The following is a 108579-nucleotide window of genomic DNA, read 5'->3' on the forward strand; positions in this document are numbered from 1 at the left end:
CGTGGGTAACCCGGCAGGACGCCGAGTTAGCCGCGGACTGATATCTACCTGATGTATGGAGATCAAATTGTGGGAGGGGGCTTGCCCCCGATAGCAGTGGGACAGCCATATCTGCATCAACAGACACACCGCCATCGGGGGCAAGCCCCCTCCCACATTTGAACCGCGATCGACAATCGCAATACCGGTCGGCTTTAAGGCCGCCGCGCCCTGCTTTGGCTTTGGCTTTTGACCTTCGGCGCCCCGTAAAACCACGCTGGCCGAACACAGGCTTTGGAGCGTGGGTAACCCGGCAGGACGCCGAGTTAGCCGCGGACTGATATCTACCTGATGTATGGAGATCAAATTGTGGGAGGGGGCTTGCCCCCGATAGCAGTGGGACAGCCACAGATGCATCAACTGACACACCGCCATCGGGGGCAAGCCCCCTCCCACATTTGAACCGCGATCGACAATCGCAATACCGGTCGGCTTTAAGGCCGCCGCGCCCTGCTTTGGCTTTTGATCTTCGGCGCCCCGTAAAACCACGCGGGCAGGACGCCGGGTTAGCCGCGCTGGGCCAAGGATGGCCCAGCGCGGCGGCCCACGCTCCAAAGCCGGAGTGAGGGCATGCCGAGCCTAGGCGAGGCACCGAGTGGTGGGGCGAGGACCTTTTGGTTACTTTTGGGTCCTTCCAAAAGTGACCCGCTGTAAGAGCGGAACCATAAGCCGCCGTTACCGCAGCAACGGATATGTACCCCAAGCAAAACCTCAAGACACCACCTCCCCAACCACAACCCCACCCAACCACCACCGCGCCAACCCAAAAACATTCGGCGCCTTGAGCAACGTAAAGTGATTCCCCCCGCCATACCAAACCTGCAACCCACTCCCCTGTCGCCGCCACCCCTCAATCATCCCCCCCTGCTCCCGCTGATTCCCCGCCGCATCCAGCGCTGGGTCTTCAGCCAATACCAACCGCACCATCCCGTTAAAACGCTGAACAGGCCGATACGCCGTGCGCAAAGCCGCCGCATACGTCCGCCCCGGCCCATCCATCGCATCCACCGCCGCGCGCCCCGGCAACAACCCAACGCCGACCATCCCTGCGTGTAGCCGCTGGCGCTGCGTCACCTCATCACACCCGGCAAAGTCCACCCGATCAATCCCCAGCGATTTCCCGGCCGACAACTGCATCGCCTCAATCAAGCGCATCAACGCCGCCGTGGTGGTGTAAACCTTCGCGGCGCCCCCAGGCGACTCACTGTCGATCACCGTCAACGATGCCACCTCCCGCCCGGCCGCCTGCAACCGCAACGCCATCTCCAGCGCGACCCAACCACCAAATGAGTGCCCGACCAAATGCACCGGCCCCTGCGGACACGCCTGTTCCAGCGCCGCCAAGTAACACCGCGCCGCCGCTTCCACCTGGCTATGGGGCACCGCCTCACCCTCCAATCCGCGCGGCTGCAAGCCGAACAGCGGCCAGTCGCGCCCCAGCGCTTCGCCCAGGCCCACAAACCCGGTGACGCTATCTCCGGCCCCCGGCACGCAGAACACCGGCGCATACCCCGCCCGGCCACTCTGAATTCGCAGCAACGGTTGATGCTGCGCCTGAACCACCGGCGCACTCGTCGCCAAGGCCTCGGTCAGCGCCTGCCCCAGCGCCTGGATATGCGGCGCCTGCATCATGCTCTGGTGATCTCCCGGCACCTCCACCTGGCGCAATTGCCCTGGCGCCAAGGCATCGATCCAACCCAGCGAATCACTGCGTCGTGACAACTCGGTCGGACGCTCACTCGCGCTGAACAGATGCACCGCAACCGGCAACGGGAACACGCTGTAGTGCGCCAGCGCATGCCCGTGCCCGACTTCCCGTTCGATAAAGCTCAAGAGGTCCGCGTCCGCAGCCGCCGCCATTTGCGCGTATAGCAGACCTTGATCGCGACAGCGTCGCAGCAGGCCCGCAAAGTCCAGCTGTCCAATCTGCGACTCCAATTGCCCAAGGCTCGCCAGTTCATCCACACCTCCCTGTGCTTTCCAATACGCCGTGCACTGCAACAACAAGTGCCGCTTAAGCGCGTCCGGCCCGCTCCAGCGCGCCTTGCCCTGGTCGGTCATGCGCGGCACGTAGCTGTCGATCAAACCGAGGAATGCCACCGGTTCATCCAGCCCCAATAGTTGCATTGCCACTTCATAGGCCAGCACCCCGCCGAACGACCAGCCGGCGACCCGGTAAGGCCCATGGGGTTGAATGCCGCGAATCAACCCGACCAGGCGCGCCGCCAGGCCTTCCATGGTGTTCAGGTGCGGCTCGCCCAGCCCTAAGCCCGGCAGCCCGTAAATCGGATAGTCACCGGGCAGATGCTGGCCCAGCGCCGGGAAATACACGTCCATGCCACTGAACTCATGGACCAGGAACAACGGCGCTTGCGTCCCGCTGCTGCGCACCGTGATCACCGAGGTGTCGCGCACCGGCGCATCCGTACGCTGGCGCAGCATCGCGGCCACCGAGGCCACGCTGGCGTGCTGGAACAGCTCGGCCAGCGACACCGCCAACCCCGCTTCGTCCATCAGGCTGACCAGCCGGATCGCCAGCAATGAATGCCCGCCCAACTCGAAGAAGCGGTCATGACGACCGACCTGTTCCACCTTCAACACCTCGCTCCACAGCGCCGCCAGGCTCTGCTCCAGTGCATCGGCTGGCGCCTCGAAATCGCGGCGGTTCAAGGCTTCCAGGGCAGGCACCGGCAAGGCTTTGCGGTCGACCTTGCCGTTGGCCGTCAACGGCAGGTGCGCCAGCGGCACAAAGGCCGACGGCAGCATGTATTCCGGCAGTTGGCCCTGCAGGTAGGCGCGCACGCTGTCGATGGCGACGGGTTCATCGGCCCAGGTGAAATACGCCACCAGGCGCTTGTCTCCCGGCGCGTCCTCGCGGGCCAGCACCACCACATCCTGAATACCCGCGAAGGTCGCGAGGCGCGCTTCGATCTCGCCCAATTCAATGCGGAAACCACGGATTTTCACTTGGTCGTCATTGCGCCCGATGCATTCCAGCAGGCCGCCCGCCGTCCAGCGGCCGAGGTCGCCGGTGCGGTACATCAAGGCGTCTGCGTCGAATGGGTCGCGCACAAACTTTTCAGCCGTCAGCGCCGGTCGATTCAAGTACCCCTTGGCCACGCCATCCCCGCCGATGCAGATTTCACCGGTCACGCCCAATGGCACCGGCTGCAACTGCGCATCCAGCACATGGATCTGTGTATTGGAAATCGGTCGACCGATGGGCACGCTGTCGGCGTCCTCCGCAAGCGACCGGACTTCGTAGGCAGTGGCGTAAGTGGTGGTTTCAGTCGGTCCGTAGCAATGCACCAGGCGCAACGCCGGCGCACGCGCCAACAGGCTGCGGAATGCCGCCGGATCGGCACGCTCGCCGCCGCACAGCAGGATGCGCAAGCCCGCCAGGGCCTGGGGAATCAGCTGCACGTACTGGTTGAACAGCGCCGTGGTGACAAACAGCACCGTCACGTCCGCCAAGGCCACCCCAAAGGCCGTCGGATCGAGCAAGGTGGCGTGGTCGATCACCTGCACCTGGCCGCCGTTGAGCAACGGCCCCCATACGTCCATGGTGCTGGCGTCGAACGCCGGGTTGGAGGCAAAGGCCACGCGGTCGCTGGCGTTGAAGTCGGCGTAGCCGTTGTTGAGCACCAGGCGCGTGATGCCGCGATGGGGCACCAATACGCCTTTGGGCGTGCCGGTAGAGCCAGAGGTGTACATGATGTACGCCACGCTGTCGGAGGACTGCGACAGGTCCGGGTTGTGGCTCGGTTGCGGATCGAGGACCAGAGTGTCCAGGTCCAGGCGCTGCGCCGGGTAGTCAACGGAGGCGTCGCTGCGGGTCAGCAGCCACGCCGCACCACTGTCCTGCAGCATGAAGCCCTGGCGCTCGGCGGGGGCGTTGATATCCAGCGGCACATACGCGGCAGCGCATTTGAGCACGGCCAACTGGCTGACCAGCAGGTCCAGCGAGCGCGGCAGCAGGATCGCCACATGATCGGCGGGACGCACCCCAAGGCCCATCAGATGATGAGCCAGGCGATTGGCGCGCGTGTTGAGTTCGCCGTAACTCATTGTCACGACGCCGTGTGACTGCTCGCCCTGCAGCGCCGCCAACGCAGCAGGACGGGCCTGGGCCTGGGCTTCGAACAGGCGTTGCACCGTGTGCTCGCGCGGAAAGGGCCGCGTGGTGGCATTGAAATCCAGCAGCTGCTGGCGTTCGGCGGCGGGCAGGATCGGCACGTGGCTGATGGCAGTCGTACCGCCCTGTTCCAACGCCTGCACCACCTGCTCCACGGCAACCTGCAGGTAATCGCACAAACGGCGGGCGCCCTGCCCCACGGCCTTGAGGGAGAACCCCTGACCCAGATCATCCACGCTCAACGACAGGCCGTAGTTGCTGTGCTCTTCGGCCTTGAGCAACTGGATACCCTGTAACGCCTCGGTTGCCGCTTGCGGCGCGCTGTGGCGATAGTTGAACAGCGTATTGAACAGTGGCGTCGTTGCGGGCACGCCACTGCAGCGCTGGGCCAATGCCAACGGCGCCTGCTCATGGCTGAGCAAGTGGGTCAGGCGCGTGTGAGTGGCCCGCAAGGCGTCGCGCACCGAGTGCTGGCCCAGGTCGACCCGCAGCGGCAGGGTGTTGATGAATACGCCCATGGCGCGCTCGGCGCCTTCACCGCCTTGCAGGCGGCCGAGCATCACAGTGCCGAACACCACCGGCTCGCGGCCCGAGACCTTGCCCAGCACCTGGGCCCAGGCCAGGTGCATCAGGCTGGCGGCGCTCACCCCGGACTGGCGCGCCTGAGTACGCAGGCGTTGGCTCAACGCCGGGTCGAGGGCCCGTTGCACTTGCTCCGTGCGGCCCAGGCTGTCGACTTGCGTCGGTTCATCGATCTCGCCGAGCATCTCACGAAAGAACGCCTCGTGATCGTCAACGCCCAGGCGGGTCTGGGCCACATAGTTGCGGTACGGCACGGCCGCGCCCAACGTGTGCTGCGTGCCCGACAGGAACGCCTGCAGTTCGTGTTGCAGGATCTCCAGGGCGACGTGGTCCATCACCAAGTGGTGAAATAGCAACGTGGCAGTGTCCTCGGCGCACACCAGGCGCATCAGCGGTGCCTGGGCCACATCGAGCCGTTCCGGCACCGGCCCGTTTTCGACGCACAGCGGGGCTTCGCGCCATACCACCTGCACCGGTTCTTCCAAGCCGTCCCAATGGAACGACGAACGCAGGATGTCGTGACGCTGGATCACGGCCTGCAAGGCCAGGGCAAACGCGTGCATCCGCTGCGGGCTGTCGAACGCAAACTGCGCCCGCAGCACATAGTCGTCGCCGGTCTGCACCGCGCGATGGTGATAGAGCATGCCGGCCTGCAACGGCGCCAGCGGGTAGATGTCCTGCACATTCGCCGCACCGCCGGGGATGCAGGCGACGATACGCTCGATGGCCGGCTGATCCAGCGGTATCAACGGCAACATGTCCGGGGTGATATAAGCGCAATCGGCCGCAATGCCGTTGTCCGGCACCGCGACTTCACGACCACCGCCCAGTGCCGCCGCCAAGGCCGACAACGTGGGCTGACCGAACAACACCTTCACATCCGCCGACAACCCGAGGCGGCGCATGCGTCCCATCAGGCTGACCGCGAGCAGCGAGTGCCCGCCCAGCTCGAAGAAGTTGTCGTGACGGCCCACGCGTTCAACGTTGAGCAGTTCGGCCCAGAGGCTGGCCAAGGCAATTTCGGTATCGCCCTGGGGTGCTTCGTACTCACGCACCACCACTGAATCCAGGCCCGGCGCGGGAAGTGCCTTGCGGTCGAGCTTGCCGTTGGGGCTCAGCGGCAAGGCGTCGAGATGCACGAAAATGGCCGGCACCATGAATTCCGGCAGATGGTTCAGCAGGTGAGCGCGCAACGCGTCGATGTCACTGAACGTGCCTGTGTAGTAGGCAATCAGCCGATTGTCGCGGGCGATCACGGCGGCTTCGCTGACCGGCGGGTAGTCGGTGAGGCGTGCCTGGATCTCCCCCAATTCAATACGCAGGCCACGGATTTTCACCTGATCGTCATTGCGCCCCAGGTACTCCAGCGTGCCATCCGCCAAGTAGCGGCCGACGTCACCGGTGCGGTACAGGCGGCCATCGGTGAACGGGTCCTTGAGGAAACGCTCGGCGGTCAATTCAGGCCGGTTCAGGTAGCCGCGCGCCACTTGTACGCCGCCGATGAACAACTCGCCGACCACGCCCAATGGCACCGGCTGCAGGTGGGCATCCAACACGTACATACGGGTATTGGCGATCGGTTTGCCAATCGGTGTGTTGTCCGGCGTCACCGCACCGGCGCAGTTCCAGGCCGTCACATCGACGGCGGCTTCGGTCGGGCCATACAGGTTATGCAACTGGCTGCCTGGCAACTGCTGCTTGAAGCGCCGCACCAGGCTGCCGGGCAAGGCTTCGCCGCTGCACATCACGCGGACTAACCCTTCGGCCTGGCTCACATCGCCATGGGCCAGGAACACATCCAGCATCGACGGCACGAAGTGCAGCGTGGTGATGCGCTCAGCCGCAATCACTTCGCACAGATAGGCCGGGTCTCTGTGGCCGCCAGGGCGCGCCATCACCAGGCAGGCGCCGGTGAACAGCGGCCAGAAGAACTCCCACACCGACACATCGAAACTGAACGGGGTTTTCTGCAGCACCCGGTCATGGGCTTGCAGGCCATAGGCGTCCTGCATCCATAGCAGGCGGTTGACCACGCCGGGGTGGTCGTTGATCACGCCCTTGGGCTGGCCGGTGGAGCCGGAGGTGTAGATCACGTAGGCGCTGACGCCAGCCACTGGCAGGTTGTCGACGGGTTGGTGCTGCCAGGTCGGTTGGTCCAGGTCGACCACCGCCACGTCCCCCAGCAATGCACGTGTCGCGCCTTGGGCCAGCACCGTGACAGGTGCGCTGTCTTCCAGCATGTAGGCGATACGCTCCAGCGGATACGCCGGGTCCAGCGGCACATAGGCGGCACCGGCCTTGAGGATCGCGTACAGGCCGATGACCATGTCCAGGCCCCGTTCGACGCAGATCGCCACCCGTGAATCCGGCTGTACGCCAAGCGCCAACAGGTGGTGAGCGAGCTGGTTGGCCCGCGCATTCAGCTCGGCATAGGTCAATACCTGGTCACCGGCCTTGACGGCCACGGCATCCGGCGTACGCATCGCCTGCCCTTCGAACAGGCCATGCAAGGTCTGGTCGAGGTTGTACGCCACATCGGTGGCATTGAAGTCGAACAGCAGATGCTGACGCTCCCGCTCGTCCACCAGCGGCACCTGCTCCAGCACCGCCTGGTCGTTATCGACCATGGCCTGCAGCACCCGGGTGAAGTAACCGATATACCGCTGCACTGTCGACTCATCGAACAGCGCCACCGCGTATTCCAAGGCACCGATGATCGTGCCCTGCACTTCCCCCAGGTCCAGGGACAGGTCGAACTTGGCAAAGTGGCTGTTCTCGACGATACCTTCCAAAGCCAGGTCGCCCAGGGCCAGGGTCGGCGCGCTGCTGTCCTGCCAGGTCAGCAGGGTCTGGAACAGCGGGCTGTGGGCCAGGCTGCGCGGCGGGCGGGTAACTTCCACCACTTGCTCGAACGGCAGGTCCTGGTGGGCCTGCGCCGCCAGGGCCTGGGCCTTGACCCGCGCCAGCAGCGCCTCGGTGCTCGGCTCGCCGGAGGTATCGATGCGCACCGCCAGGGTGTTGACGAACAGGCCGATCAGCCCTTCCACCTCGCTGCGCGTGCGATTGGCCACGGGTGAGCCGATCACCACATCCTGCTGCCCGGACAACCGCGCGAGCAACGAGGCCCAGGCGCTCATCAGGGTCATGTACAGCGTGGTGCCGTGACGTTGGCTCAACGCCTTGAGCCCGGCGGTGAGGCGTTCGTCCAGGCGCACGTCGACGCTGCTGCCGGCGTAGTCCTGCTCTGCCGGACGCGGGCGGTCGGTGGGCAACGTGAGCAAGGCCGGCGCACCCGCCAGCGTCTGCTGCCAATAGGTACTCTGGCGGTGCAGCACTTCACCGCTGAGCCACAGGCGCTGCCACACGGCGAAGTCGCCGTACTGGATCGGCAACGGCGGCAATGGGTCCGCCTGGCCGAGGCTGAACGCCTGGTACAGCGCCATCAGTTCACGGGTGAGCACGCCCATGGACCAGCCATCGGAGACGATGTGGTGCAGGGTCAGCAGCAACACATGGTGATCGTCAGCCATGACCACCAAACGCCCGCGCAGCAGCGGGCCGCGCTCCAGGTCGAAGGGTGCCGAGGCTTCGCCGTGGATCAACGCGTCCAGCGCCTGCTGGGGTTGCGGGTGGCGGCGCAGGTCCTGCACTTGCAGGGGCAGCACGTCTTCGGCGGGTACGATTAATACCTGGGCGTCATCGCCGTGCTGGGCAAAGCGGCTGCGCAGGGTTTCGTGGCGCGCGACGATGCGGGCCAGCGCGCGTTGCAGCGCCTCGACGTGCAACTGCCCACGCAGACGCAGGCCGATAGGAATGTTGTAGGCGGTGTTGGCGCCTTCCATCAGCGCCAGGAACCACAGGCGCTGCTGGGCGAAAGACAGCGGCGTGTCTTCGTCACGATTGGCCGGCAGGATATCCGGCAAGGTGCTGCGACCGGACTGGGCCAACACCTCGGCGACCGCCGCGAGTTCGGCATTGGCAAACAAGTCGCCGAGCAACAACTCCACGCCCAGGCGCTGGCGGATCTGCGAGACCATGCGCATGGCCAGCAGGGAATGCCCGCCCAGTTCGAAGAAATGATCGCGACGCCCCACCCGCTCCACCTGCAGCACATCGGCCCAGATCTGCGCCAGCACGTTTTCGATTTCACCTTCAGGGGCCACGTACTCGCGGGTAAACACTGCGGCCATGTCCGGCGCCGGCAGGGCCTTGCGGTCGAGCTTGCCGTTGGCGGTCAGGGGCAACGCGTCCAGCTTCACGTAGGCGACCGGCACCATGTAGTCCGGCAAGTGCGCCACCAGGTGGGCGCGGAGTTCAGCCACCACCAGCGGGTCGAGTTGGCGGTTTTCGGTGAAATACGCCACCAGCCGCTCTTCACGCACCAGCACCACAGCTTCCTGGATACCCGCCAACTGGTTGAGTTGGGCTTCGATTTCGCCCAGTTCGATGCGCATGCCACGGATCTTCACCTGGTCATCATTGCGGCCCAAGTACTCAAGGTTGCCGTCCGGCAGCCAGCGCGCCAGGTCGCCGGTGCGGTACATGCGCCCGGCGTTGAATGGGTCGTGCAGGAAGCGTTCGGCGGTCAGCTCCGGGCGGTTCAGATAGCCGCGCGCCACGCCTTTACCGCCCACGTACAACTCTCCCGCCACACCCAGCGGCACCGGCCGTTGCTGCTCATCCAGCAGGTACACCGTGGCATTGGCGATGGGTTTGCCGATGTGCAACGGCTGGCCGGCCTCGACCTTGCCGGAGGTGGCGACCACCGTGGCTTCGGTGGGGCCATAGTTGTTGATCAGGTCAAAGCGCTGCGCCCGGCCGAACTGGCGCAGGCGATCACCGCCGATCAACAGGGTGCGCAGCGTCGGGTGTTCGATCTGCTGGCTGAAGGCGTACTCGGCCACCGGCGTGGGCAGGAAGCACACGTCCAAGGGCTGCGCACACCACCAGGCCAGCAGCGCGTCGACATCCTCGGCGCCGTCATGGGCCGGTGGCAGGTGCAGGGTCGCGCCGACGCAGAGCGCCGGCCAGACTTCCCAGGCCATCGCGTCAAAGCCGAACCCGGCAACACTGGCAGTGTGGCGCCCGGCGCGCAGGTCAAAGGCGTTGCAATGCCAGTCCACCAGATTGGCGACGGTGTGGTGCTCCACCATCACGCCCTTGGGCAGGCCGGTGGAGCCGGAGGTGTAAATCACATAAGCGAGGTTGGACGGCGTGACCGCCACCTTGGGGTTGCTCGCCGAATGGTGCTGCCAGGTGTAGCGATCGAGGTTGATCACCGGCACATCCAGGGCCGGCAGGCGTTCCAGCAAGGCCTGCTGGGTCAACACCGCCACCGGGGCGCTGTCGCTGAGCAGGTAGTTGAGGCGCTCGGCCGGGTGCGACGGGTCCACCGGCACATAGCAGGCGCCGGCCTTGAGAATCGCCAACAGGCCGGCCAGGGTGTCCAGGCCACGGCGGGCAACGATGGCAACGCGGTCGTCGGGCATGACCCCCAACGCCAGCAAGTGATGGGCCAGCAGGTTGGCTTGCTGGTTGAGTTCGGCATACGTCTGCTGGCGGCCCTGGTGCACGGCGGCAATCGCATCAGGCGTCAGCGCGGCCTGGGCTTCGATGCGCCCGTGCAGCGTGGTGCCTTGGGGGAAATCCGTGTAGGTGGCGTTGAAGTGTTCCAACAACCACTGCTGCTCGGCGAACGGAAGCACTGACACTTGGTTGAGCGCAGTGCCTGGCGCCTGCTCCAGCGCGGTCAACAGGTTCTCCAAGGCGGTTTGCACGTAGGCACACACGCGCTGCGGATCGACCAGGTTGCTGGCCAGCAGGCTCAGGGCAAAGTCATCGCCAAGGTCGTCGACACTCAGGGTCAAGGGGTAGTTGGTACGTTCCTCTGCGCTCAGCGCAGCGATCCCCTGCCAGGCCGAGATCGCTTCGTCACTGGCGGCCGAGGCACTGTGGCGATAATTGAGCAAGGCGCTGAACAACGGCGTCGGCGCCACCACGCCACTGCACCGCTGGGCCAGCGCCAACGGTGCGTGTTCATGCCGCAGCAACGTCGTCAGCCGCGCATGAGTCGCCTTGACCCCGGCGCGCACGTCCTCGCTGCCCACGTCCACGCGAAACGGCAAGGTGTTGATGAAGATACCCAGCGCCCGGTCTGTGTCATGACTGCCCTGCATGCGGCCCATCAACACCGTGCCGAACACCACCTGTTCCTTGCCGGCCAACACCCCCAGCACCTGCGCCCACCCCAAATGGAACAGGCTGGCTGCGCTGACCCCCAGGTGCCGTGCCTGTGCTCGCAGCCGTTGCGACAGCACCGCCGGCAGCGCCAGGTGTACCTCGGTAATGCCCCGCGCATCGCCCTGCACATCGCTCAAGCCAAACGGCAAGGTGGGTTCGCTGATGTCGCCGAGCATCTGGCGGAAGAAGTGTTCGTGTTCCTGCTCGCTGATCCCCAACCGCGCCTGAGCCACATAATTGCGAAACGGCACGGCCTGGCCCAACGCCGCGCCCTGCCCCAACAGGTAGGCCTGCAGCTCGTGGCACACCACTTCCAGGGCGCTGTGATCAAGGGCCATATGGTGGAACAGCAGGCTGGCAACGATACGTTGATTGGCCACGTCTTCGGCCCGCACCAGACGCAACAGCGGCGCCTGGGACACGTCGAGGCGATAGTGGCGAGCATCGAACAGGGCGTGCAGTTGCGTGGCGATGTCGCCGTCGGCCGGGTCCAGCGCCAAGGCCTGCACCGGCAGGCGCGCGCGGCGCCACACCACTTGCGACGGTTGCTGCACACCCTCCCAGACCACCCCTGTGCGCAGGATGTCGTGACGGTCCATCACCGCTTGCAGCGCCTGGGCAAACGCCTCGAAACGTTCCAGGCTGTCGAAGGAAAATTGCGATTGCATCACGTACGGGTCGCCCCGCTCGGCACTGACGTGGTGGAACAGAATGCCTTCCTGCAACGGCGCCAGCGGGTAGATGTCCTGGATATTCGCCACGCCGCCGTCGACGCTGGCGACGATACGGTCGATTTCGTCCTGGCTCAGCGTCGACAACGTCAACATCGCCGGCAGGATGCGTTCGGCGTCCGCCGGGATGCCATTGGCGGGCACGTCGACCACGCCCGCCTTCGTCGCCGAGTATTCACCGGCCTTGATCAGTTCGATCAACGCCGGTTTGTGCTCGCGCAAGGCGGCGAGGATTGCCGGGTCGCTCAAGGCTTGTTTGTTGCCCTGCACCGATAGCTGTTCGCCCTTGAGCGCCAGCTGGATGTCCTTGGTCTTTAGCGTCGCCAGCAGTTGGTTGATGCTCACAGGACGATCTCCATTCGTTCAGTCAATGCGGCGTAGCCAGCCAGGGTCGGCTGTTCGAACAACGCGCGCACGTCGGCTTCCATGCCTTCCTGGCGCAAGCGCCCGATCAGGCTGACGGCGAGCAGCGAGTGCCCACCCAGTTCAAAGAAATTGTCATGCCGCCCTACCCGCTCCACGTTGAGCAGTTCAACCCAGAGCCGGGCCAGCAGGATTTCGGTGTCCCCTTCGGGGGCTTCGAACGCGCGTACCCGCCGTGCGTCCATGCCCGGTGCCGGCAGTGCCTTGCGGTCGAGTTTGCCGTTGGGGCTCAAGGGCAACGCGTCGAGGTGCACGAACAGCGCGGGCACCATAAAGTCCGGCAGGTGCAGTAGCAGCTGGGCACGCAGGCTTTCGACGGGCGTGTGCTCGCCGGTGTAGTAGGCGACCAGGCGCTCGTCGCGGGCCACCACCACGGCGTCCTTGACCAATGCGTGTTCGCTCAAGCGCGCCTGGATTTCCCCCAGTTCGATACGCAGGCCACGGATTTTCACCTGGTCGTCGTTACGCCCCAGGTACTCGATATTGCCATCGGGCAGGTAACGGCCCACGTCCCCTGTGCGGTACAGGCGCCCGCCGGTGAACGGGTCCTTGAGGAAACGCTCGGCCGTCAGTTGCGCACGGTTCAAGTAACCCCGCGCCACCTGCACCCCGCCGATAAACAACTCGCCCACCACGCCCAATGGCACCGGTTGCAACTGTGCATCCAGTACGTACATGCGGGTATTGGCGATGGGTTTGCCAATCGGTGTGTTGTCCGGCACCTCGGGCCGCGCACAGTTCCAGGCGGTCACGTCCACCGCCGCTTCGGTGGGGCCATACAAGTTGTACAGGCCGATGCCCGGCAATTGCTGCTTGAAGCGCCGCACCAGGCTGCCCGGCAGGGCTTCGCCGCTGCACATCACACGGACTAACCCTTCGGCCTGGCTCACATCGCCATGGGCGAGGAATACGTCGAGCATCGACGGCACGAAGTGCAAGGTGGTGATCCGCTGCGCCTCGATCACTTCGCACAGATAGGCCGGGTCCTTGTGCCCGCCCGGACGCGCCATCACCAGGCGCGCACCGGTAAACAGTGGCCAGAAGAATTCCCACACCGACACGTCGAAACTGAACGGGGTTTTCTGCAGCACCGCGTCCTCAGCGTTGAGCCCGTAGGCGTCCTGCATCCAGAGCAAGCGGTTGACCACCCCGGCGTGCTCGTTGATCACCCCCTTGGGCTCGCCGGTGGAGCCGGAGGTGTAGATCACGTAGGCGGCATGGCGAGCGGTCAGGCCCGGGACCTGGGGGTTGGTCGCGGGCTGGTGCTGCCACGTGACGTGATCAAGCTCGATCACCGGCACGTCGCCCAGCAGCGCATGGGTGGTTGCTTGCGCGAGGACCACCACCGGCGCGCTGTCCTGCAGCATGTAGGCGATACGCTCCTGGGGGTAGGCCGGGTCCAGCGGCACGTAGGCGCCGCCGGCCTTGAGGATGGCGAACAGGCCGACCACCATGTCCAGGCCACGCTCGAGGCAGATCCCCACCCGTGTATCCGGCAGTACGCCGCGCTCACGCAGGTGATGGGCCAGGCGATTGGCGCGTTCGTTGAGTGCCTGGTAGGTCAGCCGTTGCTCTGCGGCAATCACCGCCACCGCCTCCGGCGTGCGCTCGGCCTGGGCTTCGAACAGCCCCTGCAGGGTCTGATCGAGATCGTACGGCACCTCGGTTGAGTTGAATTCGACCAGCAGCTTATTGCGCTCTTCGGCGCCCAGGATCGGCAAACGATCGAGCGCGTGTTGCGGCGCGTGCTCCAACGCCTCGACCAGGCCCGACAGCGCGGTCTGCAGGTAATCGCACACGCGTTGCGCATCGACGCGTGCCAGGGCGGTGATGTCATAGCCATCGCCCAAATCGTCCACGTTCAAGGTCAACGGGTAGTTGGTACGTCCGTCGTTGACCAGGGTCTGCATGCCTTCCCAGGCCTGCTGCGCCTCTTGCGAGCGAGTGGCCGCGCCACGGTGACGGTAATTAAGCATTGAGCTGAACAGCGGGGCCGGGGCAGCGACCCCGCTGCAACGCTGGGCGAGCGCCAGGGACGCGTGTTCATGGCCGAGCAAGGCGCTGAGCCGGTCGTGGGTCGCCCGTACGGCGGCACGTGCGCCTTGACCGTCGATGTCCAGGCGCAGCGGCAAGGTGTTGATAAATACCCCCAGGGCGCGGTCTGCGCCCTCGCCGCCTTGCAGGCGTCCGACTAATACGGTACCGAACACCACGCTGTGGCGGCCCGATGTCGCCGCCAGCACCTGGCCCCACGCCAAGTGAAACAGGCTCGCCGTGCTTACCCCCATCAGCCGGGCCTGGGCCCGCAAGCGGCGGTTGAGGTCGCTGTGCAGGCGCAGACTGTGCTCCTCGATGGCGCTGCCGTCGCCGCGGACGTCCTGCCAGCCGAAGGGTAAGGTCGGCTCGTCGATGTCGCCGAGCATTGCGCGGAAAAAGCCTTCGTGCTCCTGTTCGCTCACGCCCAACCGCGCCTGAGCCACGTAGTTGCGGTACGGCATCGGTGCAGCCGCTGGCACTTGCCGGCCGAGCAGGAAGCCCTGCATTTCCCGCAGCACGACGTCAAACGCGGTGTGGTCGAGGACGATGTGGTGGTACAGCAATACGGCGACCACCCGTTGATGGACGGGGTCCTGGGCGTACATCAGGCGGATCAGCGGGGCCTGGCTGATGTCCAGGCGATAGCGTCGTGCATCGAAACGTTCGTGCAGGCCGGCCAGTACATCGCCTTGCAGGTGCAGCGCCTGCACCTGCAGTTCGGCGGTGCGCCACACCACTTGCAGCGGTTGCGCCAAGCCCTCCCAGACCACGCCGGTGCGCAGGATATCGTGACGATCGATCACCTGTTGCAACGCTTGGGTGAAGGCGTTGAGACGTTCGAGGCTGTCAAACGCCAGGTGCGTTTGCAGCAGGTACGGGTCGCCCTGCTCAGCGGTGATGTAATGGTAGAGAATGCCCTCTTGCAACGGCGCTAGCGGGTAGATGTCCTGCACATTCGCCGTACCGCCGGGTACTTGCGCGACCACTTGGTCGATCGTTGCCTGGTCGAGTTCCACCAAGGTCAGCAGGTCCGGCGTAATGCGCCGGCAGTCGGCGGGAATGCGATTAACCGGCACCTGCACTTCGCGGCCACTGCCGACGGCGGCGGCCAGTGCGGCCAGGGTCGGCTGGCTGAACAGCACGCGCACATCGGCACTCAGGCCGACCTGGCGCATGCGTTCGATCAGGCTGACGGCCAGCAACGAATGGCCGCCCAGCTCGAAGAAGTGGTCATGGCGACCGACCTGTTCGACGTGCAAGACCTCGGCCCAGATGCGCGCCAAGGTGGTTTCAACTTCGCCTTGGGGCGCTTCGTATGCGCGGGTCAGCAGCGCGGCGTGATCGGGTTCCGGCAGCGCCTTGCGGTCGAGCTTGCCGTTGGCGGTCAGCGGTAATGCGTGCAGCTTCACATAGGCGACCGGGACCAGGACATCGGGCAATTGGGCTTGCAGCTGCGTGCGCAGGGTGTCGATGTCCAGCGGTTGCTGTGCGGTGAACCAGGCAATCAAGCGACCTTCGCGCACCACTACCACCGCTTCGCCGACGCCGTCCAGGGCGGCCAGGCGGCTTTCGATTTCCCCCAGTTCCACCCGTACGCCACGCAGTTTGACCTGGTCATCGTTACGGCCCAGGTACTCGATGTTGCCATCGGGCAGCCAGCGCGCCAGGTCGCCGGTGCGGTACATGCGCCCGGCGTTGAACGGGTCTTGCAGGAAGCGTTCGGCAGTCAGGTCGGGCCGGTTCAGGTAACCCCGCGCCACACCGCTTCCGCCCACATACAGCTCGCCCGTCACCCCCACCGGCACCGGGCGCAATTGCGCGTCCAGCAAGTAGACGCTGGCATTGGCGATCGGCCGACCGATATGCAACACCTGCCCCGCGCGCACGCGGCCGGAGGTGGCAACCACAGTGGCCTCGGTGGGGCCGTAGTTGTTGATCACCGCAAAGCGCCGCTCGTGAGTGAACTGACGCAGGCGATCGCCGCCGATCAGCAGGATGCGCAACGTAGGGTGTTGCAGCTGCTGGCTGAAGGCGTATTCGGCCACCGGCGTCGGCAGGAAGCTGACGTCCAGCGGCTGCGCCAGCCACCAGGCCAGCAGCTCATCGATGTTTTCATTGCCGACGTTGGCCGGCGGCAGGTGCAAGGTGGCCCCCACGCACAGTGCCGGCCACACCTCCCAGGCCATCGCATCAAAACCGAACCCGGCGACGCTGCTGGTGTGGCCCGTGGCACCCAGGCCAAAGGCTTCGCAGTGCCAATGCACGAGGTTTTCCACGGTACGGTGTTCCACCATGACGCCCTTGGGCTGGCCGGTGGAGCCGGAGGTGTAGATCACGTAGGCCAGGTGCGCCGGGGTCAGCGTGTCGAGTGGTGGGTTGGTGACGGCGAGGTGCTGCAAGCGTGGGTCATGCAGGTCTACGCTGGCGACCTCGCCCAATAAGGCGCGGGTACTGGCTTCGGCCACCGCCACCACGGGTGCGCTGTCGTGCAGCAGGTAGGCGATGCGCTCGGCGGGATACGCCGGGTCGATGGGCACGTAACCGGCACCGGCCTTGAGGATGCCCAGCAAGCCCACCAGCATCTGCGGGCCGCGACGGCAGCAGAGCGCGACACGGTCGTCGGGCTGTACACCGAGTGCCAGCAGGTGATGGGCCAGTTGGTTGGCGCGCTGGTTGAGTTGTTCATAGGTCCACGCCTCACCGCCTTGCAGCACCGCGACGGCCTGGGGTTGGCGTTCGGCCTGGACCTCAAAGGCACCGTGGACGGTCTGCCCCTGCGGGAAATCATGGACGGTAGCGTTGAAGTCGCGCAGCAGGGTTTCGCGCTCCGTTGCCGCCAGCATCGGCAGTTGGTTGAGCGCGGTCTGCGGTGCGCTTTCCAAGGCGGCCACCAACTGCTCCACGGCGTTGTGCATGTAGGCGCACAGGCGCTGGGCGCCGATCTGCGGCAGCGCCAACACGGTCAGGCCGAAGCCCTCACCCAAGTCGTCCACGCTCAAGGTCAACGGGTAGTTGCTGCGCTCTTCACCGCCGAGCAATTGCACGCCTTCCCAGATGCCATGGCCATCGCGGGCCATTTCGTCGGGGCTGCTGTGACGGTAGTTGAGCAACGCACTGAACAACGGCGATGCGTTCGCCACGCCGCTGCAACGCTGGGCCAGCGCCAGGGACGCGTGTTCATGGCCGAGCAAGGCGCTCAAGCGCCCATGAGTCGCCTTGACCGCAGCAGCGGCAGTCGCCGCCACGTCGACGCGCAGCGGCAGGGTGTTGATGAACATGCCCAGCGCGCGGTCCGCACCGTCACCGGCCTGCATGCGGCCCATCAACACGGTGCCGAACACCACGTCGTCACGCCCGGACACCAGCCCCAGCACCTGTGCCCAGGCCAGGTGCATCAGGCTCGCCGCGCTGACCCCCAACTGCCGCGCCTGCTCGCGCACCCGCCGAGCCAGCGCGGCGTCCACCGGCTGTTCGGCCTCTTCGATATCACGCCCATCGCCCTGCACGTCCTGCACACCAAACGGCAAGGTCGGTTCCTCCACGTCGGCGAGCATGTCGCGGAAGAACGCCTCGTGCTCCTCCACGCTGACGCCCAGGCGCGCCTGGGCCACGTAATTGCGAAACGGCGCCGCCACGGGCAAGTCCTGGGCCTGGTTGAACATGAACGCACGCATCTCCTGGCCCACCACGGCCATGGCGGTGTGGTCCAGCGCCAAGTGGTGGAACAGCAGGATCGCGGCGACCCGGTTGTGCTGCGGATCCTGGGCATACACCATGCGCAGCAACGGCGCCTGGGTGATATCCAGACGGTAGTGGCGAGCGTCGAAGCGTGCGTGAAGCTGCTCGATGATGCCGCCGTCCGCCGGGTCCAGGGCAACCTCCTGAACCACCAGCTGCGCCTCGCGCCACACCACTTGCACCGGGCTGTCCAGGCCTTCCCAGACCACGCCGGTACGCAGGATGTCGTGGCGGGCCACCACCTGTTGCAGCGCGCCCATGAACCCATGCAGACGCTCCAGGCTGTCGAACGCCATGCGCGATTGCAGCAGGTACGGATCGCCCTGCTCGGCGCTGATGTGGTGGTAAAGAATGCCTTCCTGCAACGGCGCCAGTGGGTAGATGTCCTGCACATTCGCCGCACCACCCGGCACGTTCGCGACAATACGCTCGATGGACGCCGGGTCGAGCTGCACCAACGTCAGCATCGACGGGGTGATCTGCGTGCAACCCAGCGGAATACCATTGGCCGGCACCACGACTTCCCGGCCGCTGCCCACTGCAGCGGCCAGCGCCGCCAGGCTTGGCTGGTTGAACAAAACGCGTACGTCACAGCTCAGGCCGACCTGGCGCATGCGCTCGATCAGGCTGACCGCCAGCAACGAATGCCCGCCCAGTTCGAAGAAATGATCGTGACGCCCGACCCGCTCCAGCTTGAGCACGTCCTGCCAGATCTGCGCCAGTTGGGTTTCCACTTCGCCTTCCGGGGCTTCAAACCCGCGACTTAACAGCGCGCTCTGGTCCGGCACCGGCAGACCCTTGCGGTCGAGTTTGCCGTTGGCGGTGAGCGGCAACAGCTCCAGCCACACATACGCCGACGGCACCATGTAGTCCGGCAACTGGCCCTGCAAATGCGCACGCAGGGCTTCGATCTCCAGCGCTGCACCGGCCGTGTAGTAGGCGACCAGGCGTTTGTCGCCCGGTTCGTCTTCACGGGCCAGCACCACGGTGTCTTTCACACCAGGGAAGCTGGCCAGGCAGGTTTCGATCTCGCCGGGCTCGATACGGAAACCACGGATCTTAATCTGCAGGTCGTTGCGCCCCTGATACAGCAAGGTGCCGTCGGCCTGCCAGCAAGCCAGGTCACCGGTGCGGTACAGCACGCCGTCGCCAAACGGGTTGGGGATGAATTTCTCGGCGGTCAGTTGCGGCTGGTTCAAATAGCCCGTGGCGACGCCCGCACCGCCGATGTACAGCTCGCCGACCACGCCCAGCGGCACCGGTTGCTGGCGCGCGTCCAGCACGTAGGCCTGGGCATTCGCGATCGGCTTACCGATGGGAATACCGCCCTCGCCGACCCGAGTGATTTCAAAGGTGGTGGAAAACGTGGTGGCTTCGGTGGGCCCGTAGCCATTGAGCAGGTGCTGGGGTTTGCCGTGTTCGAGCACCCGGCCAATCACCTGCGGGTCGAGCACGTCACCGCCGACAATCAGGTAGCGCAACTGGCGGAATACCGGCATCAGCGCATCGGCGTACTGGTGGAACAGCCCCGCGGTCATCCACAGCACGCTGACGGATTGCTCCTGCAACAGCGCAGCGAACGCGGCCTGGGACAACAGCACCGCATGCTCGACCACCACCACGCAACCGCCATTGAGCAACGGCGCCCACACATCCAGGGTGCTGGCGTCGAACGCCGGGTTGGAGGCGAACGCCACGCGGTCCCGCGCGTTGAACTCGGCATAGCCGTTATTGAGCACCAGTCGCGAAATGGCGCGGTGCGGCACTTGCACGCCTTTGGGCGCACCGGTGGAACCGGAGGTGTAGAGGATGTAGGCGACGCTCTCCGAGGACTGGGGCAGTTCAGGGTTACGCGGCGACAGGCCGTCCAGGTTCAGGTCGACCAGGCTGCTGAGCACCCGATGCGCGCCACTGTCTTGCACGATAAATGCCTGGCGCTCGACCGGCGCATTGACGTCCAGCGGTACATACACCGCCGCGCATTTGAGGATCGCCAGTTGGCAGATCAACAGGTCGAGCGAACGTGGCAGCGCAATCGCCACGCTTTCGCCCGGCTGCACGCCCTGGTTGAGCAGGTGATGGGCCAGGCGGTTCGCGCGCCGATTGAGGTCGCGGTAGCTCAACGACAGCGGGCCATGCACCGCTGCCACCGCTTCCGGACGGGCCAGCGCCTGGGCCTCGAACAGTTGATGCACGGTGAGGTGCGCTGGGTAATCACGGGCGGTGGCATTGAAGTCCACCAGCAATTGGTGGCGCTCTGCGGCCGGCAGGATCGAGATGGCCTGCAGCGGCGTGGTGGGCGCCTGCTGCAAGGCGGTCACCAGATGGCGCAACGCGGTGAGCATGTAGTCGCCCACGCGCTGCACGTCCAGGCTCGCCACGCCTTGCACGGTCAGGGCAAAGCCGGTGCCCAGGTCATCGACGTTGAGCACCAGCGGGTAATTGCTGCGTTCTTCGGAACTGAGAATCTGGATGCCGGAGGCCGCGAACGGGCTGTGCCCCGGCGCCTCGCCCGGCGCGCTGTGACGATAGTTGAGCAAGGTGCTGAACAACGGCAGCGAACCCGGCACGCCACTGCAACGCTGGGCCAGGGACAACGACGCGTGCTCATGCCCGAGCAACTGCGCCAGGCGCGCGTGGGTGGCGCGTACACCGGCTTGTACGCCGACGCTGCCCAGGCTGACGCGCAGCGGCAAGGTGTTGATGAACATCCCCAGCGCCCGGTCGGCGCCCTCGCCGCCCTGCATGCGCCCCAGCAACACGGTGCCGAACACTACCGCCTGCTGACCGGACACCTGCCCGAGCACCTGCGCCCAGGCCAGGTGCACCAGGCTCGCCGTGCTCACGCCCAATTGCCGCGCCTGTTCGCGCAGGCCCAGGCTCAAGGCCGGTTCCAGTGGCAGGTGGGCTTCAAGGATGCCGCTGCCGTCGCCATTCACGTCCTGCAACCCGAAGGCCAAGGTCGGCTCGTCGATATCGCCAAGCATCTCGCTGAAAAATGCTTCGTGCTGCGCCTGGCTGACCCCAAGCCGTGCCTGGGCCACATAGTTGCGGTACTGCACGGCGTCGGGTAATTGCGCGCTGCTGCCGGACAGGCTCGCGCTCATTTCTTCCACCAACACCTGCAGGGCGGTGTGGTCCAGCAGGATATGGTGCAGCAGCAGGATGCCGACGAAACGGTCCTGTTCCTCGGCGTAGGCAAAACGCATCAGCGAGGCACGGCTCAGGTCGAGGCGGAAGTGGCGAGGATCGAAGCGTTGCTGCAGTTGCTCAAAAGGCTCGTCGATACGCTCGACGGCCAGCGCGGCCTGGCGCAACACCACCTGCACCGGCTCATTGAGGCCTTCCCAGAGGATCGCGGTGCGCAGGATGTCATTGCGCTCGATCACGCTGTGCAGGGCCTGGATAAACGCGTCCACCGCCGCCTGGTCGTTGAAGCTGAACTGCACCTGCAACACGTAGGGATCGCCCTCGGTGGTTGCCAGGTGATGATAGAGAATACCGGCCTGCAACGGCGCCAGGCCGTAGATGTCCTGCACGTTGCTGATGCCGCCGGGCACGCGCTGGATGATGTGGTCGAGGGCCGCCTGGTCCAGTTCCACCAGGGGCAGCATGTCCGGGGTGATGTGCGTGGTGGCGTGGGTTATCAGGTTGGTCGGGACCTGCACCTCTTGCTGCCCGCCCACCGCCGCCGCCAGTGCCGCCAGGGTCGGCTGGCCGAATAGCACACGCACGTCGGCGCTGAGGTCGACCTGGCGCATGCGTTCGATCAGCTTGACCGCCAACAGCGAATGGCCGCCCAGTTCGAAGAAGTTGTCGTCACGCCCCACGTGCTCGAACTTGAGCAGGTCTTGCCAGATCGCCGCGATGGCGTTTTCCACCGCGCCTCGGGGGGCTTCATAGCCCCGTCGAGCCAGGGCATCGGCGTCCGGTGCGGGCAGTGCCTTGCGGTCAAGCTTGCCGTTGGTGGTCAACGGGAATTGATCCAACTGCACAAAGGCGCTGGGCACCATGTGTTCGGCCAGGCTCAGCAGCAGGTGGTCACGCAGGTCGGCGGCGCGCAGTGCGCCTTCGGCAATCACGTAGGCCACCAGGCGCTTGTCACCCGGCGCGTCTTCACGGGCGATCACCACGGCGTCACGCACACCCTCGGCGCTGGCCAGGTGCGCTTCGATCTCGCCCAGTTCGATGCGGAAACCGCGGATTTTCACCTGGTCATCGTTGCGGCCCAGGTATTCGACGCTGCCGTCGGCCAGCAGGCGACCGAGGTCACCCGTCTTGTACATACGCAGGCCGGTGGCTGGGTCGGGCAGGAAGCGCTCGGCGGTCAGCGCGTCACGGTTGAGGTAACCGCGCGCCACACCGGCGCCGCCCACGTACAACTCACCGACCACACCCAGCGGCAACGGCTCGCGACGCGCGTCGAGCACATACAGTTGCAAATCGGGAATGCGCACGCCAATCGGGCTGACACCCACCAACTGCGCGTCCGCCGCCTCCAGGGCGCGGTAGGTCACGTGCACGGTGGTTTCGGTGATGCCGTACATGTTCACCAGCTGCGTGCCGGCGTTGATCGCCCGGGCGTACCACGGCTTGAGCATGCCCGGCTCCAGCGCTTCGCCGCCGAAGATCACCTGGCGCAGGGAATGGGACTGCGGGTTCTGGCCTTGTGCGGCGATCAATTGGCGGAAGGCGCTGGGCGTCTGGTTGAGGATGCTCACGCCCGCTTCGCACAGCAGCGTGTAGCACTCGTCCGGTGAGCGGCTGACCAGTTGCGGCACGATCAGCAACTGGCCGCCGTGCATCAGTGCGCCCCAGATTTCCCAGACCGAGAAGTCAAAGGCGAAGGAGTGAAACAGCGCCCAGACGTCGTTGCGGTTGAAGTCGAACCAGTGCTCGGTGGCCGTGAATAAGCGGGCAACCTGGCGGTGCTCGATCATCACGCCCTTGGGCTGGCCGGTGGAGCCGGAGGTGTAGATCACATAGGCCAGGTGGGCCGGGCTGACGTTGACCCGCGGGTTGACGATGGATTCACCGCGCAGGCCGTTGAGGTCGACCTGTGGCAAGTCGCCAACCAGATGGCGCGTGTTGGCTTGTACCAACACGGCCAAGGGTTCGCTGTCGGTTAGGGTGTAGGCGATGCGCTCCAGCGGGTACGCCGGGTCGATCGGCACGTAGCCGGCGCCGGCCTTGAGGATGCCCAGCAGGCCGATGATCATTTCCGGGCCACGCTCCACGCAGATCGCCACGCGGTCATCCGGGCGGATGCCCTGGGCCAGCAGGCGGTGGGCGACTTGGTTGGCGCGCTCGTTGAGCTGGCGGTAGGTGAGGCGCTGGTTGTCGAAGCGCAAGGCAATGGCTTCAGGCTGGGCGGCGGCGTGGGTTTCGACGTGCTGGTGGATCAGGGCGGTGTCGGCGTAAAGCGCGGGGCTGTGATTGAAGCGATGCAACAGGCTGTGGCGTTCGGTGTCGGGCAGGATAGTCAGGCCGCTGAGCGGCATATCCGGTCGCTGTTCAAGGGCCTCGGCCAGGCTTTCCAGAGCGGTATGCAGGTAGGTGGCGACACGTTCGGCACCGATGGACGCGTCGACCATCACGGTCAGGGCGAAATCTTCACCCAGGTCATCGACGTTGACCGTCAGCGGGTAGTTGGTGCGCTCCTCGGCGCTGAGTACGCGGATGCCCTCGGCGATCTCGATCACCTCGGCCATGTCCGTGGCGGCGCTGTGGCGGTAGTTGAGCATGGCGCTGAACAGCGGCGTCGGTGCGGCAACGCCACTGCAACGCTGGGCCAGCGCCAGGGAGGCATGTTCGTGGTTGAGCAAGGTGGTGAGGCGTTCGTGAGTCGCCTTGACCCCGGCGCGCACGCTCTGCTCGCCCACGTCTACGCGCAAGGGCAAGGTGTTGATGAACATGCCCAGGGCCCGCTCACCGCCCTCGCCCGCGCCCATGCGGCCGAGCATCACGGTGCCGAACACCACCGCGTCGCGCCCAGAGACCACGCCCAATACGCGCGCCAACGCCAGGTGCATCATGCTCGCCACGCTCACGCCAAGCGGCCGCGCCAGGGTGCGCAGACGGCGGCTCAGCGCGCTGTCGACGGCAAGGCGTGCCTCGTCGATACCCAGGCCGTCGCCCTGTACGTCCTGCAAACCGAAAGGCAGTGTCGGCTCCTCGATATCCGCCAGCATCTCGCGGAAAAAGGCCTCATGGGCCTGCTCGCTGACGCCATGACGCACCTGGGCGATGTAGCTGCGAAACGGCACCGGTTCTCCCGCCTGGGCTTGCTCGCCGGCCAGGTACAACTGGATTTCATGGCGCACCACATCCAGGGCGGTGTGGTCGAGGATGGTGTGGTGAAACAGCAGGGTTGCCGCCACACACCCGGTGAGCGAATCCTGGGTAAACACCAGGCGCAGCAGCGGTGCCTGGCCCAGGTCCATGCGGTCGTTGCGCGCATCGAAATCCACGGCTTCGCACGCCAGGCTTGCCTTGCGCCACACCACTTGCAGCGGTTCGTCGAGACGCTCCCAGACTATCGAGGTGCGCAGGATATCGTGGCGATCGATCACCCATTGCAACGCTTCGGTAAAGGCGTGCAAACGTGCGCGATTGTCGAATTCGAAATGCGCGTGCAGCACGTAGGGGTCACCCTGCTCCGCCGACAGATGGTGGTAAAGCATGCCTTCCTGCAGCGGCGCCAGCGGATAGATGTCCTGCACATTCGCCGCGCCCCCAGGGATGGCCGCGACGATACGGTCGATAGCCGCCTGGTCAAGGCTGACCAGCGGCAGCATGTCCGGCGTAATGCGGTAGGCCGGACTCAGCCAGTCACCGCCATGCTCGGCCACCAGTTCCAGCAGCCGGGGTTTGTGAGCAATCAGTTGATCCCACAGCGCATCATCCAACGCCTCGTCGTCACCGAGGATGATCAGGTCGCCTTCTTCCAGTTGCAGACGGATCGCATGGGTGGAAATCGCTGCCAATAATTCGCTGAACTGCATGGGGTAACCTGCCTGGTAAGTCACGGTTGAGGAGAAAGTCCGTTTTCAGCTGCCGCGTAAATCGGGTGCTGGGCGCCGCGCGCCCAAAAAAAGCGGGCGCAGCCGGGGGCCTGGAGAGGCTTCCGGCAGGCTTGGAAAATTAAGGGATTTGGCAGGCGGGGGGTGACATGGTAAGCGGGGACAAGAGAGATCAGGGTTGGTTCAATCTCAATGAAAACACCTTACGCCTGTGGCTGGCGGGACCTTGTGGTGAGCGGGCTTGCTGTGGTGAGCGGGCTTTTTGTGGTGAGCGGGCTTGCCCCGCGCTGGGCTGCGAAGCAGCCCCAACACGGCCACCGCGTTCTTTCAGGTAAAACGAGTTGGCCGGATTAGGGCCGCTTCGCAGCCCAGCGCGGGGCAAGCCCGCTCACCACAACAGGCCTGCCCACCACAGCAAGCCCGCGCACCACAGATTCAGGCAGAGGGTAATTTGAGGTGGCGGGCGTACCACGGTCGTCTTGGCACGCGCTTGAACAGGCCCTGTAATAGGTTTTCGTCTTCACCGAAGGTAATGCGCAATGCCAGCTTCATGGTCTCCGGGTCCATCTCCATCGACCGGCCCATCTGCAGGCCCGGCGTGGTGCTGCAGCCATGGGTGTCCGGGCCGAGCCAAGGGTCGCCGACTTCCACCCAGCGGCCCGGTGCGAACCAGGCTACGCCGTTGACCTCCATGCGCCTGACTTCGCCTGGATTGAAGCGTTCATGGGCGCGGAACCAGTCTTCGATACGGTCATCGATCCAGCCGTGGAAGTGCCAGAACACCGGGTTGACGTGCGAGGAAAACGGGTCGCCGAGGAAGTCGTTTTCCGCCGCGTACCAGCGCGGGGCGAAGTCGGAGGGGTCGCGGGCGAAGGGCACGGGCGCACCGTTTGACGGGTCGCGCGGCACTGAGGCCCAGCGCATGTGCAGCCAGTCGTGCAGGCCGAGCTCCATCTCAGAGCCCAACTGCCCCAGGGTGAATTTGGCCAGGTAGCGTGGGTCGCGGTATTGGGACTCCCAGACCTGGAAGTTGCTGTGGTAGGTCTCGGCACTCTTGATGTCGCTGACCCACTGGGTGTAGTCGCCGTCGTCCGGCGCCGACCAGGTCGGTGGCAGCGCAAAGCCGTCGTGGTTGTCGAAGTAGCGCAGAAAGCCCAGGCGATCACGCTCCAGGGCCGGTTGCGGCTCGGGGAACTGCGGCCATGAGGGCAGGTCCTGCATTGAGCGCGCGGTGCCGAGCATGTGCCGGTGCATGAAGAAGAAGTCGATCCCCGAGCCATTACGGTCCTTGCGCTTGCCCCGTGCGTCGCGCTCCTGGCCACGCGGGCCGGGCTGCCAGCCGATGCCACGCAGGGCGTCGCGTTTTTCTTCGGAGAGTTTGTGCCACTGGTCACGACTGGCGTGCCACAGCTGGTGGAACAGGCGGTGCTCGGGGGAAATCAGCCAGGCCAGCAGGGTCGGGTTGAGGCCGATACGCTGGCGGGCTTCGGGGAACCACTGTTTATGGGCGATGAAACGGTTGTCGCGCTCAACGAGCGCCAACGGGCGGTCGAGGTCGAGGATCTGCCCGCTGAGGGTGCCACTGCCGGCGTTGCCGAAGTCGGCCCAGACTTCGTCGAGGGTCATCTTGAATTCATAGGCCGGCGTGCCATCGGCCGAGTCCCGGTCGATCAACCGCCAGTACAGCACGGCGCTCTCCCCGGTCAGCAGATCACCGAGCACGCGGTAACGCGGTTCGCCTTCGGCGCGCAGGTTGGCGGCGGTGTCCAGGTAGCCGCGCAGGCCACGCCCACGGGGGGCGATGTCGAGCAACAGCGCCAGGCCTTGCAACGGCAGGCCCTTGAGGCCGGCATCGCGGCCTTCCAGGCGCAGGTCCCAGACCCCGCGCAGCGTGTTCGCCAGGTGCTGGCCGGCGGTGTCGGCCAGGTCCACGGTGGCTTCGCCGGGGGTGATGGGGAATTCTTCTTCGCGCGTCAACTCGCGATGGGCATAGAAGGCTGCCGGCACAGCGGCGCCTGTCAGTGCCAGGCCTGCGATGAACCCACGTCGAGAGATGGTCATTGTCTACCTTAGGAAACGGCTTTATCAGAGCTAGAACGTTTGCACGCCGGGGAAATTTACCGCCGCGCCCTGCCCGCCTAAATTTCCCCGCCCATCACTCGTTCTTCCCTGATAGCGAAGGCCTCAACTGACTGAGATGGCAATGACAAAACCACGTTCGAAAAAGGCGCTGTATATCGGCTTGCCGCTGGCATTGGCCATCGGTGCCGGGGCCGGTTTCCTGGTCTGGGATCACTGGTTCAAGGGCAATGCCGGTTACCCGCTAGAGGTGATCAAGCAGGCCAATGAAATGCAGGATCGGCTGCTGTCGTTCGACAGCCACATCACCGTGCCGGTGGATTTCGGCACCGCCGGCAACGAGGCCGACAAGGACGGTGAGGGCCAGTTCGACCTGGCCAAGGCGGCACGCGGGCGCCTGTCCGGTGCAGCCCTGACGATTTTCGGCTGGCCGGAAATCTGGAACGGCGCCAACGCGCCGCACAAGCCCACCGACGGTTTTGTCGAAGCCGCGCGCCACGAACAGGAAGTGCGCTACAAGATTATCAGCGGCATGGTGCGCGACTACCCCAACCAGGTCGCCATCGCCTACACCCCGGATGATTTCCGGCGCCTGCATGGCGAGGGCAAGTTCGCGATCTTCATCAGCATGCTCAACGCCTACCCGCTGGGCAACGACCTGAACCAGCTGGACCTATGGGCGGCACGCGGCATGCGCATGTTCGGCTTCAGCTATGTGGGCAATAACGCCTGGTCGGACTCGTCGCGACCGCTGCCGTTTTTCAATGACTCCACCGACGCCCTCGACGGTTTGTCGGAGATCGGCAAGCAAGCGGTGCACCGCCTCAATGACCTGGGGGTCATCATCGATGTGTCGCAGATGTCGACCAAAGCCTTGGAGCAAGTGGCGCAATTGAGTCGTACGCCGATGGTGGCGTCGCACTCGGCACCGCGCGCGGCGGTGGATATCCCGCGCAACCTGAGCGACAAAGAGCTGCAACTGATCAAGCACAGCGGTGGCGTGGTGCAGATCGTGGGGTTCTCCGCCTACCTGCGCCCACTGAGCCAGCCGACCCAGGACAAGCTCAACGCCCTGCGCGCCCGCTTTGACCTGCCACCCCTGCCCAACCTGGCCATGGCGCTGATGCCGGGCGACGCAATCATCGCCGCCTGGCCCGAACACAAGTTCGGCGAGTACGCCAGCGCGCTGTACGCCATCCTCGATGAGGAACCCAAGGCCACCCTCAAGGACCTGGGGGATGCCATCGACTACACCGTGCGCAAGATCGGCATCGACCATGTCGGCCTGGCGTCGGACTTCAACGACGGCGGCGGCGTCGAGGGCTGGAACAACGTCGGCGAAATACGCAACGTCACCGCCGAACTGATCCAGCGCGGCTACTCCGAAGCCGACATCGCCAAGCTGTGGGGAGGCAACTTCCTGCGGGTGTGGGACCAGGTACAAAAAGCCACCAAGCCCTTGGCCAACCGCTAATCATCCAGAAGCCCGTCCATGACCGACCGCCGTACGTTCCTCAAACAGGCTGGTGTATTTGCCGCCAGCCTGCCACTGGGCGCCGCCCTGCTCCCGCAGGCCGTCGCCGCCAACGCAACCGATGACCCATGGACGGGACTCAAGCAACTGTTCAACCAGGACCCGGACTACCTGCACTTTTCCAATTTCCTGGTGGCTACGCACCCCAAGCCGGTGCGCGAGGCCATTGAGCGTTACCGCGCACAGATCGACCGCAACCCAGGGCTGGCCATGGACTGGGACCTGCAGGAAGCCTGGAAACGCGAAGGCCAGGTGCGCGAGTGGGCCGGCCGCTACCTGAAGGCCGCACCGGGGCAGATCGCCCTCACCAGCAGCACCTCCGAAGGGCTGGCGATGATTTATGGCGGGATCAAGGTACGGCCGGACCAGGAGATCCTAACCACCGTCCACGAGCACTATGCCACCGAGTACAGCCTGGACTTTCGCGTGCGCAAGGAACAGACCCAGGTTCGCAAGATTCGTCTGTTCGACAACGCCAACCGCGTGTCCATCGACGAGGTGCTGGGCAACATCCAGCGCAATATCCGCCCCAACACCCGCGTACTCGGCATGACCTGGGTGCAGTCCGGCAGCGGCGTGAAACTGCCCATCGGCGAAATCGGCAAACTGGTGGAAGAACACAACCGCAACCGTGACGACAAGGACCGCCTCCTCTACGTGGTCGACGGCGTGCATGGTTTCGGCGTGGAAAACCTCGATTTCCCGGACATGCACTGCGACTTCTTCATCGCCGGCACCCACAAGTGGATGTTCGGTCCACGCGGCACCGGACTGGTGTGCGCCCGCGACCCGCAAAACAACTACGTGATTCCCATGGTGCCGACCTTCTCCGAAGACAAAGACTTCGCCACCAGCATGACCCCAGGCGGCTACCACGCCTTTGAGCATCGCTGGGCAGCGGACGAGGCCTTCAAGCTGCATCTGCAGCTGGGCAAGGCGCCGGTACAGGCGCGCATCCATGCACTGAACACCGAACTGAAAGAGCAACTGCTGGCCCACCCGCGGATCGAACTGGTGACCCCGCACAGCCCCGAACTGTCGGCCGGCTTTACTTTCTTCAGGGTTAAGGGCCAGGACAGTGACGCCGTAGCCGCCTACATGATGAAAAACCGTGTGGTGATTGACGCGGTAGACCGTGATGTCGGCCCGGTGATCCGCACCGCGCCTGGGCTGCTCAATTCTTCCGCAGAGATCCAGCGCTTCATGACGTTGCTGGGCCAGCGGGTGTAACGCACACCTTTTCCACGTTGAATGAGAGGACTCCATGAACAAACCCCTCACGGCATTGGCACTCACTGCCCTGTGCGGTGCCTTGCTGCCAAGCCTGGCCCAGGCCGCCGCGCCACAACCCGGCAAAGTGTTCAAGGACTGCAAGGACTGCCCGGAAATGGTGGTGCTGCCCGCCGGCACCTTCACCATGGGCACGCCAGAGGATGAAGTCGGCCGCGAGCCGGATGAAGGCCCGATGCACGACGTGACCTTCGCCAAGCCGTTCGCCATGAGCCGCTTCCACATCACCGCCGGCGAATGGGACAGCTACATCCGCCAGACCGGGGTGAAGATCGCCGACGGTGACACCCGCCCCGGCCGCGAGTGCATCGCGAGCAAGCCGCGCTACCCCCAGGGCCCGCGCCAGCCGGCAGTGTGCATGGACATGGAGGACATCAAGCAGTACGTGGCCTGGCTGTCGAAAAAAACCGGCCAGCAGTACCACATGGTCAGCGAAGCCCAACGTGAATACGCTGCGCGCGCCGGTTCTACCGGGCCGTTCCCCTTCCCGTTCGATGAGGGCAAGGATTACAGCATCGCCAAGCACGCCAACACCTATGGCCCGGCCGATGGGTACAGCTACTCGTCGCCGGTCGGCAGCTACCCGCCGAATGCGTTTGGCATGTACGACATGCATGGCAACGTCTACGAACGGGTGGCCGACTGCGAGCACGCCAACTACATCGGCGCGCCTACCGACGGCAGTGCGTGGATGGAGCCGAACTGCGAGGGCTACATGATTCGCGGCAATGACTGGGGAGAAGCGCCGGTGTTCTCGCGCTCCGGCAACCGCAACAACATCTACCCGCAGACGCGGGGGGATTGGATTGGGTTTCGGGTGGTGCGCGACCTGTAATAACGCAGGAGATCAAATGTGGGAAGGGGCTTGCCCCCGATGGGGGTGTATCAGTACCTGACCCACCGCCATCGGCGGCATAAGTATCTACACAACGCTGTAGCAACCACGGCAACCACGATGCGAAGCGAGCCGCTCTTGATCTTGATCTTGATCTTGATCTTGATCTTGATCTAGCTTTTGATCTCAGGCGCCCCGTCAAACACGCTGGCCGGAATTCGACAGGGATTTGGGGGGTAAACCGGCAGGGATGCCGGTTTAGCCGCCCCGCGCCATGAATGGCGCGTGGCGGCGGCCCCCCCACATCCCTGTCGGATTACGGGCACACCGAGCGTGAGCGAGGTGCCGAGTGTTGGGGCAAGAGCGTTTTGCTTACTTTTGCGCTTTTCAAAAGTGAGCCGCTGTAAAAGCGGACCCCATAGTGGCCGTTACCTAAATAAAGGATATGTACCCGGTCTGATCCAGCATCCAGGTCAGCTGTCAGGCCGCCAACGGGAGCAAGCTCCCTCGCCACAGGTCCAGCGCCATAGCCAGAGTGGTGTAGATACCGATGCCTCGATGGCGCTGAATCAGTCACCTGATGAATCGACTGACACACCGCTATCGGGGGCAAGCCCACTCCCACATTTGGATCGCAGCCTAACCGTTAGATGGCGCTCGTCTGCCAGGCCGCCACGGGAGCAAGCTCCCTCGCCACAGGTCCTACGCCATAGCCAGAATTGTGTAGATACCGAGTCCCCGATGGCGCTGAATCAGTCACCTGATGAATCGACTGACACACCGCTATCGGGGGCAAGCCCCCTCCCACATTTGGATCGCAGCCTAACAATTAGATGGTGGTCGGCTGTCAGGCCGCCAGCGGGAGCAAGCTCCCTCGCCACAGGTCCTGCGCCATACCCAGAGTGGTGTAGATACCGATGCCTCGATGGCGCTGAATCAGTCACCTAATGAATTGACTGACACACCGCTATCGGGGGCAAGCCCCCTCCCACAATTGGATCGCGGTCTAACCGTTAGATGGTGGTCGGCTGTCAGGCCGTCAGCGGGAGCAAGCTCCCTCGCCACAGGTCCTGCGCCATACCCAGAGTGGTGTAGATACCGATGCCTCGATGGCGCTGAATCAGTCACCTGATGAATCGACTGACACACCGCCATCGGGGGCAAGCCCCCTCCCACATTTGGATCGCGGTCTAACAGTTAGATGGTGGTCGGCTGTCAGGCCGTCAGCGGGAGCAAGCTCCCTCCCACACTTTTAACTGTGCCCGCTTTAGAGTTCCTTCCGTGCCAACAACGCCAACCCTTCATGCAGCGCCGGAAACAGGCTGTTGTTGAAGTTGTTCCAGCGCAGTTCGAGGATGGTGTCCTCCGGCGAGATCTCGGTCTTGAGCACGTCATGGAACACTTCACCCGAGTCGATGCCGTTGTCCACGTAGTGGAACGACGCGCCGGTGAGGTACAGCGGCTCCGATGGCGTCGTGGCCTTGGTCGTCCAATCGGTGACCGTCAGCCCACGCGCACCGTACAGGGCGTTCCAGGTCGCGTAGGCGCCACGGCGCTCGTAGGGCGATTCGATGCGGGTAATGCCCGGATGAATGTTCATGATGCGGCGGGCAAACGGTGCACCGGGACGCACCAGCTCGTCGAGGATCACCAGCAGGCCGTCCAGCACCACGATATCCGCCTTCAGTTCCACCAGCGTGTCGTGCAGGCGGCGTTCGAAGTCCTGCTTGCCGGCGATGTGTTCCGCACTGCCCCGTGGCAGGCGGCGATAGGTGGACGGCACGCTCAACAGCAAGTCATTGACCAGGCGCCCCTGCACCCGCAGGTCGGCCGGGTACAGCCACTGGCGGCCCGGCGTGTAGGTAAAACCGTAGTCGCTGACCAATTGCTGGTCACGCGGGTTCTGCTCGTCATCGTCATACACCACCCCCACCAGGTTGTAGGCCTCGCCCAGCGGCGTGTCGTTCAGTGCCCCCGCCAGGGATTCCAGCACCGACATCATGTAGCGCTCGTGGTCCTTGTAGGCCACCGGCTGCCCAGCCTTGTCGGCAGCGGCATTGCGCAGGGACCACACATACACCAGGTTCTTTTTCGTCATTGTTTCGCTCTCACTGGATAGATCAGGCACGCGCCGATACGCGTGCGCCTACACCACAAGAACGAACCAGGCCCCGCCCAATTTATCCATCGCGGCCACCGCCTGGCACGCCGAGCTAAATAGTCGCGCCGACACTTCGTTTGTCATGGGTAAGGGTCTGTGTGCCCAGCCCCCTCTTTTTCACTTTCCGGGAAGTATTTATGACCGACCCCAAGCGCGGCGCCTTCAACGGTTTGCTCGCATTGCTCAGGCCCTTTCGCACCCTCGTGACCGTCTCCGTCGCCCTGGGCATGGCCGGCGGCCTGGCCATCACGTTGCTGCTGGCGACGATCAATAATGCCCTGCACTCGCCACAAGGCATGACCCAGGGCGTGATCCTGACCTTTGCAGCCTTGTGCGTGCTGGCGCTGGTCAGCTCGATCATTTCCGACATCGGCACCAACTACGTCGGTCAACGGATCATTGCCGCCCTGCGCAAAGACCTGGGTGAAAAGGTGCTGTCGGCGCCCATCGGGCAAATCGAGCGCTACCGCTCCCACCGACTGATCCCGGTGCTGACCCACGATGTCGACACCATCAGCGACTTCTCCTTCGCGTTCACGCCCTTGGCCATTGCCGCCACGGTGACGCTGGGCTGCCTGGGCTACCTGGCGTACCTGTCGGTGCCGATGTTCCTGATGATGGTCGTCGCCATCGTGATCGGCAGCGCCGTGCAGTTCATCGCTGGCGGCAAAGGTATCCAAGGCTTTGACCTGGCACGCAGCCATGAAGACGAATTGCAGCGTTATTACAACGCCATCGCGTCCGGCGCCAAGGAACTGCGTATGCATCGGCCACGGCGCTTTCGCATGAACACCCACCGTATCCAGGAAACGGCGGACCGCATCAGCGATATCCAGGTGCGTTCGGTCAACATCTACATCCTCGCCAAGACCTTCGGCTCGATGCTGTTCTTCGTGGTCATCGGCCTGGCCCTGGCGATGCAGGCCTATAACCCGAACCCGGACCCGACCGTGATCACCGGCTTCGTGCTGGTGCTGTTGTACATGAAAGGCCCGCTGGAACACCTGCTGGGTTACCTGCCCGTGGTGGGCAAGGCGAAGATTGCCTTCGGGCGTATCAGCGAGTTGTCGGAGCGCTTCTCCTCGCCTGAACCGCACCTGCTGATGGATGACAGCGAGGCGCCGACACCGATCGTCAACAGCCTGGAACTGCGAAACGTGAGCTACAGCCCACCGGCCGTGGAAGGCAGCGAGCCGTTTCACCTGGGGCCGATCAACCTGAGCATTGCCCAAGGCGACATCGTATTTATCGTCGGCGAAAACGGCAGTGGCAAGACCACGCTGATCAAATTGCTGCTGGGGCTCTACCCGCCGCAGTCCGGCGAAATCCTGCTCAACGGCGAGGCCGTGACCGACCCCGCGCGCGATGACTATCGCCAATTGTTCACCACGGTATTCGCCGACTACTACCTGTTCGACGACCTGGTCCAGGGCAGCGCCACCCAGTCACTGGACAGCGCCACTAAATACCTGGAACGCCTGGAGATCGCGCACAAAGTCAGCGTCAAGGACGGTGTGTTCAGCACCACTGACCTGTCCACCGGCCAGCGCAAGCGCCTGGCACTGGTCAACGCCTGGCTGGAAGAACGCCCGGTGCTGGTGTTCGACGAATGGGCCGCCGACCAGGACCCGGCCTTCCGCCGGATTTTCTATACCGAGCTGCTGCCGGACCTCAAGCGCCTGGGCAAAACCATCATCGTGATCAGCCATGACGACCGCTATTTCGACATCGCCGATCAGCTGGTACGGCTGCGCGCCGGCCAGGTGGTGCATGAAATGGAGCCTGCATGACATTTTCTTTTCCGGTTTTCCGAAGTAGGAACGTCTCACTAGTGGTAATGAGAACTAACCTCAATAAACATTAAAATTTGCCCACTTAAAACATAGAAGAGAAACCATCCATGTCAGCACGACTCGGTCTCAGCCCACTGAGCAAAGCGCTAACCAGGGCCCTGAACATCAACCTCCTGCCGAGCGCGCTTGCCGTAGCGGTATCGCTGCCGGTTGCCGGCTATGTGCAGGCACAGGAGATCGAGTTGGATATTCCAGCACAGGCACTGGGGAGTGCACTGCAGGAATTCGGCCGCCAGGCCAACCTGCAGGTGCTGTACAGCCCGACCGACGTGGCGGGAAAAAACAGCACGGCGATCAAAGGTAAACTGGATCCGCAGCAGGCGATCAACACCTTGCTGGCAGGCACTTCGACCACTCACAGCCTCAGTGGCAACGCGCTGACCGTTACCGCCGCCGGCGCGTCCGCCGGGCTGGAATTGAGTCCGACCCAAGTGACCGGCAACGTGCTGGGCAACATCACCGAGGGCTCCGGCTCCTACACGCCGGGCACCATTGCCACGGCCACGCGGCTGACCCTGACCCCGCGGGAAACCCCGCAGTCGATCACGGTGATTACCCGCCAACATATCGAGGACTTCAGCCTCAACAGCGTCGATGACGTGATGCGCCACACGCCTGGCATCACCGTATCGGCCTATGACACCGACCGTACCAACTATTACTCGCGTGGGTTCTCGGTCAACAGTTTCCAGTACGACGGTATTCCGTCCACGGTGCGCAACGTCGGCTACTCGGCGGGGAACACCCTCAGCGACATGGCGATCTACGACCGCATCGAAGTGCTCAAGGGTGCCACCGGCCTGCTCAACGGCGCCGGCTCCCTGGGCGCGACCATCAACTTGATCCGCAAGAAGCCGACGTCGGAGTTCAAGGGCCATGTGCAATTGGGCGCCGGCTCCTGGGACAACTATCGCAGCGAAGTGGATGTGAGCGGCCCGTTGACCGACAGCGGCAATGTCCGGGGCCGTGCAGTGGCGGCGTACCAGGACAAAAAGTCCTTCATGGACCACTACTCGCGCAAGACCGAAACCTACTACGGCATTACCGAGTTCGACCTGTCCCCCGACACCATGTTGACCGTCGGCTTCGACTATCAGGACAACACGCCCAAAGGCTCCAGCTGGTCCGGTTCGTTCCCGTTGGTCAACTCCAACGGCAGCATCAACAAGATGCCACGCTCCTACAACAACGGCGCCACCTGGAGCTCCTGGGAACAGAACACCCGCACCGCCTTTGCCATGCTTGAGCATGATATGGGTGACGGCTGGGTCACCAAATTCCAGCTCGACCACAAGATCAACAGCTACCATGCCGACCTCGGTTCGATCCAGTTTGTCCAGCCGGCAGCCGATGGCACCGCCGAGATCAACGGTCAGAAATACACCGGCGAAACCAAAAGCACTTCGGCCGACCTCTACGCCACCGGGCCTTTCAGCCTGTTTGGCCGCGAACATGAACTGGTGGTGGGCGGCTCGATCGGCACGTCGCGTTGGCAAGGCAAGGGGTACTGGTCGCCGGAATGGCCAGGCGGCAATAAAGTCGATTTCTATAACTGGAATGGCCACATTGCCAAGCCGATCTACGGCCCTGTCCAGCAATACAACGACGATACCATCCGCCAGACCGGCTACTACATGACCACACGCTTGAACGTGATGGATGACCTGCACGTGATCCTCGGTGGGCGCGTCGCCAACTACCACGTCACCGGTATCAACCCTTCCTACAAGGAAACCGGCCGGTTCGTGCCGTATGCCGGCGTGATCTACGACCTGAATGACAATCTCTCGGTGTACACCAGCTACACCGATATCTTCCAACCCCAGGAAAGCACGTACAAAGACCGCAACCAGACGTTGCTGGAACCGGACGAAGGCCAAAACTACGAGCTGGGCCTGAAGGGCGAGTTTCTCGACGGTCGCTTGAACACCAGCATTGCCTACTTCGAAGTGCATGAAGACAACCGTGCCATCCCGGACGATGCCTATAACAACCAGACTCCTTCCCCGCAAAACTATGCGTTCAAGAGCTCCAAGGCGGTCACCAAGGGTTACGAAGCAGAAATCTCAGGTGAGCTGGCGCCCGGCTGGCAAGTACAAGGCGGTTACACCCACAAGATCGTGCGAGACGCAGACGACAAGAAAATCTCCACCTTCGAGCCTGAGCATCAGGTCAACCTGAACACCACTTACAAACTCAAGGGCGACCTCGACAAGTTCACCATCGGTGGCGGCCTGCGCTGGCAGAGCAAGGGTTGGAATGAAATCTACAACTCGCCGCTCAACACCAACCAGGACATCACCCAGGAGTCCTATTGGCTGGTGGACTTGATGACCCGCTACCAGGTCACCAAGAACCTCTCGGCGACTGTCAATTTCAACAACATCTTCGACAAGTCCTACTACACCAACGTGGGCTTCTATAACTCGGCCGCTTACGGCGAGCCGCGCAACGTGATGTTCAGCACCCGCTGGGACTTCTGATGTGATGCCTGATCGCCCTGGCGGCGATCAACCAAAAGCCCGATGGAAGCGCTGCTTTCATCGGGCTTTTTTGTATTCCGCCCCCCTGTGGCGAGTCCCTTGTGGCGAGAGAGCTTGCCCACTCGCCACAGGTTCAGTGTTCATCACCTGAGGTGTTATTCCATGGCGGCCACCAAGCTACGGATGAACTCGGCACTGTCGATGATCCCGTCGTGATCAGTCTCGATCACCACTGAACGCTCGATCCGCCCCTGAACAAGGGTGTTTGCCATGTGCTGCTCGATGAGGTCCTTGAACTGCCCGGCGCGGCTCATGGAGGCCCACCAGCAACTGACCGGCGCCTTGATCGGCTTGAAGTCCGCCGCCGACAGACGCTCACTGAGCGCGCGGTCGACCTCCCAGGAAATCTGCGCCTCATTGCCACGCAGCAACTCGTCCTTGATACCGGTAAAGGCGTCGCCCAGGGTCTGCTCGGCCCAGGCGATAAACCCTTGCCATTGCCCCGCTTCGTCTTGGGCATCGCGCTGACATTGCTGCCAGGCCGTCTGAATCCGCTCGGCAAACACCGGGAACATCACGCCCAACAAGGCCGCACGCCGCTCGTTCACCGAGACTTCACGGTCATCCTCGGTGACGACCGCCTGCCAATAGGGCGTGAGCCACTGCGGCGGCGCGGCGTCGATCCAGCCGACAAACTCGACGTCGCGTCCCGCTTGCTCCAGCACGTAGGCGACTTCCATCGCCAGGTTGCCACCCAACGACCAGCCTGCCAGGCGGAAGGCGCCCTGAGGCTGGGCCAACAGGAGTTGCTCGGCGTAATCCTCGACCATGGCTTGCCATTCGGGTACTGCTGCACCGTCTTCGGCCAATGCACGGCAAATCACCCCGAACACCGGACGCTGCTCCCGGAGCGCGAGGGCAATCGCGGTGTAGCAATGCACCGAACCGAAGCTTGGGTGGAACATGAACAACGGTGTGCCTTCGGTCTGGCTGTTGAGCTTGACGATCAACGAGCTGCGCGCGTCGCCCTGCAGGCAGTTGACCTGGCCGCGTACGGTCGGGTTAAGCATCAACTGGCTGACGGACAAGCCGACACCGCTGACTTTACGGATACGCTCCTTGAGCATCAGCACCAGTAAGGAGTGACCGCCCAACTCGAAGAAGTTGTCGTTCAGCCCTACGCGCTCGACACCGAGGACATCACGCCAGATCGCCGCGACTTGCTGCTCGATGGCGCTTTGCGGGGCCTGATAAGCGTCCGCGCCTTGCGCCTCCGGTTTAGGCAACGCCTTGCGATCCAGCTTGCCATTGGGGCTCAGCGGCATCTGTGTCAACACTACCCACTGCGCCGGCACCATATAGTCCGGCAACTGCGCCGCCAGGTGCATCGCCACCTGTGCTTTCCAATCCTCGCTCGGCGCCTGCAGCACCAGGTAGCCCACCAGGTGCGTGCCGTCCACGGCGAGCACCGCCGCTTCACGCACGTACGCATGCTCCAGCAGGCGGGCCTCGATTTCACCCAACTCGATGCGCAAGCCACGCAGCTTGACCTGGTGGTCGATGCGCCCGGCGTACTCGATCACCCCATCGTCGCGATAACGCGCCAAGTCCCCGGTGCGATACAAACGGGTGCCACTGCCGAACGGATCGGTCACAAAGCGTTCGGCGGTCAGCGCCGGCCGACGGTGATAACCACGCGCCAGGCCGACGCCGCCGAGATAGAGTTCACCCAATACGCCAACGGGTGCCGGTTCCAGGTTGCCGTCCAACACGTAGCAGCCCAGGTTGGCGATCGGCCGACCAATCGGCACGGCGTCACGCCCTTCGTCGACGCAGGTCCAGTGGGTCACGTCGATTGCCGCTTCGGTCGGCCCATACAAGTTGTACAACCCGGCACGTGGCAGTTTGGCGAACACCTGTTGCTGGGCATCCACCGGCAGCGCTTCACCGCTGCACACAATGCGCTGCAGGCTGTGACAGGCGCCGACGCCGGCATCCTGCAAGAAGGCCTGGAGCATGGACGGCACAAAGTGCAACGTAGTGACTTGTTCGGCGTTAATCAGGCTCACCAGCCTGGCCGGATCACGATGGTCGCCCGGCGCTGCCACCACCAGGCGCGCACCGGTCATCAACGGCCAGAAGAACTCCCACACCGACACGTCGAAACTGAACGGCGTCTTCTGCAAGACCGTGTCACTGCCGTCCAGGCCATACGCCTGCTGCATCCAGCACAGTCGGTTGGTCAGCGCCGAATGGCGGTTACCCGCACCTTTGGGTTGGCCGGTGGAGCCCGAGGTGTAGATCACATAGGCGAGGTTTTCGCCATCGACGACGACCTGCGGATTCCGCTCGGCGTAGGCCTGCAACCCCTCATCGCCCTGCTCCAGCACCAGGCTGTGCAAGCCCGCTGGAATCGGCAGTTGCTCCAGCAAATGCGCCTGGGTCAACAACAGCTTCACGTCGCTGTCTTGCAGCATGTAGGCCAATCGATCGCGGGGGTATTCCGGGTCCAGCGGCACATAAGCGCCACCTGCCTTGAGTACCGCCAGCAGGCCAACGACCATTTCAATCGAACGCTCAACCGCCAGCCCCACGAGGACATCCGGCCCGACGCCGGCCGCCATCAGGCGATGCGCCAAGCGGTTTGCCCGGCGGTTAAGCGCGGCGTAACTCAATACCTGCCCGGCAAATACCAGCGCCGGTGCGTCCGGCGTGCGCACCACCTGGGCTTCGATCAACTGATGCACCGGCAGGTGCAACGGGTAGTCCGTGGCCGTGGCGTTCCAGGCATGCAGGACCGTTTCGCGCTCGGAACGGGCCAGCGAAGGCAACGTTGCCAGACGCTGGGCGCCATCCACTGCCAATGCCTGCAACACCTGCTGGAAGTGCTCGGCCAACCGTTCGATATGCGCCGCGCTGAATGCCTGGCGGTCGTAATTGAACTCCAGGCCCAAGGTGTCACCGATGCCCAGCAAGACGGTCAACGGATAGTGGGTTTGCTCCAGGCTGTGGACGGCGCCAAACGTGAGCCCCGAAGGTGCGCCCTGCTCCAGCGCTTCGGACACCGGGTAGTTCTCAAACACCAGAATGCTGTCGAACAGCGCCTCGCCACCCAGCCCGGCCCAACGCTGGATCTCGAACAGCGGCGTATGCTCCTGCTCACGCAAGCGCACGTTCTGCGCCTGGATCTGCTGCAGCCACTGGCTGACCGTCATCTGTGCATCCGGCGTGGCCACGACGGGCAAGGTGTTGATGAACAGACCGACCTGTTGTTCGATACCGCGCAATTGCGCCGGACGGCCTGCCACGGTGGCGCCGAACGCCACGGTGGACTGCCCGGTGTGATGCTGCAACAGCAGCAGCCAGGCGCTTTGCACCAACGTATTGAGGGTGACTTTATTGCGCTGGGCGAAGGCCTTGAGCTGAGCGGTCTGGCTGGCGTCGAGGTTCAGACGATGCTCGCCGTTGACCGCCAGCGCCTCGCTGTGCGCAGCCTGTAGGCCACGGGCCAGGCGGGTTGGTTCTTGCAGGTTGAGCAGTTGCTCTTTCCAGAATGCCTCGCTGACCGACTTGTCCTGTGCCTGCAGCCAGGCAATGTAATCGCGGTAACGCCCGATGGGCGCACGCAGCGGTTCACCGGCGTAATGTTGCAACACCTCGCCAAACAACTGCGAACCACTCCAGCCGTCCATCAAGATGTGGTGGTTGGTGTAGATCAAGTGATAACGGGACGCCCCCGTACGGACCACCGTCAGGCTCAGCAACGGCGCCTGTTCCAGCACGAACCCCTGGGCCCGCGCGGACTCGGCCAGGCTATCGAGTGCCGCACTGCTGCCGGGCCGATCTTGCCAGTCCAGCTCGGTGAACGGCATGCGCATCTGCTTGTAGACCACCTGTAACGGCTGCTCAAGCTCGGTCTGCCAGAGAAAACCGCTGCGCAGGATCTCATGGCTGTCGACCGCCGCCTGCCAGGCCTGGCGGAAGCGCGGTACATCCAGGCCCTCGACATCGATGCGCATCTGGTTGATGTAGTCACCCGAGCCTTCGCCGTACAGCGATTGGAACAGCATGCCTTGCTGCATCGGCGACAGCGGGTAAACGTCTTCGATGTCAGCCACCGTCACCGGCAAGCTGTCCAGTTGCGCCTGGGACAAGCGCGCCAGCGGGAAGTCCGAAGGCGTGACACCCTGGTTGACACCACAGTGCTCGATCAACGCCTTGAGTTCCGCGGCGTAGTCATCCGCCAGGCGTTGTACGGTCGCCTCATCGAACATCTGCTGGCTGAAGCTCCAGTTCAACTTCAATTCGCCGGCGTAGACCTGGCCGTTGATTTCCAACCAGTTGCCCAGCGGTGCCTCGGCACTCTGTTCGGCACCACTGCCATCACCGGAGGGGACGAACAAGCCTTCTTGTTCGCCGCCGTCAAAACTGCCGTCGAATTGCCCCAGGTAGTTGAAGGTGATGCGTGGGCGCGGCAGTTCACTCAGGGCCTGTTGAGCCTCGGCATTCCCCAGGTAACGCAGGGCACCAAAGCCCAGGCCCTTGTCGGGAATCGCACGCAACTGCTCCTTGATCTGCTTGAGGGAGCCGGCCAGCGAATCGGTCGGCACCAGCTTCACCGGGTAGAGGCTGGTGAACCAGCCGACGGTACGGGTCAGGTCGATCTCGTCAAACAGGTCTTCACGACCGTGGCCTTCCAGGCGGATCAACATCGACGCGTCACCGGTCCAGCGCACAACGACGCGCGCCAGTGCGGTCAGCAACAGGTCATTGATCTGGGTGCGGTAAGCACTGGGGGCGTCCTGCAACAGACGCCGTGTGAAGGCCTGATCCAGATGGGTGGTCACGCTCAGCGCATGCCGGTTGCTCACGCTGGCCTGTGGATCGGCCCCCGGCAGGCCGGTGGGGCTGCCTTGCAACTGCGTCTGCCACCAGGCCAGTTCCTGCGCCAGTGCGGCGCTGCGTGCATAGGTTTGCAGACGCTCGGCCCAGGCCCGGGTCGCGCTGGTCTTGGCGGGCAACACGACCGTGGCACCTTGGGCAAGCTGGCGGTAAGCCGTTTGCAGGTCTTCCAGCAGGATGCGCCAGGACACACCGTCCACCACCAAGTGATGAATCACCAGCAGCAAGCGCTGGGAGCCGTCGGCCAGGTCCACGAGCACTGCACGCAGCAGCGGCCCTTCGCTCAGGTCGAGGCTGCGCTGGGCTTCCTCACCCAGGGCCTCCAACTCTTCGACCGCATTCAAGGTGGTCTGCCACAGGACCTGTTCGGCCTGATGCTGCTGCGGCCCGCGATACGCCGCGCTCCAGCCTGCCGCGCCCTGGACGAAACCGATGCGCAGGGCGTCGTGATGCACGATCAAGGCCTGCAGCGCAGCCACCAGCAGCGGCGCCTGCAACGCCTGGTGTGGCTGTAGCACCACCGACTGGTTCCAGTGGTGACGCTGGGGAATGTCATCGGCAAAAAACGCCTGCTGGACAGGCAGCAACAACAACTCGCCGGTCAATGCCGACTGATCCAGCACCACCGCGCCCTCGCCTTCCCGGGCCACGGCCGCCAGGCTCTGGACCGTCTGGTGCTGGAACAGATCCTTGGGCGTGAAGCGCACACCGGCCTGGCGGGCACGGCTGACCACCTGGATCGAGATGATCGAGTCACCGCCCAATTCGAAAAAGTTATCGTGCAAACCGACACGTGGCAGACGCAGCACGTCGGACCAGATCGCCGCGATCTTCTGCTCCAGCTCACTCTGTGGCGCCACGTACACCTGCTGCATCTGGCTGACATCCGGGCGCGGCAGGCCCTTGCGGTCGAGCTTGCCGTTCGGCGTCAGCGGCATGCGCTCAAGGAACATCAGGTGCGTGGGCACCATATAGTCCGGCAAGCGGGTTTTCAGGGCGCGGCGCAAGGCTTCGCGGCAGGTCGACTGCGCCACGGCATCGTCGACGAGCAACGGATCCAGCGGCACCACATAGGCGACCAGTTGCTTGCCGCTCGGCCCTTCCTGGGCCACCACCACGGTTTCGCCGACACTGTCCTGCTCGCGCAGGCGCGCTTCGATCTCGCCCAGCTCAATACGGAAGCCACGGATTTTCACCTGATGATCGACGCGGCCGAGGTAATCCACCACGCCATCCGGGCGGCCACGGGTCAGGTCACCGCTGCGATACACCCGGCTGCCGGGCTTGCCGAACGGGTCCGGTACGAAGCGCTCGGCGGTCAGGGCCGGACGTTCCAGGTAACCCCGGGCCACGCCCTCGCCGCCCAGGTACAACTCACCGGCTACGCCGATGGGTTGCAGGTTGAGTTGCGCGTCCAATACGTAGCCGCTGCGATTGCCCAGCAATGTGCCGATCGGCGCGTAGACGGCACCGCACGGGTCACCACGGCGGGCTTTCCACAGCAACGGCGTGACCACGGTTTCGGTCGGGCCGTAGCCGTTGAACAGGTAAGTCGGCTTGAACGCGCGCCACGCCAGGTCATAGCTGGCCTGGGCCACGGCATCACCGCCGAAGCAGTACACACGAACCTTCGGCGGGTTACCGTCGCGTTCGGCATGTTCGGCCAGCTGCTGCAGGTACACCGGCGGGAACACCGCCATGGTCACGTGATGGCGATGCATCTGCTGGTAGGTGTATTCCGGCAGCCACAGGCTGTCATCGCGAATCAGCACGCTCGCGCCGTTGATCAGCGGGTGCATCCAGCCTTCGTGGGAGCCATCGAACGCGAACGACATGAAATGCAGTTCGCAATCGGCCGGCGACGTTTCATAACGCTCGCCGGTGGCAATGATGTGCGCCACCAACGGGCCGTGGGACACCGCCACGCCTTTGGGCATGCCGGTGGAGCCGGAGGTGTAGATCACGTAGGCCAGGTTGTCGCCGTCCAGCGCCACCTCGGGTGCGGTGTCGTCGTCAGCGGACCAGGCTTGCGTCTGGTCCACGGCAAGGGCTTCCAGGCCGTCTGGAATCGGCAAGCGCTGTTGCACCGCCGAATGGGTCAACAGCAATCGGGCGCGGCTGTCCTGCATCATGTACAGCAGGCGGTCACGCGGGTATTCGATGTCCAGCGGCACGTAGACGCCACCGGCTTTCATCACTGCCAGGAACGCCACCATGATCTCGGCGCTGCGTGGCATGGCAATCGCCACGCGCACTTCGGGGCCGACGCCACGGGCGATCAATGCATGGGCCAGGCGGTTGGCCTGGCGGTCCAGCTCGCCGTAAGTCAGCTGTTGCTCGCCAAATTTCACCGCCACCGCCTCGGGGGTTTCCCCGGCGCGGTCGGCCACCAACTCGTGCACCAGGCGCTTGGCCGAGAAGCCGGCATCGCTCTGGTTCCACAGTTGAAGAATCTGTTGCCGTTCGGCGTTGTCCAGCAGGTTTAATTGGCTGAGATTCTGCCGTGGGTCGGCAACCATGCCTTGCAACAGGTTCTGCCAGTGTCGCGCCATGCGTTGCACGGTACTGGCCTCAAACAGGTCCTGGGCATAGCCGAGCGTGGCCCAGATACCTTCGGTGGATTCCTGGATATCCAGGTCCAGGTCGAAATGCGCCGTCTTGCTGTCCCACTCCAGCCCTTCTACCGAAAGATTCGGCAGTTGCTGCTGAACCTGAGCCTGGCCCACGTCGGTCTGGTGGTTGAACATCACTTGGAACAACGGGTTGTGGCTCAGGCTGCGCTCGGGTTGCAGCGCTTCCACCAGTTGTTCGAAGGGCAGGTCCTGGTGGGCCTGGGCGTCCAGCGCCCGTTGCCGGGCCTGTTGCAGCAGTTGCTCGACGCTCATCTGGCCGTGGAGATCGGCCTTGAGCACCTGGGTGTTGACGAAGAAGCCGATCAGACGCTCGGTCTCGCTGCGATTGCGGTTGGCGATCGGCACCCCGACACGGATCTCTTCCTGGCCACTGTAGCGATGCAGCAACGTCTGGAACGAGGCCAATAGCAGCATGAACAAGGTCACGTCCTGCTGCTTGGCCAGGGCCTTGAGGCCTTGGGTCAACGCGCCGGGCAGTTCGAATGCCAGGCGCGCGCCACGATGGCTTTGCACAGCCGGACGCGGGTGGTCGAACGGCAACGCCAACACGCTCTGCTCACCGCCGAGCATGTCGCGCCAATACGCCAGTTGACGGGCCTTCTCGCCCGCCTCCATCCAGTTGCGCTGCCATACGGCGTAGTCGGCGTACTGAATCGGCAGCGCCGGCCATTGCAACACCTGTCCCTGGCTGTAGGCCGCATACAGTTGCACCAGCTCTTCAACCATCAGCTGCATCGACCAGCCATCGGACACGATGTGATGCTGCACCAATACCAATACATGTTCATCAGCGGCGATGCGCAGCAACGAAACCCGCAGCAAAGGCCCTTGCTCCAGATTGAAGGGTTGGGCTATTTCGGCCTCGACCCGCGCCTTGAGCTGCGCTTCCTGCACCTCGGCGTGCGCTATCTGCAACGACACCTGCGGTGAAATGATTTGAACCGTGCGGTCGCGCTCCTGGCGCAAATGGGTGCGCAGGCTTTCATGCCGGGCCAGCAAGGTATCGAAACTGCGTTGCAGTGCACCCAGATCAAGCTGCCCTTTCAAACGCAAGGCGCTGGGGATGTGGTACGCGGCGCTTTGCGGCTCCAGCTGCCATAAAAACCACTGGCGCTCCTGGGCGTAGGAAAGCGGCAACGGCTGGTCCCGCCCTACCGGCAACAGCGCGGGCGCGGTCGGCGCGCCTGGGGCCTGGGTGGTCAGTGCGGCGACAAACCCCTCCAGGCGCGGCTGTTCGAACAGCAACTTGAGCGGCACTTCGAGCTGCAATGCCTGGCGAATGCGCGAGACCACCTGCATGGCCAGCAGCGAATGCCCGCCCAGTTCGAAGAAGTGGTGGGTCAGGCCCACACGCTCGACGCCAAGAATATCGGCCCAGATCGCCGCAACCTGCTGTTGCAGTGGCGTAACCGGTGCCTGCCAGGCCTGTTGCACCGCGCTGCCATCGGGTTTGGGCAGCGCCTGGCGGTCAAGCTTGCCGTTGGGGTTCAACGGCATGCGGTCGAGGAAGATCAGGTGCGCAGGCACCATGTAATCGGGCAGTTGCTCACGCAAGGTGGCCTTGAGCGTTTCGCCCACCGCCGCATGCTCGGCGGCGGACAACGGCTGGGCCGGCACAAGGTAGGCCACCAACTGGTTGTCAGCCGCCAGCAGGAAGGCTTCGCGCACCGCCTCCTGGGCCAACAGCAGCGCTTCGATCTCACCCAACTCGATTCGGAAACCGCGGATTTTGACCTGATGGTCGACGCGACCGACGTATTCGATCACCCCGTCGGCGCGATAACGCGCCAGGTCACCGGTGCGGTAAAGACGCTCGCCCTGGGGGCTGAACGGGTCGGCGACAAAACGTTCGGCGGTCAGGCTCGGGCGTTGTAGGTAATCACGGGCCAAGCCACTGGCACTGGCAATGTACAGCTCCCCCACGGCGCCAACCGGCAACAGGTTAAGGTCACGGTCCAACACATACAGGCCACGCCCCGGCAACGCGCGGCCAATCGGGCTGGCAGTGGCGCCAATCACGGCGTTGTCATCGCTGCAATCGAGCACGCTGGACACCACCGTGGCCTCGGTCGGCCCGTAGGTGTTGAGCAGGCGTACATGCCCCAGCCCCGCGCGCCGCCACAGCACCGGGCCATCCAGCGGCATCGCTTCGCCGCCGATATGCACCTGGCGCAATGCGCCATAGGGCCGTGGCCCCGCGGCCAGGCAATCCTGCAGGAACAGTTTCCAATAGGCGGTGGGCAAGTCGGCCAGGGTGATACCTTGATCGATAATCTGCCGGTACAGCTCAGCGCCGTCCCACAACTGCGGCCCGCGCAACACGACCGTCGCGCCCAGGGTCAGAGCCGGGTACAGCTGCTCGACAAAACCATCGAAGTTCAGGGTCGCGAACTGCAGTACGCGGTCGTCCGCGACCAGGCGCGAATACTCGGCCGCGATACCGGCGAATTCGCTCAATGCCGCATGGCTGATGGCAACGCCTTTTGGCTTGCCGGTGGAGCCGGAGGTGTAGATGACATACGCCAGGCTGCGGGGCTCGAACGCGGTAGGCGGATTGTGCTCGGCACACTGCGCCAACTGCGCGTCGGCCAGGTCGATGTCCAGCGCCGTCAGATCGGCCGGCAATGGCAAGCGGTCGCGCAGGTGGGATTGAGTCAACACCAGTCGCACACCACTGTCGTCGAGCATATGCACCAGGCGTTCACGTGGGTATTCAGGGTCAAGCGGCACGTAGGCGCCGCCCGCCTTGAGCACCGCCAACAGGCTGACCACCATGGCAAAGGAGCGCTCGACCGCGATGCCCACCAGCACCTCCGGGCCTACGCCCTGGGCGATCAGGTAGTGCGCCAGGCGATTAGCCTGGCGGTTCAGTTCACCGTAGCTGAGCGTTTGCTCATCCAAGGCCAGTGCCTGGCGCGCCGGATGTTCGCGGGCCTGCGCCTCGAACAACTGGTGCACGGCATCCGGTGCGGCGACGGTGGCGGGGGCATTCCAGTCCTTGAGCATCCGCTGTTGTTCGGGTGCATCGAGCATCGACAGCGCGCAAAGACGGCTGCGTGGTGCACTCACTGCCGCCTGGAGCAGGTTCTGCCAATGCTGCGCCAAGCGTTCGATGGTTGCGCTTTCGAACAGGTCGGTGGCGTAGGTCAGCGCCGCCCAGAGGCCTTCGGCGGACTCATGGGTGTCCAGGCTCAGGTCGAAATGCGTGGTCTGGCTCTCCCAATCCAGTTCCGCCACTCGCAGGCCAGGCAATTGCTGGCCATCGCGCCCGCCCTGGGCGTCGGTCTGGTGGTTGAACATCACTTGGAACAGCGGGTTATGGCTCAGGCTGCGTTCAGGTTGCAGCGCCACCACCAATTGTTCAAACGGCAAGTCTTGGTGCGCCTGGGCTTCCAGGGCGCGGCGCTTGGCCTGTTGCAGCAGTTCGGCGAAGCTCATCTGCCCGTCAAGGTCGGCCTTGAGCACTTGGGTGTTGACGAAAAAGCCGATCAGCCGCTCGGTTTCCACGCGGTTGCGGTTGGCATTCGGCACGCCGATGCGGATGTCCGACTGGCCGCTGTAGCGAAACAGCAGGGTCTGGAACGAGGCCAGCAACAGCATGAACGGGGTCACGCCCTCTTGCTGGGCCAGGCGCTTGATACCGGCCACCAGGGCCGCCGGCAGATGCACCTGCAAGCTGGCGCCGCGATGGCTTTGCTGCGCCGGGCGCGGATGGTCGAGGGGTAATTCCAGCACCGGTTGCTCACCGCCCAGCAGCTCCTGCCAGTAGGCCAGTTGACGGGCCTTCTCCCCGGCTTCCATCCAGCTGCGCTGCCACAGCGCGTAGTCGGCGTAGTGGATCGGCAAGCCCGGCAATTGCACCTCCTGGCCTTGGCTGTGCGCGGCGTAGAACTGCACCAGTTCCTCGACCATGACCTGCATCGACCAGCCATCGGAAATGATGTGGTGCTGCACCATCACCAGCACATGCTCGTCTTCGGCCAGTTGCAGCAAGGTCACGCGCAACAACGGCCCCGCCTGCAAATCGAAAGGCCGGGCTATCTCGGCTTCGATGCGCGCCATCAATGGGTGTTCGTCGGCAACGTCCTGGTGTATCTCGATGCGCGCTTCGGGCGCTACGTTTTGCAGCAGGCGCTCGCCGTCCTGTACCAGGCGTGTGCGCAGGCTTTCATGGCGGGCCAGCAGGCTGTCGAACGCGCGTTGCAGGGCCGCCAGGTCCAGTCGGCCCTGCAGACGCAGTGCGCCGGGAATATGATAAGTGGCGCTGTCCGGGTCCAGTTGCCAGAGAAACCACTGGCGCTCCTGGGCGTAGGACAACGGCAGACTCTGGCCGTCCTCACGGATCGAGGCAATCGGCAGTTGGGCGAAGCTCATGCCCCGGCTTTGCAGGCGCTGGTAAAACTGCTGGCGCTGTTCCAGAGGCAGGCGAAGAAAGCGCGAAACCAGATCGATATTAGGGTTGGAAAGCATGGGTCAAATCGCCTCTAGTTCGCTCAAAAAGTCACGAAGATCATCAAAATCTTCCGCGCTGCCGGCGCGGAAGGTGGCGGCGGCCTGGACGTAGGCGCGCAGCGTTTCGGTCTGGAACACTTCCAGCAAGGGCACTTCCAGGCCCAGTTCGGCCTGGACCCGCGAGGTGATCTGGATCGCCAGCAGGGAATGGCCGCCCACTTCGAAGAAGTTGTCGTTCAGGCCCACCTGCGGCAGGCGCAGCACGTCGGCCCAGATCGCGGCGACCTGCTGCTCCAGCTCGGTTTCGGGGGCCACATAGGCCTGTTGCAACAGGCTCGCATCCGGTTCGGGCAAGCCCTTGCGGTCGAGTTTGCCGTTGGGGGTCAGCGGCATGTGCGCCAGGAACATGAAGTGCGTCGGCACCATGTAGTCCGGCAGGTGGGTTTTCAGCGCGCGGCGCAGGCTGTCGCGGAACTCGGCTTCATCGGCCAGGTGGGTGTCTGCCGGTACCACGTAGGCGACCAGTTGTTTGCCTGTCGGGCCTTCCTGGGCCACCACCACGGTTTCACCGACATTGTCCTGTTCGCGCAAACGCGCTTCGATCTCGCCCAGCTCAATACGGAAGCCACGGATTTTCACCTGATGGTCGACACGGCCGAGGTAATCCACCACGCCATCCGGGCGGCCACGGGTCAGGTCGCCGCTGCGATACACACGGCTGCCGGGCTTGCCGAACGGGTCCGGCACGAAGCGCTCGGCGGTCAGGGCCGGACGCTCCAGGTAACCCCGGGCCACGCCCTCGCCGCCCAGGTACAACTCACCGGCTACGCCGATGGGTTGCAGGTTGAGTTGCGCGTCCAGCACGTAGCCGCTGCGATTGCCCAGCAGTGTGCCGATCGGTGCGTAGACGGCACCGCACGGATCGCCCTTGCGCGCTTTCCACAGCAACGGCGTGACCACGGTTTCGGTCGGGCCGTAGCCGTTGAACAGGTAAGTCGGCTTGAGCGCGCGCCACGCCAAGTCATAGCTGGCCTGGGCCACGGCATCACCGCCGAAGCAGTACACACGAACCTTCGGAGGGTTACCGTCGCGTTCGGCATGTTCGGCCAGTTGCTGCAGGTACACCGGCGGGAACACCGCCATGGTCACGTGATGGCGATGCATCTGCTGGTAGGTGTATTCCGGCAGCCACAGGCTGTCATCGCGAATCAGCACGCTGGCACCGTTGATCAGCGGGTGCATCCAGCCTTCGTGGGAGCCATCGAAGGCGAACGACATGAAGTGCAGTTCGCAATCGGCCGGCGACGTTTCATAACGCTCGCCGGTGGCAATGATGTGCGCCACCAACGGGCCGTGGGACACCGCCACGCCTTTGGGCATGCCGGTGGAGCCGGAGGTATAGATCACGTAGGCGAGGTTGTCGCCGTCCAGTTTCACCTGCGGCGCCGTGTCGCTGAAGCCTGTCCATTCCTCGGTACGATCAATCGCCAGGCTATCAAGGCCGTCGGGGATCGGCAGTTGCTGCAAGGCACGGGTGTGGGTCAGTAGCAGCTGCGCGCGGCTGTCCTCCATCATGTACAGCAGGCGGTCACGCGGGTATTCGATGTCCAGCGGCACGTAGACACCACCGGCTTTCATCACCGCGAGGAACGCCACCATGATCTCGGCGCTGCGCGGCATGGCAATCGCCACGCGCACTTCGGGGCCGACGCCACGGGCGATCAATGCATGGGCCAGGCGGTTGGCCTGGCGGTCCAGCTCGCCATAGCTCAGGGTTTGTGCGTCGAATTTCACCGCAACTGCCTCCGGGTTTTCCCGGGCGCGGTCGGCGACTAATTCGTGGACCAGGCGCTTGGCCGAGAAGCCGGCGTCGGTCTGGTCCCACAGCTGAAGAATGTGTTGTTGCTCGTCCTGGCCCAGCAGGTTGAGTTGGCTGATGGGTTGCTGTTGGTCGGCGACCATCGCCTGCAACAGGTTCTGCCAGTGGCCGGCCATGCGTTCAATCGTGGCGGGCGCAAACAGGTCGGTGGCGTAGTTCAGGGAGGCACGCAGGGTCGCCTGGCTTTCCTCCACATCCAGTGCCAGGTCGAACTGGGCAACGCCTTCATCCCAGCTCAGCACCTCGACATCAAGTTCGGTGAGGCGCTGCAGGTGATTGGCTGCCGAGGTCACGCGATGGTTGAACAGCACCTGGAACAGCGGGCTCAGGCTCATGCTGCGCTCGGGTTGCAGGGCTTCTACCAGTTGCTCGAACGGCAGGTCCTGGTGGGCCTGGGCGTCCAGCGCCCGTTGCCGGGCCTGTTGCAGCAGTTGCACGACGCTCATCTGCCCGTGGATATCGGCCTTGAGTACCTGGGTGTTGACGAAGAAGCCGATCAGCCCCTCGGTTTCCAGGCGATTGCGGTTGGCAATCGGCACGCCGACGCGCACGTCTTCCTGGCCGCTGTAGCGGTGCAGCAACGCCTGGTAGGACGCCAGCAGCACCATCGGCAACGTCACACCGGCGCCTTGCGCCAAGCGGCGCAAACCGGCCAGGAGCTGCGGTGGCAACTCAATGCCCAGGCGTGCGCCACGGTGGCTTTGTACCGCGGGACGCAGGTAGTCGAACGGCAACTCCAGCACCGGCTGCACGCCACCCAACTGGGCCTGCCAGTACGCCAGTTGGCGGGCCTTCTCGCCGGCCTCCATCCAGTTGCGCTGCCACAGGGCGTAGTCGGCGTACTGGATCGGCAAGGCTGGCAAGTCTGGCATGTGGCCTTGGCTGAAGGCGGCGTACAGCTGCACCAGTTCCTCGACCATCAGTTGCATCGACCAGCCATCGGAGACGATGTGGTGCTGCACCAGCACCAGCACATGATCATCAGCCGCCAGGCGCAGCAGGTTGACCCGCAGCAGCGGCCCGCGCAGCAGCTCGAATGGCTGCGCGACCACCTCAGCGACCCGGGCCTTGAGGCTGGCTTCATCGGTGTCGGCCAAGTCGATTTCGATCAGGCCCGAGTCCTCAATCACCTGCACGGTAGCGGCGGCGTCCTGGCGCACATGGGTGCGCAGGCTTTCATGGCGCGCCAGCAAGGTATCGAAACTGCGTTGCAGCGCACCCAGGTCAAGCGGCCCTCGCAAACGCAAGGCGCTGGGGATGTGGTACGCGGTGCTGTGTGGGTCCAGTTGCCAGAGGAACCATTGGCGCTCCTGGGCGTAGGACAGCGGCAGCGGTTGGCGGCGGTCGGCCTTGAGCAAGGCCGGCGCAACCACGCCCTCCTCGCCCAGGGCCTGCACGAAGTCACCCAGCAGCGGGTGTTCGAACAGGGTCTTGAGCGCCACTTCCAGCGCCAGTGCCTGGCGAACCCGCGAGACCACCCGTGTGGCCAGCAGCGAATGCCCGCCCAGTTCGAAGAAGTGGTCATCGAGACCGACCTGCGGCAGGTCCAGCACGTCGGCCCAGATGGCCGCGACCTGCTGTTCACGCGGCGTCACGGGCGCCACATGACCTGTGCGCAACAGCGCCGCGTCCACCGCCGGCAATGCCTTGCGATCGAGCTTGCCATTGGGGGTCAGGGGCAGGCTGTCGAGGAACATCAGGTGCGCCGGCACCATGTAGTCCGGCAGGCGCTCGCGCAGGACCGCCTTGTAGACCTCCGGGGCGTCGGGCGCGGAACTGACCAGATAGGCGATCAAGCGGTCGTTGTCGGCCAGGACCACGGCTTCGCGTATACCGGCCTGCTCGCGCAGGCAGGCTTCGATTTCACCCAGTTCGATGCGGAACCCACGTACCTTGACCTGATGATCGACCCGGCCGATGTACTCCACCACACCGTCGGCGCGGTAGCGGGCCAGGTCGCCGGTGCGGTACAGGCGCTCGCCCGGCGCACCGTACGGGTTGGGCACAAAACGCTCGGCGGTCAGCGCCGGGCGCTCGTGGTAACCGCGCGCCAGGCCGACGCCACCGATCAGCAACTCACCGGCCGCGCCCACCGGGCTTGGGGTCAAGCCGGCATTGAGGATGAACAACGTGGTATTGGCGATGGGCCGCCCGACAAAAGGCTGGGCCTCGTGCAGACGATGGGCCGCCGACCAGATAGTGGTTTCCGTCGGGCCATAGAGGTTCCACAGCGGGCCTTGCAGGTCGAGCAGGCGCTGGGCCAGGTCCGACGGCAGTGCTTCGCCGCCGCACAGACTTTTGATACCGCGCAGCCGTTGGGCGCGCGGGCTTTCCAGCAGCATGCGCCAGGTCGACGGCGTGGCTTGCAGGACGTTGGCGGATTGGCTGTGCACCAGGTCGATGATGGCTTCGGGGTCGAGGGCCAGTTCCTGACCACTCAGCAGCACGGTGGCGCCGACCGTCAGCGGCACGTACAGCTCCAGGGCGAAGATGTCGAACGAGAAGGTGGTCAGCGACAACACGCGGGCGTCAGCACCGATGTCCAGGGTGCCAGCCATGCCGCAGGTGAAGCTGCACAGCGCCTGGTGGCGCACCATCACACCCTTGGGCTTGCCGGTGGAGCCGGAGGTGTAGATCACGTAGGCCAGGTGTTCCGGCGTGACGTTGACCTGCGGGTTGTGCTCGGCGGCGTTGTCATCCGCTTCGACCATCAGCACCTGCACACCCTGCGAGTGCGCCAGGCTGCCATCCAGGTGCGGCTGGGTCAGCAACACTCGCGCACGGCTGTCTTCAAGCATGAAGGCCAGGCGGTCCGCCGGGAATTGCGGGTCGAGCGGCACGTAGGCACCACCCGCCTTGAGGGTCGCCAACAGGCCGATCACCATGTCCAGCGAACGCTCGACATGCACCGCCACCAGTACGTCCGGCCCTACGCCCGCCGCGATCAGGCGATGGGCCAGGCGGTTGGCGCGACGGTTGAGTTCGCCGTAGCTGAGGGCCTGGCCATTGAACTGCAGCGCCAGCGCGTCCGGTTGTGCCAGGGCCTGGGCCTCGAACAGCCGGTGCACGCAACGCTCGCGGGGGTAATCAACCGACGTGTCATTCCAGGCCTCGACCATCTGTTGCCATTGCGGCGCGCTGAGCATCGCCAGCTCATCCACAGCCTGGGATGCATCGTGCACCACGGCGCGCAACAGGTTTTGCCAGTGCTCGGCCAGGCGCTCGACGGTCGTGGAGTCGAACAGGTCGGTGGCGTAGGTCAGGGACGCCCACAGGCCTTCGGCGGACTCTTCGGTTTCCAGGTTCAGGTCGAACTGGGTGCTGTGCCCGGCCCAATCCACCGCTTGCAAGTCCAGGCCCGGCAACTGCAGCGGGGCTGCACGCAGGCTGTCCTGGTGATTGAACATCACCTGGAACAGCGGGTTATGGCTGAGGCTGCGCTCCGGTTGCAGGGCTTCGACCAGTTGTTCGAACGGCAGGTCCTGATGCGCCTGGGCGTCCAGGGCCTGCTGCTTGACCTGGGCGAGCAATTGGTCGAAGGCCATCTGCCCGTGCACATCGGCTTGCAGCACCTGGGTGTTGACGAAGAAGCCCAGCAGACGCTCGGTTTCCAGGCGATTACGGTTGGCGATCGGTACGCCGACGCGGATCCGGGACTGGCCGCTGTAGCGATGCAGCAAGGTCTGGAACGACGCCAGCAGCACGACGAACAGGGTCACCTCCTGACGCTGGGCCAGGGCCTTGAGCTCAGCGACCAGCGCGTTGTCGAGCTGGACTTGGCGGCGTGCGCCACGATGGCTTTGCAGCGCCGGCCGCGGGTGATCCAGCGGCAGCTCAAGCACCGGATGCTCGGTGCCCAGACGGGTGCGCCAGTAATCGAGTTGGCGCTGTTTTTCACCAGCCGCCATCCAGTCACGTTGCCACTGGGCATAGTCGACGTACTGGATCGGCAGCGCAGGCAACGAGGACTGGCCCTGATAGAGCGCCACCAGCTCGTCGACCATGACTTGCATCGACCAGCCGTCGGAGATGATGTGGTGCTGGGTGATCACCAGCACATGGTGCTCGGCCTCGACCTCCAGCACGTTGACGCGCATCAGCGGGCCATTGACCAGGTCGAACGGGCGCTGGATTTCCTGCGCCACCGCGTGTTCGATCGCCGAGGCCGCGACCCGCTGGTGTTCGATCGGCATCGCCAGGCGCGGATGAATCACTTGCCAGGTGTGCTCGCCCTCTTCCACAAAGGTGGTGCGCAGCGGCTCATGGCGCTGCACCAGGGCCTGGAACGCCCGCTCCAGCGCCGCGACGTCCAAGCGGCCACGCAGATGCAGTGCACTCGGCACGTGGTAAGCCGCGCTGGTGGGGTCCAGTTGCCAGAGGAACCATTGGCGCTCCTGGGCGAACGACAGCGCCAGCGGCTGGTCCCGCGTCACCGCCACCAGCGGCAGCGCCAGGGCGGTCTGCAACCCGGCGCAAGCGGCTGCGAACGCTTCCAGCGTCGGTTGTTCGAACAGTGTGCGCAACGGCACTTCCAGCTTCAGGTCATGACGCACCCGCGAGACCACTTGGGTCGCCAGCAACGAATGGCCGCCACGTTCGAAGAAGTGGTCGTTGAGCCCCACCTGTTCCACTTGCAACACCGCTTGCCAGATGGCGGCCAATCGCGCCTGCAGGGGATTTTGCGGCGCCAGGTAGGCCTGTTGCGCTTGATTCAGGTCCGGCGCTGGCAGTGCGCGACGGTCAAGCTTGCCGTTGTTGTTCAACGGCAAGGCCTCGAGGATGACCCAGTGCCCCGGCACCATGTAGTCCGGCAGGGACTGGCGCAAGGTGGCCGCCAATGCTTGCGGGTCCAGCGTCTGCCCCGTGACGGGCACCACGTACGCCACCAATTGCGTGCCCGTCGCGCTCGATTGCGCGATGACCGCCGCTTCACGCAACGACGGCAAGGCTTGCAGGCTGGCTTCGATCTCGCCCATTTCCACGCGGAAACCGCGAATTTTCACTTGATGGTCGATACGCCCGACGTACTCCAGCGCACCCGCCTCGTTGTAACGGGCCAGGTCGCCACTGCGGTAGAGCCGTGCACCCGGCACGGCGGAGAACGGGTCCGGCAGGAAGCGCTCGGCGGTCAACGCCGGGCGGTCAAAATAGCGTTGCGCCAGGCCGCGCTCGGCGCCGATGCACAGCTCGCCGACGCCCTCGGTGGCCAGCAGCTCGAAACCACTGTCCAGCACATACAAGGCGCGGCCTGCGATGGCCCGACCAATCGGCACACCAAACGCATCGCTGGCGTCCGCCCACTGGCAGTCGTGCACGCTGGACACGACGGTGGCCTCGGTGGGCCCGTAGGTGTTGACCAGGCGCACGCCACCCAGGCCGGCGGCGTGCCAGGCGCGCAGACCTTCCACCGACATCGCCTCGCCCCCCACGTGGACCTGGCGCAGGTTGCCCAGGGTGCGTCGGTCGACGGCGCATTCCTTGGCGAGCAGATACCAGTACGCAGCCGGCAAGTCCGCCAGGGTCACGCCCTGCTCGACGATTTCGCGGGCCAGTTGCCCGGCATCCCACAGCTCATCGCCGCGCATGATCAACGCCGCGCCCACACACAGCGGCGGGTAGCATTGCTCGACGAAGCCGTCAAAGCTGAAGGTCGCGAATTGCAGCACGCGATCAGCAGCACTCAAGCGGCTGTAAGCCTCGGCGCTGTCGCAGAACTGGCTGAGGGCGGCATGGTCGATGGCCACCCCCTTGGGCAACCCGGTGGAGCCGGAGGTGTAGATCACATAGGCCAGGTCGGCAGCGGCAGCCTGGTTGGCTGGATGGGTCGACGGGTAGTCAGCCAACTCTGCACCGGCCGCGGTGAAGTCCAAACGCACCAGCCCTTGGGGCAGTGGCAGGTCGGCCAGCAGCCCGGTTTCGCTGAGCAGCAAGTCCAGGCGGCTGTCCGCCAGCATGTAGGCCAGGCGTTCGGTCGGATAGTTCGGGTCCAGCGGCACATAGGCGGCGCCACTTTTGAGCACCGCCAGCAGGCTGACGATCAACTGCGGGCCACGTCGCGCTGCCAGGCCGACGCGCTGGCCTGGGCCAACACCCAGCGCCAGCAGGCGATGGGCAAGACGGTTGGCGCGGTCGTTCAGCTGTGCGTAGCTCAGGCACGCGTCGCCCGCTTGTACCGCCAGCGCGTCGGGCGTGGCGGCCGCTTGGGCGGCGATACGTTCGTGCACGCGCAGCTGGCGCGGGGCGGCACCGGGCGCCCGGCTATGGGCGAGCACGTCGCGGCGAGTGGCGGCGTCGAGCAGGCGCAGGTTGCCAAGCGGTGCCTGCGCGTCTGCGAGCATCTGCACCAGCAGGTGATGCAGGTTGCCGCTCAGTCGAGCGACCTGTTGCGCGCTGAATCGGGCCTGGTCGTAGCCGAACTCCAGGCGCAGGCTGGCGCCCAACTCGATCCCCAGCGTCAGCGGATAGTGGGTCTGCTCATGGTTGTGCAGGCGGCCGAAGGTCAGGCCGGCGGGCGCACCTTGTTTCAAGGCTTCGGCCACCGGGAAGTTTTCGAACACCAGCAAGGTGTCGAACAGCGCAGTGCCCTGCTGCCCCGCCCAGCCCTGGATGTCGTAGAGCGGCACATGTTCGTGGTCGCGCAGGCTCAGGTTGAGGGCTTGCAGTTCGCTCAGCCAACCGGCCACCGACAACGCGGGCGAGGCCGCGCTGACAATCGGCAGCGTGTTGATGAACAGGCCCAGTTGCTGTTCGATCCCCGGCAACGGTGCCGAGCGCCCCGCCACCGTGGCACCAAAGGCCACGCAGTCCTGCCCGGTATAGCGCTGCAGCAACAGGCTCCAGGCGCCTTGAAGCACGGTGTTGAGGGTGACTTTGTGGCGGCGGGCAAACTCGCCGAGGGCACGCGTGAAGTCGTCGCCCAGCAGCACCTGATGCTCAGCCATGCCTTTGCCTTCGGCCGGCACACGCAGCGCCTGCGCCAGCAAGGTTGGCGTTTGCAACGGTGCCAGAGTGGCTTTCCAGAACGTCTCGCCCGAGGCTTGCTGTTGCAGCCAGCCCAGGTAATCGCGGAACTGCCCCAGCGGCGCCGGCACGGCGTGCCCGGCGTAATGAGCGATGACTTCACCGAGCAACTGGGCGTTACTCCAGCCGTCCATGAGGATGTGGTGGCTGGTGAAGATCAGGTGCCAGGCCGTACCGGCACCGCGTACCAGCATCAGGCGAAACAGCGGCGCTGCATTCAGTGCGAAACCTTTCTCGCGCTCGGCCACGGCGAGCGCATCGCAATCGGCGTCGATGTCTTCGATCACGTGCAACTGCACATCGACCTGGCGCTGGATCACCTGGTGCGCGCTGTCCAGGCCGAGCCAGTGGAAGCCGCTGCGCAGGATGTCATGGCGGTCCAGCGCGGCTTGCCAGGCACGGCCGAAAGCCAGCAGGTCCAAGCCTTCGATGTCCAGGCGCAACTGGTTGATGTATGCCTCGGCCTCAGGTGCATAGAGGGTGTGGAACAACATGCCCTGCTGCATCGGCGACAATGGGTAGAGATCGGCAATCGCCGGCCCGGCGATGGGCAAGCCATCCAGTTGCTGCTGGGTCAGGCGTGCCAGAGGGAAGTCCGAAGGCGTGACCTGCCCCGCCGGCGTGGCGCAACAGTGTTCGATCAGGGCCTGGAGTTCCGCCGTGTAGTCATCGGCCAGGCGCTGGACCGTCGCCACCTCGAACATCTCGCGACTGAACCCCCACTGCAAGGCCAGTTCACCGCCATACACCTGCCCTTCCACGGTCAGCCAGTTGGCCAGCGGCGCCTGCGAGTCCTGGGCCTGGCCACTGCCCTGGGTGGACGGGACGAACAGCGCCGACTCGTTGAACTGGCGGTCGAACTGGCCCAGGTAGTTGAAGGTGATGCGTGGCGCGGCCAAAGCCGACAACGCTTCGCGGGCGTCAGGGGTGCCGAGGTAGCGCAGCAGGCCGTAACCAATGCCTTTGTGCGGCACGGCGCGCAGTTGCTCCTTCACCGATTTGATCGCCGCCGACAGCTCGCCATCGGCATGCAGGCGCACGGGGAACAGGCTGGTGAACCAACCGACGGTGCGGCTCAGGTCAACCGTGTCGAACAGGTCTTCGCGGCCATGGCCTTCCAGTTGGATCAGCGCGGCGGGCTGCTCGCTCCAGCGGCTGATGACCCGCACCAACGCAGTCAGCAGCAGGTCGTTGACCTGGGTGCGGTAGGCCGCCGGGGCGTCTTGCAGCAGTTGCCGGGTGTGTTCGGCACTGAGGCGGACTTCGAGCGTGTTGCCCAGGTGATTTTGCAGGCCGCCCTGGGGGTTGTCGCACGGCAGATCGGCACTCGCGGTCTGCGCCTGCCAATACGGCAGTTGCTCGTCCAGCGTCTGCGCATGGCGCTGCAACTGCTGCGCCCACCGCTGGTAGGCGCTGGTCTTGGCCGGCAGCGCGACGTTGCGATAGGCCTGTTGCAGGTCTTCGAGCAGGATGCGCCACGACACGCCGTCCACCGCCAGGTGATGCACCACCAGCAGCAGGCGCTGGGTGCCGTCGGCCATCATGGCCAGGACCGCGCGCAGCAGCGGGCCCTGTTCGAGGTCGAGACTGCGTTGCGCCTCGTCGCACAGTGCGGCCAACTCGGCCTCGTCAGCGACGTGGGACTGCCACAACGAAGCGGTGGCAACCGGCTCGGCGTGAGCTTGCTGCCAACCGTCTGCCTGCTGCACAAAACGCAGACGCAGGGCATCGTGGTGGTTGATCAACCGGGTCAACGCGGCCTCAAGGCGCGCGGGCTCAAGGGGTTCACGCGGGGTCAGCAGCAACGACTGGTTCCAGTGCTGACGCGCCGGGATCGCCTGCTCGAAAAAGCTGTGTTGCACGGGCGTGAGGATCACTTCGCCGGTCACCGGTCCCTGATCGATAGCCGTCGCCTGCTCGAAGGTCGCTACCCGCGCCAGACTGCGCACGCTCTGGTACTGGAACAGGTCCCGTGGGCTGAGGCGAATGCCTGCCTGGCGGGCACGGCTGACCACCTGGATGGAGATGATCGAATCGCCGCCCAGTTCGAAAAAGTTGTCGTCCAGGCCGACCTGTTTCACACCCAGCACATCGCTCCAGATCGCCGCGACGGCTTTCTGCAGGTCATTTTCCGGAGCGACAAAGGCCTGCTGTGGCGCGGCATCCGGCAATGGCAGGGCCTTGCGGTCGAGCTTGCCGTTGGCGGTCACGGGCAGCTTGGCCAGGGGCACCATATGGCTGGGTACCATGTACTCGGGCAGGCTGCTGAGCAGCCAGGCTTTGAGGTCGACCGGCGCGGGGTCCTCCAGCACCAAGTACGCCACCAGTTGCTTGCCGCCCTGGACCAGCACCACGGCTTCGCGCACCGAGGGGTGTTGCATCAGACGTGTCTCGATCTCGCCCAGTTCGATACGCAGGCCACGCAGCTTGACCTGATGATCGAGGCGCCCCAGGTATTCGATCACCCCGTCGGCGCGCTGGCGTACGCGGTCGCCGGTGCGATACAGACGCGCGCCATCACCGAAGGGGCTCGGCACAAAACGCTCGGCAGTCAGGGCCGGGCGTCGATGGTAACTGCGCGCCAGGCCAGTGCCGCCCAGGTACAGCTCGCCGCTGACGCCGGCAGGCACCGGGTTGAGCTGGGCATCGAGCACATAAGTACCGAGGTTGGCGATGGGCCGGCCGATGGGCACGCTGTCGGCGCCTTCGTCGACGCAGGTCCAGTGGGTCACGTCGATGGCGGCCTCGGTTGGCCCATAGAGGTTGAACAGACCGGCCTGTGGCAACTTGGCGAACACCTGCAGCTGCGCATCCAGTGGCAAGGCTTCGCCGCTGCACACGATGCGCTTGAGGCTGGCGCAGGCCTGCACACCGGGCTCATGGATAAACGCCTGGAGCATCGACGGCACGAAGTGCAAGGTGGTGATGCCATGCTGCCCGATGGTCTCGATCAGCCGCGCCGGCTCACGGTGTTCACCGGGGGCCGCCACCACCAGGCGCGCGCCGGTCATCAGCGGCCAGAAGAACTCCCACACCGAGACGTCGAAGCTGAACGGGGTTTTCTGCAACACCGCATCACTGGCGTCCAGGCCATAGGCCTGCTGCATCCAGCACAGGCGGTTGACCAGTGCGCGATGGCTGTTGCCGGCGCCCTTGGGCTTGCCGGTGGAGCCGGAGGTGTAGATCACGTAAGCGAGGTTCAGCGCGTGCAGGCTGACCTTCGGCGCCTCAGTGCTGTGGCCATCGAGCCAGCTGGCGGGGCGGTCCAAAGCCATCACCTGGATGCCATCGACAGGCAGCAACGGCAACAAGCGTTGCTGGCTGAGCAGCAACTGGATGCCGCTGTCCTCGATCATGTAGGCCAGGCGTTCCTGCGGGTATTCGGGGTCGAGCGGGACATAGGCACCGCCCGCCTTGAGAATCGCCAGCAGGCCGACCACCATTTCGACGGAGCGCTCGACGCAGATCCCCACCAGCACGTCCGGGCCAACACCCTGCTCGCGCAAGGCGTGGGCCAGTTGGTTGGCGCGCGCGTCCAGTTGGGCGTAGGTCAGCGTGGTTGCACCGAACACCAGTGCCGGCGCACCAGGGGTGGCTTGCACCTGGTCTTCGATCAGGTGGTGAATGCCGCGCTCGGTCGGGTACACCTCGGCGGTCTGGTTCCACGCGTGGACCAGCAATTGCTGTTCATCTGCGGCCACCATCGGCAACTCGCCGATGCGCTGTTCACCCTCGGCGACCATCGCCTGCAACAGGCTGATCCAGTGCCCGGCCATGCGTGCGATGGTCGGCGCGTCGAACAGGTCATTGGCGTAGGTCAGCGCGGCGTGCAGGGTGCCGGATTTTTCATAGGTGTCGAGGGTCAGGTCGAACTGGGTGGTACGGCCTTGCCACTCCACCAGCGACAACTCCAGGCCGGAGGCGGTGCTGACGCCGGCAATGTCGGCCACCACCGGCTGGTGGTTGTACATGACCTGGAACAATGGCGTATGGCTCAGGCTGCGCTCGACCTTGAGCGCTTCCACCAGCCGCTCGAACGGCAACTCCTGATGGGCCTGGGCCCCCAGTGCGTGTTCCTTGATGCTTTGCAGCAGCTCAGTGATACGGGTTTGCCCGGTCAGCTCGGTGCGCAGGACTTGGGTGTTGACGAAAAAGCCGATCAGGCCTTCGACTTCCGTGCGGTTGCGGTTGGCGATCGGCACGCCGACGCGGATATCGCCCTGCCCGGTGTAACGATGCAGCAGCACGTTGAAGGCACCGAGCAACAGCATGAACAGGGTGACGTTGTGCTTTTGCGCACAGGTGCGCAATTGCGCGGCCAGCTGCGGGTCGATCGCAAAATCATGCCGCGTGCCCTGATAGCTGGGCATGGCCGGGCGTGGGCGGTCGGTGGGCAGCTCCAGCACCGGGTGCTCATCACCCAGGCGCGCCTGCCAGTACTCCAGCTGACGCGCCTGCTCGCCGGCTTCGAGCCAACGGCGCTGCCACAGGGCGTAGTCGCTGTACTGGATCGGCAACGCCGGCAATTGTGGGGCTTGGCTGCGCTCATGGGCGTCGTAGCAGCGGATGAACTCGTCGATCAGCACGTTCATCGACCAGCCGTCGGAGACGATGTGGTGCAGGGTCAGCAGCAACACGTGCTCCAGGGCGTCGAGCTTGAGCAGTTGCACGCGCAGCAGCGGACCGTTTTCCAGGTCGAACGGCAGCAGCGATTGACGGGTCGCAGCGGCGTTGACGGCCTCTTCACGCTCGCTGGGGGCCAGATGGCTCAGATCGAGTTGCTCGACGGTCAACGACGTGTCGGCCGCCACCTGCAACAGGCGTTCATCCGCCTGGCGCTGGAACACGGTGCGCAGGGTTTCGTGGCGCGCGACCAGGCTGGCAAACGCCTGCTCCAGCGCATCCAGGCTCAACGCGCCCTTTAGCCGCACGGCACCCGGCAGGTTGTAGGCCCCGCTGGCCGGGTCCAATTGCCAGAGAAACCACATGCGCTGCTGCGCGTAGGACAGCGCCTGGCGATCCTCCACTTGCACCCCTGCCGGAATCGGAAACCGGGAAAAGTCCACGCCTTCTTTCTGCAAGGCCTGCAGGAACAGTTGGCGCTTTTCCAGGGGCAACCCGATAAACCGGCGAGCAAGTTTCAAGGAGTCTTCAGCATTCATTTCTTGGAGTCCGGAGCAATAGGCAGGAAGCACAAAGGCACGTCGTCCCTATAAAACGAACCGGAGAGGGAAAAATTAGCGGGGGATGGGAGGCGCAGGGCGAGGTGTCATCAAGGGTTACATCAAACTCAGGAAGACCGCACAAAGTCGGGCTAGCATTGACGAACACCACTTTTTGCAACTACGTTTAGTTACACGCAGAGAGCGCCGTGTCCAAAAATGAAAAGCGGCTCGCCAAACTGCTCAATGAGCACATGGCATTTACCTGGCCCGAACTCGTCACGCTGCTGCGTCGACTGGGCTACACACAGATTGAAGGGGCTGGAAGCCGCGTCAAGTTCGACATCGGTGACCCCAGTGCAATGATCACCTTGCACAAGCCTCACCCTGGCAACGAACTGAAACACTACATTCGGCGCCAGATCATCGAGCAATTGAAATCAGGAGAACTGATTCAGTGAACAATCAACTGAAACACAAAGGCTACATCGGCTCTATCGAAGCCAGCCTCGAAGACAACTGCCTGTTCGGCAAGATTCTGTTCATCAAGGCGCTGGTGAGCTACGAAGCAAAAACCGTCGCAGAACTGGACGCCGCATTCCGGGAGGCGGTGGACGACTACCTCACTACGTGCCAGTCCCTGGGCCACACACCGGAGAAGCCTTGCAAGGGTTCGTTCAATGTCCGGGTCGGCCATGACCTGCACTTGGCGGCGGCCCTGGCGGCGACCCGCAAGAAAGTGACCCTTAATGACCTGACTCGCCAAGCCTTGAGCGATTTTCTGCAACACCACAGTGCAGACGCTTGCCCAGCGATAGGCTGATTATCCCAACCGCCGATACCCCAGTACCGCGGCCCCCAGCACCACCGCCCCGGCCACCAACGCGACCCAGAACCCGCTGGTGGCGCCAAAGTGGTCGATCATCCAACCGGAACTGGCGGCGCCGATGGCCACGCCGATGCTGAGGCCGGTGATCAGCCAAGTCATGCCTTCGGTCAGGCGGCTGGCGGGCACGATCCGCTCCACCAAGGCCATAGACACGATCAACGTGGGGGCGAAGAACAGCCCGGAGATAAAGATCGCCACCGCCAGCCCCGGAATGTTGCTCACCAGCAGCAACGGCAAGGTGGTCAACGCGGTGGCCACGCCGCAGAACAGGAACTGCCTGGGCAACGGCGCCTTGAGCTTCAGGGTACCGAACGCCAGCCCCGCCAGGCACGAACCGATGGCGTACACCGACAGCACTATGCTCGCCGCCGCCGGCTGGCCCTGATGCTGGGCAAAGGCGACGCTGACCACGTCCACCACGCCGACGATAACGCCCATGGCCAGCAGCAGGATCATCAGGATCAGCACCGAGGGCGATGCAATCAGCCAGCCGCCGTGATGCTCCTGATGTTCATGGACGGGAGGCTCGGTCTCACGTTGCAATACAAAGGTGGTGACGCCGATCGCCAGTAACAGCGCCGCCACCAAGGGCCCCGCCTCGGGGAACAGCACCACGCTCAAACCCACCGAAATGGGTGGCCCGATGATGAAGCACACCTCATCCAGCACCGACTCCAGGGCGAACGCGGTCTGCAATTTGGGCTGGCCACGGTACAACTCGGTCCAGCGCGCACGCACCATGGCCGACATGTTCGGCATGCAACCGGCCAAGGCGGCAAACAGGAACAACGTCCAGTTCGGTGCTTGCAAGCGGGTGCACAGCAACAACATCAACAAAGCCCCGCCGCCGATCAGCGCGGCAATCGGCAGCACCCGGCCCTGGCTGTAGCGGTCCACCAGCCGTGATACCTGGGGTGCGCAAAACGCCGTGGCCAGGGCAAACACCGCCGCCACCGAACCCGCCAGGCCGTAACCGCCGTGCACCTGGGCAAGCATGGTGATCAAGCCAATCCCCGTCATCGACACGGGCATGCGCGCCAGCATGCCTGCCAGTACAAAAGCCCGGGCGCCGGGGACCTGGAACAACTCGGCGTAAGGGTTTGCCATCCTGCTGGACCTCTTCCTGAATGCCTGCGACTTGCTATCTGCAATGACCGAGGCAAAATACATACGGTGCGTATGTGACAAATCATGCGTAACATACGCAACGTATGTCAATCGTTCACCTGCCCATTGTGAGACCTACCATGAGCCGAGCCCGTGCCGAAATGATCGAAGACACCCGCGCCCGGCTGATCGCCAGCGCGCGACAGGCCTTTGCCACCCAAGGCTACGCGAACACATCGATGGACGATTTTACCGCTCGCGCCGGCCTGACACGCGGCGCGTTGTACCATCACTTTGGTGACAAAAAAGGGCTGTTGGCCGCCGTGGTTGCCCAACTCGACAGTGAGATGGACACACACTTACAGCGCATCACAGATGAAGCAACTGATCCATGGGCCGGCTTTTGCGAACGTTGCCGCGCCTATTTGCGCATGGTTCAGGACGCCGAGATCCAGCGCATTGTGTTGCAGGATGCGCCGGCCGTACTGGGCGATACCGGCTCCCAGCTACAGTGTGTCGAGTCATTGCGCGAACGGCTGGAAGCCCTGATGCAAACCGGTGTCATCCGCCCCGCCCCAAGCACCGCGCTGGCGCAATTGATCAACGGCAGCCTGGTCAACACCGCCCTGTGGATCGCCCGGGATGAGCATCCGGGCGAGCGGCTGGAGCAAGGTTTGCAGGGCCTGGAGCTGTTGTTGCGTGGCCTCAGCCTTACACCAACCGCTTGATCTGCTTGTGTCGCCACACCAAGCGGTAATACGCAGTCTGCAACACCAGCATGGCCAGGTAGGTCACCGGAAACGCCATCCACACCCCTTCCAGGCCGAAGTGGGCGTTCAACAGGTAAGCCATTGGCAGTTCAACGCAGAGCACACAGAAAATCGAGATCACCACCGGCATCAGCACCACGCCGCTGGCGCGCATGATCCCGCCGATCACGGCCTGGAAGCCGAACACCAGGATGCTCCACAGCATGATATGCAGCAGGTGTTCGGCATTGACCCGCGCCGCGTCGTCGGTGATGAACAGGCCGAGCAACCAATGCGACAAGACATAACCCAGCACAATCAGGCCACCGGTAAGGCAGGTGTTGATCAACAGGCCGGTGCGCAGGATCGGGCCGATGCGCTCCAGACGCCCGGCGCCAATCGCCTGGGCGCCGAGGATCGACGCGGTGATGGCAATCGACAGCGCGGGGAACTGCACGTAGTTGACGATCTGCGTCACCGCGCCATAGGCCGCCGTGGCCTGGGAGCCGTGGCCGTTGACCAAGGCGAGGATGACCAGTTCCGACAGCGACAGCACCACCATCTGCAGGCCGGTGGGCAAGCCGATACGCAGGACTTTGCCAAGAATCACACGGTCCAGGCGCAAAGCCGCGAGCAGTTCGCGGTCTGGCGCCATCACATGGTTTTTATGCCGAAGGCGCAAGATCAAAAACAGCATGGCTAACGCGTTGCCCACCAGCCCGGCATACACCGCGCTCTGGATGCCCAAGGGTGGCAAGCCGACCCAGCCGCGAATCAGCGCCGGGGTCAGCAGCAGGCCGACCAGGGTCGAAACCATCAGCGCCAGCAATGGCGAGATCGTGTCGCTGACACCGCGCAGCAACTGGGTGTAGAGGATGAACACCAGCAGCAACGGCATGATCAGCATCATCTTCTGCGCATAGCCGACCGCATCGTCGAGGACATCAACCGGTGTGCCCAACGCCTGCAACGCCGGGCGCGCAAACAGGCTGCCCAACACTGCGGCAATCACACCCACCAGCGCGCCCAGGGTCAGGGTCGCGCCGGTGATAGCCTTGACCATTGCCGTTTCCTGGGCACCCCAGGCCTGGCCGATCAACACCGAGGCGCCCGCCCCCAGGCCAATCACCAGGGCGATGAAAAAAAACACGATGGGAAACATCCCCGACACCGCCGCCAGCGCTTGGGTGCCGAGCATTTGCCCGACATAGATACCGTTGAGGGTGCCGGAAAAACTTTGCAGGAAGTTGGACAGCACCATCGGTGCCAGAAAGATCAGGTAGATCTGCCACAGCGGGCGTTGCAAAGGGCTTTGCATGAAAAACGGGGCCTCGAAGAACTAAAGCGTCCGAGGGTTATACCGTAAGTGGATCCTATCTTCCTGTGCTTTCGGGTTCGACCACCAAACAGGCGTTGCGCACTGTCGCACTCAGGTGTCGGGCATTGCCTTGCAACAGGCATTCGGCAATCGCGGGTTCCAGTTCGACCCGCAAGCGCCTGGCCAGCGCCCTCGCGCCAAATCGCAGGTCGTGCTGGCGGCACAGCCAAGCCCGCGCCTGCGCGTCCAGCACCAACGAACGCTGCTGCACCGCCAGGCGCTGGTTGAGTTTGTCGAGTTCCACCGCCAGCAGCGCCTCCAGCCACTGCGCGTCAATGGGCTCGAACATCAGGATACGGTCGATCCGATTGAGAAACTCCGGTTCGAAATGCCCATGCAGCGCCTCTTCCAACACCTGTGCCTCACCCCGTACAAACACACGCAGCAGGCGTCGCCAGCCCTGGGTAAAACGCAGGCGATGCCGACGCGCCTGTTGCGCGCCGATGTTGCTGGTCATGAAGATCAGGCTGTTGCGAAAGTCCAACGTGCGCGTGCCGCCGGCTAAAGTCAGTTGACCATTTTCCAGTATGCCCAACAGGCTGCGTACCACCTCCTGGCTGGCCTTTTCCAGTTCATCGAACAGCACGATCCCCGGCCGGCTGTAGGTGCCCTGGATCAACTCGCTGTTGAACAGGCTGATGCCCTCCTTGCTGCCCACATACCCTGGCGGCGCGCCGGTCAGCGCGGCCGCGTAATGTTCCTGGGCCAGGGTGTGCATGTCGATGCGGCAGAAACCGTCGGCGCGACCGTGCAGCGCCTGGGCCAGCAGGCGCACGATTTCGGTCTTGCCGACACCGGTCGGCCCCATGAACAGGTTGACGCTGAGGGGGCGGTCACGCTCACTGATATCGGCCTTGACCACCTTGAGCAGGCCTTCCACCTGGGCCAGAGCCGCCTCCTGGCCGACGATCCGGCTGCGCAGCAGGGCCATCACCTGGGCCGGTTCAAAGGTAAAGCGCATGCCCTACCCCGCCGTCTGTTCTTTACCACCATGGGGCAAATTCCCCACCGGGCACTCCGCGACGCCTACCGTGCTGCGGGTGATTTTCTCCACGTTTTCCTGGGCTTTCTGCGCATCCAAGACCCAGGTGCGATAGAACTCGAACGGACAATCCGCCACGCCCTTGTCGCCATCGCCCGAGGCATGCATGCCGGTGTAGCCCCGATGCAGCAGCTTGAACAAATGGTTCTGCGACTGGTCATTGGCCCGCGCATCGCGGATCTGCGACACCGACAACTGCGCATACTGAATGCCCATCTCCTCCTCGCCGCACTCGCCCAGGGTGCGCCCATCAAAGCCGATGATCGCCGAGTGCCCGAAGTACGAGTACACCCCGTCGAACCCCGCTGCATTCGCCACCGCCACATAGCAGTTATTGGCCCAGGCCATGCTCTTGGACATCTGTACCTGCTGCTCCTTGGCCGGGTACATATAGCCCTGGCAACGCACGATCAGCTCGGCGCCCTTCATGGCGCAGTCACGCCAGATCTCCGGGTAGTTGCCGTCGTCGCAGATGATCAGGCTGATCTTCATGCCCTTGGGCCCGTCGCACACGTAGGTGCGGTCCCCCGGATACCAACCCTCGATCGGGCACCAGGGAATGCACTTGCGATAGCGCTGCACGATCTCGCCGAGGTTATTGATCAATACCAGGGTGTTATAGGGCGCCTTGTGCGGATGCGCTTCGTGGCGCTCGCCGGTCAGGGAGAACACGCCCCAGGTATTCGCCTGGCGGCAGGCCGCCGAGAAGATCGCGGTCTCCTCGCCGGGAATGCTCGCGGCGGTCGCCATCATCTCGTCATGGTCGTACATGATCCCCATGGTGCTGTATTCCGGGAACACCACCAGGTCCATGCCGGGCAGGCCCTGTTTCATGCCGATAATGATTTCGGCAATCTTGCTTGCGTTGTCGATGACCTCGGCCTTGCTGTGCAGGCGCGGCATCTTGTAGTTCACCACCGCTACACCGACGGTGTCCGGGCTGCTGGAAATGTCGCCATGGCGCATTACAACGCTCCTGTTCTAGTGACTGATCATCCACGGCCGTGGGCCGGTGCGGGTCTTGAGCCCCAAGGGATTGGCCTTGCTGGGCTCGACCTTCTTGCGGCTGCCGCAGCAACTGCAACCGGACGGGTGTTTGCGGCTGTCCTGGTATTCACCAAGGGTTTGCGGCGCGTTGGCGCTGCGCTCGTTGCCGGCGATGGCCCTGCGCTGGTTGGCCGACAGGGTTTGCAGCGCCGGAGCCGACACCCGCAACTGCCCGCCCGGCCCTGCGCAGTACGGGCATTGGCTGGGTTCATTACGCTGTGCAATCGGGCGCAACATCGTGAAAGTGCCGCAGGTGTCGCAGGCGTATTCGTAGGTCGGCATGGCTAGAGGTCCGGAGCGATGGGCAGGTCGATGCTGCCGTCGAGGAATTGAGTGGGGCCGCTGGCGTTGGGGTTGATGTCGAATTCGAAGATTTCCGTCGGCAGCCACAACGTGGCGCAGGCATTCGGGATGTCCACCACGCCGCTGATATGCCCTTGCACCGGTGCCGAGCCGAGCAGCGCATAACCCTGGGCCGGCGAGTAGCCGAACTTGGTCAGGTAGTTGATCGCATTCAGGCACGCCTGGCGGTAGGCGACATTGACGTCCAGGTAGTGCTGCTGGCCCTGTTCGTCCACCGAGATGCCTTCGAAGATCAAGTAATTCTTGTAGTTCGGGGTGATCGGGCTCGGCTTGAACACCGGGTTCTTGATCCCGTACTTGGCCATGCCTCCCTTGATCAGCTCGACCTTCATGTGCACCCAGCCAGCCATCTCGATCGCGCCGCAAAAGGTGATTTCGCCGTCGCCCTGGCTGAAGTGCAGATCGCCCACCGACAGCCCGGCGCCGTTGACGTACACCGGGAAGAAGATCTTCGAGCCCCGGGATAAATCCTTGATATCGCAGTTACCGCCATGCTCGCGCGGCGGCACTGTGCGTGCGCCGGTCGCTGCCGCATCGTCACGGGCCTGGCCGGTGAGTTTGCCCATGTGGGCAGTGGCGGCCAGCGGTGCGTTGGCCAGGGGCGGAACGCGAGTCGGGTTGGTGTCAATCAGCTCCTGCTCGCGACGATTCCAGTCGGCGAGCATCACCGGGTCGGGCAGGCAACCGATCAAGCCTGGGTGGATCAGCCCGGCAAAGTTCACCCCGGGAATGTGCCGCGAGCGGGTGAACATGCCTTTGAAATCCCAGATGGCTTTCTGCGCGCTGGGGAAGTGATCAGTAAGGAAACCACCGCCGTTCTGCCGCGAGAAGAACCCGTTGAAGCCCCACTGGGAATCGGCCTTGGCACCGATATCCAGCAAGTCCACCACCAGCAAATCCCCCGGCTCGGCGCCGTGTACACCCACCGGGCCCGACAGGTAGTGCACGGTCGACAGGTCGACATCGCGCACATCGCTGGCGTCGTCATTGTTCTTGATCGCGCCGGCGGTCCAATCGTAGGTTTCCAGGATGAAGTCATCGCCCGGCTTGACCCAACAGGCCATAGGGATATCCGGGTGCCAGCGGTTATGGATCTGCTCGTTCTCGGTGACAGGCTGGTTGAGGTCGACTTTGATCAGCGTTTCGGTCATGGACTGGCTCCTGGACGGATGACGGGGTGCGTGCGATCCAGTCTCGGGCGGCCAGGAAAAACGGGAAATACGTTGGATGACGTATAAACGACGGTGTCGCGGTTTTATTCCATCAATTCGCTCGATGACAGCTTAAGTATTTACTGATTGGACGCCAGGCCGGCAGGTCGTTAGATTCCACCGCGAAGATAGCTTTTAGCCATCACTCCTGACCCCTTGAATATCGAGCCTTTCATGAAAAACCCTGTGTCGTTGGCAATGCGTATCGGGCTGGGCTTCGCGTCCACCCTGTCGTTGCTGGTGCTGATCACTGCCGTCGGTATTCAACGCGTGGGTTTTATCGACAGTACGCTCAAGGATGTCGGTGAAAAAGCCGCCGTCGTCCAGCGCTACGCGATCAACTTCCGTGGCAGCGTGCACAACCGCGCCATCGCCATTCGCGATGCGGTACTGGTCAAGGATGAGCCGGCGCTCAACCGCCATCTGGCCGAGATCGATCAGCTCAAGCGCGATTACCAGGACTCTGCCGTGATGATGGACCGCCTGTTCGCCAACACCACCGCCAGCGCCGAGGAAACCCGTCTGCTGGGTGATATCAAAGCCATCGAGAGCCAGGCCCTGGCTTCCACCGAACGGGTGATCAACCTGCGTCGCAGCAATGACATCGCCGGCGCCCAAGACTTGCTGCTGGCCCAGGCCTCGGTCCACTACACCGAGTGGCTCAAACGCGTGAATGCGCTGATCGACTTCGAAGAAGCGCACATCAAGCAACGCCTGGATACCGTGCAATCGGCCGCCGGCAGCTTTGCCGTGCTGATGGTGCTGGCCAGCGCCGTCGCGATTATCTTGAGCGTGCTGGTGTCACTGCTGATTATCCGCAAGGTCAAGGCCACCCTTGGCGCAGAGCCGGAGGAAGTCGCCGAGGCGATCCGCCGCCTGGCCGATGGCGAGCTGAACCAGCGCATCAAAACCCGCTACCCCGACAGCGTGATGGGCATCCTGAAAAACGCCCTGGCACGCCTGAGCGACACCATCAGCGAAGTGCGCTCGGCAGCCCAGGCCCTGCGCCATTCCTCGGTCACCCTGCTGTCAGTGGCCAGCGATAACCGCCAGCAGATCAACCTGCAGACCAGCGAAGCCCAGCACGTGGCGGCCGCGATCACGCAAATGGCCGCCTCGGTCAGCGAGGTCTCGGGCTACGCTTCCGCCGCCTCCAAGGCGACTATCCTGGCCGACGCCGAAGTGGACAGCGGCCACCGCTTGGTGGGCGAAGTGACCGTGTCCATCGAAGAATTGGCGACGATCCTCGACCAGGCCACCCTTCGGGTCAACCAGGTGTCCAGCGACAGTGAAAACATCGAAACCGTGATCGAAGTGATCAACGCCATCGCCGCCCAGACCAACCTGTTGGCGCTGAACGCGGCGATTGAGGCCGCGCGTGCCGGTGAACATGGTCGAGGGTTTGCGTTGGTGGCCGATGAAGTGCGCTCCCTGGCGACGCGCACCCAGGAGTCCACCCAGGAAATCCGCGACATGATTGGCAAGCTGCAAAGCGGCACCCAGGACGCCGCCGACATCATGCAACGCAGCCGCAGCCTGGCCCAGGCCACCGTGACGCAGACCCGCGACTCCCAGTTGGCGCTGGGCAAGATCAGCCAGGAAGTCGGCGCGATCAATGCGATGAACGCGCAGATCGCCAGTGTTTCCGTGCAGCAAAGCGCGGCGGCTGAAGAGGTTGCACAGAACGTCACGCGCATCCACAGCTCCACCGTGCAATCGGCGGCGGGCTCCGAGCAGGTGGAAAATTCCAATCACGAACTGGCGGAGCTGGCGGATCGCTTGAGCACCAAGGTGGCGTTTTTCAACGTGGCCTAGTGTTTGTCGCGTTTCATCTGCATGGTCAGGGTGAAACGGTCGGCGGGGTAGACCGATTCCGATACGGCGATCAGCACGCCGGCCTCATCGCGGTACTGGCGAATAATGGTCAGCCCCAGCGCACCGCTCTGCGCCTTGAGGCTGGCGGCCAATTCGGACGATAACTGTACCGGGCGCACCTGCTGGTCGACCACTTCGATGTGCCGCGAGAAGGCCTTGCCGATCAGTGCCGCGATCAGTTCACCCGGGTGCTTGCGTGCTTCGGGAATCACCTCGGCAAAGGTCTGCTCGGCATACACGTCGGTCCAGCACAACGGCGCGTTGCCGGCGCCGGCATCGACCTTGATGCTCGACACGCAGAAGTAATGCCCGCCCGGCTCCAGCCCCAGGCGCCGGGCCAGGGCGATGTCGGCGACGAACTCGCGCACCGCCTGGATATCGCGGATATGGGTTTCGGCCACTTGCACGAGGTCGGCCACCGACGCCATCGCCTGGGAGTATCCCCCCTGGGGCGACGCCGCTTCGACGCGCGTGCCCACGCGCTTGCGCCGCGAGACCATGCCCTGCCCCTGCAACTGGTCAATGGCCGCGCGCACGGTGTGTCGGCTCACCGCATACAGCGAGCAGAGTTCGAACTCAGTCGGCAACAACGAACCCACCGGGTAATGGCCGCTGCCAATCCGGTCGATCAAATCCTTGGCAACCGCCGCATAACGCCTCTGGCTCACGCTTTCCATTTTTACCCTCGTTATCGAGTTGACAGTGTATCAGCACAGGCGCAATCATAATGTACGGACATATTAAATATGTATGGTTTAAAAATAACAATTAGGATTTTCCCATGTCGAGTACCGTTTTTGATTCCGCCCTGTTCCGCGACATGTTCGGCACCGCCGAAATGCGCGGCGTGTTCTCCGATAAAGCCCTGATCGAACGCTACATCGAAGTGGAAGTGGCCCTGGCCCGCGCCGAAGCACGTTGCGGCGTGATCCCGGCCGACGCGGCCGAGCAGATAGCCGCGCTGTCGCAGTACGAAGCCCTGGACCTGGCGCTGATGCAGCACGAAACGGAGATCGTCGGTTACCCGATCCTGCCGCTGGTTGAGCAACTGTCGACGATCTGTGGTGAAGCGGGCCGCTACGTGCATTGGGGCGCCACCACGCAGGACATCATGGACACCGCCGTGGTCCTGCAAGTACGCGCCGCACTGGCCATCGTCGAGCGCGATATCCAGACCGTGCGCGGGCTGCTCGCCGGCCTGGCCGAGCGTTATCGCGACACCCCCATGGCCGGTCGCACGCACTTGCAGCACGCGCTGCCGATCACCTTCGGCTACAAGTGCGCGGTGTGGCTGAGCATGTTCGACCGCCACGCCGAGCGCTTGGTGGAACTGCGCCCACGCGTCGAAATCGGCCAGTTCGCCGGGGCTGCGGGCACCCTCGCTTCCCTCGGCGACAAAGGCCTGGAAGTCCAGGAAGCGTTGATGAGCGAACTCGGCCTGGGCGTACCGCAGGCCACCTGGCACGTGGCCCGCGACGGGCTGGCCGAGACCCTGAACTTCCTCGGGCTGGTCACCGGTTCCCTGGGCAAGATCGCACTCGACATCATGATGATGATGACCAGCGAGCTGGGCGAAGTGTACGAGCCGTTCGTCAAGGGCCGTGGCGCCAGCAGCACCATGCCGCAAAAGCGCAACCCGATTTCCTGCGAGCTGATGTACGCCGCCGCCAAGGGCGTGCGCCAACACGCCGGGCTGATGCTCGACGCGATGATCCAGGACTTCGAACGCTCCACCGGGCCGTGGCAGGCAGAGTGGATCGCCATTCCCGAAGCCTTCGCCCTCAGCGCCGCGTCCCTCGGCCAGGCGACCTTTATGCTCGCCGGCCTGGAGGTGCGCCCCGAGCGCATGCGCAAGAACCTCGACATGACCCAGGGCCTGATCGTCGCCGAGGCCGTGATGATGGGCCTCGCCCCGGCCCTCGGCCGCCAGGTGGCCCATGACGTGGTGTATGCCGCGTGCCGCATGGCCAACGACCAGGGCACCAGCTTGCTCGACGCCCTGCTCGCCCAGGGTGAAGCCACCGCGCAACTGGACCTGGCCGAACTGCAACGCCTGACCGACCCGGCCAACTACCTGGGGCTCGCGCCGCAGATGGTGGACATCGCGCTGGCGCGCCCCGGCTCAGTCAAACGCTGAGTTGGCCAGGCTTTTGTCGTGAGCGAACTTGCCTCGCGCGGGGCAAGCCCGATCACTACAAAAAGCAGGGCAGAGCCCCCTATTAACATGTGCCCATAACAACAATGAGATCACAGACATGTCATCCACCCCCGCAAAAAAACCGCTCTACAAGGACCTGACCTTCCAGGTCGTCGCCGCCATGTTCCTCGGCATCGCCTTCGGCTTTCTCGCTCCCGAGCTGGCCGCCAGTTTCAAGATCCTTGGCGATATATTCCTCAAGCTGATCAAGACCGCCGTCGCGCCGCTGGTGTTTTTCACCGTGGTCCACGGCATCGCCTCGGCCGGTGATATCAAGCGCGTCGGTAAGGTCGGCTTGCGCGCGTTGATCTACTTCGAAGTGGTCTCCACCCTTGCCCTGGCCATCGGCCTGTTGTGGGGCAACCTGTTGCAGATCGGCTCCAGCATGCACGACGCCCACCCGAGCAGCGCCGCCGCGGCCGCCGCGAGTGCCGCCGTGGCCAAGGGGCATGCGCCTGCGTCGACCCTGGACTTTATCTACGGCATCTTCCCGGACAATTTCGTCGGTGCCTTCGCCGGCGGCCAGTTGCTGCAAGTACTGGTGATCTCGGTGTTGTTCGGCTTCGCTCTGCTGGCGTTGAAGCCCGAACGCCGCGAAGTGATCGAAGACGGCCTGAACCGCATCTCCGAGTGCTTCTTCGAGTTCATCAACCTGATCATGAAGTTCGCGCCCCTGGGTGCCTTCGGTTCGGTGGCTTACGCGGTGGGCAGCAATGGCACGGCAGTGCTGATGTCCCTGGCCAACCTGGTATTGATGTTCTACGTCGGCATCGCATTCTTTATCTTTGTGGTGCTCGGCGCCGTATGCCGGTTGAGTGGCTTCAGCCTGTGGCGCTTCCTCACCTATATCAAGGATGAAATCTTCATCGTGCTCGGCACCGCCTCGTCGGAAAGCGCCCTGCCGCGCCTGCTGCAAAAACTCGAGAAATTCGGCTGTTCCAAACAGAGCGTCGGCCTGGTGCTGCCCACCGGCTATGCGTTCAACCTCGACGGCACCTCGATCTACATGTCGCTGTGCGTGCTGTTTATCGCCAATGCCTACGGGGTGCCGCTGAGCTGGGAACAACAGCTGGGCATCATCGCGATCATGCTGGTGACCTCCAAAGGCGCGGCGGCGGTGTCGGGTGGCAGCTTCGTGGTGTTCGCCGCGACCGTCACGGCCATCGGCGTGCTACCGGCGGAAGGCCTGGCGCTGCTGTTCGGCGTGTACCGCTTCATGTCGATGGCCATTGCCACCTGCAACACCATCGGCAACAGCGTTGCAACGGTGGTGGTGTCGAAATGGTCCGGGGAGTTCTCCCAGCAGACCGCCCAGGATGAATACCAACGTGTGCTCGGGCGTGCTGCCGGCGCTGCGCTTTAACGGAGCCTCTTGATGACGACGCTGCGAATCGAACATGACGCGTTCGGCCCCGTGTCCATACCGGCCGACCGCTACTGGGGTGCGCAAACCCAACGGGCGCTGGAGGTCTTCGGCGGTAAACAGCCGTTCCCCGCCAGCCTGATCCGCGCCTTTGGCCAACAAAAACGTGCGTGTGCGCGTGCCAATGCACGCCTCGGCGTACTGGCGCCGGCCCTGGCGCAAGCGATCGAACAGGCCGCCGAAGCACTGGCCAAGGGCGACCTTGACCAGCACTTCCCGCTGTCGATCTGGCAAACCGGCTCCGGCACCCAGACCAACATGAACGCCAACGAGGTGATCGCCAACTGCGCCAACCTCGCGCTCGGCGGCGAACTGGGCAGCAAGTCGCCGGTGCACCCCAACGACCATGTAAACCGCTCGCAGTCGTCCAACGACAGCTTCCCCACGGTGATGCACCTGACCACCGTGCTGGAACTGCGCGGCCGCCTGCTGCCGGTGCTGGGCCATCTGCGTGATGAGCTCAGTAACAAGGCCGACGCCTGGCGGGAGGTGCTTAAAATCGGCCGCACCCACCTGATGGATGCGGTGCCCATGAGCCAAGGCCAGGCGTTTGGCGCGTTTGCCCAGCAGATCCAGCACGCTATCGCGCGCATCGAAGCGTGCATGCCGCGCCTACGCCTGCTGCCCCAAGGGGGGACAGCGGTGGGAACCGGACTGAATACACCGGAGGGTTTTGACCGGGCGTTCTGCGAGGAAATCAGCCGACTCACCGGCGAACGCTTCGAAACCAACCCGTGCAAGTTCGAAGGCATGGGCACCCACGATGCCTTGGTAGAGGCCTCTGGGGCGTTGAATGTGCTCGCCGTGTCACTGACCAAGATCGCCAATGACATCCGCCTGCTCGGCTCGGGACCGCGCTGCGGCCTGGGTGAATTGATCGTGCCCGACGACGGCCTGACCTCTTCGATCATGCCCGGCAAACGCAACCCCACCATCGCCGAAGTGCTGGTGCAGGCGGCGATGCAGGTGATCGGCAACCACACCACCATCACCCTGGCGGGGGCTTCCAGCACCTTCGAATTGAACGTGGCCAAGCCGGTGCTGATCCACAACCTGCTGCACTCGATCGAGGTACTCAGCGACTGCGCCAGCCTGTTCACCCACAAGCTGCTGGGCGGCCTGGAACTGAACCGCCCGCAACTGGCGCACAACGTGGAGCACTCATTATTGATGGCGACCGCGCTGAACCCGGTGCTGGGCTATGACCGCGTGGCGCAGATCACCCGCAAAGCCGCGGACGAGGGCCTGTCACCCAAGGACGCGGCGGTGCAACTGGGACTGATAACCGCCGAAGAATATGAGCGACAGGTGCGGCCGGAAAGGATGATCAGCCCCGGCTGATCACGGAACGTCGCGGCCCACACTCAACCCCGTAACGACTGCGCTTGTTTTTCTTTTTTTACGTAGTCGACATTGACCCAATTAAACCTTTCATCTTCTGCGCCCCTGCCGCCTTTGCCATCAGTGCCAATATCGACTTCTTTCATCAGGCCCGGGCGCCGGAGAAGTTCAGCCGCGAGTCCAGACCGGTCTGTCGGTGGAGACTCTGCAGCAGCACTTTTTAAGCTATCGAAGCTGATATAGTTATCCGCGCCCCAATACTGTTTGAACTTTTCGTCAAGGGCCTGAAGCAGTTCAACGTCACTCATTTTTTCATAGCTTGGCGCTGCATTCTGCCTGGACACCCTTTCAATAGTGTCGCGCCCAATAAGCCCGTCGGACTTGTCAGCATCATGGTCGGAATCCAGTTTGCTATTGAGTCCCGGCCGACTGATGATTTCCCTGGCCAACAGGGTCATCCGGTCATCCGACGCATTGCCAGTCAAGGGCTGACCCGCGACTTCACGAAGCGCTCCCTGAGTGATTTTTCCATTCGCGTCGGGTTTGAAATAATCAAGATTATTACCCAACTCGCTCGCCAAGTCTGAGTCCTTGGTTCCTTTGAACGCATTAGCGACCTCAGTATTCTGCGGGCTCATGCCTTCGCCTTGCGACGATGCGGACATGCCCCAGGAAAGAGGTTGAATGGGCGCATTTCTGCCGAATGCCTGGGGGCGATAGTTCTCGTCATAGGTGTTTTCAACACGTTGGCGCTGCATGGAACCGGTGTACCTTCCGGCCCCGCTCTGCATGGAGGGTGCCTCTTGGGTTTGGTAGTAATCAACCACCCTGTTCGCGTCACCCTGGCTGATCAGCCCGTCTTCACGGCCGTCTTGGTTGATTGCATCGAGCAAATGACTCATTTCAGGACGGCTGAGAATCTCGTTGGCCAGCATTGTCATGCGGTCGTGCACCGGGTGACCGGTCAATGGACGGTTGGCAGCGTCCTCAAGGACTGCACGTGTGACAAAGCCGGACGGTCCCTGGAAGTAACTGAAGCTATCGGCAAAATCCCGTGCAACCGTGGTATTTGAGGGCGCGCGATAGTCCCCCGATGAATGATTCATCGCAGCCTGGTTAAACGCTCCGACGTTATTAACGGGACGCTCATATTGCGCAGGGTAAGCCTGCGAAAATGAAGGTGCAGTGCTCGGCTCTCCGGCCCTGGACTGCTGGCCGGCAGACGCGTCATCGCTCGTGTAGTAATCAACGAGCTGTTCAACGTTTTCACGGTCAACAAGACCGTCGTGTATACCGCGCTCATTCAACTTATCCAACTTACGGTTCACATCCGGGCGATTCAGGATTTCGCCTGCCAATAGCGTCATATTGTCGTCGACGGAATTACCCGTCAGCGGACGAGCCGCCACTTCACGGAGTTTGGCCTGGTCCACAAAGCCGGTCTTGGTATTGACGAAGTAGTCAAAGTTATTCCCAAACGTCTTCACCAGATCCAAATTTGAAGTGTGCTTGTATTTGTCCTCCCGCGAGGTGGGTTGCCCGTCAAGATCAGGCCGATTGAAACTGAGTGGATAATTTTGACCGTATTGAGTATTTAACATGGCAACACCTCAGGGAGTAGATGCATCACAGCCGACCAACGCTCGGCTGGACACTTTGTCGACACCCATCTGTGGCCACACAAAGAGCAACGGTTCCAGTGGAATATAGGTAAAAAACAGCACTTACGAGGCGGCAAACCAACCTGCATTCACACCGATAAGTACCGGCTGATGATCGCCTCATCCACTCGGTCGCGGGTCTCTTCAATCACAAACCGCCCCTTCTCGATCACCAGAAAACGGTCCGCGATTTCCAGGGTAAACGACAGCACCTGCTCCGACACCACAATGGTCAAATCGCGCACGTTACGGATTTCCTTCAGCGTGCGGGCAATGTCCTTGATGATCGACGGTTGGATGCCCTCTGTCGGCTCATCCAACAACAGCACCTTGGGGTTGGTCGCCAGCGCCCGGGCTATCGCCAGTTGTTGTTGCTGCCCGCCGGACAGGTTACCGCCCTTTCGCGACTGCATGTCGTGGAGCACCGGAAACAGCGCATACAAGTCTTCCGGCACCTTGCCGCGTGCCGATGCCGGCAAGCCGGTCTGAATATTTTCCAGCACGGTCATACTCGGGAAAATCATGCGGCCCTGGGGCACATAGGCGATCCCCCGCGTGACCCGTTCATGGGTTTCCAGCGCCGAGACATCCTGCCCATCTACGCTGACTTGGCCCTTCCACTGCGGCAGGATGCCCATCAGGCTCTTGAACAACGTGGTCTTACCCATGCCGTTGCGGCCCATCACCGCGACAATCTCGCGCTTGGCGACGTTCAGGTCCAAGTCATGGAGAATCTGGCTCTGCCCGTAGCCGCAAGCCAACTGGTCGATCTTGAACATGCGCGGCTCCTCAGTGGCCCAAATACACTTCGATGACTTTCGGGTTGCTTTGCACCGACGCCATGCTGCCCTCGGCCAGCACCTTGCCCTGGTGCAGCACCGTGACCTTGTGGGCGATGCTTTTGACGAACTCCATGTCGTGCTCGATCACCAGCACCGAACGGCCCTGGCTGATGCGGTTGAGCAGCTCGGCGGTTTGCGCGCGCTCATTGACGCTCATGCCAGCCACCGGTTCATCGAGCATCAGCAACTCGGGGTCCTGCATCAGTAGCATGCCGATCTCCAGCCACTGCTTCTGGCCGTGGGACAGCAGGTCGGCCTGTTGTTGCAGCAGGTCGCCGAGAAAGATCTCCCGCGCCACCTCCTCCACCCGTGCGATCACCTGGGCATTGCGCTTGAAAAACAGCGCGCCCCATACCTTGCGACCGGCCGGGTAAGACATCTCCAGATTCTCGAACACCGTGAGGTTTTCGTAGATCGACGGGTTCTGGAACTTACGACCCACGCCGGCACGCACAATGTTGTACTCGCGCATTTTGGTCAGCTCCTGGCCGTCGAACTGGATGCTGCCGCTGGTGGCGCGGGTTTTGCCGCAGATCAGGTCAAGCACGGTGGTCTTGCCGGCGCCGTTAGGGCCGATCACCACGCGCACTTCATTGCGGTCGATATACAGGTTGAGGTTGTCGACCGCCTTGAAGCCGTCGAACGACACGGTGAGGCCTTCGATGGCCAGCACCGGTTTTTTCATTTCAAAGCCGACGGCGGTCATGGCTGGGTCTCCAGGATTTTGCTTGTGGCCTTGGGTGTTAACGGTGCGTTCACCGGGGTCGCCGCTACAGGTTTACGCCGCAACATTCTCGCCAGCGCCTGACGCCCATGGCTGTCCCACAAACCGGCGAGGCCGTTGGGGAAGTACATCACCACGGCGATAAACAGCCCGCCCATGAGGTACAACCACAACTCGGGGAAGGACTCGGAAAAGTAGGTCTTGCCGTAGTTCACCAGCAACGCGCCATACACCGCACCGAGCAGTGACATGCGCCCGCCTACCGCCGCGAAGATCACCATCTCGATCGACGGCACGATGCCCACGAACGACGGCGACATAAAGCCCACCTGCAAGGCAAACATCGCCCCGCCAATCGCCGAGAACGCGGCGGCCACGCAGAACACGAAGATCTTGAAGCTGGCCACGTCATACCCGGAGAAACGCACGCGTTCTTCCTTGTCGCGCATCGCCATCAGCAACCGGCCGAGCTTGGAAGCAAGGATGAACCGGCCAATGAAGATGCAGCCGAACAGCAACCCGGCGTTGATGAAGTACAGGATCATCTTCGCGCTGTCGGTGCGCAGGTCCCAGCCAAGCAGGGTCTTGAGGTCGGTGATGCCGTTGACGCCACCGGTCAGGCCTTGCTGGCCGACGATCAGCACCGTGAGGATCAGCGCAATCGCCTGGGTGACGATGGAGAAATACACATCGCCCACGCGCCGCTTGAACAGCGCCATACCGATGATGAACGCCAGCAGCACCGGCACCGCAATCACCGCCGCCAAGGTGAAGCTGAAACTGTGGAACGGCTGCCACAACCACGGCAGCTCGGTGATCTGGTTCCAATCCATGAAGTCCGGAATGCCCGGTGTGGACTGGATCTTGGTGCTTTCCGGGTCCGAGGCCTCAAGCTTGAGGAACATTGCCATGCAGTAGCCGCCGACGCCAAAGAACACGCCCTGCCCCAGGCTGAGAATGCCGCCATAGCCCCAGCACAACACCAGGCCCACCGCGACAAACGCGTAGGTCAGGTATTTGCCGACCATGTTCAGGCGGAACGCATCCAGGGTCAGGGGGAATACCACCAGGATCAACAGCGCCAGCAACACGATGCCGATCAGGTTTTGCTGGCCGCCCAGCAGCTTGTCTAAAGCCTTCATCCGCTCGCCTCTACTTGCGCACTTTGATGGAGAACAACCCTTGCGGGCGCAGCATCAGGATCAGAATCACCGAGGACAAGGTGAGTACCTTGGCCATCGAGCCACTGAGGAAGAACTCCGACAGCGATTGGGTCTGGGCAATCACGAAGGCCGAAGCGATGGTGCCGAACAGACTCTGCGCGCCCCCGAAGACCACCACCAGGAAGGTGTCGACGATGTACTGCGAGCCCGCCGTCGGCCCGGTGGAACCGATGGTGGTGAACGCCGCGCCGGCCACCCCGGCGACGCCGCAGCCCAAGGCGAAGGTCATGCGGTCGACCTTGCGCGTATTGATGCCCACCGCACGGCTCATCAAGCGGTTCTGCACCGTAGCGCGCACCTGCAGGCCCCAGCGCGAGCGGTAGAGCATCAGGAAGATCGCGGCGGTGAGCAGCAGGGTCAGGACCATCATGAACAGGCCATTGCGCGGAATCTCGATGGCATCGGTGAAATTCACCGAGCCCATCAGCCAGGCCGGTGGTTCAGCGCTGACCTCGCGGGCGCCGAACACTGAGCGGAAGGTCTGCTGCATCACCAGCGACAGCCCCCAGGTGGCGAGCAAAGTGTCAAGCGGGCGCTTGTACAAGCGGCTGATCATCGCCCATTCCACCAGCCAGCCGATGGCGCCGGCGACGAGGAATGACAGGGCAATGGCGAAGAAGAAGTAATAGGGTTGGAAGCTCGGTGCAAAGTGCGCCGTAAGGCTGGAACACACATACGTGGTGTACGCGCCGATGGTCAGGAACTCACCGTGGGCCATGTTGATCACCCCCATCTGGCCAAAGATGATCGCCAGCCCCAATGCCATCAGCAACAGCACGCAGAACACGGACAAACCGTTGAACCCCTGCATCGCCGCGATGGCTCCAAATTCCGATAGCCATTCCATGATGATGGTCTCCTGAGAGCCAGGTTGAATTGCAATCTGCGTCTGCTTTATGTGGGAGCGGGCTTGCTCGCTCCCACATTTAGCTCAGCGCCAAGACCAGGGTTATTGATAGCCTTTGGGGAACGGATTCGGCTCGATCAGATCCGACTCGTAGATCACCTTGAACTGGCCGTTGGGCTGCACTTCGCCGATGCGCGACTTGCTCCATAAGTGATGGTTCTCGTGAATCTTCACGTAGCCTTCCGGCGCGGTTTTCAGCTCGATGCCAGGCGACGCGGCCACCACTTTATCCACGTCGAAACTGCCGGCCTTCTCCACCGCCGCTTTCCACAGCCACGGCCCCAGATAGGCCGCCTGGGTCACATCGCCGATCACTGCGTCCTTGCCGTATTTGGCCTTGAAGGCCTCGACGAAGGCTTTGTTGTTCGGGTTATCCAGACTCTGGAAGTACTTCATCGAGGCATAGAAACCGGCCATGTTTTCACCGCCGATGCCGAGCAGTTCATCCTCGGTGACCGACAGGGTCAGCAGGGTCTGCTTGGCCGAATTCACGCCCGCCGCGTTGAGTTGTTTGTAGAACGCCACGTTGGAACCACCCACCACCGCCGCAAACACCACATCAGGCTTTTTCAGCTTGACCTTGTTGATCAGCGAACCGAACTGGGTGTTGCCCAGCGGGTAGTAGTCTTCGCCGACCACGGTGCCGTGCAGGACGTTTTCGATGTGCTTGCGCGCGATCTTCATCGAGGTGCGCGGCCAGATGTAGTCGGAGCCGACCAGGTAGAAGGTCTTGGCGCCCTTGGTCTTGGCGATCCAGTCAAGGCTGGCGAGGATTTGCTGGGTGGCTTCCTGCCCGGTGTAGATCACGTTTTTCGACTGTTCCAGGCCTTCATAGAAGGTCGGGTAGTAGAGCAGGCCGTTTTCCTTTTCGAAGATCGGCAGCACGGCTTTGCGCGAGGCCGAGGTCCAGCAGCCGAACACGGCGGCGACCTTGTCGTTGACCAGCAGCTTCTTGGCTTTTTCGGCGAAGGTCGGCCAGTCGGAGGCGCCGTCTTCCTGGATCACCTTGATCTGCCGTCCGAGGATCCCGCCTGAGGCGTTGATCTGTTCGATGGCCAAGCGTTCGGCCTGGATCGAACCGGTTTCGGAAATCGCCATGGTGCCGGTGGCGGAGTGCAACTGGCCGACGGTGACCTCGGTCGGGGTCACGGCGAGGCCTTCGTTATCGGCCAGCACGCCCTGGCTGAACAGAGCGGCCGCCAGCAATGACAGGGCCAACAGCGGTGTGGAGCGGATCAATCGTGGTGCCATGGGGCGACTCCTCTGCAATGAGGGGTCCAGCATGGCGGCAGTGGACCGGTGCGGGTATACGCAGCCTGACGTAACGGGGTACGTCATTTGACGTATGCCGCTGCGCACTGTTTTCGAGCAAGATCCCGCCCGCCCTGACAGCACCGATCAATGTGGGAGCTGGCTGGCCTGCGATGGCGGTGTATCAACCAACTTCCCCATGCCTGACCCACCGCCATCGCAGGCAAGCCAGCTCCCACATTTTGAATCGGGGCACGGAACTTGCTCATCCACCTTGCCCACTCCCCGGAGCCATCCCGCCGTGCACCCTCCTTCCGGCACCCAGCGCATCGTCAAGATCCGCCGCGACTACAACACCTGGGTCGCCGACGAGACCATGGAAGACTACGCCCTGCGCTACACCCCCAAGTCCTTTCGCAAGTGGTCGGAGCTGCGCATTGCCAACACCGCCCTCGGCGCGGTGTCGTTCCTGGCGCTGGAGGCCATCGGCGGCGTGCTGGCCTTGAACTACGGCTTTACCAACACCTTCTGGGCGATCCTCGCCATCAGCATGGTGATCTTCCTCACCGGCCTGCCCATCAGCTATTACGCCGCACGCTACGGCGTGGACATGGACCTGCTCACCCGTGGCGCCGGCTTCGGCTATATCGGCTCCACCATCACCTCGCTGATCTACGCCAGCTTCACCTTCCTGTTCTTCGCCCTGGAAGCGGCGATCATGGCGCTGGCACTGGAGCTGTATTTCCATATCCCGCTGGCCCTGGCCTATGTGATCTGCTCGCTGCTGGTGATCCCGCTGGTGGCGTACGGCGTGACGCTGATCAGCCGCCTGCAACTGTGGACGCAACCGATCTGGCTGTTGTTGCTGGTGCTGCCGTATGGCTTTGTGGGGTGGAAGAACCCCGACGCCTTCAGCGACTGGACCAGCTTTGTCGGACGCAGCGGTGACGGCGGCGGCTTCAACCTGTTGGCGTTCTGCGCCGCCTGCACGGTGGCGTTGTCGCTGGTGACGCAGATCGGCGAACAGGTGGACTACCTGCGTTTCCTGCCCGAAAAAACGGCTGCCAACCGCAAGCGCTGGTGGGCCGCCCTGCTCTGCGCCGGCCCCGGCTGGATCATTCCCGGCGCCTTGAAGATGTTCGCCGGGGCGTTCCTGGCGTTTCTCGCGCTGCAACATGAAATCCCCATGGAACGCGCCGCCGAGCCAACCCAGATGTACCTGGTTGCGTTCCGCTACGTGTTCAGTTCGCCGGAATGGGCGCTCGGCGCCATGGTGCTGTTCGTGATTATTTCGCAAATGAAGATCAACCTGACCAATGCCTACGCGGGCTCCCTGGCCTGGTCGAACTTTTTCGCCCGCGTGACCCACAGCCACCCCGGCCGCGTGGTATGGCTGGTGTTCAATGTGGCCATCGCGCTGATGCTGATGGAGTTGGGCGTTTTCGACGTGATCGACCAGGTGCTGGGGCTCTACGCCAATATCGCGATCGCCTGGATCGGCACGCTGGTGGCGGACCTGGTGATCAATAAGCCATTGGGCCTGTCGCCCAAGCACATCGAGTTCAAGCGCGCGCACCTCTACGATATCAACCCGGTGGGCGTCGGCTCGATGCTGATTGCGTCGTTGCTGTCGATCCTCGCCCACTTCGGCCTGTTCGGTGCCCTGGCCCAGGCGGCACCGCCCTTCGTGGCCCTGGGCACGGCGCTGGTGATGGCGCCGCTGCTGGCCTGGCTGACCCAGGGCAAGTACTACATCGCCCGCACCAGCGACGTGCAGTTGATTCACCCGGTTGCCCCCGCGACCCACGCGGTGTGCGGGCTGTGCAGCAACCCGTTCGAGACCGCGGACATGGCGTTCTGCCCGGCCTACAGCACGCCGATCTGCTCACTGTGTTGCTCGCTGGATGCGCGCTGCGGTGATCGTTGCAAGCCCCACGCCCGCCTGGTCACCCAGTTCGAAGGCGTACTGCGCTGGCTGCTGCCCAACACGATGATGCCGCGCCTGCACACACGCCTGGCCCATTACCTGGGATTGTTGCTCGCCCTGGTGCTGATGCTTGCCGGCGCTTTGGCGTTGATCTACGTACAGGCGGCCCAGGGCTTGCCCCATTCCGAAACACTGTACCAGGCGTTCTTCAAGGCGTTCCTGACGCTCTCGGTGCTGGCCGCCGTGCTCGCCTGGTGGGTGGTGCTGACCCGCGAAAGCCGTGGCGTAGCCCAGGAGGAATCCGACCGCCAAACCCTGCTGCTGATGCAGGAAATCGACGCCCACAGCCTCACCGACCAGGCCCTGCAGCAAGCCAAGGAAGCCTCGGAAGCCGCAAATGCCGCCAAGAGCCGCTACGTCACCGGGCTGTCCCACGAACTGCGCACGCCGCTCAACAGCATCCTTGGCTTCACCCAGATTCTGCAGCGCGACAGCGCCATGCCCGAGCAGCATCAGGATGCGCTGGCGACCATCCTGCGCAGTGGTTCGCACTTGGTGTCATTGATCGACGGTTTACTCGACGTGGCCAAGATCGAGGCCGGCAAGTTGCGCCTGGAACTCACCGAAATCCCCTTCCCCGAGCTGCTCCACGACCTGGAGCAGATGTTCACCCCGCAAGCCCACGACAAGGGTCTGCGTTTTCGCCTGGACTGCGTGGGCAAGATCCCGGCGGTGGTGCGCGGCGATGAAAAACGCGTGCGCCAGATCCTGATCAACCTGCTGGGCAACGCCGTGAACTTCACCGACAGCGGCGAAGTGCGCCTGCGGGTCAGTTATATGCGCGAGACCGCCAACTTCGAGATCATCGACACCGGCATCGGCATCGATCCTGGGCAGTTGGAGCGGATATTCCAGCCGTTCGAGCGCGGCGACCTGATGCGCCAGGACAACGGCGTGGGCCTGGGGCTGACTATCACGCGCATGCTCACTGCATTGATGGGCGGCGAGCTGCGAGTAACCAGCGAGCTGGACAAGGGCACCTGCTTCCAGGTGCGGCTGTTCCTGTCTCAGGTGCGCGCGCCGCAAGCGGTGGTGCACGTGGAGCACGACATCATCGGTTATCAAGGCGAGCGGCGGCGCATCCTGGTGGTGGATGACCATGTAGACCATCGCAAGGTGCTCAGCGGCATGCTCACGCCGCTGGGCTTCGAGGTGATCCAGGCCAGTAATGGCCAGGACGCGATCCGCCAGGTGGCGCTGCTGGCGCCGGACCTGATCCTGATGGACCTGTCGATGCCGACCCTGGATGGCTACGAAACCAGCCGCCTGATACGCCGTAATGCGCTGTGCACCGCACCGATCATCGTGATCTCGGCCAACGCCTTTACCGACGACCGCGAACGCAGCATTGCCGCCGCCTGCAACGACTACCTGGCCAAGCCCGTGCGCACGCCGGAGCTGCTCGGGCGCCTGCAACAGCACCTGGACCTGCACTGGCTACGGCGCACCCAGCGCTCGATACCGCCACCGCCACCCCGTGTGCTGCCCGGCGCCGAAGACCTGGCGGTACTCGCCGAACTCAGCGCCATCGGTTACGTGCGCGGCCTGCACGAAAAACTCGACACGATCCTTGCGCAGCACCCCGACACCGAGCCTTTCATCAGCAAGGCACGCGGGTTGCTCAAGGGTTTCCGCCTGGATGAACTCAACCGAACCCTCAAGGAGGCCGAAGATGAATGCACTCACCCGCAGCACTGAACCCGGCGTTGTGCTGATCGTCGACGACACGCCGGATAACCTCGCGATGCTCTCCGACGCCCTCGACGACGCGGGCTATATGGTGCTGGTGGCCCTCGACGGCCTCAGCGCGTTGAACCGCGTACAACGCCGGCGCCCGGACCTGATCCTGCTGGACGCAATGATGCCCGGCCTGGACGGCTTCGAAACCTGCCGCCGGCTCAAGGCGCAACCCGCCAGTGCGGACATCCCGGTGGTGTTCATGACCGGGCTGACCGACACCAGGCACGTGGTGCAGGGCTTTGAAGTGGGTGGCAGTGACTACGTGACCAAGCCGATCCAGACCGACGAGGTACTGGCGCGGGTGGCGGCACATTTACGCACGTCGCGTATTTTGTTGTCGGCGCGGGAGGCGCAGCAGCCGAGTGTGTTGACGCTTGAAGATGAGCCGGCGCATAGGCTGCTGTCGGCCCGGTTCCAGTTGACCGAGCGTGAGGTAGAGGTGCTGCGCTGGGTGGCGTGCGGGAAAACCAATCGGGATATCGGGGATATCCTGGGGTTGAGCCCGAGGACGGTGAACAAGCATCTGGAGCATGTGTATGTGAAGTTGGGCGTGGAGACCCGCACAGCGGCCACCTCCGTCGCCCTGGCCGCCCTCTGAATGTGCGGGGGGCCCGCTCGCACATTTTTTGCTCTTCATCGAGGCTGAAATCGGTTAGCCGCCGAAGGTGTGTGAGGGCCTGCGCAACGTCGGATCAAACGGATTGATCCGTGGCCCGATCGCCGCCGCTTCGCGCTTCAACAACTCCACCACCGTCGGCAACCGGCTCGGCCCCAGGCGGTCACTGATGGTCGCCACGCTCAACGCCGCCACCGCATGCCCGTCCCGATTCAGTATCGGCACCGCCAACCCCGCCATGCCTTCCAGCACTCCGGTATTGCGCGCCGCATACCCCAGGTTGCGCACGTTCTCCACTTCCGAGCGCAACAGCACTTCGTCATACAGGTGGAAATCCTTGAGCCGTGGCAGGTTGTAGCGGATCACCGTCTCGCGCTCTTCCTCCGGCAAAAACGCCAGGATCGCCAGGCTGCCCTGCCCCACGCCCAATGCCACACGCCCGCCGATATCACCGGTGAAGGTGCGGATCGGGTAAGGGCCTTCGCTGCGGTCCAGGCAGATCGCATCGAAGCCACTGCGCGCCAGCAGGAACAGCGAGTCGCCCAGTGAAGCACTCAGGCGCAGCATGCTCGGCCGCACCAGGTCGCGCAGGTTGCCGGTCTTGCCTGCATTGGCCGCCAGGGCGAAGAACTCCAGGCTGAGGCGATAGCGCTTGCTGCGTGCGTCCTGCTCGACCATGCCTTCGTCCATCAGGCTGCGCAGCAGGCGGTGGGTGGTGGGCTGGGACAGGCCCACCTGTTGCGCGAGCTGCGTAACGCGTTCGCCACCCTCCGGCACTTCACCCAGGGTGCGCAGCAGCGCGAACAGACGAGACACTCCGCCCACCCCGACTTCTTTGCTCTTTTCATTTCGATCAGTGGAATTCATAACAACCCATCTCTTTGCAAATTCCGGTGAGTGAATAAAACTGAAAATAACAGTCCGTTCAGTGAAATTCTATCTTCCGCCCATCCTAGTCTTCGTCCTAATCTGCGTCCACAGGGGCGAAATGAACAACAACCGGCAGCCGACTTGAGATCGAGCGCCAACGCACCCGCAACACCCTTTTCGCATCTGCCCAAAACAAAAAAGCGCGTCTCGACGCGACTCAAAAAAAGGTGGAACGCAGACATGGCATTTCTCCAACTCAACGCCTTGAGCAAACGCTACGGCGCCGTCGACGCGGTGGTCGCCACCGACCTCGCGGTGGAAAAAGGCGAGTTCGTTTCCCTGCTCGGCCCCTCGGGCTGCGGCAAGACCACCACCCTGCAAATGATCGCCGGCTTCGTCGATGTGAGCGGCGGGCAGATCCTGCTCGACGGCCGCGACATCACCCACGCCAAGCCCGCCAGCCGTGGCCTGGGCGTGGTGTTCCAGAGCTACGCGCTGTTCCCGCACATGAGCGTGCGCGACAACGTCGCCTTCGGCCTGAAGATGCGCAAAGTGCCGGCCGCCGAGATCGCCAGCAAGGTCAAGACCGTGCTGGAACTGGTGCGCCTGGCGCCGCACGCCGACCGCTACCCACGGGAGTTGTCCGGCGGCCAGCGCCAGCGCGTGGCCCTGGCTCGCGCGTTGGTGATTGAGCCGCCGGTGTTGCTGCTCGATGAGCCGTTGTCCAACCTCGACGCTAATTTGCGCGAAGAGATGCAGTTCGAGATCCGCCGCATCCAGTGCGCCGTCGGTATCACTACTTTGATGGTCACCCACGACCAGGCCGAAGCGCTGTCGATCAGTGACCGCGTGGTGGTGATGCAGGCCGGGCGCGTGACCCAGATCGACGCGCCCTACACGCTCTACGAACACCCGCGTACGCGCTTCATCTCCGACTTTGTCGGCAAGGCCAACCTGCTGCCGGGCGACTACGACATACTCGGCACCCCGCAAGTGCGCCACGAGAGCGGCGACGGCGAACTGACCCTGAGCCTGCGCCCGGAAAAGATCCAATTGGTGGACGCAGGCACAGGTCGCCTGCAAGGCCAGGTCATCAATCGCTACTTCTTCGGCAGCCAATGGCTGTACCACATCGACACCGCCCTCGGCGAAGTCACCGTGGTGCGCAGCAACGACGGCAACGCACCGCTGCGTTGCGGCACAGCGGTAGGCCTGGACTGGCACGCCAGCCTGTTGCGCGTGTTGGCGGCGGATGAGGTGCACCCATGAGTCGCGGCTACCTGCTCTCGCTGCCGGCGCTGGTGCTGTTTGCCGGGCTGCTGATCCTGCCGTTGGGCCTGACCCTGGTGCTGTCGTTCAACGTGTTTGACTACCAGGTGGGCGTGAAGGCCAATGAATGGACCTTCGCGCACTACCTGTCATTGTTCAGCGATTCGTACTTTTACGAGATTTTCTGGCGCACCTTCTGGATCAGCGCGCTGGTCACCCTGCTGTGCGTGGTGATCGGTGTGCCCGAGGCTTACATCCTCAGTCGCATGGGCACGCCGTGGCGCTCGATCTTCCTGATTCTGATCCTCACGCCCTTGCTGATTTCGGTGGTGGTGCGCGCCTTTGGCTGGAGCCTGTTGCTCGGCGCGGACGGGCTGGTAAACCAAGTGATCCAGTTCCTCGGTGGGCGCCCGGTGAAGCTGCTGTACACGCCGTTCGCGGTGATCATCGCCCTGGTGCACGTGATGCTGCCGTTCATGATCATCCCGGTGTGGACCTCCCTGCAGAAACTCGACCCGTCGGCTGAACAAGCCGCGTTGTCCCTGGGCGCCAGCCAGGCCACGGTGATGCGCAAGATCGTGTTGCCGCAGGTCATGCCCGGCGTGCTGTCCGGCACTTTGATCGTGTTCGGCCTGGCCGCCAGCTCCTTTGCGATCCCCGGCCTGCTCGGCGGGCGTCGCCTGAAAATGGTCGCCACCGTGGTGTACGACCAGTACCTCTCGGAACTCAACTGGCCCATGGGCGCGACCATCGCGGTGGTGCTGCTGTTGGTCAATCTGCTGATCATGCTGAGCTGGAACCGCATGGTCGAAGGCCGCTACAAAAAGTCCCTGGGGGTTTAAGCGCATGTCCAGAAACGGTCCTTTGGCCCTTGGTTTCCACGGTTTGGTGGTGCTGTTCATGATGGCGCCGCTGGTGGTGGTGTGCCTGGTGGCCTTCACGCCCGAAAACACCTTGAGCCTGCCCACGTCGGGCTTCTCGCTGCGCTGGTTTCGCGCGGTGTTCGAGCGGGCGGATTTTATCCAGGCGTTCTATAACAGCCTGATCCTGGCGTTCACCGCTGCGACATTGGCCACCTTGATTGCCGTACCGGCGGCGTTGGCGATCAGCCGGTATTCGTTTGCGGGGCGCAACTTTTTCAGTGCGTTGTTCCTGTCGCCGATCATCATCCCGCACCTGGTGCTGGGCGTGGCCATGCTGCGCTTGTTTGCGCTGATGGGCGTCAACGGTAGTTTTACCTGGCTGATGCTGGCCCATGTGGTGATCATCACGCCGTATGTGCTGCGCCTGGTGCTGGCTGCAGCCATCGGTATTGATCGCAGCGCCGAGCATGCCGCCGAATCCCTGGGGGCTGGCCGTTTCACGCTATTTCGCCAGATCACCCTGCCGATGATCCTGCCCGGTGTCGCCGGGGGGTGGTTGTTAGCCTTCATCAACAGTTTCGACGAGGTGACGCTGTCGATCTTCGTCAGCTCGCCGGCCACGCAAACCCTGCCGGTGCGCATGTATGTGTACGCCACCGAGTCCATCGACCCGATGATGGCGGCGGTGTCGGCGCTGGTGATTGCGCTGACGGCGGCGACCATGATTCTGCTGGATCGGGTCTACGGCCTGGACCGTGTGCTGGTGGGGAAACATTGATGGCCTTGTTCAAACGCTTAGCCGAGACCGGACGCCCGGTCCTGTCCTTCACCCTCGACGGCCAGCCCGCCAGCGGCTTGCTGGGTGACACGGTGCTCACCGCCGTGCTGACCTGCGCCGAGCACCTACGCGGGAGTGACTTCAGCGCCGAACCGCGTGCCGGTTTCTGCCTGATGGGCGCGTGCCAGGACTGCTGGGTGCGCCTTGAAGATGGGCGCCGCGTGCGCGCCTGTTCGACGCTGCTGGAAGAAGGTCAGGCCGTCAGCCGCGATCCGGGACGCCAGCCATGAAGCCGGTGGTGATTGTGGGCGCAGGCCCGGCAGGCATCAGCGCAGCGCGCACCCTGCTCGACCACGGCATCACACCCTGCCTGGTGGATGAGAGCCTGCGCGGTGGCGGGCAGATTTATCGGCGCCAACCCCAAGGCTTCCAACGCACCGCCAGGCAGCTCTACGGATTTGAAGCGAGCAAGGCCCAAGCCGTGCACCGCACCCTGGATGAGCTGGCGCCGCTGATCGACTACCGGCCGCAAACCCTGGTGTGGAACGCCGAGGACGGCCGCCTGGATATGCTCAACAACGGCCGCGCCGAGAGCCTCGACTACGCGCAGATCATCGTCGCTACCGGCGCCACCGACCGCATCCTGCCGGTGCCGGGCTGGACCTTGCCCGGTGTCTACAGCCTCGGGGCGGCGCAGATCGCCTTGAAATACCAGGGCTGCGCCATCGGTGAGCGCGTGGCGTTCTGTGGCAGCGGGCCGTTGTTGTACCTGGTCGCCTATCAGTACGCCAAAGCCGGGGCCAAGGTCGTGGCGGTGCTCGATAGCGCACCGTTCAGCGCGCAGTGCCGAGCGCTGCCGGCGCTGCTCGGGCAACCGGCGACCTTGGCCAAGGGCTTGTATTACCGCGCCTGGCTGACGGCCCATGGGATTGCCGTGCATCAGGGCGCCACGCTCACGCAGATCGAAGGCGAACAGCGGGTCAGCGCTATTCGTTGGGGTGAGCACAGCCTGGCATGCGACGCCGTGGGCTTTGCCCATGCCCTGCGCAGCGAGACGCAACTGGCGGATCTGCTCGGTTGTGAATTCGCCTGGAACACGTTGAACCGCGCCTGGCTTCCACAACGCGACAGCGCCGGGCGCAGCAGTGTCAGCGGTGTGTACCTGGCGGGCGACGGCGCCGGGATCATGGGCGCGGACGCCGCGCAGATGGCCGGCGAGCGTGCTGCGCTGGCGGTACTGGAGGACGCGGGCATTGCCATTGATCAGCGCCGCCCCGCCGTGTTGGAACAAAAACTGGCGGGTATCCAGCGCTTTCGCCAGGGCCTGGAAACCGCGTTTCCTTTCCCTGAGCAGTGGGCGGCACAGGCACCGGATGCGTTGATGGTGTGCCGCTGCGAAGAAGTCAGCGCCGGCGATATACGGGCGGTGGTGGATGAAGGCCACTGGGAGATCAATCGGGTCAAGGCCCACTGTCGCGTCGGCATGGGCCGCTGCCAGGGCCGCATGTGCGGGCCGGCGGCAGTGGAGATTGTCGCCGAGCGCAGCGGCCGGGGCATCGAAAACGTCGGCCGCTTGCGTGGCCAGGCGCCAATCAAGCCGCTGCCATTTGGCGTGGAGGCGCAGTCATGATCGACGTCATCGTGCTGGGCGGTGGGATTGTCGGCGCGTCGGCGGCCTTGATGCTCGCGCAGAAAGGCCAGCGAGTGGCCTTGGTGGAACGGGACTTCTGTGGCTCGCATTCCAGCGGCGTGAATTATGGCGGTGTGCGCCGCCAGGGCCGGCCATTGCATCAGTTGCCGCTGTCGCAGCGCGCCCATCAACTGTGGGCCGACTTGCCGGGCCTGATCGGCATCGACGGCGAATACGTGCGCTCCGGGCATTTGAAGCTGGCGCGCAGTCATGCCGATTTTGCTGCCCTACAGGCTTACGCCGAACAAACCCGTGGCTTTGACCTGGGCTTGCAGTTGCTCGACTACGCCGAGCTGCGCGCACGCTTTCCCTGGGTCGGCGATATTGCGGTGGGCGCCTCGTTGTGCCCGCAAGACGGCCACGCCAACCCACGATTGGTGTCCCCGGCCTTCGCCCGTGCCGCGCAGCGCCTTGGCGCATCGGTGTACGAGCAGGCTGAGGTGATTGGTATAGAACATGACGGCCAGCACTTTCAGGTGCACTGCGCTAACGGCCTGCACCTGCAAGCGCCCTGGCTGCTGAACTGTGCTGGCGCCTGGGCCGGCACCGTCGCCGCGCAGTTTGGCGAAGCGGTGCCGATCACCTCGGCGCATCCAGCGATGCTGGTCACCGAGCCGCTGCCGGTGGTGATGAATGTGAGCACCGGCGTTGAAGGCGGCGGGATTTATGCGCGGCAGGTCGCCCGGGGCAACTGCATCCTCGGCGGCGGTCGCGGTTTTGCCCTGGGCCCGCTGACCGCGCGGCCGGGGCAGGCAGCGGTGCTGGAGATCCTGCGCAGTGCCGGCGAGCTGTACCCGTTCCTCAAGGGTGCCCAGGCGATTCGCACGTGGAGCGGCACCGAAGGTTATCTCCCCGATCACGAACCGGTGATCGGCCCCAGCAGCACCCAACCTGGCCTGCTCCATGGCTTCGGCTTTGCCGGCGCCGGGTTCCAGCTCGGTCCCGCGGTCGGTGAAGCCCTGGCAGAGATCGTCTGCGACGGAGCCAGCCGCCAACCCATCGAAGCGTTTTCCATCCGTCGTTTCCAAGCCTGAGAGGAAAAACATCCATGAACCCACGTATTGCGCTGTCCTGCTTGTCCCTCGCCCTGCTCGCTTCCACCGCGCACGCCGCGCCCACGCTGTACCTGGGCATGAACGGCGGCACCATGGAACGGGTGTACGCCGACAAGGTGCTACCCGCGTTCGAAAAGGCCAATAACGTCAAGGTGGTGATCGTGCCCGGCACCTCGTCGGACATCCTCGCCAAGGTCCAGGCCAACAAAGACAACCCACAGATGCACGTGATGTTCCTCGACGACGGCATCATGTACCGCGCCATCTCCATGGGCCTGTGCGACAAGCTGGCGCCCAGCCCGCCCCTGGAACAGATCCCGGCCAAGGCCAGAATCAAGGAGGAAGCCGTGGCCGTGACCCTCGGCGTCACCGGCTTGGGCTACAACGCCAAGATGTTCAAGGAAAAAGGCTGGGCCGCGCCCACCTCATGGATGGACCTGGCCGACCCGCGCTTCAAGGAGAAAGTGGTGTTCCAGTCCTTGGCGTCGTCCACCTTCGGCCTGCACGGCTTCCTGATGTTCAACCGCATCCAGGGCGGCGACGAAACCAACGTCGAGCCCGGCTTCAAGGCCTGGCCGAAAACCGTCGGCCCCAACGTGCTGGAGTACATCGCCAGCTCGGCGAAAATCTCCGAGATGGTGCAGACCGACGAAGCCGCGATCTTCCCCCTCACCCCGACCCAGGTCGCCACCCAGAAACTGCTCGGCGTGCCGATGGAGTATGCACAACCCAAGGAAGGCGCGGTGGTGCTGAACGTGGCCGAATGCGTGATCGCACGCAACGACCAACCGGAACTGGCGCAGAAACTCGCGGCCTTTTTGCTGACCGCCGAGGCCCAGGCGCCGGCGTTGGAGGAAGGTGACCAGATTCCGTCGAACCCGACCACACCAACCACCGACAAGACCCGCGCGCGAGTGGAAGCCATGCAGGGTTACCTGCAGACCGCGATTTCGATTGATTGGGACCAGGTCAACCAAGCGCGGCCGGAGTGGAATGCGCGGTGGAGTCGGTCCATCGAACGCTGATGGCGGCTACAGCGGAGCAATGGGGAGCGCGCGTTTGTGGGCGGTCTTCAGGTAGGCGCGTTCCACAAGGTTCTTGACCCGCTCACTCACCGGTTCGCCCATCAGGTAGGCGTCGATCTCTTCGTACGTGCACGCATAGGCATGCTCGTCGAGCTTGCCCGGCGCCAGTTCTTCCAAATCGGCAGTGGGCGGTTTTTGCACCAGGTTGACGGGTGCACCGAGGGCGCTGGCCAACAGGCGCACTTGGGTCTTGGTCAGGCCCGACAGCGGGGCCAGGTCACAGGCGCCGTCGCCAAACTTGGTGAAAAAGCCCATCAGCGCTTCGGCGCCATGGTCGGTGCCAACCACCAGGCCGTTGTGCAGGTTGGCCACGGCGTATTGCGCGATCATGCGGGTGCGGGCCTTGACGTTTCCCTTGATGAAATCGACGTGTTCGGCGCTGGCGTCGGTGGCGGTCAGGCTGGCCATCAGGCCGTCGACGCTGGCGGCGATGTTCAGGGTGTCGATGTGGTCCGGGGTGATGAAGTCCAGGGAGGACTGGGCGTCGCGTTCATCAGCCTGGGTCTTGTAGGGCAGGCGCATGGCGATAAAGCGTGCGGCGTACGCCTCGCTGCGCAGTTGCTGTACCGCCAGTTGGCACAGGCGGCCAGCGGTGAGGGAGTCGACGCCGCCGCTGATGCCCAATACCAGGGCCTTGCAGCCTGAGTGGCGCAAGGTGGCCTTGATGAAGTCGATGCGCCGTTGGATTTCCTCGGGCTCGCCGCCTTGGACCAGCGCGCGGTTGATATTCAGTTCCCGTGCGATACGTTCTTGCATGTCACACCTCCACACTGCCAACGTTGAACACTTGTGCTGCGTACTGCAAAAACGAGGCGTCTTCGCAGACGTTCTTGACCGGGTCATCGGAGAATTTCACCACCGGTTCGCCGTGTACCCGCACCAGTTTCATCACGATGCTCAGCGGCTCGACGCCTTCCACATCACAGGCCAGGCTGGTGCCCATGCCGAACCCGAACTTGGCCTTGCCGCGCACGTGGCGCAGGATCGGCAGGCATTTCTCGAAGTTGAGGCCGTCGGAGAACATCAGGTCCTTGGTCATCGGGTCGATGCCCAATTGCTTGTAGCGGGCGAGCACCTTGTCGGCCCAGGCGATGGGATCACCGGAATCCTGGCGCAGACCGTCGTACAGTTTGGCGAAGTACAGGTCGAAGTCCTTGAGGAAAAAGTCGGTGCTGATGCAGTCGGTCAGGGCGATCCCGAGGCGACCACGGTATTCACGTACCCAGTTTTCCAGCGCGGCATTCTGGCTTTCGCGCAGCCGGCCCAGTTGCTGGTGCACCATCAGCCATTGGTGGGCCATGGTGCCGATCAGCGGCAGGTCGAATTCGTAGGCCAGGTGTGCGTTGCTGGTACCGACGAACTGGCCGGGGAAGTCGCGACGCATGATGTCGACCACTTCACGCTGGGCCTTGAACGACAGGCGCCGGCGCGTGGAGAAGTCGGAGACGCGCAAGTCGGCCAGTTCATCGCGGCTGAGGTTTTTCTCCAGCCAGTCGAACTTCTGGTAGAGCTTGCGGGTGACGTCTTCGAGGGTCACGTCAGGGTATTTGTCGCGGTTGCGCAGTTCGCTGACCAGGGCCAGTACCGGCTGTTCGAACATGATGCAGTGCAGCATCGGGCCGACCACGCGGATGTTCAGCTGGCCGTCGACTTCACTGACGTGGATATAGCGCAGGTTGAAGCGGAACAGACCGAGGAAGCGCTCGTAATCCGGCGTGAGGTATTCGCGAAAGCGTGGGTTGAACAGAAAGCGCAGCTCGCCTTCGCGCATGTGCAGGCCGGCCATTTTTTCAAGTTCGGCGCGCAGCTCGGGGATCAGGTGGCCGAGTTTTTCCTTCGAACGGACGATGAAGTTGTACTCGACATCGACATTCGGGTGCTGGTGCAACACGGCCTGCATCATGGTGAAGGTGTAGTAGTCGGTGTCGAGCAAGCCCTGGATCACCGGGGACTCGTAGTCGTATGCACTTTCCATGGTGTCTCTCCTTAACGCGTGGCCATCGCGGCCAGTTCTTCGCGGGTGCTGCTGATGACGGCACCGGCCTTGAGCAATTCATTGACGGCCCGTACGCCGCCCTCTTCCGTGATGCCCCTGCACGCCGGCAGGTGCAGGACCACGTCCAGGCCGGCCTTGAGCAGTTGCAACGCGGTGGTCTTGACGCAGTAGTCCAGCGCCAGGCCGCCGACGATCACGCGGGTGACGCCCTGGGCCTTGAGGTACTCAATGACGCCGGTGGACAGCTTGTCGTGCAGGTCGTGGTAGCAGGCACCGTAGGGGTGCAGGTCGGGTTCGACGCCTTTCCAGATGAAGTAATCGTAGTCATAGGGCGTGGGCAACGCGTCCAGCAGGGTGAAGCCTTCGGTGCCGGGGACGCAGTGGCTCACCCAGGTCACATCGGCATGAGCCAGGCCGGTGGGTTGCAGCATCTCGCTGTGCTGCGACACCACCCAGGGAGCGTGCGGGGTGTGGGCGTCCTTGCTGCCGACGCGATGGCCGGCGAGGCTGGCCATGTAGTTGAGTTCGGCACCGATCTGGTCACCGCCGGCCACAGGCAACTCGTTGGGGCACAGTGGCGTGAAGCTCTTCTGGGCGTCGACGTCAAATGAGGCAATGGCGGTTTTCGCGAGGGTCATGGCGTTTCTCCTGTGGCCTGGAAACAAAAGTACACGTCATGTACTTTCATTGCAAGAAACATTTGGTTATCTATCCTGGCGTCAGTACATGACATATCTGTTTGATCCGTTAGACTGTGCCCCATTGTTATTCGCAAGGAGTTCACATGCCGCTTAGCGCCTACCTCCACACCGTCGACCTGTGCGTACTGTTCTACTGCCGCCGCGCGGGCGAATTGAAGCTGCTGCTGAACAAACGCGAGGCCGAGCCGTTCGCCGGGCACTGGGCGTTGCCGGGGGTGGTGGTGAATGGCGGCGTGCAAGATCTGCGCCTCCAGGATGCGGTGGAGCGCTTGCGGGCGAGTGACAAGGTGGGGGTTGAACTGGCCTGGAGCGAGCAAGTCGGCACGGTGGGCGATGCGTTTCGCGATCCGCGTTGCTGGTCGTCGTCCACGTACTACCTGGCGATCGTGGCGGATGAGGTGACGCTGTCTGAGCATCAAGCCTGGTTTTCGTTGGCTGGGGTAGCGAATGGCAGCATCAAACTGCCGTTCGATCACAACAGCATCGTGGCCGCCGTGCAAGAACGCTTGTTTTCCAAATCGTTGTACAGCAGCTTGCCGCTGATGTTCCTGGGCAATGAATTCAGCGCGCCGGAAGCGACCACGATCTTTTCCCTGGTGCTGGCACGGCCGGTGTTGAAGACCAGTATTCGCCAGCGCATGTTGAAGCTGACCGAGGCGGGGTATCTGCGGGAGACGGGGCGTAAGAAGCAGGGTGAAGGCGGCAGGCCCCAGGCGACGGTGGAAAACCTGAAGCCTGGGGACATTTACTTCTTTGATCGAAGTTTCGCCGAGTAGGCGGCGTCAATTCATCCAGTTGCCGCCATCGACGTTGTAGGTCTGGGCCACCACATAGTCGGCCTCCTGCGAGGCCAGGAAGATCGCCATCCCAGTCAAATCTTCCGCCGTGCCCATCCGTCCAAAGGGCACCTCATCCCCTACCCGCTTTTTCTTCTCGCCGGGCGCCAGACCCTCATGCTTGGCAAATAACGCGTCTACCCCATCCCAATGTTCCCCATCCACCACGCCCGGTGCGATGGCGTTGACGTTGATGCCCTGCTTGATCAGGTTCAGCCCCGCCGATTGCGTCAGGCTGATCACCGCTGCCTTGGTCGCACAGTAGACCGCCACCAGCGCCTCGCCCCGGCGCCCGGCCTGGCTGGCCATGTTGATGATCTTGCCGCCGTGGCCCTGGCTGATCATCTGCTGCGCGGCGGCCTGCAGGGTGAACAGCGTGCCGGCGACGTTGATCGAGAACAGCCGTTCATAGCTGTCACGGGTGATGTCGACGAGGGGCGCCAGGTCGAACAACGCCGCGTTGTTGATCAAAATATCCAGCTTGCCGGCCTGGGCCACCACGGCGGCAATCGCGCCGTCAATGGACGCTTGGTCGGTGACGTCCATGGCTACCGCATAGGCTTGTGGGCCCAGTTCAGCCGCTGTGGCCTGGGCCCGTTGCAGGTTGATATCGGCGATGGCCACCGTGGCGCCTTCGGCGATATAGGCCTGGGCGAAGGCGCGGCCGATACCGCGCGCCGATCCGGTGATCAGCGCGCTCTTACCTTCCAGTCGTTTCATGGGTATGTCCCGTCAAAAATCACTTCGGATAACCGGCGCGTTTCATCTCGCGCTCGGTGGTGGACTGCGCTTGCAGCAGGGCCTGGTCAACCGACATGCCGCCGGTCAGCGCCGCCGAGAACAGCTTGCCGACCGAGGTGCCGATGGCCTGGAACTCAGGGATCGTCACGTATTGAATGCCCACGTACGGCACCGGCTTGGCCGATGGGTGCGCGGGGTCGGCGTGTTTCATCATTTCCAGGGTCACCTGGGCAAACGGGGCGGCCTTCAGGTACGCCTCGTTGTAGGTGGACTGGCGGGTGCCGGGCGGTACGTTGGTGATGCCTTCCTTGTCGGCGACCAGTTGGATGTAATCCTTGGAGGTCGCCCAACTGATAAAAGCCTTGGCGGCGTCCTTGTGCTTGGACGTGGCCGGGATCGCCAGGGACCAGGCGTAGAGCCATGACGAGCCTTTATCAGTGACTTCGGTCGGCGCGGCGGCAAAACCGACGCTGTCGGCGACCTTGCTCTGGCTTTTATCGGTGGTGAAGGAGCCGGCCACGCTGGCATCGACCCAGATCGCGCACTTGCCGCTGTTGAACAGCGCCAGGGTTTCGTTGAAGCCGTTGCTGGACACGCCCGGCGGGCCGTATTGCTTGAGGGTGTTGACGTAGAAATTGGCCGCGGCGGTCCACTCGGGACTGGTCAGCTCGGGCTTCCACTGCTCGTCAAACCAGCGCGCGCCAAAGGCGTTGGCCATTGTGCTCAGCAAGGCGATGTTCTCGCCCCAACCGGCCTTGCCGCGCAGGCACATGCCGTATTGGTCCTTATCCTTGGCGGTGAGCTTGGAGGCGAACTCGCCGAGCTGGGTCCAGGTAGGATGCGACGGCATAGTCAAGCCTGCCTGCTTGAACAGGTCGGTGCGGTAATAGGTGACGGTGCTTTCGCCATAGAACGGCAAGGCGTACAGGGTGTTATTGACCGACAGGCCTTGGCGTACCGAGGGGAAGATATCGTCGGCGTCGTAATCGGCGGGCAGCTGGGTCAGCGGTTCCAACCAGTGCTTGGCGCCCCAGAGCGGGGTTTCGTAAGTGCCGATGGTCAGCACGTCGAACTGGCCGCCCTGGGTGGCGATATCGGTGGTGAGGCGCTGGCGCAGCACGTTTTCTTCCAGCACCACCCAGTTGAGCTTGATGTCCGGGTGCTGTGCTTCGAACACTTTGGACAGGCGCTGCATGCGGATCATGTCGCTGTTGTTGACCGTGGCGATGGTGACGGTGTCGGCAGCCTGGCCGGGCATGGCCAATGCCAGGCCGGAAAGCAGGAACAACGCTTGCGGGAGCTTGAACATAGCGGTTTCCACCTGTTGTTTTTGTTGTTGAGGGCCGATTACAGCAGCTTGGCCAGGCCCTCACAAACGCAGGGCGGATGCTCGACTGATACTTTTTTAACCGTCGCCTGTCAGTTAAAAAAGTATCAGTGCCAAGCGAAACCGGGGGTAGCGCGGGTATCGCCAACCCGCGTATTTTGAGGCGATTCCACCCATACAAGAGGCATTACCATGCCCATCAGCCGCGCCCAACTGTTTGAACACCGTCCCGCCGAACTCGAAGTGATCCTGCCCGAACCGGATCATTGCTTTCGCTGGTTCGAACACGACTATCCCTATGAGCTGGCGCGCTGGAACCACCACCCTGAATTCGAAATCCACCTGATCCGCCAGGGCAACGGCAAGCTGGTGGCCGGCGACTACATTGGTGCGTTCAGTGCCGGGCATGTGGCACTGATCGGCCCCGATCTGCCCCACGACTGGATCGGTGAGCTGGCGCCCGGCGAATACCTGAGCGGCCGCGACGTGGTGCTGCAATTCGACGGCGCCGCCCTCCTCGCCCTGCGCAAGACCCTGCCGGAGCTCGGGGACCTCTCGGCGTTGTTCGAACAGGCCCGTCGTGGCCTGGAATTTATTGGCGAGGCCGCTGTAAAGGCAGCGCACTTGATGGAAGCCATCGGCAACGCCCAGGGCCTGCAACGGTTGATCCTGTTCCTGCAACTGCTCGACAGCCTGAAAAATGCGCCGACGCAACAGGTCAAGGCCCTGGCCAGCCCCTGCTATGCGCCGACCCTGGACGCACGCAGCGCCGAACGCATCAACAAGGCGTTCGACTATTTGATGCGTGAGCTGACGGGCGATGTGCGCCTGTCGGTGATCGCACAACAACTGGACATGAGCGAACCGGGCTTCTCGCGTTTCTTCAAACGCAACACTGGCCACGGTTTTATCGACTTGATGCGCAAGTTCCGCGTGCAACGCGCCTGCCGGCTGTTGCTGCAAAGTGATATGTCGGTGGCCGATATCTGCTTTGAAGTGGGCTACGCCAACCTGTCCAATTTCAATCGGCACTTCCGGATCGAAATGAACCAGACACCGAGTGACTATCGGCGGGAAACAGCCATGCACCTGTTCCAGCGCATTGAAAAAATGACACCCAGTCAATTCTGACCAAAAGGTCGACTAATCCCGTTTTTTTGCAAGCTGATCAATCGATTGAGCAAAGTTGGTACAACCTGTGCAAACGTTTGCGGTATGAACTTGGCCACCCAGTTCACCTCTTCCCGAAGCATCGGGTCTAAACCGCGTACGAATAGGGATTTTCAATGCACTTCACCTCAAGGCGTCCTACCCCCTTTGGTGTTTCCTTGCTACTGGCTGCCGTTACGGGAGTACTCAGCGCTCCCATTTTGGCGCAGGAAAAACCTGTCGATGACTCAGCACAGGGCGAAACGCTCAGCCCTGAGGCAAACCCGGCAAAAAAAGGCGTGTACCTGTCGGACTGGTTCAACCAGGACCTGACGTTGATCGGCAGCAAAGACATCAGCTTCGGCCCCAAGCCGCAGGATGATATCTACCTGGAGTACGAATACTTCGGCCGCAAAGGCCCCTTCGAGCTGTACGGCTATATCGACGTGCCGAAGATCCTCACCATCGGTAACAGCAATGACAAAGGCGTGTGGGACCATGGCTCGCCCGTGTTCATGGAGCATGAGCCACGTATCTCCATCGACTACCTCGCAGGCCGCAGCCTCGCCATCGGGCCGTTCAAGGAATGGTATGTCGCGTTCGACTGGATCTACGACCACGGCAGCAATAAGGAAAACCGCGCCAACACCCTGTACAGCGGCCTCGGCACCGACATTGACACCCACTCGCGGGTCAACCTGTCGGCCAACTTCTACGGGCGCTACCAGTGGGAAAACTACGGTGCCAGCAATGAATACTCCTGGGACGGTTACCGCGCGCAAATGAAGTACATCGTGCCCATCGGCAAATTCGATAACGGCGCCTCACTGACCTATATCGGCTTCACCAACTACGATTTCGGCTCGGACCTGCACAAGGACAACCCGGCGCGCACCGCCAATTCCGTGGTGGCCACCAACGTGCTGTTGTATTCGTTTACCCACCTGCGGTTCACCCTGGTCGGCCGTTACTTCCATAACGGCGGCAACTGGGAAGACGGCAGCGAGTTGAATTTCGGCGAAGGCAACTTCCGCGCCCGCTCCGACGGCTGGGGTTATTACGCCGGCGTGGGCTACCAATTCTGATCAAGGAGCTATAGATGAAAGCATTTACCCGTCGCTCTGTTACCGGCTTCTCAATGGCTGTCGGCCTGGCGCTGCTGCCCCACGTGGTGCTGGCGAATACGCCTGCGCCGATCAAACCCAAGGTGATGCTGATCACCATGTTCGCCCCCGAGGCGCAAACCTGGATTGATCGCCTGGAACTCAAGCAGGAAGTGCGTGTACCAGGGCTGTCCGCCGAATACCCGGTGATCCGCTGCAACACCCAGGACGTGTGCCTGCTGGTGACGGGCATGGGCCAGACCAATGCCGCCGCGTCCACGTTGGCATTGGCGCTGTCACCCAAGTTCGACCTGCGCCAGAGCTACTTCCTGATCGCCGGGATCGCCGGTATCAGCCCCAAGCACGGCACCCTCGGCACCGCCGCCTGGGCGCATTACCTGGTGGAGTTCGGCACCCAGTGGGAGCTGGACTCACGGGACGCGCCCAAGGATTGGCCGACCGGCTATATCGGCATCAACACCAAGGGCCCCAACGAAAAACCCCCGTTGGACTACAAGACCGAAGTGTTTGAGCTGAATCCCAAATTGCAGGCCAAGGCCTTCGCCTTGTCGCACAACGTCGAGCTGACGGAAAGCAAGGAATCCAGCGCCTGGCGCAAACACTACCCCGCCGCCCCTGCCAACCAACCGCCGCAGGTCACCCGCTGCGACACGCTGGCCGGCAATACCTGGTTCTCCGGCACACGCCTCAGCGAACGTGCCGAAGTCTGGACCAAGCTGCTGACCGACAACAACGGTGAATACTGCACCACCCAGCAGGAAGACAACTCCACCTATGAAGCGTTGCTGCGCGCCAGCCGCGAAGGCTTGGTGGATATCCAGCGCCTGGCGGTGGTACGTGCCGGCTCGGACTTCGACCGCCCTTACCCTGGCTACAGCGAAGTGGACAACCTGCTGAAATACGCCGATCAAGGCGGCTTCGTGCCGGCGCTCGAGAACCTGTACCGCACGGGCAACCCGTTGGTACAGGCGATTCTGAAGAACTGGTCGGCCTGGGAGAAAGGTGTTCCCGAAGCTTGATGGAGATCGACAGGTGGGAGGAGCAAGCCCCTCCCACATTTCATCGTGTCAGGGCAGGAAGATGATTTTGTCGGGGCTGCCCTGGTTCACTTCTTCGTAACACTCCACGCCATTTGCCAACGCGACTTCACGCAAGCCCGTCGGCAACGGCAGCAAGCCTTCATCAAAGAAGCGCCCGAACTGTTCCAGCATCACCGCGCATTGCTCGCCGTTGTAGAGCAGCGAATTGATCCCCACCACCGAGCCGCCCTTGCGATACAGGGCCAGGGCCGGCAGTTGCACATGACCGTCCACCGGTGCCGCGATAATCGCGATACGACCGAACGGCGCCAGGCCCGCCACGGCCGCCGGCAGCCAGAAACCGGTGGTGTCGAAGATCACATCGGCGCCGCCCTTGAACACGGCATTCACCTGCGCACCCAGTTCTTCCGGCATGCCCAGGGCAATCGCCTCGAAGCCCTGCGCTTGCAAGACTTCAACCTGCTCCGGTCGACGCACGGCGGCCAGCACTTGGGCGCCGCGGATTTTCGCCAAGGCCAGGGTCGCGCTGCCTACCGCGCCATTGGCGCCAATCACCAACAAGCGCGTGCCCTGGGTCACCCCACTGCGCTCAAGGGCGTCCCAGGCGGTGGTGTACGGTACGCCGAGGCTCGCGGCCTGGGCAAAACTCAGGTGGGTGGGTTTATGCGCCACACCCTTGGCCGACACGGTGAGGTACTGGGCGTGGGAACCGTCGGCAAAGAACCCCAGGTCGCGGCCGGTGCCCCAGACTTCCTGACCCACCAGTTCCTGTGGCCCCTCCACGACGACACCGGCAAAGTCGCGGCCGGGAATGCGTGGCAAGGTGGTGTAGGGGAAGCGGCCGAGCACGTTCTTGACGTCGCTGGGGTTGAGGCCCGCGGCCTTGATCTGTACCAGCACTTCACCCGCGGCCGGCACCGGGGTGGCGACGTCGACAAAGCCGAGGGCGGCGAGATCGCCGGTGGCAGTAAATTGCAGTGCTTTCATGGCCAATATCCATCGAAGAAAAAAAGGAGGTCAAGACAACCAGGTGCCCACCAGCTGCCGGCCCATGGGCCAGAGCTTTTCGCCCAGCAGCATGCCCATCAGGCCTATCAAGGCGATGGCCGGGGGCGCGGGCGAGCGGAAATCCAGGGCACCATAGATCACGCCGACAAACAGGCCGATGGCGAGGGAAATCAGATAGTTCATGGTGAGCAGCGCCGTGTGGTGAGAGGCGCTCAGTGTAGAGAGGCGATTCCTGAAGCATCGGCCAAGTGCTTCAGTATTTCGGCCATCCGTTCAACCGGCGTAGTGCGAGGGCGCCACGCCGAGTTCGCGGCGAAACATGTCGCTGAAGCTGCTGGGTGAATAGCCGAGCGAGCGGGCAATCCCGCTGACCGACTGGCCCTGGATCAATTCCGCCACCGCCGTGGCCAGTTGCACCTGGCGACGCCACTCGGCGAAGCCCATGCCCAGGTTGTGCTGGAACAACCGCGCCAGGGTGCGCACGCTGGCACCAGCGGTTTCGGCATGTTGCTCAAAAGGGATCTCCAGGGAGGGCGCGGCCATGACCGCCTGGCAGACATTGATCAGTCGACGGTCAGCCTCAACCGGCATGGCGATGCGGATCGGCGAGCGGCGCGCCCGTTGCAGCTCCAGCAAGGCCAGGCTGACCACCGCGTCGTAGTACGCCGCCTCACCGTTGTCGCCCTCGTCCACCAGCGTGACGATCAACTCGCGGAGCAGCCCTCCCACCTCAATCACCTGCACCTGGCTGTCCAGCGTCGCTGCCAATGCTGGTCGCAGGTAGATATTGCGCATCTGCAAATCCGACACCACGCGGATCCCATGTTCCACCCCCGGCGGCAGCCACACCGCACGCTGAGGCGGCACCACCAGGGCTTCACGGGGCGTCTCGACCCACATCACGCCGCTCATGGCATAGAGCAACTGGCCCCATTCGTGGCTATGCGGCTCCACGTACAAACCACGCGGGTAGGTACGCGCCAAGGGCTGTACGGGAACGGCGTGGTCACTGAGGTCGGGGGGCGCGGCCAGGGCCATGGGGATGCACATCAATCAAGGAAGAGTCGCCATGGTAATGACCACCGCTGGAGAATCCGAGTGAATTTTTGCGGCACGGGACGATCACTTGTTTATACATGGAGGGTTAATGGACCAATGAATAACGCAAAACTATTTGTGATCGACTACTGCCTGCACGGTGAACCCAAGTCCTTCATCATTCGCCTGGAAAAGCTTGATGCAGCAGAAGCCTGGCACTGGGCAAGCTGTGACGCAGGGGTGGGTCGTATCGGTCGGTTCGCCCGCGAGCAAGTGAAGAAGACCAGCCAGCAGCAAGCCGAAAAGTTCGGTATTACCCACGTACAATGGCGCCGCTCGGACGCGCGCGCCCAGGCTTGATCAGGGAGTGACAAACATGAATTTATCTATACCGGTCAATGGCAAGGCGCGCATTGATTACACCCAGGAAACGCTTTTTGGGCCTATGGCCAAGCATGTCGAGTGCCAAGTGAGCGTGCAACGGCGAGCTGGCGGGACTGTGCTGAAGGTGTTCCAGCCTTTGCCGGACGATCTGCACGCGGCGCAGACCGTGGTGTTTGCGCTGGAGGGGCGGCGTACCCGTGCAGTGGTGAAGGATAGCCAGCACCTGTCTGACCATAGCTTGCGGCTTGAACTGGAAACCCAATAGGGAATAAACCGCAGGTTACCTGTGGGAGCTCGATGGCCCTAGGTATCTACACCACTCTGGATGTGGCGCTGGACCGGTGGCGAGGAAGCTTGCTCCCGCCGGCTGCCTGACAGCTGACCACAATCTAACCGTTACCCCGCGATCCAAATGTGGGAGAGGGCTTGCCCCCGATAGCGGTGTGTCAGTCGATTCATCAGGTGACTGATTCAGCGCCATCGGGCATCGGTATCTACACAATTCTGGCTATAGCGCGGGACCTGTGGCGAGGGAGCTTGCTCCCGCCGGCTGCCTGACAGCCCACCGCCATCTAACGGTTAGACCGCGATCCAAATGTGGGAGGGGGCTTGCCCCCGATAGCGGTGTGTCAGTCGATTCATCAGGTGACTGATTCAGCGCCATCGGGCATCGGTATCTACACAATTCTGGCTATGGCGCTGGACCTGTGGCGAGGGAGCTTGCTCCCGCCGGCTGCCTGACAGCCCACCGCCATCTAACGGTTAGACCGCGATCCAAATGTGGGAGGGGGCTTGCCCCCGATAGCGGTGTGTCAGTCGATT

Annotated in this window: 55 protein-coding genes and 1 pseudogene; 28 read left to right on the forward strand and 28 right to left on the reverse strand. The window is 63.4% G+C overall.

The genetic code is table 11. From position 1 onward, the window contains the following. Positions 1-750: 750 nt before the first annotated feature. The 3 genes from QCBJ_RS06480 to QCBJ_RS06490 form a co-directional block, all read right to left on the reverse strand. On the reverse strand, positions 751-12072 hold the full coding sequence (locus QCBJ_RS06480) for a non-ribosomal peptide synthetase (protein WP_102060346.1): 11322 nt from the start codon (positions 12070-12072) through the stop codon (positions 751-753). After that, the gene (locus tag QCBJ_RS06485) at positions 12069-24929 is read right to left on the reverse strand and encodes a non-ribosomal peptide synthetase (protein ID WP_102060347.1); all 12861 of its coding nucleotides are present in this window, start codon (positions 24927-24929) and stop codon (positions 12069-12071) included. Before QCBJ_RS06485 ends, QCBJ_RS06480 begins: the two co-directional genes overlap by 4 nt. Positions 24930-25382: 453 nt before the next feature. Continuing rightward, positions 25383-27008 (reverse strand): PvdJ/PvdD/PvdP-like protein, encoded by a 1626-nt coding sequence (locus QCBJ_RS06490; protein ID WP_102060348.1) that lies wholly within the window; start codon positions 27006-27008, stop codon positions 25383-25385. Positions 27009-27150: 142 nt separating this feature from the next. Between QCBJ_RS06490 and pvdM the strand changes: the two genes are divergently transcribed. Genes pvdM through QCBJ_RS06505 form a run of 3 tightly spaced genes read left to right on the forward strand, consistent with a single transcriptional unit; the run spans position 27151 to position 30685 of the window. Continuing rightward, entirely contained in the window at positions 27151-28500 is a 1350-nt protein-coding gene (gene pvdM / locus QCBJ_RS06495; protein ID WP_046036817.1) for a pyoverdine-tailoring dipeptidase-like protein PvdM, read from the forward strand. A gap of 18 nt (positions 28501-28518) precedes the next feature. Then, positions 28519-29790, forward strand: coding sequence for an aminotransferase class V-fold PLP-dependent enzyme (locus QCBJ_RS06500; RefSeq protein WP_046036818.1), 1272 nt, complete (start codon positions 28519-28521; stop codon positions 29788-29790). Between the two features lie 34 nt (positions 29791-29824). Next, complete coding sequence (locus QCBJ_RS06505) at positions 29825-30685, forward strand: formylglycine-generating enzyme family protein (protein ID WP_102060349.1); 861 nt, start codon at positions 29825-29827, stop codon at positions 30683-30685. Between the two features lie 1267 nt (positions 30686-31952). On the opposite strand, the gene QCBJ_RS06510 is transcribed toward QCBJ_RS06505, so the two are convergent. Beyond that, a complete protein-coding gene (locus QCBJ_RS06510; protein WP_102060350.1) occupies positions 31953-32783 on the reverse strand; it encodes a N(5)-hydroxyornithine transformylase PvdF in 831 nt (276 codons plus the stop codon). A 200-nt stretch (positions 32784-32983) separates the two neighbouring features. On the opposite strand from QCBJ_RS06510, the gene QCBJ_RS06515 reads away from it, so the two are divergent. Together QCBJ_RS06515 and QCBJ_RS06520 are read left to right on the forward strand one after the other, a co-directional pair. Then, positions 32984-34636 carry a cyclic peptide export ABC transporter gene (locus tag QCBJ_RS06515; RefSeq protein WP_102060351.1) on the forward strand — a complete coding sequence of 551 codons (1653 nt, stop codon included), beginning with the start codon at positions 32984-32986 and terminating at the stop codon, positions 34634-34636. 110 nt (positions 34637-34746) lie between these two features. After that, positions 34747-37182 carry a TonB-dependent siderophore receptor gene (locus tag QCBJ_RS06520; protein WP_102060352.1) on the forward strand — a complete coding sequence of 812 codons (2436 nt, stop codon included), beginning with the start codon at positions 34747-34749 and terminating at the stop codon, positions 37180-37182. A gap of 155 nt (positions 37183-37337) precedes the next feature. Here the strand turns inward: QCBJ_RS06520 and QCBJ_RS06525 are convergent, their stop codons facing one another. Continuing rightward, positions 37338-49187 carry a non-ribosomal peptide synthetase gene (locus QCBJ_RS06525; RefSeq protein WP_102060353.1) on the reverse strand — a complete coding sequence of 3950 codons (11850 nt, stop codon included), beginning with the start codon at positions 49185-49187 and terminating at the stop codon, positions 37338-37340. Between the two features lie 3 nt (positions 49188-49190). Beyond that, entirely contained in the window at positions 49191-63230 is a 14040-nt protein-coding gene (locus tag QCBJ_RS06530; protein ID WP_102060354.1) for a non-ribosomal peptide synthase/polyketide synthase, read from the reverse strand. A gap of 209 nt (positions 63231-63439) precedes the next feature. Here QCBJ_RS06530 and QCBJ_RS06535 point away from each other — a divergent pair, with 209 nt between their 5' ends. After that, complete coding sequence (locus QCBJ_RS06535; RefSeq protein ID WP_012723746.1) at positions 63440-63691, forward strand: type II toxin-antitoxin system HicA family toxin; 252 nt, start codon at positions 63440-63442, stop codon at positions 63689-63691. Then, a complete protein-coding gene (locus tag QCBJ_RS06540; protein WP_012723745.1) occupies positions 63688-64053 on the forward strand; it encodes a type II toxin-antitoxin system HicB family antitoxin in 366 nt (121 codons plus the stop codon). Before QCBJ_RS06535 ends, QCBJ_RS06540 begins: the two co-directional genes overlap by 4 nt. Here the strand turns inward: QCBJ_RS06540 and QCBJ_RS06545 are convergent, their stop codons facing one another. After that, positions 64054-65226: an MFS transporter gene (locus QCBJ_RS06545; RefSeq protein WP_046036256.1), complete on the reverse strand. Its 1173-nt coding sequence runs from the start codon at positions 65224-65226 to the stop codon at positions 64054-64056. A gap of 140 nt (positions 65227-65366) precedes the next feature. On the opposite strand from QCBJ_RS06545, the gene QCBJ_RS06550 reads away from it, so the two are divergent. After that, positions 65367-65954, forward strand: a complete 588-nt coding sequence (locus QCBJ_RS06550) for a TetR/AcrR family transcriptional regulator (protein ID WP_102060355.1) — start codon at positions 65367-65369, stop codon at positions 65952-65954. Here QCBJ_RS06550 and QCBJ_RS06555 read toward each other — a convergent pair. The 5 genes from QCBJ_RS06555 to fmdA are packed head-to-tail and all read right to left on the reverse strand — an operon-like array spanning position 65938 to position 70956. Further along, positions 65938-67293, reverse strand: coding sequence for an MATE family efflux transporter (locus tag QCBJ_RS06555; RefSeq protein ID WP_012723742.1), 1356 nt, complete (start codon positions 67291-67293; stop codon positions 65938-65940). The two genes, QCBJ_RS06550 and QCBJ_RS06555, sit on opposite strands and share 17 nt — an antisense overlap. Before the next feature lie 55 nt (positions 67294-67348). Beyond that, on the reverse strand, positions 67349-68314 hold the full coding sequence (locus QCBJ_RS06560) for an AAA family ATPase (RefSeq protein ID WP_012723741.1): 966 nt from the start codon (positions 68312-68314) through the stop codon (positions 67349-67351). A gap of 3 nt (positions 68315-68317) precedes the next feature. Continuing rightward, positions 68318-69361, reverse strand: coding sequence for an aliphatic amidase (locus tag QCBJ_RS06565; protein WP_046036255.1), 1044 nt, complete (start codon positions 69359-69361; stop codon positions 68318-68320). A 15-nt stretch (positions 69362-69376) separates the two neighbouring features. Then, positions 69377-69724 carry a zinc ribbon domain-containing protein gene (locus QCBJ_RS06570; RefSeq protein WP_093546270.1) on the reverse strand — a complete coding sequence of 116 codons (348 nt, stop codon included), beginning with the start codon at positions 69722-69724 and terminating at the stop codon, positions 69377-69379. A gap of 2 nt (positions 69725-69726) precedes the next feature. Further along, positions 69727-70956, reverse strand: coding sequence for a formamidase (gene fmdA, locus QCBJ_RS06575; RefSeq protein WP_010211069.1), 1230 nt, complete (start codon positions 70954-70956; stop codon positions 69727-69729). 258 nt (positions 70957-71214) lie between these two features. Here fmdA and QCBJ_RS30625 point away from each other — a divergent pair. After that, positions 71215-71703, forward strand: a pseudogene (locus tag QCBJ_RS30625) (MCP four helix bundle domain-containing protein); the annotation flags it as partial. A 420-nt stretch (positions 71704-72123) separates the two neighbouring features. Continuing rightward, positions 72124-72831 (forward strand): methyl-accepting chemotaxis protein, encoded by a 708-nt coding sequence (locus QCBJ_RS30630; RefSeq protein WP_371916654.1) that lies wholly within the window; start codon positions 72124-72126, stop codon positions 72829-72831. Here the strand turns inward: QCBJ_RS30630 and QCBJ_RS06585 are convergent. Next, positions 72828-73559 (reverse strand): GntR family transcriptional regulator, encoded by a 732-nt coding sequence (locus QCBJ_RS06585; protein WP_177410646.1) that lies wholly within the window; start codon positions 73557-73559, stop codon positions 72828-72830. The genes QCBJ_RS30630 and QCBJ_RS06585 overlap by 4 nt on opposite strands. A 113-nt stretch (positions 73560-73672) precedes the next feature. Between QCBJ_RS06585 and QCBJ_RS06590 the strand changes: the two genes are divergently transcribed. The 3 genes from QCBJ_RS06590 to QCBJ_RS06600 all read left to right on the forward strand — a co-directional run bounded on the left by QCBJ_RS06590 (position 73673) and on the right by QCBJ_RS06600 (position 77852). Beyond that, complete coding sequence (locus QCBJ_RS06590) at positions 73673-75028, forward strand: adenylosuccinate lyase family protein (RefSeq protein ID WP_093546262.1); 1356 nt, start codon at positions 73673-73675, stop codon at positions 75026-75028. Between the two features lie 118 nt (positions 75029-75146). Beyond that, complete coding sequence (locus QCBJ_RS06595; RefSeq protein ID WP_102060358.1) at positions 75147-76451, forward strand: cation:dicarboxylate symporter family transporter; 1305 nt, start codon at positions 75147-75149, stop codon at positions 76449-76451. Positions 76452-76463: 12 nt separating this feature from the next. After that, a complete protein-coding gene (locus QCBJ_RS06600) occupies positions 76464-77852 on the forward strand; it encodes a lyase family protein (RefSeq protein ID WP_046036249.1) in 1389 nt (462 codons plus the stop codon). 23 nt (positions 77853-77875) lie between these two features. Here QCBJ_RS06600 and QCBJ_RS06605 read toward each other — a convergent pair whose 3' ends face one another. From QCBJ_RS06605 to urtA, 6 genes are all read right to left on the reverse strand, one after another. After that, a complete protein-coding gene (locus tag QCBJ_RS06605) occupies positions 77876-79453 on the reverse strand; it encodes a hypothetical protein (protein WP_102060359.1) in 1578 nt (525 codons plus the stop codon). 149 nt (positions 79454-79602) lie between these two features. Then, positions 79603-80292: an urea ABC transporter ATP-binding subunit UrtE gene (gene urtE, locus QCBJ_RS06610; protein WP_102060360.1), complete on the reverse strand. Its 690-nt coding sequence runs from the start codon at positions 80290-80292 to the stop codon at positions 79603-79605. 10 nt (positions 80293-80302) lie between these two features. Then, positions 80303-81061: an urea ABC transporter ATP-binding protein UrtD gene (gene urtD / locus QCBJ_RS06615; RefSeq protein WP_046036246.1), complete on the reverse strand. Its 759-nt coding sequence runs from the start codon at positions 81059-81061 to the stop codon at positions 80303-80305. Further along, positions 81058-82221 (reverse strand): urea ABC transporter permease subunit UrtC, encoded by a 1164-nt coding sequence (urtC, locus tag QCBJ_RS06620; RefSeq protein WP_021493284.1) that lies wholly within the window; start codon positions 82219-82221, stop codon positions 81058-81060. The genes urtD and urtC overlap by 4 nt, the downstream gene beginning before the upstream one ends. A 10-nt stretch (positions 82222-82231) precedes the next feature. Beyond that, positions 82232-83149, reverse strand: coding sequence for an urea ABC transporter permease subunit UrtB (urtB, locus tag QCBJ_RS06625; protein ID WP_177410645.1), 918 nt, complete (start codon positions 83147-83149; stop codon positions 82232-82234). Between the two features lie 102 nt (positions 83150-83251). After that, a complete protein-coding gene (urtA, locus tag QCBJ_RS06630; protein WP_010211081.1) occupies positions 83252-84460 on the reverse strand; it encodes an urea ABC transporter substrate-binding protein in 1209 nt (402 codons plus the stop codon). 301 nt (positions 84461-84761) lie between these two features. Between urtA and QCBJ_RS06635 the strand changes: the two genes are divergently transcribed. Then, entirely contained in the window at positions 84762-88145 is a 3384-nt protein-coding gene (locus QCBJ_RS06635; RefSeq protein WP_046036245.1) for an ATP-binding protein, read from the forward strand. Then, a complete protein-coding gene (locus QCBJ_RS06640) occupies positions 88120-88785 on the forward strand; it encodes a response regulator (protein ID WP_012723736.1) in 666 nt (221 codons plus the stop codon). The genes QCBJ_RS06635 and QCBJ_RS06640 overlap by 26 nt, the downstream gene beginning before the upstream one ends. A 54-nt stretch (positions 88786-88839) precedes the next feature. Here the strand turns inward: QCBJ_RS06640 and QCBJ_RS06645 are convergent, their stop codons facing one another. Further along, positions 88840-89670 (reverse strand): IclR family transcriptional regulator, encoded by an 831-nt coding sequence (locus QCBJ_RS06645; RefSeq protein WP_102060361.1) that lies wholly within the window; start codon positions 89668-89670, stop codon positions 88840-88842. 243 nt (positions 89671-89913) lie between these two features. Here QCBJ_RS06645 and QCBJ_RS06650 point away from each other — a divergent pair, with 243 nt between their 5' ends. The 7 genes from QCBJ_RS06650 to QCBJ_RS06680 are packed head-to-tail and all read left to right on the forward strand — an operon-like array spanning position 89914 to position 96353. Beyond that, the gene (locus QCBJ_RS06650) at positions 89914-90942 is read left to right on the forward strand and encodes an ABC transporter ATP-binding protein (protein WP_012723734.1); all 1029 of its coding nucleotides are present in this window, start codon (positions 89914-89916) and stop codon (positions 90940-90942) included. After that, a complete protein-coding gene (locus tag QCBJ_RS06655) occupies positions 90939-91784 on the forward strand; it encodes an ABC transporter permease (RefSeq protein ID WP_102060362.1) in 846 nt (281 codons plus the stop codon). The genes QCBJ_RS06650 and QCBJ_RS06655 overlap by 4 nt, the downstream gene beginning before the upstream one ends. A gap of 4 nt (positions 91785-91788) precedes the next feature. After that, on the forward strand, positions 91789-92583 hold the full coding sequence (locus tag QCBJ_RS06660; RefSeq protein WP_046036242.1) for an ABC transporter permease: 795 nt from the start codon (positions 91789-91791) through the stop codon (positions 92581-92583). Beyond that, complete coding sequence (locus QCBJ_RS06665) at positions 92583-92873, forward strand: (2Fe-2S)-binding protein (protein ID WP_102060363.1); 291 nt, start codon at positions 92583-92585, stop codon at positions 92871-92873. The genes QCBJ_RS06660 and QCBJ_RS06665 overlap by 1 nt, the downstream gene beginning before the upstream one ends. Beyond that, positions 92870-94213, forward strand: a complete 1344-nt coding sequence (locus QCBJ_RS06670) for an NAD(P)/FAD-dependent oxidoreductase (protein ID WP_102060364.1) — start codon at positions 92870-92872, stop codon at positions 94211-94213. The genes QCBJ_RS06665 and QCBJ_RS06670 overlap by 4 nt, the downstream gene beginning before the upstream one ends. Then, complete coding sequence (locus QCBJ_RS06675; protein WP_102060365.1) at positions 94210-95307, forward strand: FAD-binding oxidoreductase; 1098 nt, start codon at positions 94210-94212, stop codon at positions 95305-95307. The genes QCBJ_RS06670 and QCBJ_RS06675 overlap by 4 nt, the downstream gene beginning before the upstream one ends. 14 nt (positions 95308-95321) lie before the next feature. Continuing rightward, positions 95322-96353, forward strand: a complete 1032-nt coding sequence (locus tag QCBJ_RS06680) for an ABC transporter substrate-binding protein (RefSeq protein WP_012723728.1) — start codon at positions 95322-95324, stop codon at positions 96351-96353. A 6-nt stretch (positions 96354-96359) separates the two neighbouring features. On the opposite strand, the gene nadE is transcribed toward QCBJ_RS06680, so the two are convergent. The 3 genes from nadE to QCBJ_RS06695 are packed head-to-tail and all read right to left on the reverse strand — an operon-like array spanning position 96360 to position 99047. Next, the gene (gene nadE, locus QCBJ_RS06685) at positions 96360-97169 is read right to left on the reverse strand and encodes an ammonia-dependent NAD(+) synthetase (RefSeq protein WP_102060366.1); all 810 of its coding nucleotides are present in this window, start codon (positions 97167-97169) and stop codon (positions 96360-96362) included. A 1-nt stretch (position 97170) separates the two neighbouring features. After that, positions 97171-98388: a nicotinate phosphoribosyltransferase gene (gene pncB / locus QCBJ_RS06690; protein ID WP_046036237.1), complete on the reverse strand. Its 1218-nt coding sequence runs from the start codon at positions 98386-98388 to the stop codon at positions 97171-97173. 11 nt (positions 98389-98399) lie between these two features. After that, positions 98400-99047: a nicotinamidase gene (locus QCBJ_RS06695; protein WP_046036236.1), complete on the reverse strand. Its 648-nt coding sequence runs from the start codon at positions 99045-99047 to the stop codon at positions 98400-98402. A gap of 146 nt (positions 99048-99193) precedes the next feature. Between QCBJ_RS06695 and QCBJ_RS06700 the strand changes: the two genes are divergently transcribed. Beyond that, complete coding sequence (locus QCBJ_RS06700; RefSeq protein ID WP_102060367.1) at positions 99194-99886, forward strand: NUDIX hydrolase; 693 nt, start codon at positions 99194-99196, stop codon at positions 99884-99886. A 6-nt stretch (positions 99887-99892) separates the two neighbouring features. Here QCBJ_RS06700 and QCBJ_RS06705 read toward each other — a convergent pair whose 3' ends face one another. After that, positions 99893-100666, reverse strand: coding sequence for an L-iditol 2-dehydrogenase (locus QCBJ_RS06705; protein WP_102060368.1), 774 nt, complete (start codon positions 100664-100666; stop codon positions 99893-99895). A 19-nt stretch (positions 100667-100685) separates the two neighbouring features. After that, positions 100686-101996 (reverse strand): sugar ABC transporter substrate-binding protein, encoded by a 1311-nt coding sequence (locus QCBJ_RS06710; protein WP_102060369.1) that lies wholly within the window; start codon positions 101994-101996, stop codon positions 100686-100688. 210 nt (positions 101997-102206) lie between these two features. Between QCBJ_RS06710 and QCBJ_RS06715 the strand changes: the two genes are divergently transcribed. The 3 genes from QCBJ_RS06715 (at position 102207) to QCBJ_RS06725 (ending at position 105306) form a co-directional block, all read left to right on the forward strand. Further along, positions 102207-103145: an AraC family transcriptional regulator gene (locus QCBJ_RS06715; protein WP_012723688.1), complete on the forward strand. Its 939-nt coding sequence runs from the start codon at positions 102207-102209 to the stop codon at positions 103143-103145. Positions 103146-103300: 155 nt separating this feature from the next. After that, positions 103301-104248, forward strand: a complete 948-nt coding sequence (locus tag QCBJ_RS06720) for a nucleoside-specific channel-forming protein Tsx (protein ID WP_046036232.1) — start codon at positions 103301-103303, stop codon at positions 104246-104248. 14 nt (positions 104249-104262) lie between these two features. Beyond that, the gene (locus QCBJ_RS06725; protein WP_046036231.1) at positions 104263-105306 is read left to right on the forward strand and encodes a purine nucleoside permease; all 1044 of its coding nucleotides are present in this window, start codon (positions 104263-104265) and stop codon (positions 105304-105306) included. Positions 105307-105354: 48 nt separating this feature from the next. On the opposite strand, the gene QCBJ_RS06730 is transcribed toward QCBJ_RS06725, so the two are convergent. From QCBJ_RS06730 to QCBJ_RS06740, 3 genes are all read right to left on the reverse strand, one after another. Further along, positions 105355-106314, reverse strand: coding sequence for a zinc-binding alcohol dehydrogenase family protein (locus QCBJ_RS06730; RefSeq protein ID WP_012723685.1), 960 nt, complete (start codon positions 106312-106314; stop codon positions 105355-105357). A 30-nt stretch (positions 106315-106344) separates the two neighbouring features. After that, a complete protein-coding gene (locus QCBJ_RS06735) occupies positions 106345-106518 on the reverse strand; it encodes a DUF1427 family protein (RefSeq protein WP_012723684.1) in 174 nt (57 codons plus the stop codon). Positions 106519-106608: 90 nt separating this feature from the next. Further along, a complete protein-coding gene (locus QCBJ_RS06740; protein ID WP_046036228.1) occupies positions 106609-107373 on the reverse strand; it encodes a helix-turn-helix transcriptional regulator in 765 nt (254 codons plus the stop codon). Positions 107374-107490: 117 nt separating this feature from the next. Between QCBJ_RS06740 and QCBJ_RS06745 the strand changes: the two genes are divergently transcribed. Continuing rightward, a complete protein-coding gene (locus QCBJ_RS06745; protein ID WP_064054525.1) occupies positions 107491-107733 on the forward strand; it encodes a DUF6555 family protein in 243 nt (80 codons plus the stop codon). Between the two features lie 16 nt (positions 107734-107749). Beyond that, positions 107750-108022, forward strand: coding sequence for a hypothetical protein (locus QCBJ_RS06750; protein WP_046036226.1), 273 nt, complete (start codon positions 107750-107752; stop codon positions 108020-108022). Positions 108023-108579 lie beyond the last annotated feature (557 nt).

This window comes from Pseudomonas sp. QC2, from assembly GCF_002859085.1.
GTDB lineage: Bacteria > Pseudomonadota > Gammaproteobacteria > Pseudomonadales > Pseudomonadaceae > Aquipseudomonas > Aquipseudomonas petroselini.

Coding starts and splice junctions, on each gene's coding strand:
- pvdM (WP_046036817.1), top strand. CDS start 27,151: ATGACAAAACCACGTTCGAAAAAGGCGCTGTATATCGGCTTGCCGCTG.
- QCBJ_RS06745 (WP_064054525.1), top strand. CDS start 107,491: ATGAATAACGCAAAACTATTTGTGATCGACTACTGCCTGCACGGTGAA.
- QCBJ_RS06675 (WP_102060365.1), top strand. CDS start 94,210: ATGATCGACGTCATCGTGCTGGGCGGTGGGATTGTCGGCGCGTCGGCG.
- QCBJ_RS06680 (WP_012723728.1), top strand. CDS start 95,322: ATGAACCCACGTATTGCGCTGTCCTGCTTGTCCCTCGCCCTGCTCGCT.
- QCBJ_RS06545 (WP_046036256.1), bottom strand. CDS start 65,226: ATGGCAAACCCTTACGCCGAGTTGTTCCAGGTCCCCGGCGCCCGGGCT.
- urtE (WP_102060360.1), bottom strand. CDS start 80,292: ATGTTCAAGATCGACCAGTTGGCTTGCGGCTACGGGCAGAGCCAGATT.
- QCBJ_RS06655 (WP_102060362.1), top strand. CDS start 90,939: ATGAGTCGCGGCTACCTGCTCTCGCTGCCGGCGCTGGTGCTGTTTGCC.
- QCBJ_RS06510 (WP_102060350.1), bottom strand. CDS start 32,783: ATGACGAAAAAGAACCTGGTGTATGTGTGGTCCCTGCGCAATGCCGCT.
- QCBJ_RS06750 (WP_046036226.1), top strand. CDS start 107,750: ATGAATTTATCTATACCGGTCAATGGCAAGGCGCGCATTGATTACACC.
- QCBJ_RS06590 (WP_093546262.1), top strand. CDS start 73,673: ATGTCGAGTACCGTTTTTGATTCCGCCCTGTTCCGCGACATGTTCGGC.
- QCBJ_RS06700 (WP_102060367.1), top strand. CDS start 99,194: ATGCCGCTTAGCGCCTACCTCCACACCGTCGACCTGTGCGTACTGTTC.
- QCBJ_RS06530 (WP_102060354.1), bottom strand. CDS start 63,230: ATGAATGCTGAAGACTCCTTGAAACTTGCTCGCCGGTTTATCGGGTTG.
- nadE (WP_102060366.1), bottom strand. CDS start 97,169: ATGCAAGAACGTATCGCACGGGAACTGAATATCAACCGCGCGCTGGTC.
- QCBJ_RS30630 (WP_371916654.1), top strand. CDS start 72,124: ATGGCCGCCTCGGTCAGCGAGGTCTCGGGCTACGCTTCCGCCGCCTCC.
- QCBJ_RS06740 (WP_046036228.1), bottom strand. CDS start 107,373: ATGGCCCTGGCCGCGCCCCCCGACCTCAGTGACCACGCCGTTCCCGTA.
- QCBJ_RS06565 (WP_046036255.1), bottom strand. CDS start 69,361: ATGCGCCATGGCGACATTTCCAGCAGCCCGGACACCGTCGGTGTAGCG.
- QCBJ_RS06695 (WP_046036236.1), bottom strand. CDS start 99,047: ATGACCCTCGCGAAAACCGCCATTGCCTCATTTGACGTCGACGCCCAG.
- urtB (WP_177410645.1), bottom strand. CDS start 83,149: ATGGAATGGCTATCGGAATTTGGAGCCATCGCGGCGATGCAGGGGTTC.
- QCBJ_RS06650 (WP_012723734.1), top strand. CDS start 89,914: ATGGCATTTCTCCAACTCAACGCCTTGAGCAAACGCTACGGCGCCGTC.
- QCBJ_RS06705 (WP_102060368.1), bottom strand. CDS start 100,666: ATGAAACGACTGGAAGGTAAGAGCGCGCTGATCACCGGATCGGCGCGC.
- QCBJ_RS06485 (WP_102060347.1), bottom strand. CDS start 24,929: ATGCAGTTCAGCGAATTATTGGCAGCGATTTCCACCCATGCGATCCGT.
- QCBJ_RS06670 (WP_102060364.1), top strand. CDS start 92,870: ATGAAGCCGGTGGTGATTGTGGGCGCAGGCCCGGCAGGCATCAGCGCA.
- QCBJ_RS06605 (WP_102060359.1), bottom strand. CDS start 79,453: ATGTTAAATACTCAATACGGTCAAAATTATCCACTCAGTTTCAATCGG.
- QCBJ_RS06710 (WP_102060369.1), bottom strand. CDS start 101,996: ATGTTCAAGCTCCCGCAAGCGTTGTTCCTGCTTTCCGGCCTGGCATTG.
- QCBJ_RS06645 (WP_102060361.1), bottom strand. CDS start 89,670: ATGAATTCCACTGATCGAAATGAAAAGAGCAAAGAAGTCGGGGTGGGC.
- QCBJ_RS06720 (WP_046036232.1), top strand. CDS start 103,301: ATGCACTTCACCTCAAGGCGTCCTACCCCCTTTGGTGTTTCCTTGCTA.
- QCBJ_RS06515 (WP_102060351.1), top strand. CDS start 32,984: ATGACCGACCCCAAGCGCGGCGCCTTCAACGGTTTGCTCGCATTGCTC.
- QCBJ_RS06560 (WP_012723741.1), bottom strand. CDS start 68,314: ATGCGCTTTACCTTTGAACCGGCCCAGGTGATGGCCCTGCTGCGCAGC.
- QCBJ_RS06490 (WP_102060348.1), bottom strand. CDS start 27,008: ATGACCATCTCTCGACGTGGGTTCATCGCAGGCCTGGCACTGACAGGC.
- QCBJ_RS06735 (WP_012723684.1), bottom strand. CDS start 106,518: ATGAACTATCTGATTTCCCTCGCCATCGGCCTGTTTGTCGGCGTGATC.
- urtA (WP_010211081.1), bottom strand. CDS start 84,460: ATGGCACCACGATTGATCCGCTCCACACCGCTGTTGGCCCTGTCATTG.
- QCBJ_RS06500 (WP_046036818.1), top strand. CDS start 28,519: ATGACCGACCGCCGTACGTTCCTCAAACAGGCTGGTGTATTTGCCGCC.
- fmdA (WP_010211069.1), bottom strand. CDS start 70,956: ATGACCGAAACGCTGATCAAAGTCGACCTCAACCAGCCTGTCACCGAG.
- QCBJ_RS06555 (WP_012723742.1), bottom strand. CDS start 67,293: ATGCAAAGCCCTTTGCAACGCCCGCTGTGGCAGATCTACCTGATCTTT.
- QCBJ_RS06725 (WP_046036231.1), top strand. CDS start 104,263: ATGAAAGCATTTACCCGTCGCTCTGTTACCGGCTTCTCAATGGCTGTC.
- QCBJ_RS06640 (WP_012723736.1), top strand. CDS start 88,120: ATGAATGCACTCACCCGCAGCACTGAACCCGGCGTTGTGCTGATCGTC.
- urtD (WP_046036246.1), bottom strand. CDS start 81,061: ATGACCGCCGTCGGCTTTGAAATGAAAAAACCGGTGCTGGCCATCGAA.
- QCBJ_RS06730 (WP_012723685.1), bottom strand. CDS start 106,314: ATGAAAGCACTGCAATTTACTGCCACCGGCGATCTCGCCGCCCTCGGC.
- QCBJ_RS06525 (WP_102060353.1), bottom strand. CDS start 49,187: ATGCTTTCCAACCCTAATATCGATCTGGTTTCGCGCTTTCTTCGCCTG.
- QCBJ_RS06505 (WP_102060349.1), top strand. CDS start 29,825: ATGAACAAACCCCTCACGGCATTGGCACTCACTGCCCTGTGCGGTGCC.
- urtC (WP_021493284.1), bottom strand. CDS start 82,221: ATGAAGGCTTTAGACAAGCTGCTGGGCGGCCAGCAAAACCTGATCGGC.
- QCBJ_RS06665 (WP_102060363.1), top strand. CDS start 92,583: ATGGCCTTGTTCAAACGCTTAGCCGAGACCGGACGCCCGGTCCTGTCC.
- QCBJ_RS06520 (WP_102060352.1), top strand. CDS start 34,747: ATGTCAGCACGACTCGGTCTCAGCCCACTGAGCAAAGCGCTAACCAGG.
- pncB (WP_046036237.1), bottom strand. CDS start 98,388: ATGGAAAGTGCATACGACTACGAGTCCCCGGTGATCCAGGGCTTGCTC.
- QCBJ_RS06660 (WP_046036242.1), top strand. CDS start 91,789: ATGTCCAGAAACGGTCCTTTGGCCCTTGGTTTCCACGGTTTGGTGGTG.
- QCBJ_RS06550 (WP_102060355.1), top strand. CDS start 65,367: ATGAGCCGAGCCCGTGCCGAAATGATCGAAGACACCCGCGCCCGGCTG.
- QCBJ_RS06595 (WP_102060358.1), top strand. CDS start 75,147: ATGTCATCCACCCCCGCAAAAAAACCGCTCTACAAGGACCTGACCTTC.
- QCBJ_RS06600 (WP_046036249.1), top strand. CDS start 76,464: ATGACGACGCTGCGAATCGAACATGACGCGTTCGGCCCCGTGTCCATA.
- QCBJ_RS06715 (WP_012723688.1), top strand. CDS start 102,207: ATGCCCATCAGCCGCGCCCAACTGTTTGAACACCGTCCCGCCGAACTC.
- QCBJ_RS06570 (WP_093546270.1), bottom strand. CDS start 69,724: ATGCCGACCTACGAATACGCCTGCGACACCTGCGGCACTTTCACGATG.